The sequence below is a fragment of the Nostoc sp. genome (assembly GCF_036918245.1).
Lineage (GTDB): Bacteria > Cyanobacteriota > Cyanobacteriia > Cyanobacteriales > Nostocaceae > Nostoc.
The window spans coordinates 1-115,343 of the sequence record NZ_JBALEF010000001.1 but is presented as its reverse complement, the minus strand read 5'-3'; the positions used below and the strand labels follow the sequence as shown (position 1 = coordinate 115,343).

The 115,343-nt window shown below is 42.0% G+C and carries 110 protein-coding genes and 1 pseudogene; 52 read left to right on the top strand and 59 right to left on the bottom strand.

The annotated features are described in order from the left end of the window. Positions 1-190 precede the first annotated feature (190 nt). Complete coding sequence (locus V7L12_RS00555) at positions 191-517, top strand: hypothetical protein (protein ID WP_335081110.1); 327 nt, start codon at positions 191-193, stop codon at positions 515-517. Positions 518-687: 170 nt separating this feature from the next. After that, on the top strand, positions 688-3,150 hold the full coding sequence (locus V7L12_RS00550; protein ID WP_335081108.1) for a two-partner secretion domain-containing protein: 2,463 nt from the start codon (positions 688-690) through the stop codon (positions 3,148-3,150). Positions 3,151-3,340: 190 nt separating this feature from the next. On the opposite strand, the gene V7L12_RS00545 is transcribed toward V7L12_RS00550, so the two are convergent. Beyond that, positions 3,341-3,790, bottom strand: a complete 450-nt coding sequence (locus tag V7L12_RS00545) for a hypothetical protein (RefSeq protein WP_335081106.1) — start codon at positions 3,788-3,790, stop codon at positions 3,341-3,343. Positions 3,791-3,835: 45 nt separating this feature from the next. Next, positions 3,836-4,411, bottom strand: coding sequence for a bifunctional adenosylcobinamide kinase/adenosylcobinamide-phosphate guanylyltransferase (gene cobU, locus V7L12_RS00540; protein WP_335081104.1), 576 nt, complete (start codon positions 4,409-4,411; stop codon positions 3,836-3,838). A gap of 390 nt (positions 4,412-4,801) precedes the next feature. Between cobU and V7L12_RS00535 the strand changes: the two genes are divergently transcribed. From V7L12_RS00535 to V7L12_RS00515, 5 genes are all read left to right on the top strand, one after another. Continuing rightward, positions 4,802-5,611 carry a hypothetical protein gene (locus tag V7L12_RS00535; RefSeq protein ID WP_335081102.1) on the top strand — a complete coding sequence of 270 codons (810 nt, stop codon included), beginning with the start codon at positions 4,802-4,804 and terminating at the stop codon, positions 5,609-5,611. A 178-nt stretch (positions 5,612-5,789) separates the two neighbouring features. After that, on the top strand, positions 5,790-6,722 hold the full coding sequence (locus V7L12_RS00530; RefSeq protein WP_335081101.1) for a glycosyltransferase family 2 protein: 933 nt from the start codon (positions 5,790-5,792) through the stop codon (positions 6,720-6,722). Positions 6,723-6,746: 24 nt separating this feature from the next. Beyond that, on the top strand, positions 6,747-7,703 hold the full coding sequence (locus tag V7L12_RS00525; protein ID WP_335081099.1) for a glycosyltransferase family 2 protein: 957 nt from the start codon (positions 6,747-6,749) through the stop codon (positions 7,701-7,703). 2 nt (positions 7,704-7,705) lie between these two features. Then, positions 7,706-8,287: a hormogonium polysaccharide biosynthesis acetyltransferase HpsU gene (gene hpsU / locus V7L12_RS00520; protein WP_335081097.1), complete on the top strand. Its 582-nt coding sequence runs from the start codon at positions 7,706-7,708 to the stop codon at positions 8,285-8,287. A 224-nt stretch (positions 8,288-8,511) separates the two neighbouring features. Further along, complete coding sequence (locus V7L12_RS00515) at positions 8,512-8,988, top strand: hypothetical protein (RefSeq protein ID WP_335081094.1); 477 nt, start codon at positions 8,512-8,514, stop codon at positions 8,986-8,988. A gap of 118 nt (positions 8,989-9,106) precedes the next feature. On the opposite strand, the gene V7L12_RS00510 is transcribed toward V7L12_RS00515, so the two are convergent. The 3 genes and pseudogenes from V7L12_RS00510 to V7L12_RS00500 all read right to left on the bottom strand — a co-directional run. After that, on the bottom strand, positions 9,107-9,406 hold the full coding sequence (locus V7L12_RS00510) for a protealysin inhibitor emfourin (RefSeq protein WP_335081091.1): 300 nt from the start codon (positions 9,404-9,406) through the stop codon (positions 9,107-9,109). Positions 9,407-9,576: 170 nt separating this feature from the next. Then, a complete protein-coding gene (locus tag V7L12_RS00505) occupies positions 9,577-10,656 on the bottom strand; it encodes a M4 family metallopeptidase (RefSeq protein WP_335081089.1) in 1,080 nt (359 codons plus the stop codon). A 415-nt stretch (positions 10,657-11,071) separates the two neighbouring features. Continuing rightward, positions 11,072-11,239: pseudogene (locus V7L12_RS00500) on the bottom strand (class I SAM-dependent methyltransferase); the annotation flags it as partial. A gap of 317 nt (positions 11,240-11,556) precedes the next feature. Here V7L12_RS00500 and V7L12_RS00495 point away from each other — a divergent pair. Further along, positions 11,557-12,753 (top strand): HAMP domain-containing sensor histidine kinase, encoded by a 1,197-nt coding sequence (locus tag V7L12_RS00495; protein WP_335081087.1) that lies wholly within the window; start codon positions 11,557-11,559, stop codon positions 12,751-12,753. Between the two features lie 93 nt (positions 12,754-12,846). Here the strand turns inward: V7L12_RS00495 and V7L12_RS00490 are convergent, their stop codons facing one another. After that, entirely contained in the window at positions 12,847-15,117 is a 2,271-nt protein-coding gene (locus V7L12_RS00490; protein ID WP_335081197.1) for a RelA/SpoT family protein, read from the bottom strand. 292 nt (positions 15,118-15,409) lie between these two features. On the opposite strand from V7L12_RS00490, the gene patD reads away from it, so the two are divergent. After that, positions 15,410-15,763 carry a heterocyst frequency control protein PatD gene (gene patD, locus V7L12_RS00485; protein WP_335081084.1) on the top strand — a complete coding sequence of 118 codons (354 nt, stop codon included), beginning with the start codon at positions 15,410-15,412 and terminating at the stop codon, positions 15,761-15,763. A gap of 150 nt (positions 15,764-15,913) precedes the next feature. Here patD and V7L12_RS00480 read toward each other — a convergent pair whose 3' ends face one another. Then, positions 15,914-16,510 carry a TetR/AcrR family transcriptional regulator gene (locus V7L12_RS00480; RefSeq protein ID WP_334817970.1) on the bottom strand — a complete coding sequence of 199 codons (597 nt, stop codon included), beginning with the start codon at positions 16,508-16,510 and terminating at the stop codon, positions 15,914-15,916. 278 nt (positions 16,511-16,788) lie between these two features. On the opposite strand from V7L12_RS00480, the gene V7L12_RS00475 reads away from it, so the two are divergent. The 13 genes from V7L12_RS00475 (at position 16,789) to V7L12_RS00415 (ending at position 30,730) form a co-directional block, all read left to right on the top strand. Next, positions 16,789-18,378, top strand: a complete 1,590-nt coding sequence (locus V7L12_RS00475) for a DHA2 family efflux MFS transporter permease subunit (RefSeq protein WP_335081082.1) — start codon at positions 16,789-16,791, stop codon at positions 18,376-18,378. 607 nt (positions 18,379-18,985) lie between these two features. Continuing rightward, the gene (cysH, locus tag V7L12_RS00470) at positions 18,986-19,711 is read left to right on the top strand and encodes a phosphoadenosine phosphosulfate reductase (RefSeq protein WP_335081080.1); all 726 of its coding nucleotides are present in this window, start codon (positions 18,986-18,988) and stop codon (positions 19,709-19,711) included. A 75-nt stretch (positions 19,712-19,786) separates the two neighbouring features. After that, the gene (locus tag V7L12_RS00465) at positions 19,787-21,040 is read left to right on the top strand and encodes an exonuclease SbcCD subunit D (protein ID WP_335081078.1); all 1,254 of its coding nucleotides are present in this window, start codon (positions 19,787-19,789) and stop codon (positions 21,038-21,040) included. A 42-nt stretch (positions 21,041-21,082) separates the two neighbouring features. Then, a complete protein-coding gene (locus tag V7L12_RS00460) occupies positions 21,083-21,712 on the top strand; it encodes a restriction endonuclease subunit R (protein ID WP_335081076.1) in 630 nt (209 codons plus the stop codon). Between the two features lie 158 nt (positions 21,713-21,870). Next, on the top strand, positions 21,871-22,146 hold the full coding sequence (locus V7L12_RS00455) for a hypothetical protein (RefSeq protein ID WP_335081074.1): 276 nt from the start codon (positions 21,871-21,873) through the stop codon (positions 22,144-22,146). Between the two features lie 11 nt (positions 22,147-22,157). Next, positions 22,158-22,550 carry a type II toxin-antitoxin system VapC family toxin gene (locus tag V7L12_RS00450; RefSeq protein WP_335081072.1) on the top strand — a complete coding sequence of 131 codons (393 nt, stop codon included), beginning with the start codon at positions 22,158-22,160 and terminating at the stop codon, positions 22,548-22,550. A 421-nt stretch (positions 22,551-22,971) separates the two neighbouring features. Next, entirely contained in the window at positions 22,972-24,129 is a 1,158-nt protein-coding gene (locus tag V7L12_RS00445; protein WP_335081070.1) for a sulfate ABC transporter substrate-binding protein, read from the top strand. Positions 24,130-24,213: 84 nt separating this feature from the next. Next, positions 24,214-25,215 carry a PstS family phosphate ABC transporter substrate-binding protein gene (locus V7L12_RS00440; RefSeq protein ID WP_335081068.1) on the top strand — a complete coding sequence of 334 codons (1,002 nt, stop codon included), beginning with the start codon at positions 24,214-24,216 and terminating at the stop codon, positions 25,213-25,215. A gap of 49 nt (positions 25,216-25,264) precedes the next feature. Beyond that, positions 25,265-26,206, top strand: a complete 942-nt coding sequence (pstC, locus tag V7L12_RS00435) for a phosphate ABC transporter permease subunit PstC (protein WP_334817952.1) — start codon at positions 25,265-25,267, stop codon at positions 26,204-26,206. Between the two features lie 11 nt (positions 26,207-26,217). Further along, complete coding sequence (pstA, locus tag V7L12_RS00430) at positions 26,218-27,117, top strand: phosphate ABC transporter permease PstA (protein WP_335081066.1); 900 nt, start codon at positions 26,218-26,220, stop codon at positions 27,115-27,117. 51 nt (positions 27,118-27,168) lie between these two features. Further along, the gene (gene pstB, locus V7L12_RS00425) at positions 27,169-27,996 is read left to right on the top strand and encodes a phosphate ABC transporter ATP-binding protein PstB (protein ID WP_335081063.1); all 828 of its coding nucleotides are present in this window, start codon (positions 27,169-27,171) and stop codon (positions 27,994-27,996) included. 93 nt (positions 27,997-28,089) lie between these two features. After that, complete coding sequence (locus tag V7L12_RS00420) at positions 28,090-28,515, top strand: hypothetical protein (protein WP_335081061.1); 426 nt, start codon at positions 28,090-28,092, stop codon at positions 28,513-28,515. Between the two features lie 82 nt (positions 28,516-28,597). Then, entirely contained in the window at positions 28,598-30,730 is a 2,133-nt protein-coding gene (locus V7L12_RS00415) for a single-stranded-DNA-specific exonuclease RecJ (protein WP_335081059.1), read from the top strand. A gap of 57 nt (positions 30,731-30,787) precedes the next feature. Here V7L12_RS00415 and psb30 read toward each other — a convergent pair whose 3' ends face one another. After that, the gene (gene psb30 / locus V7L12_RS00410; RefSeq protein WP_190240852.1) at positions 30,788-30,931 is read right to left on the bottom strand and encodes a photosystem II reaction center protein Ycf12/Psb30; all 144 of its coding nucleotides are present in this window, start codon (positions 30,929-30,931) and stop codon (positions 30,788-30,790) included. 237 nt (positions 30,932-31,168) lie between these two features. Here psb30 and V7L12_RS00405 point away from each other — a divergent pair, with 237 nt between their 5' ends. From V7L12_RS00405 to V7L12_RS00395, 3 genes are all read left to right on the top strand, one after another. Continuing rightward, complete coding sequence (locus V7L12_RS00405; protein ID WP_335081057.1) at positions 31,169-31,519, top strand: YkgJ family cysteine cluster protein; 351 nt, start codon at positions 31,169-31,171, stop codon at positions 31,517-31,519. Positions 31,520-31,619: 100 nt separating this feature from the next. Further along, the gene (locus V7L12_RS00400; protein WP_335081055.1) at positions 31,620-32,051 is read left to right on the top strand and encodes a TMEM165/GDT1 family protein; all 432 of its coding nucleotides are present in this window, start codon (positions 31,620-31,622) and stop codon (positions 32,049-32,051) included. Positions 32,052-32,097: 46 nt separating this feature from the next. Then, a complete protein-coding gene (locus V7L12_RS00395) occupies positions 32,098-32,400 on the top strand; it encodes a TMEM165/GDT1 family protein (RefSeq protein WP_335081053.1) in 303 nt (100 codons plus the stop codon). A 182-nt stretch (positions 32,401-32,582) separates the two neighbouring features. Here the strand turns inward: V7L12_RS00395 and V7L12_RS00390 are convergent, their stop codons facing one another. Continuing rightward, positions 32,583-33,509 carry a cobalamin-binding protein gene (locus V7L12_RS00390; protein WP_335081051.1) on the bottom strand — a complete coding sequence of 309 codons (927 nt, stop codon included), beginning with the start codon at positions 33,507-33,509 and terminating at the stop codon, positions 32,583-32,585. Between the two features lie 448 nt (positions 33,510-33,957). Between V7L12_RS00390 and V7L12_RS00385 the strand changes: the two genes are divergently transcribed. After that, positions 33,958-36,186 carry a hybrid sensor histidine kinase/response regulator gene (locus tag V7L12_RS00385; protein ID WP_335081049.1) on the top strand — a complete coding sequence of 743 codons (2,229 nt, stop codon included), beginning with the start codon at positions 33,958-33,960 and terminating at the stop codon, positions 36,184-36,186. 57 nt (positions 36,187-36,243) lie between these two features. Here the strand turns inward: V7L12_RS00385 and V7L12_RS00380 are convergent, their stop codons facing one another. The 3 genes from V7L12_RS00380 to V7L12_RS00370 all read right to left on the bottom strand — a co-directional run bounded on the left by V7L12_RS00380 (position 36,244) and on the right by V7L12_RS00370 (position 40,079). Continuing rightward, entirely contained in the window at positions 36,244-36,690 is a 447-nt protein-coding gene (locus tag V7L12_RS00380; RefSeq protein WP_335081047.1) for a GNAT family N-acetyltransferase, read from the bottom strand. A 193-nt stretch (positions 36,691-36,883) separates the two neighbouring features. After that, positions 36,884-39,856: an L-glutamate gamma-semialdehyde dehydrogenase gene (pruA, locus tag V7L12_RS00375; protein ID WP_335081045.1), complete on the bottom strand. Its 2,973-nt coding sequence runs from the start codon at positions 39,854-39,856 to the stop codon at positions 36,884-36,886. A gap of 85 nt (positions 39,857-39,941) precedes the next feature. Further along, positions 39,942-40,079 carry a hypothetical protein gene (locus V7L12_RS00370; protein WP_334817925.1) on the bottom strand — a complete coding sequence of 46 codons (138 nt, stop codon included), beginning with the start codon at positions 40,077-40,079 and terminating at the stop codon, positions 39,942-39,944. 188 nt (positions 40,080-40,267) lie between these two features. Here V7L12_RS00370 and V7L12_RS00365 point away from each other — a divergent pair, with 188 nt between their 5' ends. Both V7L12_RS00365 and V7L12_RS00360 read left to right on the top strand, forming a co-directional pair. Next, positions 40,268-40,918 (top strand): HD domain-containing protein, encoded by a 651-nt coding sequence (locus V7L12_RS00365; protein WP_335081043.1) that lies wholly within the window; start codon positions 40,268-40,270, stop codon positions 40,916-40,918. A 40-nt stretch (positions 40,919-40,958) separates the two neighbouring features. Beyond that, on the top strand, positions 40,959-41,081 hold the full coding sequence (locus V7L12_RS00360) for a hypothetical protein (protein WP_335081041.1): 123 nt from the start codon (positions 40,959-40,961) through the stop codon (positions 41,079-41,081). On the opposite strand, the gene V7L12_RS00355 is transcribed toward V7L12_RS00360, so the two are convergent. The 7 genes from V7L12_RS00355 to V7L12_RS00325 form a co-directional block, all read right to left on the bottom strand. Continuing rightward, entirely contained in the window at positions 41,057-41,812 is a 756-nt protein-coding gene (locus V7L12_RS00355; protein WP_334817922.1) for a HEAT repeat domain-containing protein, read from the bottom strand. The genes V7L12_RS00360 and V7L12_RS00355 overlap by 25 nt on opposite strands. Positions 41,813-41,982: 170 nt before the next feature. Further along, a complete protein-coding gene (locus V7L12_RS00350) occupies positions 41,983-42,828 on the bottom strand; it encodes a HEAT repeat domain-containing protein (protein ID WP_335081040.1) in 846 nt (281 codons plus the stop codon). Further along, the gene (locus V7L12_RS00345; protein WP_292741676.1) at positions 42,828-43,085 is read right to left on the bottom strand and encodes a phycobilisome linker polypeptide; all 258 of its coding nucleotides are present in this window, start codon (positions 43,083-43,085) and stop codon (positions 42,828-42,830) included. Before V7L12_RS00345 ends, V7L12_RS00350 begins: the two co-directional genes overlap by 1 nt. A gap of 89 nt (positions 43,086-43,174) precedes the next feature. Beyond that, positions 43,175-44,044, bottom strand: coding sequence for a phycobilisome linker polypeptide (locus tag V7L12_RS00340; protein ID WP_335081038.1), 870 nt, complete (start codon positions 44,042-44,044; stop codon positions 43,175-43,177). A gap of 172 nt (positions 44,045-44,216) precedes the next feature. Continuing rightward, a complete protein-coding gene (locus V7L12_RS00335) occupies positions 44,217-45,029 on the bottom strand; it encodes a phycobilisome linker polypeptide (RefSeq protein ID WP_334817914.1) in 813 nt (270 codons plus the stop codon). A 646-nt stretch (positions 45,030-45,675) separates the two neighbouring features. Continuing rightward, complete coding sequence (gene cpcA / locus V7L12_RS00330) at positions 45,676-46,167, bottom strand: phycocyanin subunit alpha (protein WP_335081036.1); 492 nt, start codon at positions 46,165-46,167, stop codon at positions 45,676-45,678. 92 nt (positions 46,168-46,259) lie between these two features. Beyond that, positions 46,260-46,781, bottom strand: a complete 522-nt coding sequence (locus tag V7L12_RS00325; RefSeq protein ID WP_334817910.1) for a phycocyanin subunit beta — start codon at positions 46,779-46,781, stop codon at positions 46,260-46,262. A gap of 920 nt (positions 46,782-47,701) precedes the next feature. Here V7L12_RS00325 and V7L12_RS00320 point away from each other — a divergent pair. Further along, the gene (locus V7L12_RS00320; RefSeq protein WP_335081034.1) at positions 47,702-48,358 is read left to right on the top strand and encodes a class I SAM-dependent methyltransferase family protein; all 657 of its coding nucleotides are present in this window, start codon (positions 47,702-47,704) and stop codon (positions 48,356-48,358) included. Positions 48,359-48,386: 28 nt separating this feature from the next. On the opposite strand, the gene V7L12_RS00315 is transcribed toward V7L12_RS00320, so the two are convergent. From V7L12_RS00315 to V7L12_RS00295, 5 genes are all read right to left on the bottom strand, one after another. After that, complete coding sequence (locus V7L12_RS00315) at positions 48,387-48,998, bottom strand: alpha/beta fold hydrolase (protein ID WP_335081194.1); 612 nt, start codon at positions 48,996-48,998, stop codon at positions 48,387-48,389. Positions 48,999-49,011: 13 nt separating this feature from the next. Continuing rightward, a complete protein-coding gene (locus tag V7L12_RS00310; protein ID WP_335081032.1) occupies positions 49,012-49,203 on the bottom strand; it encodes an alpha/beta fold hydrolase in 192 nt (63 codons plus the stop codon). 191 nt (positions 49,204-49,394) lie between these two features. Then, complete coding sequence (gene hpnH / locus V7L12_RS00305; RefSeq protein WP_335081192.1) at positions 49,395-50,414, bottom strand: adenosyl-hopene transferase HpnH; 1,020 nt, start codon at positions 50,412-50,414, stop codon at positions 49,395-49,397. A gap of 120 nt (positions 50,415-50,534) precedes the next feature. Beyond that, positions 50,535-51,518 carry a hopanoid-associated sugar epimerase gene (hpnA, locus tag V7L12_RS00300; RefSeq protein WP_335081030.1) on the bottom strand — a complete coding sequence of 328 codons (984 nt, stop codon included), beginning with the start codon at positions 51,516-51,518 and terminating at the stop codon, positions 50,535-50,537. Beyond that, positions 51,518-54,256, bottom strand: a complete 2,739-nt coding sequence (locus V7L12_RS00295; protein ID WP_335081028.1) for an efflux RND transporter permease subunit — start codon at positions 54,254-54,256, stop codon at positions 51,518-51,520. The genes hpnA and V7L12_RS00295 overlap by 1 nt, the downstream gene beginning before the upstream one ends. 301 nt (positions 54,257-54,557) lie before the next feature. On the opposite strand from V7L12_RS00295, the gene V7L12_RS00290 reads away from it, so the two are divergent. Together V7L12_RS00290 and V7L12_RS00285 are read left to right on the top strand one after the other, a co-directional pair. After that, entirely contained in the window at positions 54,558-55,247 is a 690-nt protein-coding gene (locus V7L12_RS00290) for a 5'-methylthioadenosine/S-adenosylhomocysteine nucleosidase family protein (protein ID WP_335081026.1), read from the top strand. Positions 55,248-55,638: 391 nt separating this feature from the next. Then, positions 55,639-57,339, top strand: coding sequence for a putative bifunctional diguanylate cyclase/phosphodiesterase (locus tag V7L12_RS00285; RefSeq protein ID WP_335081024.1), 1,701 nt, complete (start codon positions 55,639-55,641; stop codon positions 57,337-57,339). Between the two features lie 241 nt (positions 57,340-57,580). Here V7L12_RS00285 and V7L12_RS00280 read toward each other — a convergent pair whose 3' ends face one another. Next, positions 57,581-58,243, bottom strand: a complete 663-nt coding sequence (locus tag V7L12_RS00280) for a LuxR C-terminal-related transcriptional regulator (RefSeq protein ID WP_335081022.1) — start codon at positions 58,241-58,243, stop codon at positions 57,581-57,583. A 322-nt stretch (positions 58,244-58,565) separates the two neighbouring features. Between V7L12_RS00280 and V7L12_RS00275 the strand changes: the two genes are divergently transcribed. The 4 genes from V7L12_RS00275 to V7L12_RS00260 all read left to right on the top strand — a co-directional run bounded on the left by V7L12_RS00275 (position 58,566) and on the right by V7L12_RS00260 (position 61,603). After that, positions 58,566-58,982: a DUF6220 domain-containing protein gene (locus tag V7L12_RS00275; protein ID WP_334817887.1), complete on the top strand. Its 417-nt coding sequence runs from the start codon at positions 58,566-58,568 to the stop codon at positions 58,980-58,982. Positions 58,983-59,038: 56 nt separating this feature from the next. After that, entirely contained in the window at positions 59,039-59,872 is an 834-nt protein-coding gene (locus V7L12_RS00270) for a sulfurtransferase (protein WP_335081020.1), read from the top strand. A 60-nt stretch (positions 59,873-59,932) separates the two neighbouring features. Continuing rightward, positions 59,933-60,298, top strand: coding sequence for a hypothetical protein (locus V7L12_RS00265; protein WP_335081018.1), 366 nt, complete (start codon positions 59,933-59,935; stop codon positions 60,296-60,298). A 180-nt stretch (positions 60,299-60,478) separates the two neighbouring features. After that, positions 60,479-61,603: a site-2 protease family protein gene (locus tag V7L12_RS00260; protein ID WP_335081016.1), complete on the top strand. Its 1,125-nt coding sequence runs from the start codon at positions 60,479-60,481 to the stop codon at positions 61,601-61,603. A gap of 595 nt (positions 61,604-62,198) precedes the next feature. On the opposite strand, the gene V7L12_RS00255 is transcribed toward V7L12_RS00260, so the two are convergent. From V7L12_RS00255 to V7L12_RS00230, 6 genes are all read right to left on the bottom strand, one after another. Continuing rightward, entirely contained in the window at positions 62,199-62,915 is a 717-nt protein-coding gene (locus tag V7L12_RS00255; protein ID WP_335081014.1) for a choice-of-anchor K domain-containing protein, read from the bottom strand. A gap of 254 nt (positions 62,916-63,169) precedes the next feature. After that, positions 63,170-65,383, bottom strand: a complete 2,214-nt coding sequence (locus V7L12_RS00250; RefSeq protein ID WP_335081012.1) for a tetratricopeptide repeat protein — start codon at positions 65,381-65,383, stop codon at positions 63,170-63,172. Positions 65,384-65,649: 266 nt separating this feature from the next. After that, positions 65,650-65,829 (bottom strand): photosystem II assembly protein Psb34, encoded by a 180-nt coding sequence (gene psb34 / locus V7L12_RS00245; RefSeq protein ID WP_335081010.1) that lies wholly within the window; start codon positions 65,827-65,829, stop codon positions 65,650-65,652. A 183-nt stretch (positions 65,830-66,012) separates the two neighbouring features. Next, a complete protein-coding gene (gene thiO, locus V7L12_RS00240; RefSeq protein ID WP_335081008.1) occupies positions 66,013-68,034 on the bottom strand; it encodes a glycine oxidase ThiO in 2,022 nt (673 codons plus the stop codon). 132 nt (positions 68,035-68,166) lie between these two features. After that, positions 68,167-68,556 carry a hypothetical protein gene (locus V7L12_RS00235; protein ID WP_335081006.1) on the bottom strand — a complete coding sequence of 130 codons (390 nt, stop codon included), beginning with the start codon at positions 68,554-68,556 and terminating at the stop codon, positions 68,167-68,169. A 17-nt stretch (positions 68,557-68,573) separates the two neighbouring features. Continuing rightward, positions 68,574-68,912 carry a 2Fe-2S iron-sulfur cluster-binding protein gene (locus V7L12_RS00230; RefSeq protein WP_335081004.1) on the bottom strand — a complete coding sequence of 113 codons (339 nt, stop codon included), beginning with the start codon at positions 68,910-68,912 and terminating at the stop codon, positions 68,574-68,576. Between the two features lie 75 nt (positions 68,913-68,987). Between V7L12_RS00230 and cimA the strand changes: the two genes are divergently transcribed. Further along, positions 68,988-70,724 carry a citramalate synthase gene (cimA, locus tag V7L12_RS00225; RefSeq protein ID WP_335081002.1) on the top strand — a complete coding sequence of 579 codons (1,737 nt, stop codon included), beginning with the start codon at positions 68,988-68,990 and terminating at the stop codon, positions 70,722-70,724. Positions 70,725-71,064: 340 nt separating this feature from the next. Here cimA and V7L12_RS00220 read toward each other — a convergent pair whose 3' ends face one another. Then, a complete protein-coding gene (locus tag V7L12_RS00220) occupies positions 71,065-71,943 on the bottom strand; it encodes a M48 family metallopeptidase (RefSeq protein ID WP_335081000.1) in 879 nt (292 codons plus the stop codon). A gap of 276 nt (positions 71,944-72,219) precedes the next feature. Here V7L12_RS00220 and V7L12_RS00215 point away from each other — a divergent pair, with 276 nt between their 5' ends. After that, the gene (locus V7L12_RS00215) at positions 72,220-73,461 is read left to right on the top strand and encodes an acetate kinase (protein WP_335080998.1); all 1,242 of its coding nucleotides are present in this window, start codon (positions 72,220-72,222) and stop codon (positions 73,459-73,461) included. 112 nt (positions 73,462-73,573) lie between these two features. Here V7L12_RS00215 and V7L12_RS00210 read toward each other — a convergent pair whose 3' ends face one another. The 4 genes from V7L12_RS00210 to V7L12_RS00195 all read right to left on the bottom strand — a co-directional run bounded on the left by V7L12_RS00210 (position 73,574) and on the right by V7L12_RS00195 (position 75,945). Beyond that, complete coding sequence (locus V7L12_RS00210) at positions 73,574-74,512, bottom strand: hypothetical protein (protein WP_335080996.1); 939 nt, start codon at positions 74,510-74,512, stop codon at positions 73,574-73,576. Continuing rightward, positions 74,509-75,339 carry a hypothetical protein gene (locus V7L12_RS00205; RefSeq protein WP_335080994.1) on the bottom strand — a complete coding sequence of 277 codons (831 nt, stop codon included), beginning with the start codon at positions 75,337-75,339 and terminating at the stop codon, positions 74,509-74,511. Before V7L12_RS00205 ends, V7L12_RS00210 begins: the two co-directional genes overlap by 4 nt. A 93-nt stretch (positions 75,340-75,432) precedes the next feature. Further along, entirely contained in the window at positions 75,433-75,666 is a 234-nt protein-coding gene (locus tag V7L12_RS00200; RefSeq protein WP_335080992.1) for a hypothetical protein, read from the bottom strand. A 36-nt stretch (positions 75,667-75,702) separates the two neighbouring features. Further along, complete coding sequence (locus tag V7L12_RS00195) at positions 75,703-75,945, bottom strand: hypothetical protein (RefSeq protein ID WP_335080990.1); 243 nt, start codon at positions 75,943-75,945, stop codon at positions 75,703-75,705. Positions 75,946-76,474: 529 nt separating this feature from the next. Here V7L12_RS00195 and V7L12_RS00190 point away from each other — a divergent pair. From V7L12_RS00190 to ftsH3, 4 genes are all read left to right on the top strand, one after another. Continuing rightward, positions 76,475-77,260, top strand: a complete 786-nt coding sequence (locus V7L12_RS00190) for a hypothetical protein (protein WP_335080988.1) — start codon at positions 76,475-76,477, stop codon at positions 77,258-77,260. Positions 77,261-77,357: 97 nt separating this feature from the next. Then, entirely contained in the window at positions 77,358-77,777 is a 420-nt protein-coding gene (locus V7L12_RS00185) for a GNAT family N-acetyltransferase (RefSeq protein ID WP_335080986.1), read from the top strand. 17 nt (positions 77,778-77,794) lie between these two features. Next, positions 77,795-78,589: an aminotransferase class IV gene (locus V7L12_RS00180; protein WP_335080984.1), complete on the top strand. Its 795-nt coding sequence runs from the start codon at positions 77,795-77,797 to the stop codon at positions 78,587-78,589. A gap of 113 nt (positions 78,590-78,702) precedes the next feature. Then, positions 78,703-80,544 carry an ATP-dependent zinc metalloprotease FtsH3 gene (gene ftsH3, locus V7L12_RS00175; protein ID WP_334924929.1) on the top strand — a complete coding sequence of 614 codons (1,842 nt, stop codon included), beginning with the start codon at positions 78,703-78,705 and terminating at the stop codon, positions 80,542-80,544. Positions 80,545-81,092: 548 nt separating this feature from the next. On the opposite strand, the gene V7L12_RS00170 is transcribed toward ftsH3, so the two are convergent. Further along, the gene (locus V7L12_RS00170; protein ID WP_292858214.1) at positions 81,093-81,311 is read right to left on the bottom strand and encodes a hypothetical protein; all 219 of its coding nucleotides are present in this window, start codon (positions 81,309-81,311) and stop codon (positions 81,093-81,095) included. Positions 81,312-81,917: 606 nt separating this feature from the next. Continuing rightward, the gene (locus tag V7L12_RS00165; protein WP_335080982.1) at positions 81,918-82,694 is read right to left on the bottom strand and encodes an ABC transporter permease; all 777 of its coding nucleotides are present in this window, start codon (positions 82,692-82,694) and stop codon (positions 81,918-81,920) included. A 429-nt stretch (positions 82,695-83,123) separates the two neighbouring features. Between V7L12_RS00165 and V7L12_RS00160 the strand changes: the two genes are divergently transcribed. After that, on the top strand, positions 83,124-84,272 hold the full coding sequence (locus V7L12_RS00160) for a DegT/DnrJ/EryC1/StrS family aminotransferase (protein WP_335080980.1): 1,149 nt from the start codon (positions 83,124-83,126) through the stop codon (positions 84,270-84,272). A gap of 90 nt (positions 84,273-84,362) precedes the next feature. Here the strand turns inward: V7L12_RS00160 and V7L12_RS00155 are convergent, their stop codons facing one another. The 3 genes from V7L12_RS00155 to V7L12_RS00145 are packed head-to-tail and all read right to left on the bottom strand — an operon-like array spanning position 84,363 to position 85,861. Then, positions 84,363-85,106 (bottom strand): DUF561 domain-containing protein, encoded by a 744-nt coding sequence (locus V7L12_RS00155; protein WP_335080978.1) that lies wholly within the window; start codon positions 85,104-85,106, stop codon positions 84,363-84,365. Further along, a complete protein-coding gene (locus V7L12_RS00150) occupies positions 85,103-85,285 on the bottom strand; it encodes a hypothetical protein (RefSeq protein WP_335080976.1) in 183 nt (60 codons plus the stop codon). Before V7L12_RS00150 ends, V7L12_RS00155 begins: the two co-directional genes overlap by 4 nt. A 33-nt stretch (positions 85,286-85,318) precedes the next feature. After that, complete coding sequence (locus V7L12_RS00145) at positions 85,319-85,861, bottom strand: Uma2 family endonuclease (protein WP_335080974.1); 543 nt, start codon at positions 85,859-85,861, stop codon at positions 85,319-85,321. A 181-nt stretch (positions 85,862-86,042) separates the two neighbouring features. Here V7L12_RS00145 and V7L12_RS00140 point away from each other — a divergent pair, with 181 nt between their 5' ends. Further along, positions 86,043-86,513, top strand: a complete 471-nt coding sequence (locus V7L12_RS00140; protein WP_335080972.1) for a GAF domain-containing protein — start codon at positions 86,043-86,045, stop codon at positions 86,511-86,513. An 11-nt stretch (positions 86,514-86,524) separates the two neighbouring features. Here V7L12_RS00140 and V7L12_RS00135 read toward each other — a convergent pair whose 3' ends face one another. After that, complete coding sequence (locus V7L12_RS00135) at positions 86,525-88,903, bottom strand: AAA family ATPase (protein WP_335080970.1); 2,379 nt, start codon at positions 88,901-88,903, stop codon at positions 86,525-86,527. 369 nt (positions 88,904-89,272) lie between these two features. On the opposite strand from V7L12_RS00135, the gene V7L12_RS00130 reads away from it, so the two are divergent. Beyond that, on the top strand, positions 89,273-89,545 hold the full coding sequence (locus tag V7L12_RS00130; protein WP_335080968.1) for a hypothetical protein: 273 nt from the start codon (positions 89,273-89,275) through the stop codon (positions 89,543-89,545). A 104-nt stretch (positions 89,546-89,649) separates the two neighbouring features. After that, positions 89,650-89,877, top strand: a complete 228-nt coding sequence (locus V7L12_RS00125; protein WP_292779432.1) for a hypothetical protein — start codon at positions 89,650-89,652, stop codon at positions 89,875-89,877. 88 nt (positions 89,878-89,965) lie between these two features. Here V7L12_RS00125 and V7L12_RS00120 read toward each other — a convergent pair whose 3' ends face one another. Then, the gene (locus V7L12_RS00120) at positions 89,966-90,901 is read right to left on the bottom strand and encodes a putative 2-dehydropantoate 2-reductase (RefSeq protein ID WP_335080966.1); all 936 of its coding nucleotides are present in this window, start codon (positions 90,899-90,901) and stop codon (positions 89,966-89,968) included. 168 nt (positions 90,902-91,069) lie between these two features. Between V7L12_RS00120 and V7L12_RS00115 the strand changes: the two genes are divergently transcribed. Both V7L12_RS00115 and V7L12_RS00110 read left to right on the top strand, forming a co-directional pair. Further along, entirely contained in the window at positions 91,070-91,471 is a 402-nt protein-coding gene (locus V7L12_RS00115) for a fasciclin domain-containing protein (protein WP_335080963.1), read from the top strand. Between the two features lie 205 nt (positions 91,472-91,676). Further along, positions 91,677-92,006: a hypothetical protein gene (locus tag V7L12_RS00110; RefSeq protein WP_335080961.1), complete on the top strand. Its 330-nt coding sequence runs from the start codon at positions 91,677-91,679 to the stop codon at positions 92,004-92,006. A gap of 37 nt (positions 92,007-92,043) precedes the next feature. Here the strand turns inward: V7L12_RS00110 and V7L12_RS00105 are convergent, their stop codons facing one another. From V7L12_RS00105 to V7L12_RS00080, 6 genes are all read right to left on the bottom strand, one after another. Then, positions 92,044-92,592, bottom strand: coding sequence for a GNAT family N-acetyltransferase (locus tag V7L12_RS00105; protein ID WP_335080959.1), 549 nt, complete (start codon positions 92,590-92,592; stop codon positions 92,044-92,046). After that, a complete protein-coding gene (locus V7L12_RS00100) occupies positions 92,589-93,944 on the bottom strand; it encodes a UDP-N-acetylmuramoyl-tripeptide--D-alanyl-D-alanine ligase (protein ID WP_335080957.1) in 1,356 nt (451 codons plus the stop codon). Before V7L12_RS00100 ends, V7L12_RS00105 begins: the two co-directional genes overlap by 4 nt. Before the next feature lie 147 nt (positions 93,945-94,091). Further along, complete coding sequence (locus tag V7L12_RS00095) at positions 94,092-94,538, bottom strand: tellurite resistance TerB family protein (protein ID WP_335080955.1); 447 nt, start codon at positions 94,536-94,538, stop codon at positions 94,092-94,094. A gap of 176 nt (positions 94,539-94,714) precedes the next feature. Beyond that, a complete protein-coding gene (locus V7L12_RS00090) occupies positions 94,715-94,852 on the bottom strand; it encodes a hypothetical protein (RefSeq protein ID WP_190240853.1) in 138 nt (45 codons plus the stop codon). Between the two features lie 558 nt (positions 94,853-95,410). Then, a complete protein-coding gene (locus V7L12_RS00085; RefSeq protein WP_335080953.1) occupies positions 95,411-96,331 on the bottom strand; it encodes a histone deacetylase family protein in 921 nt (306 codons plus the stop codon). Between the two features lie 73 nt (positions 96,332-96,404). Continuing rightward, positions 96,405-99,041, bottom strand: coding sequence for an EAL domain-containing protein (locus V7L12_RS00080; RefSeq protein WP_335080951.1), 2,637 nt, complete (start codon positions 99,039-99,041; stop codon positions 96,405-96,407). Between the two features lie 851 nt (positions 99,042-99,892). Between V7L12_RS00080 and V7L12_RS00075 the strand changes: the two genes are divergently transcribed. After that, positions 99,893-101,248, top strand: a complete 1,356-nt coding sequence (locus tag V7L12_RS00075) for a GTP-binding protein (protein ID WP_335080949.1) — start codon at positions 99,893-99,895, stop codon at positions 101,246-101,248. 113 nt (positions 101,249-101,361) lie between these two features. Here the strand turns inward: V7L12_RS00075 and V7L12_RS00070 are convergent, their stop codons facing one another. Next, positions 101,362-102,609 carry a PEP-CTERM sorting domain-containing protein gene (locus V7L12_RS00070; RefSeq protein WP_335080947.1) on the bottom strand — a complete coding sequence of 416 codons (1,248 nt, stop codon included), beginning with the start codon at positions 102,607-102,609 and terminating at the stop codon, positions 101,362-101,364. A gap of 538 nt (positions 102,610-103,147) precedes the next feature. Between V7L12_RS00070 and V7L12_RS00065 the strand changes: the two genes are divergently transcribed. Beyond that, positions 103,148-103,408 (top strand): Calvin cycle protein CP12, encoded by a 261-nt coding sequence (locus V7L12_RS00065; protein WP_104907380.1) that lies wholly within the window; start codon positions 103,148-103,150, stop codon positions 103,406-103,408. On the opposite strand, the gene V7L12_RS00060 is transcribed toward V7L12_RS00065, so the two are convergent. The 4 genes from V7L12_RS00060 to apcB form a co-directional block, all read right to left on the bottom strand. Next, positions 103,405-104,223, bottom strand: a complete 819-nt coding sequence (locus tag V7L12_RS00060) for a TlyA family RNA methyltransferase (RefSeq protein WP_335080945.1) — start codon at positions 104,221-104,223, stop codon at positions 103,405-103,407. The genes V7L12_RS00065 and V7L12_RS00060 overlap by 4 nt on opposite strands. Continuing rightward, positions 104,224-104,658 (bottom strand): DUF29 family protein, encoded by a 435-nt coding sequence (locus V7L12_RS00055; protein ID WP_335081190.1) that lies wholly within the window; start codon positions 104,656-104,658, stop codon positions 104,224-104,226. Positions 104,659-104,794: 136 nt separating this feature from the next. After that, positions 104,795-104,848 carry a hypothetical protein gene (locus V7L12_RS00050; RefSeq protein ID WP_335081188.1) on the bottom strand — a complete coding sequence of 18 codons (54 nt, stop codon included), beginning with the start codon at positions 104,846-104,848 and terminating at the stop codon, positions 104,795-104,797. 561 nt (positions 104,849-105,409) lie between these two features. Beyond that, on the bottom strand, positions 105,410-105,919 hold the full coding sequence (gene apcB, locus V7L12_RS00045; protein WP_335080943.1) for an allophycocyanin subunit beta: 510 nt from the start codon (positions 105,917-105,919) through the stop codon (positions 105,410-105,412). Positions 105,920-106,277: 358 nt separating this feature from the next. Between apcB and glnA the strand changes: the two genes are divergently transcribed. Then, entirely contained in the window at positions 106,278-107,699 is a 1,422-nt protein-coding gene (gene glnA / locus V7L12_RS00040; protein WP_335080941.1) for a type I glutamate--ammonia ligase, read from the top strand. Positions 107,700-107,822: 123 nt separating this feature from the next. Here glnA and V7L12_RS00035 read toward each other — a convergent pair whose 3' ends face one another. Beyond that, positions 107,823-108,023, bottom strand: a complete 201-nt coding sequence (locus V7L12_RS00035; protein ID WP_335080939.1) for a hypothetical protein — start codon at positions 108,021-108,023, stop codon at positions 107,823-107,825. Between the two features lie 290 nt (positions 108,024-108,313). Here V7L12_RS00035 and V7L12_RS00030 point away from each other — a divergent pair, with 290 nt between their 5' ends. Beyond that, complete coding sequence (locus V7L12_RS00030) at positions 108,314-109,372, top strand: class I SAM-dependent methyltransferase (RefSeq protein ID WP_335080937.1); 1,059 nt, start codon at positions 108,314-108,316, stop codon at positions 109,370-109,372. Positions 109,373-109,874: 502 nt separating this feature from the next. Here the strand turns inward: V7L12_RS00030 and patX are convergent. From patX to V7L12_RS00010, 4 genes are all read right to left on the bottom strand, one after another. Then, a complete protein-coding gene (patX, locus tag V7L12_RS00025) occupies positions 109,875-110,102 on the bottom strand; it encodes a heterocyst-inhibiting protein PatX (protein ID WP_335080936.1) in 228 nt (75 codons plus the stop codon). Between the two features lie 107 nt (positions 110,103-110,209). Then, positions 110,210-111,955 carry an FAD-dependent oxidoreductase gene (locus V7L12_RS00020; protein ID WP_335080934.1) on the bottom strand — a complete coding sequence of 582 codons (1,746 nt, stop codon included), beginning with the start codon at positions 111,953-111,955 and terminating at the stop codon, positions 110,210-110,212. A gap of 175 nt (positions 111,956-112,130) precedes the next feature. After that, positions 112,131-112,709: a hemerythrin HHE cation-binding protein gene (locus V7L12_RS00015; RefSeq protein WP_335080932.1), complete on the bottom strand. Its 579-nt coding sequence runs from the start codon at positions 112,707-112,709 to the stop codon at positions 112,131-112,133. Between the two features lie 98 nt (positions 112,710-112,807). Then, positions 112,808-113,539, bottom strand: coding sequence for an alpha/beta fold hydrolase (locus tag V7L12_RS00010; protein WP_335080929.1), 732 nt, complete (start codon positions 113,537-113,539; stop codon positions 112,808-112,810). 579 nt (positions 113,540-114,118) lie between these two features. Here V7L12_RS00010 and V7L12_RS00005 point away from each other — a divergent pair. Next, positions 114,119-115,165, top strand: a complete 1,047-nt coding sequence (locus V7L12_RS00005; RefSeq protein ID WP_335081185.1) for a zinc-dependent dehydrogenase — start codon at positions 114,119-114,121, stop codon at positions 115,163-115,165. The last annotated feature ends 178 nt before the right edge of the window (positions 115,166-115,343 follow it).

The following is a 115,343-nucleotide window of genomic DNA, read 5'->3' as shown; positions in this document are numbered from 1 at the left end:
AATGGAAGCCCGATTTTAGTTACTAGACGAGATGCCCACTCGACAATAAATAATTTGAATTGGTGTTATCGCAAAATCAGCTGCCAAGGAAATCCCGCAGGGAAACATGAACTTTTATGACACTCAGCGTAATCATTGCTAACTAAACTGAAGCAATAATTATACACATTCCGTCAGGAAGGAAAACAATATGAGTTCTCAACAAGTTATAGACCCTCAAATATTACAGCAGTTACAAGAAGAGATTCAGCAGAAAATGGGTGAAAGCCTAGAAAACGCTGACTTACACTCAGTGCTTGAAAAGTACGGCTTATTAGAATATAGAGTCCTGAGAATTCATTGGCAGTGTAATCTCGACCCCAATCAACTCAAATCTAATGATGCAGTTGATGAACAGCAACCCAATGCATTATTGGCAGAAACTCCAACAGCTTCAATACCAGAAATTGTGTTAGTCAAAAAAGCATTGTGTATACCTTGCCCATCAACTGGCAGCCCTTTAGGCTGTAACTGCTAAATAATTTAATCATTCGGACTGGAAAGAGTTTATTCTAGTGAATGTAAAAATACTAAACTTTGCTTTTATGTAGTAATTATGTTACATAAATAACATCAGCGTACTAACATCACTAATTAGCAAAAAGCAGTATTTTAATAAACTCTGATTTTTTGAGCGCCAGTTATTTCATGTCTCAAAATCGAAGCAGTTGCCACTGGAAGTTAGGAATAGTGAGTACTTTAGTAATTGCTGGAGTGCTCACTTTTGCTGATAATTTTGCCTTAGCTCAAATTCAAACAGATACCACACTTGGATCTGAAAGTTCAATCATTACACCAAAGCTAATTGATGGTCAGCCTATAGACCAGATTGATGGTGGAGCAGTTCGTGGTACAAACTTGTTCCACAGCTTTGAAAAATTTTCTGTCTCTGCGGGAAGGACAGCCCATTTTAACAATGCAATCGATATTGAGAACATCATCAGTCGGGTGACAGGCAATTCTGTTTCTAATATAGATGGCATTCTCAAAGCTAACGGTACAGCCAATGTATTTCTGATTAATCCTAACGGCATTGTTTTTGGGCCTAATGGTTCTTTAAATATTGGCGGTTCATTTGTGGCTAGTACGGCGAGTAGTTTGAACTTTGCTGATGGTACAAAATTTAGTGCTACATCTGGTCAAACTGCACCTCTACTCACAGAAAGTGTTCCTATAGGTTTACAATTCGGAACAAATGCTCGACCTATCCGCAATCAATCCCAAGCAAGTCCCAATAATGCAATTAATATCTTCGGACAAGGTGTTGGTCTACAGGTGCAGCAAGGCAAAACCCTAGCACTTATAGGCGGTGATCTAACGCTAGAGGGTGGAAATTTAACGGCAAGTGGGGGAAGAATTGAGTTAGGAAGCGTTGCTGGCAATAGTTTGGTTGGTCTGAGTTCAACGAATCAAGGTTGGGCATTAGGATATGAAGGTGTTCAAAATTTTCAGAACATCGAACTAACCCAGCAAAGTGAGATTCCATCTACTGTAGATACCAGTGGCAAAGGTGGTGGTAATATCCACCTGCAAGGACAGCGAGTACTGGTAACTGACGGTTCACAAATTTTGGCTCTTACTCTGGGAGCACAACCAGGAGGAAATTTAACAGTGAACGCTTCCGAGTCTGTAGAACTTGGAATAAATGCGTTCTTGTCTACTGGAACATTAGACACTGGAAACTCTGGAAATATAAATATCACTACCAGAAAGTTGATTGTCAAAGATGGAGCGCAAGTCTTAATGTTCAATGCTGGTTCGGGATTGGCGGGGCAATTGACCATCAACGCCTCAGATTCCGTAGAACTAATCGCAGGTATCCCCATTGCTCCTTTACCAGATGGTAGTGATTTAATATCCAGTGGATTATTTAGTGCAACTTATCGCGCTCAAAATGCTGGCAGCATAATAATTAATACTGGAAAGTTACGTATCGAGGGAGGGGCAGCAATATCAACAAGTTCTGAGGGTATACTTGGGCGTTTTTCTAACCAATTTACACCAGCTACAGGAAATGGAGGAGATTTGACAGTGAACGCCTCTGAGTCCGTAGAATTAATGGGAACCTCAGCAAATGGTTCTAGGCTCAGTAGCTTGTTTGCTGGCACTCAAGGGCCTGGAAATGGCGGCAACTTGACCCTAACTACAGGGCGATTGGTTATCAAAGATGGGGCGGCAATAACTGTCAGCAGTGAAGCTCGAAAAAATGTTAACTATCAAGGGGGTGTACCCAATTTCGGTCTAGCAGGCGAACTCAATATAAGCGCTCGTTCTATCCTGCTGGATAAAGGAAAACTCACATCTGATAGTGAGTCAGGTAAGGGCGGTGACATTGCGGTACAGGTTCAGGACTTATTACTGATGCGTCGCAACAGTCAAATCTCTACTAATGCTGGAGGTGATAAAACTGGCGGTAATATCACCATCAATGCGCCTAATGGCTTTCTCGTCGCCACTCCTTTCGGAAATAGCGATATTACCGCCAACGCCAACTTTGGTTCTGGTGGTAAAATCGCAATCACCGCTAAGAATACCTTTGGGTTTGTGTCACGCACTCGTGCAGAGGTGGAGAGGCTCGATCCAAAAGGTATAAACCCGAATAACATACCAACAAGTGACATTACTGCATTTTCTCAGCAAAACCCTTCATTAAGTGGCACTGTACAAATCAACTCACCAGATGCTGACCCCAGTAAAGGATTAGTGGAACTACCCGTAAATCTGGTTGATGCTTCGCAGCAAGTTGCTGCTAGTTGTAGTTCTGGTGGAAAAATAGGAAGAAGTTCATTTGTTACTACTGGGCGTGGAGGAATACAAGCCGATCCCACAGAGCCATTGATAGCTGATGATGCAGTGCTGGTAGGTTGGATCGCCCTACCTCCAGAGAGTCAGAATCGTGCTGAGGATATTCAGAAAAGAGTGGTTATTCAGGCGCAGGAATACACAGAAGATAAATCACAGAAGGTTAATTCTGTCAATGAGCCTACTCAAATTGTAGAAGCCCAAGGGTGGATTCTAGATGCCAATAGGAACGTGGTTCTGGTTGCTCAAGTACCCACTGCATCGCCCCATAACTCCTCGCTCGTCGCTACATCTTGTGTTGCTAATTGAAAATTTGAGATTCTCGTAACTTTTGTGCTTCTTAGTCTAAAGTACAGTAGTTAATAACCAATAGTTATTTTTCCCCTAGCTAGTACAGGGATACAAAAATTCTGTAGTGAGACTCAAGGGCACTACAGGAGAAATTAAAATAATCAAATAATTAGAAAAAAGTTGTCAGATTTCCAAATTGGTTGTTTGTTTATGTAATATTCTTTACAAGCCGATCGCGAATTATTTGGAGTTGGTCTTGAGTCTTAATTGGCTCTCGCGGTGCTGGCAATTCAGTATTCGGCCAGTTAGGTAAATCATTGCAGGGACATAACAACGCCGGCATCCCGACGTTTCGCTTGGCTACTGGCATACTGCAACGGCCACAAGGCATAATATCCCATGCTGGTGTCAACAATTCAGCAATGGTTTCGTATGTACCCTCTAGGTAACAATCACCCGATTCCGGTGAAATAATTTTTTGCCAGCACTCTTCAAATTCTTCACTATAGCGATCGCCATTTAGCACCGATAGCGGAGCGTTAGCGAGTCCGCGAGCGTCTTGCGGCAAAAAGCTTGCCTCACCGTTGCCCGTAATCACTTTCTTACCCAACTGAAACCAGTAGGCAAGGTATCGTTTAACTTCTTGTTTGTTTGCCATATTACAATTCTATATTTTAGATTTGGGATTAATTTGAATCAACAGTTAAGAATCTTGACTCCTGAATGTTCCAGCATCACCTCTATTTGGCAATGGCGAACCAAGGATACTGAGATTGAGAACATGACCACCAGTCACTAAATAAACAGTTTCGCTGAGTGTACTTAGCTGGCGTACTAAAGAACCGAGGCGATCGCGGAATGTCCTCCCAAGGGGATAAGCTGGGATCACACCCCAACCCACCTCTTCTGCTACAAACAGCATATCAGCAGCAACCAGTTCCACCGTCTCCAACAACTCTGCAAGGGCATTTTCCCAGCTAGATTTGTCCTGTTCTAGGAGATTAGCAACCCAAGTTCCTAAAGAATCAACTAAAAGACAGGTATAGGGTTTGGCATCAGCAAGGGTAGCAGAAAGTTCCACGGGTACAGATAGAGTTACCCAGTCTTGGGGACGACGTTCTTGGTGTTCTAAAATGCGTTGATGCCACTCTTGGTCATCTGGGTTATCGGTAGCTGTTGCTACATAAACAACTGCTTTTCCTGACTGTATGGCTAAAGTTTCTGCCCATTCACTTTTACCAGATCGTGCTGGCCCTGTTACTAAGATGATTTTACCCAAAGTTTTTTACTGAGTATTTTAACAAGAGAGGCAGGAGGCAGAAGGAATATTGCCGTCGCCTCTTGCTGTTATTATCGCAAGTGAGCTTGCGGTTTAAATTCTCCACCAAAATCTACGATTTCGTGGCTTGGAATTTAGATGGGATTGAGAGCAACAGATAAATTCTAACTTCCAATCTCTTGGCTCCTGCGTCCTCCACATACTCACGGTTACAATTTATCACCACAATTTTTTACTTCATCGGTGAGATTTTTGGTTTCAAATAACTTTTAAGGGATAAAATTAGCACCAGCATCATTGATGCTACAACTGGCAAAAGCCAAAAATCTCAACAACCCCATTCTCAATTATTTAATACCACTGGGGAAACGCAAACTTTAGGATATCTTTATGAACATAGGCTTAAAACGCATTGAAGCAACTCTACACGATTTAGGGAATCGCGGCACTGCCTCTACTGCCGAAACAGGTGATTCGACGACAAAACGGCCTTTCTCTTTTAGAATCAGCATCGGAGCCAACGAACCCACAGAAAGTACACAAATTCCATCCTCTCAGGATGAGAAACTCGTTGAATTGGGCAAAGAAACTGAGAGTGATTATTCTTCTGAACAAAATTTCTTTCCTCACCATGACTCTGTGCAGACCTTTCAAGCAGAAGAGAATGGTAACAGAACACCCAGCCTACCCAAGTTGAAAACTCCAAGCTTTAGTAGCCATCGCAACGGAGCGAATCCAGCATTGGCGATGAATCTATTGCAAGAAATTCAGGAAACTGTCGCCGATTGGCAAACAGAATTGCAAAATATTTTGAAGCAAATTCAGGATATTTACTTAGAAGGTCCAATTGTCAATGGCTGGTTAGAATCCAATCCCACCGAACCAGAACCGGGAGGAACCGCGACACTGCGCCATGCAGAAGTTGACCGCCTGATGAACTACGTAGAAGAAATTTGCGCCACTGGTGGAAAAGTATCTTATCAATCATCTATTACTGGCTATCGCCTCTGTGGCGTAGACGATACTGGTAAAGTTTGGTCGCGCCCATGTCCACCGGATCAGGTTCCCAATGTTAGTATGGCGATCGCTCGTTACCAAAAGTTACGTCAACTGTTAGGGCGCAAGCAATCTTTGGAAACCCGCCTTAGTCAACTGGCGCAAACTCTTGTAGTTTTACACAGTCATATTCAACAAACGTAAAGTTTTAAAGATTATTTCCGAAGAAACTCGGTTGGTAGGTCGGTAACTTTTGGTTTAGATTAACTCTCAGCAGTTATGCGTTGGATTTAGATTTTAATCTAAAATCGTTCGACTGAGCGTAGCCGTTCGTGTAGCGTTCCGAAGGAAAGTCCCAAATCTCAAATCCAAAATTCAATCTATGCCAGACATCCAAATCTCTGCCATTATCTGTACTCACAATCGAGATACCTATTTAGGGGCTGCAATTGATAGTCTTTTAGCACAGGATTTTGCTGCTGACTTTGAAATTGTGATAGTTGATAATGGATCTAGCGATCGCACTCGTGAGGTTGTAGAACAAAGAACCCACAATCCGCGCCTGAAGTATGTTTTTGAACCCACCATTGGTTTATCTGTCGCCCGGAACACGGGTGCAAAGGTAGCCAGTGGTGATATTCTTGCTTATTTAGATGATGATGCCGTTGCCAGTAAGGGCTGGCTACAAGTTTTATATTCTGCCTATTACAATAATTCTAAGCTAGCGATCGCAGGTGGCAAAGTCACTCTCCTGTGGCCCTCAGGAATTCAACAACCACGGTGGCTATCTCCGGGGCTAGCTGCGAATCTGGGTGCATACGACTTAGGTGACAGTAACATCTACATTGAGCAACCTGGCTCAACACCCAGAGGCTTAAATTACTCCATCCGCCGCAGTTTCCTAGAAGAAATTGGCGGTTTCGATCCTCATCTCGGTCGAGTGGGTAAAAATTTATTATCTAATGAAGAACTGCAAATGACCGAATTCGCCCTACAGCGTGGTTGGCAAGTCGCTTATCTTCCCAAAGCACTCGTCGCTCACAATGTAGCCCCAGAGCGCCTCCAACGCTCCTGGTTTTTAAACCGAGGCTGGTGGCAGGGTATCAGTGAATGCTATCGAGAACAACTCGCTGGTAAAGCTGGGATCGCTCAATTACAGCGAGGTAGCGAAAGGTTTGTGCGAGGCTTGTATAAGGCATTACAATATTTCTCCGATCCAGCAGAACGGTTTGACAAACTGGTGTATGCTTACGGTCAGATTGGTTACTTAAATGCTGCTATTCAGGGTCTTTTATCTACATCAAATAAGAAATAATCAGTAACATAATTTCTACTCAATATGTCATCTAAAATACCAGTTTCAGTACTAATTCCGGCAAAAAACGAACAAGCTAACTTGCCTGCTTGCCTTGCTAGCCTCAGCAGAGCAGATGAAATATTTGTAGTAGATTCTCAAAGTACCGACAACAGCATTGAAATTGCCAAAAGTCACGGTGTAAATGTCGTGCAATTCAACTTCAATGGACGCTGGCCCAAAAAGAAAAACTGGTCTTTAGATAATCTCCCTTTTCGTAATGAATGGGTGCTAATTGTAGATTGTGATGAGCGCATCACTCCTGAACTTTGGCAAGAAATTGACCAAGTAATTCAAAATGATGAATATACAGGTTATTATCTCAACCGCCGCGTATTTTTCTTAGGAAAATGGATTCGTTATGGTGGTAAATATCCTGATTGGAATCTACGTTTATTTCAACATAAAAAAGGTCGCTACGAAAATTTAAATACAGAAGATATTCCTAATACTGGTGATAACGAAGTTCACGAACACGTGATTTTGCAAGGGAAAGTTGGGTATCTCAAAAATGATATGCTCCACGAGGACTTCCGCGACCTTTACCACTGGTTAGAACGCCATAACCGCTATTCAAACTGGGAAGCCAGGGTTTATTTTAATATTCTTACAGGTAAAGATGATAGCGGTACTATCGGCGCTAATCTATTTGGTGATGCTGTACAACGCAAACGATTTTTGAAAAAAGTGTGGGTACGCCTACCATTTAAACCTATTCTGCGATTTGTTTTGTTTTATATAATTCAACGCGGTTTTTTAGATGGCAAAGCAGGATATATCTATGCAAGTTTGCTGAGTCAATATGAATATCAAATTGGCGTTAAACTTTACGAATTACGCAACTGTGGTGGTCACTTGAATACTGCAACTATCTCGAAGGATGGAGCAGGGGAGCAGGGGAGCAGAGAAGCAGAAGCAAAGCTATTGACCATTGATTCCTGATAATGACTAATGACCAACCTTTCGTAGATTTACGTAAATATGACCAATCTTGGTTTGACCGGGGGCGTCCAAGTTGGTATGTTTTATTATGGTGGTTTGTACAAGCGATCGCCTTTCCTCTAACTCCTCAACCGTTAAATATTCTGCGTTGTGCTTTGCTACGATTATTTGGCGCTCATATCGGCAAAGGTGTATTAATTCGACCCACGGCCCGCTTCACTTACCCCTGGAAAGTCACTATTGGCAACTACAGTTGGATTGGAGATAACGTAGTTTTATACAGCCTCGATCAGATCCATATCGGTGAACATTGCGTAGTTTCCCAAAAAAGTTACCTGTGTACTGGTACTCACGATCTCCAAGATCCGGCCTTTGGGTTGAAAACAGCGAGTATCACCATTGAAAATGGTGCATGGGTAGCGGCAGATTGTTTTGTTGGGCCAGGAGTGCAAATCGGGGCTAATGCCGTAATTGGCGCTCGTAGTAGTGTTTTTACTAATATGCCCTCTGGGCAGGTTTGTTGGGGAAGTCCTTGTCGTCCCAAAACGGCTCGGCTAAAACTCGATCCCTCCACAACCCCGTGATTTTATAGATAAACATAGTAAGGGCGTGCAGCTAGCTGTGCGCTCTTAACTTTTCCACATATTTATTTGTTTTTGGGAAGAGAATAAAAGTGTGATTGTCATTAGTTATTAGTCATTTGTCATTTGTCATTAGTGAATAACCAATGCCCAATGCCCCATGCCCAAGCAAAATGGTAAGTAGCAGTGGTAATATGTTTTCATGGCTGCTCTAATCCTTGCTATTGATGAACAAACTATTGGATGAAACGCTGTCAATCAAAATTGCTGAACAGATAAACAGCAAAGCTAGCACTCCATTTGATAATGCTTATAAAGCAGCATTATCTACTGAGGGAGCAAGATATATTCAGGGATTTTTAGCTTTTGCTGGGAAGCCATATAGACCGATTGAACACAGTTGGATTGAGCTAGACGACGCCTCCGATGTCCGCATTATCGATCCCACATTACCTCACCTGAACAAAAATCCCCAAGAAATCTGGTATTTTGCAGCACATAGTCTGACTGTTAAAAAACTGAAAGCCATCATTGAAGAATCAAAAGAAGATTATCCAGAAGACGATCCATTGCCAATTTATGGCGATCCACCTTATGAATATTACGGTGATGTAATGTTGGGTGGTCAAGACTATCTGGCAGCATATCAAGCCGCAGAGGCTAAGTGCAGAGAAATCAACGAACTCAACCCTGAGAGTAACTAATAAAAATGAATTACATAATTCATAATTACGAATTACGTTACTACCACTTTGCCACAATTGTGACCATTGAGGAGATATTCTACAGCGTCAGAGACTTATAAATAATTCTTTTTACTTTTTACCTTTTCTGTGCAACTGTCTGTAGCCATTCAATTAGGGGTCTTAAGGTTCCTGGCAATGCAGACTCACTGACAGTCACTGTATGCTGCTTACCGTTATCTTCTACTGTTAACTTATATTGAAAGCGATCGCTCTGGGGATTTGGTGAGGTAATTAGTTCCGGTAGCCTAAATAAATCAGCAACTTCCACTAATTGTGGAAGTTTGGCAGCTTCATGTGGCGGGAGAGTGTCTGTATCAACGGTTGTCTTCTTGGTAATTCCAGCAAAGCCGCCCGTGCGTTCAAATGATACCCGCATTTTTTTGCTCTCCGTTGTGTTATTTAGTTGGAATACATACTAAGACTGGGAGATGATAGTTCTCACCTCCCAGTTTAACAACAACAAACAACAGATTAAGCAGTCCTGAGTCTTGAGTGAGGCAGTGGAAGGTATTGAACATTTAATTCCTAACTCCTCACTCATCACTCCTAAATAATTCCTACCTTTTGCCAAGCATTTCGCACAGCTTTTTGCTCATTACTGTCATTACCGTAGAGTTCGCCAGCAACTTGAATGGTGACGTTGGCAGCTTTTTTAAAATCTGCTTTGGCACGCAAGCGATCGCGTAAAGCCACATACCATATTTTGCCAGCTTTTTCCCAAGCATACCCACCAATCTCCACAGCCGCTAGATAAAAGGCATGGTTAGGGATTCCTGAGTTTATATGCACTCCAGCATTATCTTCAACACCAGTATATTTATCTTTCATGTGGGCTGGTTGGGGATCTTTACCCAATACCGAATCATCATAAGCTGTTCCCGGTACTTTCATTGACCGGAGGGCAACACCTTTGACAGTCGGTACTAAAAGACCTTCACCAATGAGCCAGTCTGCCTCTTGTGCAGTCTGATTTTTGGACTTTTGTTTCACCAAGGAACCAAAGACATCAGAAAACGATTCATTTAGTGCCCCTGGTTCGCCATAGTACTGCAAACCCGCTTCATACTGAGTTATCCCATGAGCTAACTCATGCCCAATCACATCAATTGATTTCGTGAAGCGTTGAAACATTTCTCCATCGCCATCACCATAAACCATTTGGTCGCCGTTCCAAAAGGCGTTGTCATATTTAACGCCATAATGCACGGTGGAGTCTAAACGTAGTCCTTTGTCGTCAATGGAATTGCGATCGAATATTTCATGAAATAAGTCATAAGTAGCACCAGCCGCATCGTAGGCTTCATTTACTGATGCATCACTGCTTGGTGGATCTCCTTCAGCACGCACCAATGTGCCAGGGAGTTGCTGTCCATTTTTTGCATCGTAGATGGTGCGCCGCTTCTCGCCTGGAGAAGGTGCAAAGGAGATACTACCTATGACATCTCTGCGTCCGCGAAGCTGTGCTGAAACATTTAATGTATGAAAAGCCCAACTCCGCTGCTGAGGATTGCCATTCACCACGACATTTTCCAGCATGTGGGGCGGGATAATACAACAAATAGGGCATCTAGAGACGAGTGGATGCTCATGCTTGAACCCGGCTGATTTCTTTTTATTTCGAGCCATCCAAGATATTCTCCTTTTGAAACTAAGTGATGGCAAACAGTGGCTTTAACTCCACTGGAGAAAGGAGCAGAAAAACGAATCCAAATCGCGTGTCCCTGGTTTTTTTTCTGAAGGAAATTTTCTACTCTGTATTTTCGGATAGGTCTGTAGAGGATTGATCGTACCCTCATGGGTACTTATGATGTGGAAATATTGTATAAAAATACAAAGCCAGCTTAATTAGCGCAAGTTTAAGCTAAAACCCTTGTGTGAGTTAGCAAGACCTCCTTTACAGACCTAATGCGTTTATATATTAGTTCTTATCAACAGAAATAATATTATTTATTGCTGTTTTGTTACTATCAAGCTGTTAATGCTATAAATACCCATGAGAGACAGAAAAATCCCAAATCTAGAGATCCAAAACCTCAAATTTTCACAGCCAGCCACCAAAGACCGCCACACCATAATATTTCCAAGGCGCTGCAACTATCTTAAACCCAGCTTTGCTCAACATTTGTAAATGAGCATCCAAGGTAATTAGCTGGTCTTGACTAGAGTAACCTTGGGTAATTGTCGCACCAAGCTTGGCGCGAATCTCTGTTGAAGTGAAGAAAAATCAAGTTGTTTTGAGATGTCCGTAAAAACTAAGAGACGCGATTAATCGTGTCTCTGCAAAATATATTTATCTAAATATACTCACAATTTTAATGGTGTTGAGTTGTCGTACTATGTCTGTAACCACAATCTATCTAGTTAAGTGATCGCTCTTGTGTCGATGGTGAAATAAACTAAAGTAATTAGTTTAGCAAGAAACTGTTTTTTCACTAACCTCCATCTTCCGTCAGTTGCCAACTTGACATCAGCCGTACTAATCTAGCTATAGTGGAGCAGGCTTCGCTGTGTTTGGTTAGGCAGAAGATGGATTTTAGTCAGACTCTAATTGCAAAAAGTGATGCAATTCTCGATCAATGGGTAGAAGCGGTTTACCAGGATCAACAAATTGAAGCTACTAATGAACTTACTTTTAATGCTGTACGGGATAGCTTACCGCGTGTTTTGAACGCATTAGCAACAGTACTTTCTAAATCTGAAACGAGCGATTTGCAGACAGTAGTAGATGCAAGTTTAGAACACGGCACACTTCGCGCCCAACAGGCATTTGAACCAGCGGAAATTGCGCGAGAGTATCGTTTACTCCGGTTTGTAATTTTTTCGTTTTTAGAAGAAGATTTATTACAGGGATCTGCACAAGATGTGCTAAGGGCTGTTCGCCTGATTGATACAGTAATTGATGAAGCGATCGCCCGTTGCTTTAACAGTTATACTCAAGGACGATTACAAGAGCTTAAACAACTCCAAAGTCAGTTGCGGTTGACTAACCAAGAACTAACTCGTTTGGTTCGCGCTAATAAAGATAATCTCTCTCATTTGGCTCATGAACTGAAAACGCCCCTGACTTCAATCATCGGTTACGCAGACTTATTTCTGCGCCAGCAGCGTCAACAACCAGAACTCAAAGACACCTATGCAAATCTTGAAAGTATCGAGCGAGTTCTCAAGAGTGGTAGACTTCTTGTCCGGTTAATTAACGATACTTTGGAAATTTCGCGCTGTGATGCCGGACAGATGAAATTGCAGCCTACTTTAACCGATGTGCGTAGTTTAATCAACTTTGTTTTAGAGATAATAGACCCACTAGCGCGTGCTAAAGAATTATCCTTGATTGTTGAATGCGAACGCGCCCCAAGTCAAGTTATCACAGATCCTCTTCGGCTTCAGCAAATTCTGACAAATCTGCTCAGTAACGCAATTCGCTACACAGAATCTGGTTCAATTCATTTGCAGTGCTGGACGTTATCTCAACAGCAGTGGGCTATCTCCGTTACTGATAGTGGTATTGGTATTTCTCCAGATGCTCAAGCACAAATCTTCAATCCCTATTTTCGGGAAGTAACTGCTCCAAAAGTGCAAAGTTCTGATGGTACAGGATTAGGTTTAGCAATAGTCTCTCGATTGGTTCAGTTAATGGATGGTGAAATTAAAGTAGATTCACAGCTAGGAAAAGGGTCTACATTTACAGTAATTTTGCCATTAGAAGCAATCGCCCAGGTATGACTAGGGCTGACTATTTCAGCGAAACTTTAAAGTGAAATCGCAACTAAAATTGGTGCGTTACACTGCGTGAACGCACCTTACCAATTAAGATACCTACTCGTCAATTTGACCAACGCGGCGGATATTCAAAATGTCGCTCATTTTCTTAATTTGGACGAAGACTTGCTCTAGTTGAGAGCGATCGCGTATATCTATTCCTAAGTCGATCAATGCAGGTTGGCCAACAGAGGTTTTCACCTGGGCATGACGGACGTTAATCCCTTGGTCGCTTAACCGTGACAAAATATCCTTTAGCACCCCTACACGATCAAGGGCTTCAATTTGAACATCTACTGGATACGTGTGCGGACGACCACTATTTTCGGCGGCTGGGTTCCATCTAACTGGTACTAAGCGTTCATACTCCACAGTCTCCAGATTATGGCAGCCTTGGCGATGAATTGAAATCCCCCTACCTCGCGTCACCACACCAATAATCGGTTCGCCAGGAATCGGGGTACAACACCCAGCTAAATAATATACCAAACCTTCCACCCCAAAAATTGGCGAATCACTGGAGCGTGAGGTAGTTGGAGGTGCATCTCGTAAAGCTTTTGATATCCCTGGTTCTTTAGGGATAAATGGCGACACAGTGGAAACTGGTTGTTGTCCCTTGGCTACTTCTCGCCAGCGATTTAATACTAGGTTCAACGTAATTTCTCCGTAACCCAAACCGGCAAGTAAATCTTCCACGCTGTGGTAGTTACACTTTTCGGCAACAATCTGCATCGCATCCGACTTCAGCAGACTATCAAAACCAGTTTTACCAAGTTCCTTTTCTAACAACTCCCGTCCACGGGTAACATTTTCTTCCCGGCGCGATCGCTTGTACCATTGTTTTATTCGATATTTCGCCGCTGAAGTTCTGACAAAGTTCAACCAATCCAAACTCGGATGGCAGTTCTTTTGGGTGAGAACTTCTACAATATCGCCATTGTGTAGCCGCGTTGACAAAGATACCATTCGCCCATTCACCCGCGCCCCTGAACAGTGGTTTCCGACTTCTGTATGAATGCGATAAGCAAAATCTACAGTCGTAGCACCAGGACTTAAAGGAACAACATCCCCCTTAGGGGTGAAGACATAGACATCATCTTCAAATAGATTATCTTTGACGCTATCAAGATATTCTTGTGCATCCTTAAGATCGGTTTGCCATTCCAGCAGCTGCCGTAGCCAAGTAAACTTGTCATCCGTCCCTGTCAAATGGCTAATACTAGAACCTCCAGTTTCTTTGTACTTCCAATGGGCGGCAATCCCATACTCAGCGATATGATGCATTTCGATTGTCCGAATTTGCACCTCTAAAGGACGGCCAGTTAGTCCAATCACCCCAGTGTGCAACGACTGGTAACGGTTAGGTTTTGGCAATCCAATGTAGTCCTTAAATCTTCCAGGAATTGGGCGAAAAGCATCATGAACAACCGCTAACGCCCGATAGCATTCTTCATTGGTTTGAACAATTATTCGCAGCGCTGCCAAATCGTAAATTTCATGAAATTCCTTTTGCTGGCGGTGCATTTTTTGATAAATGCTATAAAGGTGCTTGGGGCGACCGCTGATCTCCTGAAAGTGGATTCCGGCTTGCTGCAAACGCTCTTGTAACATGTTCGTAGCTCTAGCCAATTTCTCTTCTCGCGCCGTCCGTTTTTCAGAAACATGCTCTTGCATTTGGCGGTAAGCTTCCGGTTCCAAATACTTAAAAGCCAAATCTTCCAGTTCCCATTTAATTCGCCAAATCCCCAAGCGATTGGCTAAGGGTGCAAATATATCTCGTGTTTCCTGGGCACTGCGGCGGCGGCTGGCTTCTGACATATATTGTAAAGTTCGCATATTATGCAAACGATCTGCCAATTTCACCACAATTACCCGAATATCTTGCGCCATTGCCAAAAACATCCGCCGGAAGTTTTCGGCTTGGCTTTCGGTTTTGCTGGTGAAATTGATTTTAGAAAGCTTGGTGACACCTTCAACCAATTGCCGCACTTCTGCGCCAAAGCGTTCTTCTATGTCTTGACTTGTAACTTCTGTATCTTCAACGACATCATGGAGAAATCCAGCTGCTATCATAGCAGCACTGCCTCCCAAGTCACGCAGCAATTCAGCCACAGCAATGGGATGAGCAATGTATGGTTCTCCAGATTTGCGCTGTTGACCTTGATGCAGTTGGTAAGCAAATTCAAATGCTCGACCAATTAAGACTGCATCATTATGCTTTCTGTCATCTTCCCCTGCGCCGCTACTTGTTGATGACTCCTTCAAACATTTTTTCAACCATTCGGGAATGGCAAGATCAACTGATGAATTTATCGCTATACTGCTCATACAATTTGGGTTTAGAGAGGATCGGTAGATAAGTGAATGATAAATAAAACTAGCAGCATCACCCTGAAAAGATGCTGTTGCCCAAAGACGGGTGGAAAAAGCAGTGTAAGGATGATTCTCCAATTGCCAATGGTAGTCATCCAGTTTGAGTTTCAAGGATCATAAGAAAATCCATTGATGGCAAACAAAGCCCCAAATCACGATTTGAGGCTTTTAGTGCTGATAAGTCTTTAAGAAAGTTTATTGTAGAAGAAAAATTACTTGACATTAATACTATCTTAACTAGCACTGGATGTCTTTAAACCGTGAGAAATATCTGGCATTCGTAACTTTGTTAGAGCAATTACGCTCCGATGCCACAACTACCCAAATCGCTGCGCCAGAACTGCGGCAGCGTGTAGTCACGTTGCAGCAATTTTTCGGGCAACAGATTGTGCCTTTGGCTGATGAAAACTGGCGAGTGCAGTCTTATCAAACGGAGATGAGCAAGCAATTGCGCCTGTTGGAAATAGATGTGATGTTTTTCCAAGGAGCGCGGCAAGCATCTACTATACAAACGAGACTTCAAACGATTAGCGATCGCTTGACAACCCTCATTCAATATTGTGATGCCATTCTGCAACCAGAAGCGGAGGGAGAAAAATAACAATTGTTCACCTTTTTCTCTAATTCCTCCATCATCTCATTTATGACCTATGATGAAAAGTTATTTTGCTAACAAGTTGGGAATGGGGAATGGAGACAAAAGGCAGAGAGGCAGAGGGGCAGAGGGGAAAAATTTACTGCAACTTCTCTCCTACTCCCTACTCCCTACTCCCTTTATCAGAAGATTCATGGTGCGGCGCATGTATGCTTCTACTGGCTCAGTTGTGGGTTTGAAGATCAGTGCATAATATAGTGAACCGCTTACAAGGTCGATAATTAAGTCTACGTCTGCATCCTTGTGAATTTCGCCTCTAGACTTGGCACGCTCAAGTATTTTAGAAAAAGCTTCACGTCGGAGTTTTGTATATTTTGTCCAATAGACCTCGGCAAATTGAGGATTGCTAGACGCTGTACTAACAATCAGTGCAAGTGTCTGACGACCAAGGGGACTATCTATTTTTTTGGCGGCATTATTAATCAGGATATCCATATCTCCCCAAAAGCTGCCAGTATCGGGGATCGCTAAATCATCTCTCAGACTTTCTATCGCGTCTGCAACTAGTTCTTCTTTGGAAGTGTAACGCCGATAGATGGTTGTTTTACCAACTCCAGCACGAGAAGCGATCGCTTCTATACTCATGCTTTCATATCCTACCTCTGCAAGCAGATCCAAAGTTGCTTCCAGAATAGCTTGGTCGGCGTGGATGCTGCGTGGGCGTCCAGAGGTGCTGTTGATTTGCTTACTCATAAAAATATCATTCCCAAGCAATATCTTCTTGGCCATCTGCTTCTACTTTTGGGCATAGAACATAACTTCTGGGAAACGAAATAAGCCTCATAACCCAATTCTCATGCACTAAAACAGCAGCAATGACCATCCATCTTTAGCATAGGTATTTCTGCCACATTTCAGGAAAAACTCTCTTGACCGGTTTCATATGATACGCTACCGTAGCGTATATATACAATACTTAATTTTAGCCTTGGCATTGCTTGACATCTCCCAAATATTATTTGTGCTAAATAATGGCTACCAACATTAAAGGTTCTAGTTTTGACGAATTTGGTTATGTCCACGGGCCATTGAAGTGGGCGATCGCTTTTACGGCTTCTCTTGGTGCAATTTTAGAAGTAATTGATACTAGTATTGTTAACGTTGCCCTGACAGATATACAGGCTAGTTTGGGTGCAACTGTCAGTGAAGTAGGCTGGGTGGTAACTGGATATGCGATCGCAAATGTCGTCTTAATTCCCTTATCTGCATGGCTGGGAGATTACTTTGGACGCAAAACCTACTTTATCTTCTCGTTGATTGGCTTTACCCTGGCCTCGGTTTTATGCGGTTTGGCATTTAATCTGCCGATGCTAGTTTTTTCTCGAATTCTTCAAGGTTTGTGTGGTGGCGGATTGCTAGCTAAAGCCCAAGCGATTTTGTTCGAGACTTTTCCACCTGCTGAACAAGGTTTAGCACAGGCAGTTTTTGGGGTAGGTGTAATTGCTGGCCCAGCCATCGGCCCAACTTTGGGAGGATTTTTGGTAGATGGTTTAGGCTGGCGGTGGATTTTCTTTGTTAATATTCCCTTTGGGATCGTTGCAGTAACTATGTCCTTTGTATTTTTGCTCAAAGATAAAGATAAGAGCGAGACACAAAGCCAAGCTGTCGATTGGTTCGGGATTGGGTTTTTGGTTATTGCTATCGGCTCTATACAAACTTTGTTAGAGGAAGGAGAGCAAGACGACTGGTTTTCCTCTGGTTTCATCACTACGTTAGCGATCGCCAGTATTATCGGCTTGGGGTTGTTTATTTGGCGAGAAGTGAAAACAGATCACCCGGCTGTGGATTTGAAAGTTTTGCGCCACCGTTCTTTAGCTGCGGGAAGCGTTCTCTCAGCAGTGGTGGGTATGGGGCTTTATGGCACACTCTTTGCTGTGCCGATATTTGCTCAGAGTGTGTTGCACTTTACGGCAACGCAGACAGGACTATTGTTAGCGCCTGGTGCTTTAGCGTCTGCGATCGTGATGGTTTTATTAGGCAAACTGTCTAGTAAAATTGATGCCCGATTTTTAATTGCAATGGGCGCTGTCGGATCGTCTGGAGTCATGTTTCAACTAGCAGCAATTACCCCACAAACTGGCATAGATGATTTATTTTGGCCATTGGTATGGCGTGGGGCTTTTACTGTGTTGATGTTTCTGCCTTTGAGTTTGGCAGTTTTAGGCCCGCTACCCAAACAGGATATTTCTGCAGGCTCTGGTTTCTACAACCTCACTCGACAACTGGGTGGTAGCATAGGCATTGCTCTACTCACCACTTTGCTTGACCGACGAGAAGCTTTTCATCGAGCCATCCTATTAGCAAAACTTAGTCCTTATGACCCAGAAACCAGTCAGCGCCTCGACTTCCTCAATGGGGCACTTCAAAGCCAAGGCATGGATGCGGCAACAGCGCAACAACAAGCACTAGCTTTATTAAGTCAAACAGTAGATATTCAAGCTGCGGTTTTGTCTTACGCAGATTGCTTTCGAGTGGTAGGGATAGGGTTCCTTTGCTCATTACCTCTGTTGCTATTTCTGGGTAAAGGCGGTGCAGGAGCGAAAGCGCCAGTCGGTCACTAGGAGTAAGGTAAATAGCGATCGCATCCCTATTCTAAATTCTCTGACTGCAAAACTACGTAAGAACACGGCTTCAGAATTATTCTCTGCCGAAAGTCACAGCAGAAAATTAATACACACGGATTAATCTGGATGAAAAAAGTAAAAGTCCCACTCAGTTTTGAGCGGAACTATGTGAAGTCTTATTGCTAAAATAAAAAATCTTAATTTTAGAAAAAGTTCATTATTGTAATAATCCCAACGCTGGTTAACATCATTAAAGCACCCATAATTATAGATTGACCTAATGGATTCCTGAATTTTGCATTGTTCATTTAAGTAAAATCCTTTTTATTAATAGTTCCTTAACCATATCAAAATCAGTATAAATATCTATAAAAGTAATGTAAAACTTAAATTACCGTAACGTTTCTTAATAAATACCATTATTTAAGTTATGGTATAATTTAAGCTAAGTATTTAATCTGGTTATTTTTCTTGTCCTATTCCCCATTCTCAAAGTGTAGTAATTTCCGCACAAAATAATTACCTTATATCCGAGCGGAATAGGCGTCTTCATGGAGTAAGATCGATCTTAATCAAGGTAGAAATATTTGAACAGAAGATTATCATGACAGTCTCCACGGCATCTAGAAACCAAGCGATCGCTTTTGACTTAGAAAAATTAAATGAGCAATTTGAAACTGCCACTCCCAAAGAAATACTGGCATGGTCTATAGAGAATATCCCAACGGGACTGGTGCAAACAAGCGCCTTTAACGTGGATGACATGATAATTACTCATATTCTTTACAGTGAACTGAAGCATCCCGTTCCTGTGATCTTTCTCGATACCTTGCACCACTTCCCACAAAGCCTAGAATTAGTAGCCAAAGCCATACAAATCTACAACCTGGATTTGCAAACTTTCAAAACTCCAGATGTAGACACCCGCGAAGCCTTTGAAGCCAAATACGGCGACAAACTCTGGGACAAGGATATTGCCCAATTCCACAATATTACAAAAATTGAACCATTATTACGGGGTTTAGACGAACTCAACAGCGTTGCTTGGATTACCGGACGCCGCCGTGACCAAGCAGTAACCCGTGCGAATATGCCCATATTTGAATTAGACGGTAAAGGTCGGCTGAAAGTAAATCCCATAGCCACCTGGACACGCCAAGACAGCTGGGTTTACGTTGCCGAACACGGAGTCATCTACAACCCTCTCCACGACAAAGGTTATCCCAGTATTGGCGACGAACCCATCACCACCAAAGTAGGTGAAGGCGAAGACGAACGCGCCGGACGCTGGCGGGGAAGTGAGAAAACAGAATGTGGAATTCATATTTAGTTATTAGTCATTGGTCATTTGTCATTAGTCATTAATATTAGACAAAGGACAAATGACTAAGAACAAAGGACAAATATGATTAAAATCCTTCATCTCTCCGACATCCACATGGGAAGCGGCTTCTCCCACGGACGAATTAATCCGGCAACGGGATTAAACACACGATTGGAGGATTTTGTCAATACATTGTCTATATGTATTGATCGAGCGCTGACAGATGCTGTTGATATGGTGATATTTGGTGGCGATGCTTTCCCGGATGCTACACCACCGCCTTATGTACAACAAGCTTTTGCCAGCCAGTTTCGCCGTCTCATGGATGCCAATATTCCAACAGTGCTGTTGGTAGGCAACCATGACCAACATTCCCAAGGACAGGGAGGGGCGAGTTTAAATATTTACCGCACTTTGGGAGTGCCAGGGTTTGTTGTCGGTGATGCATTAACTACGCACTGCATCCAAACCCGCAATGGCAAAGTGCAAGTAATTACCCTACCTTGGCTGACTCGTTCAACTTTGATGACTCGTCAAGAGACTGAAGGGTTGTCTTTGGCGGAAGTCAACCAACTATTAACGGAACGTCTGCGAGTTGTTATAGAAGGGGAAATTCGCCGCCTTGACCCCGATGTGCCTACTATTCTTTTGGCTCACTTGATGGCTGACAATGCTACCTTGGGCGCAGAACGATTTTTGGCAGTAGGTAAAGGCTTTACTCTACCCCTATCTTTGCTGACGCGACCTTGTTTTGATTATGTAGCCTTGGGACACGTCCACCGCCACCAGAACCTGAATAAATCCAACAACCCACCGGTGATTTATCCAGGGAGTATTGAGCGGGTAGATTTTAGCGAAGAAAAAGAAGACAAAGGCTATGTAATGCTGGAACTGGAGCGGGGAAGGGCTGAGTGGGAATTTTGTCCCTTAACAGTTCGGACTTTCCGCACCATTGAGGTGGATATCTCGAAAGCAGATGATCCGCAAGCGGTGTTAATGAAAGCGATCGCCAAGTATGATATTCAAGATGCTGTAGTGCGGCTAATTTACAAACTCCGCTCCGAACAGATGGATTTAATTGACAGTTCCTCTCTACATACTGCTTTAAGTCCCGCTCATACCTACACCATTCAAGCAGAATTAGTGAGTCAATTAGCCAGGCCCCGGATTCCTGAATTGAGTGCGAGTAGCAGCATCGACCCAATGGAAGCGTTAAAAACTTACTTGAACAATCGCGAAGACCTCAAAGACATAGCAGTATCAATGATGGATGCAGCGCAGAAGTTGCTAGCAGATGATGTGGAAGTTTGGCTAGAAGCAGCAACTAATGAGTAGGATAAAGCCAATTAATTTACTATACTCCACTCCCCAAAACTTATGACACAAACAATCCCAGCAAAGGTCATTGACTTACGCTACTTAATCGATAAGTTTGGTATTCAGTTAGTTTTGGATGGCTCATTCTTCCGTGAATGGCAAGAAGATTTACCAGAAATTAATGATTTAGATAAACAACTTTTAGACAAGATGAAAGTGGGTTATTTGAATCTTCTTAATTACCCACCTTTACTAGAAAATGTAGTCAGAATGGCAGTTGTAGACCCATTAATTTTTATTGGGGATTTTTATCTAGCTCCATTTTATGTAAAATCAGAAGAATCTATAGATATTGCTGTGCCAGATGAAGATGTAATTATCAAAGGTAGAATAGATACCTTAGTTTTAAAAGAGCAATTTTGGGTGATGATTATTGAATCTAAAAGACCTTCATTTTCAGTGGAGCAAGGACTCGCACAAATTCTTGCTTATATGTTAGGGAATCCGTATACCGATAAACCTAGTTTTGGCATGATTGCCACGGGAAGCGAGTTTATTTTCGTCAAATTAGTGAAAGGAAATCCACCGCGTTATGCTTTATCAAAGGGGTTTTTGATGCGAAACCCCGGAAATGAGTTGTACGACGTGCTACGTGTATTGAAACGCCTGACTCAGTTGGTGAGTGCCTAAATCTTAGCTTATCGCCTGATTATATTTTCTCACTGAAGGGGCGATGTCTGACACCAGCCGATACGCATCTACGCGACATCAGTTAGCATTAAGTAATGAAAAAATGTCTGATGAATGTCTGATTTTTGAATAGTAGTGATTACAGGAGTAAGCATACAATGAAAATTAGAGGAATCAAACGCGGTCAAACTATTGAATTATTAGAGCAAATTCACAGTATTCCTGATGGAGCAGAAATAATTGTTAATCTAGAACTTACTTATACTGAACCTGTTGTAGAAAAACTAGACTTAACAGATGAAGAAAGGCTAGCAAAATTGAATAAATTATTTGGAGCTTGGCAAGACCAACCAGAGTTGATAGATATCTTTGCTGAAATTGACCAGCAACGTCATACTTACCAAGGAAGGGGGATAGACTCAATAAATAAATAGAAGAAAGACTAATGTATCTTCTAGATACTAACATTTGTATTGCATTGCTTAACGGCAGTCCCAAAGCAGTACCTATATTTAATCGCTATTTCAGCCAATGCTATCTATCTACAATAGTAGTTTCCGAACTTTACAAAGGTGTTTACTGTTCTAAACAAGTTGATAAAAATTTAGAAACACTAGGACAACTAACTGAACTATTACCCATTGAGTCATTTGATATAGATGCTGCCAGAGAATTTGGTAAAATACAAAGTCAATTGAGGCAAATTGGTAGACCAACAGGAGAAGTAGATGCACTAATTGCTGCTGTTGTCCGTTCTCGTAATGATATTTTAGTCACGAACAATATTAAAGATTTTGAAAATATATCTAATTTGCAATTAGAGAACTGGTTAGAGTAGCAAAAAAGCTGTATGAGCGCGATCGCCTGATTATATTTTCTCATAATAGAGGCGATCGCATTACAATTCCGAGCGTATTTGTGATTCAGAATATGATATTCAAGATGCTTTAATGCCGCTACTTTATTTTACAAACAGCTTTCCAGGCTAAAAAAAGTCGAGTTTCCACTACTGTTTTGTATTACTAATCACATATTTTTTAGCAAATATTATGTATATAGCCGGATTGTTTCGCTTTCCAGCAGAAAAACCCGTTTTTTGAAATGCCTTGGTAAATCAAATTTATTTGCTACTTTTGATGAGAAATTGCTCACTTAGTCAAAAAAATTTAATCCAGATGATAAATATTATTCTATATACCCTATAATTCTCATAATCACGGTATCCATGTAGAAATACCGTAGATTTAGGGGTGATTCTGATGAGCAAGTCGCAACAACCGACACAATTAAGTAAATTCCTGAGTGAGGAGATGCAGGCTTATGCAATGAAAGCCTTGCGGAATATACAAATATCGTATCAACATGCAATTAGAAGTTGGTTGGATGGACGCAGTATCCAAAGCTTTGTGAGTCTGTTTTTAATAAGTATTTTTTTGAGTATAGCAGTTGCTTCCTGTTCGGGAAGCAGTTCAGCTAGCAAAAATGATGTTAAGTTAAAACTCGTTTCATTCTCTGTCACCAAAGCCGCTCATGACCAGATAATTCCCAAATTTATCGAAAAGTGGAAGCAAGAACACAATCAGAATGTCACATTTGAGCAAAGTTATGGCGGTTCTGGCGCTCAAGCGGCTGCTGTCATAGACGGTTCACAAGAAGCAGATATAGTACACTTGGCACTTCCCCTGGATGTCAACAAAATTCAACAAGCAGGTTTAATTAAATCAGGTTGGGAAACCAAAGCTCCGAGAAGTGGTATTGTTAGTAAATCGGTTGCTGCGATCGTCACCCGTGAAGGCAATCCCAAAGGCATCAACACTTGGGCAGACTTAGCAAAAGATGGCGTGAAAGTGATTGCCGCTAACCCAAAAACTTCTGGTATTGCTATCTGGGAATTCTTGGCTTTTTGGGGTTCCGTGAGTCTAACCGGAGGTGACGAAGGGACAGCGTTAGATTACGTCACCAAAGTTTATAAAAACACTCCTATTCTGACGAAAGATGCTCGTGAAGCTAGCAATTTATTTTTCCAACAAAATCAGGGTGATGTCTTAATCAACTACGAGAATGAAGTAATTTTAGCAGGAAAAAATGGGACTAAACTTCCTTATGTTGTACCCCAAGTCAATATTTCCATTGATAATCCTGTAGCCGTAGTCGATAAAAACGCCGATAAGCACGGTACAAGGGAAGTTGCACAAGCATTTGTTGATTTTCTTTACTCGACAGAAGCTCAACGAGAATTTGCTAAATTACAATATCGTCCTGTTAACCCCACTGTCACCCAAGAAGTAGCATCACAATATCAGCCAATTAAAACTTTATTCACATCTCAAGATTTAGGTGGCTGGGATATTATCCAGAAAAAGTTTTTTGGAGATGGGGCTATTTTTGACAAAGTTAAGGCTGCTAGCAAAGCATGATATCTATACTTTTCGTGCAGGATTATCTACTAGCAGATAGCCAAGCATAAGGAATTCTCAGTCACTTTACTCAATTAATAATTTATGAGCTTTCGGAGCAGATTTAAGGATAGCTTTTTCCTGATATTTTTAATGATTATTGCCAGCAGTATCACTGCTTGTAGCAGCAATGAGGAAAAGAAAAGTCAGGTGAGTATTGATGGTGCAGCTGTAGGTTTTCCTGTTTCTTTAGCAGTTGCAGAAGAATACGGTAAAGTCAAACCTGAAGCTAAAGTAAGCGTTGCCTCAAGTGGTACTGGGGGTGGTATCAGTAAATTTTGTGCTGGAGATATTGATATTGTTGGTGCTTCTCGCACCATTAGAGATGAAGAAATCAAAAAATGTCAAAGTAAGAATATTAAATTTGTAGAGTTGCCTATAGCATTAGATGGCATCGCTGTGATTGCCAACCGCCAAAATAACTTTGCTAAATGTCTAACTGTTAAGGAACTGGGTAAGATTTGGGGCGGCAAATCAGACGGCAAAATATTGACATGGAATCAAGTTAATTCCAAGTTTCCTAATCAAAAGCTGAAGCTGTATGCTCCATCTTCTGATACAGGAACATTCGATTATATGACTCAAGCTGTGACTGGCAAAGCTAAGAATGGCCGTACAGACTACACTGCCACTCAGAATCAAAACCTTCTCGTACAAGGAGTGTCAGGTGATGTATCAGCCTTGGGTTATGTAGGGATATCTTACTACATTCAAAACCAAGATAAACTCAATCTAGTTGCTGTAGAAAGTCCCACAGGCAAGTGTGAAAAACCAGTTCCGGTAGATAATGTGATCAAAAATATCTACACACCTTTGTCTCGTCCTCTATTTATCTATGTCAGTAAAAAATCCTTAGATACTAAGCCAGCAGTAAAACAATTTGTAGATTTTTATCTAGAAAATTCTTGGAAGTGGGTAGATAGTGTTGGTTATGTAGCATTACCTGATGAAGCTTACCTCAAAGTCAAACAAAAATTTGCTACTGGTGAAACTGGGACAAAGTTTAAAAAAGCAAAACCAGGTGAACCGATCACAAACTTTATTTAAATAAAGTCTCAGTCATTGTAGTCTGAGTGTAGTTAAAACTTAACTGTTTATGCAAAATACCAATTCTCAAGACGAGCCTTATCTACTATCCAGACAGTCACTGGATAAAAATCCATCTGAAGATATCTCAGAAAAGATTGTTGCGGCAGTTTTATTTGCTTGTGCTTTAGTTTCAGTTTTAACTACCTTTGGGATTGTCGTAATTATCTTTCAGGAGACATTCGGTTTTTTCCAAGAAGTTTCCTTTGCCCAATTTTTTCTTGATACTAAATGGACGCCTTTATTTGCTAATAGACATTTTGGTGTTTGGCCATTGATCAATGGCACTTTCTTGACTACAGCTATTGCTATGGCAGTTGCCATTCCTTTGGGTTTATCTTCTGCTATTTATTTGAGTGAATATGCTGAACCCAAAGTGGCTGCAATTTTACGTCCAGCAGTAGAACTTTTAGCAGGAATACCCACAGTAGTTTATGGTTACTTTGCGTTATTGTTCCTTACACCATTGCTGCGGAATGTTATCCCTCTGGAAATATTTAACGCTTTGAGTGCGGGGTTAATGATGGGGGTAATGATTACTCCTACTGTTGGTTCTATCAGCTTAGATGCTATCCGAGCAGTTCCACGTTCTTTGCGAGAAGGAGCTTATGCTTTAGGTATCACTAAACTTGAAACCATTTTTAAAGTAGTTCTACCAGCCGCGCTTTCTGGAATCATAGCCTCGATTATTTTAGGTATTTCTCGAGCTGTGGGTGAAACCATGACTGTCCTCATCGCCGCCGGACAACAACCAAGACTAACTGTTAATTTTGCTGAATCAATAGAAACAATGACAGCTTACATGGCACAAATTTCTGGTGGAGATAGTCCACGTGGTAGTCTCAATTTCAAGACATTATATGCTGTAGGCGCTGTTCTGTTTCTACTTACCCTTGCTTTGAATATTGTTAGTTACTGGATTGCTAATCGCTTTAAAGAAAAATACGACTAACATAGATATATATGGCTACAAGTTATCAACAAGATGATTCTCTAGATTCTGCGGCAGAATTTACCGATAATGTTGAAAGTAGGGAGACATTAGGGAAAGTATTTGAAGTACTTTTTTTGTTAGGATTGCTGATTGGTTTATTTATCCTAGCGTTGCTACTTTTTGATATTTTTAAAGACGGATTAGGCAGATTTTTGTCACCCGGCTTTCTTACGGAAACTCCTTCTCGTTTTCCTGACCAAGGTGGTATCCGTCCTGCAATTATCAGCAGCATTCTTTTAGGACTGGTTGTGATTTTAGTTACTGTCCCCATTGGTGTCGGAGCAGCTTTATATCTAGAAGAGTATGCACCTAAAGCTTGGTGGACAGCGATTATTGAGATTAATATCAGTAATCTGGCGGGTGTGCCTTCTATTGTCTATGGATTGCTGGGTTTAGGGGTTTTCAATTATTTGCTTGGGTTTGGCCCGGCTTTGATTTCCGGTGCATTAACTTTATCTTTGTTGTCTTTGCCAGTAATTATTGTGACAGCTAGAGAAGCAATTCGCGCTGTCCCAGATTCCTTGAGAAATGCTTCTTACGGATTAGGTGTCACAAAATGGCGAACTATCAGCAATCATGTCATACCCTATGCTATTCCCGGTATTCTCACGGGGGTAATTATCTCTGTATCCCGCGCTATTGGTGATGCAGCCTCTCTAATTGTTGTAGGTGCTGTGGGTTTTCTCACCTTTAACCCTGGTTTGTTTCAGAGATTTATGGCATTACCCATTCAAATTTATAGTTACATTACTCGTCCTGAACCGGGTTTTGCTAGTGCAGCAGCAGCGACAATTATTGCTTTGTTAATCTTGATTTTAGTTTTAAATGGTGTAGCAATTTATATTCGACAACGCTTCTCAATAAATTAGGTAATTAAATATCTAATTGGATACATTCACGGATATTAGGAGAACAGCCAAATGACTTATAGCAATAGTAGAAGTAAATCAGATAGTGCCATAATCGACCAAGACAAGGGTGTATTCAATGTTGAAGGTGTGAAGGTCTACTATGGGGGATTTTTGGCGCTTTTAGATGTCTACCTAAAGATTCCTGAAAAACAAATTATTGCTTTTATTGGGCCTTCAGGATGCGGTAAAAGTACTTTACTGCGTTGCTTCAACCGGATGAATGATTTAATTCCTGGAGCTAAAGTTGAGGGTAGACTGAATTACCGCGATCGCAATATTTACGATCCGAAGATAAATTCTGTAAAATTGCGACGACAAGTCGGAATGGTTTTTCAAAGGCCGAATCCTTTCCCCAAGTCAATCTACGAAAATATATCCTTTGGGCCGCGGGCTAACGGTTACAAAGGTAATATTGATGAATTGGTGGAAGATTCCCTCAGACGCGCTGCAATCTGGGATGAAGTCAAAGATAAACTCAAAGAGAAGGGAACTGCATTATCTGGCGGACAACAACAACGGCTTTGCATTGCTCGTGCGATCGCGATGAAGCCAGATGTATTATTAATGGATGAACCATGTTCTGCTCTCGACCCAATTTCTAGCCGCCAAGTTGAAGAACTCTGCTTAGAACTCAAAGAGCAATACACCATCATCATGGTGACACACAATATGCAGCAAGCTTCTAGAGTGGCGGATTTCACAGCTTTCTTCAATACAGAAATTGACGAGCATGGCAAACGTCGTGGCAAATTAGTTGAGTTTAATCCTACAGCCCAAATGTTCAGTTCTCCTCAAACCAAAGAAGCTGAAGATTATATCAGTGGGCGTTTCGGTTAAAGAGACATCACAGTTCTAATTCTGGAAAATATGCTGAGGCTTAATAGTACTAAATTGAAGTAACATTTCAATTTAGTACTTATACTGTGTATTATGTTTAAGCCTTTATCATTTGCTTTAGTTGCAGCCACCGTTTTAGTGGCATCAATCAATAATCCCAGCAGTACTTTAGCTAGAACTTGTGCTTCTAAGTGTGGGTCACATCCAATTCAGTTTACACCAGGGCAACACATTCGAGTTGAAGTTATAAATAGCACACCTAACCTGATTAAAATTCAAAAACCCTCCGGGACTGATGCAATATCCTTGAGTCCAGGGGAGAAATTAAATTTAGAACAAATAGAGGGTACAGAACCAAATACATCTCTGATATTTTGGAGCGAAACGGGTTTATCACTACAAGCAATTGTCTCGAAACCTAACTTTGGCACATTGCGGCTGGAACTCCGTCCGACTTTGCGCTCTCCGGGCGATCGCTCGTTGTATATTATGGATGATGGTAAGATAAACGTGTTTTAGATAGCAAATTAATGTTATTAGTTATGAGTTAAGAAACAACTTTCAATTCAACACTCATAACTGAAAACTCCTAACTTTTATTGTGCTAGACCGAGCTGTATCTGAAGTATCAAAGCCTCGCAGGCGCTTACCCAATCAGCGCTGGCAAATTTATCCACAAAAGCCAGAATTTGCCCAAAATCTGGCGGTTTTGACAAATCTTTCCCCGATTGTCAGCCAGTTGTTGATTAATCGGGGTATGGAAACAGTAGAACAGGTACAAGCATTTTTAGATCCAGAGTCTTTAATTTTGCCTTCGCCGTTGGAAGATTTCCCAGATTTGGCGATGAGTTTGGAGTTGTTGCAAAATGCGATCGCTTCTCAAACAAAAATTGCTATTTGTGGTGACTACGATGCTGATGGGATGACCAGCACTGCTCTACTTTTGCGTAGTCTCCGCACTTTAGGCGCACAAGTAGATTATGCTATCCCCAGCCGGATGCACGAAGGCTACGGTATTAATAAACGCATAGTTGAAGAATTTCACAGCGAAGGTGTGGGATTAATTCTGACTGTAGATAATGGTATCTCTGCGTTTGAACCAGTTGCGAGAGCTAGAGAACTTGGTCTTGCAGTGATTATCACCGATCATCATGATATCCCCCAAAAATTACCGCCAGCTAACGCTATCCTCAACCCCAAACTAATAGCTGAATCCTCACCTTATCGGGGTGTTGCTGGTGTTGGTGTCGCCTACATTTTGGCAGTGTCTCTAGCACAACAGCTAGGCCAGACTAAGGGCTTAATCCAGCCGATGCTAGCACTATTTACACTGGGAACGATCGCAGATTTAGCCCCCTTAACTGGCGTAAATCGCCGCTGGGTGAAACGCGGTTTACAGCATTTACCCAAATCCCATTTACCTGGAGTGCAGGCGTTAATTCAGGTGGGCGGCGTCCAGGCGAGGGGAGATGAGAAAGCAGGGGGAGCAGGGGAGCAGGGGAGCAGGGGAGCAGAGGAGAAAATCCTCAATCCAAAATCCAAAATCCAAAATCCAAAATCGCTCAAGCCTGAAGATATCGGGTTTCGCCTGGGGCCACGAATTAATGCTATTGGTCGGATTGGTAATCCCCAAACTGTGATTGAATTGCTGACTACAGATGATATGGGGGTGGCGCTGGAAAGAGCAATGCAGTGCGAACAAATCAACGCCTCTCGCCAGCTAATGTGTGAGCAAATCGAACAAGAAGCGATCGCTTATGTAGAGACGGAATTTGTTACGTCTCTACAAGATGACCGTGTATTAATTGTTGTTCAACCCAATTGGCATCATGGCGTTATTGGCATAGTCGCCTCCCGCTTGGTGGAACGCTACGGTGTTCCTGTGTTTATCGGGACTTATGAAGATGAGGGACATATACGCGGTTCAGCACGCTCAATTCCAGAGTTTCATGTGTTTGAAGCTTTGGAATATTGTCACGATTTACTAGGCAAATTTGGTGGACACAAAGCAGCCGGGGGATTCTCTCTACCAGCAGAAAATTTACAGGTGTTGCGATCGCGTTTGATTGAATTTGCTAACCAGTGTCTTGAACCCCAACATCTCAAGCCTCTGCTCAAAATTGATGCAAAAGTCAACCTCAATCATCTCAATCAGCAGCTTTATCAACAGCTTAATGCTCTACATCCCTGCGGTATGGACAACCCCGATCCAGTTTTCTGGACACCTAACGTCCAAGTGGTTGAGCAAAAAATCGTTGGCAAGGGTCACATCAAACTGACAATTGCCCAAACTATAGATAATCAGGAGTATAAAATTAAAGCGATCGCTTGGCGTTGGGGCGACTATTTCCACCTACCATTGCGAGTGGATATCGCTTATAAACTGCGAGAAAATTACTTTAATGGTAACACCAGCATTGAGCTAGAGTTAATCGGAGTCAGACTGCCAATTCAGATTCAACAATTTTTTGCTTCCCCACCTATCCAGTCAAGCACTACATTTGAGTACAACCAGCGACAATATACTTGTGGTTTCTATAAAAATGGTATTGAAGCAGAATTAAGAATTAGAAATTCTGAAGGCAAAGTCTTAGCCATGCAGCCAAGACAGATGATTGGTTTACTGGGCACTAATCGTCAAAACGCTAAAGAAGTTGATATTTCTCAACCACAGTATGACAATATTATTCAAGCTGCCCTTCAGGCATTATCAGTATTGAGTGCTGAGTTATGAGTTATGAGTTTTAAATTCCAAAATTTTCTTTTACTCAGCACTCAACACCCAGTACTCTTATAGGTTGCCGTTGCGAAATGCTAGCACAAATATTACTGCTGGGCCAGCAATCACGATTAGCGCCACGGAAAGCAATTGGAAAATAACTTCCCAATTAATACTGGTAAAAGCATTAAACAATCCAGATAAAGCGTCAAACATTTTTCCTTTTCTCCTCTCAATTGTCTTAAAAAATTCAATAACTTAATTACAAAACCCGCAATATATCATATCTGGCTATGGACTGTTAGATTTAATTTACTTAACAAAATTATAAGAAAAGACATAAAAACGTAAAATAGGGGGATTGGGCAGAAGAGGCAGAGGGGCAGGGCGAAGGGTGCATTTTATCCCTGCTCCCCTGCTCCCTGCTCCCCACTCCCTAATCCCTAATCCAAAATGTCAACTTGGCAATGTGTAAAGCAATGTGGAGCCTGCTGTAATCTCGATCCAGCAGAGCGTCCAGATTTGGAAGAGTATCTCTCTCCACCAGAACTAGAACTCTACCTCAGCATGGTAGGCGAAGGGGGATGGTGCGTTAATTTTGACCATACCACGCGAGAATGTCGCATCTACGCCAATCGTCCGCGCTTCTGCCGTGTGGAATCAGAAGTGTTTCAAGATATGTATGGGGTTGAACTAGAAGAAGTCAACGATTTTGCTATTGACTGCTGTCGCCAGCAAATAGAAGGAGTTTATGGCGATCGCAGTTTAGAAATACTACGTTTTGATAAAGCTGTTGGCCTTTGACACCCAACCCTCCTTTTTTTGTATAGGGTTGCAATTTATGACAAAAATCTGAGAAAATGATAGAAATATGAAAACACTCTAGCAACCAAAACTACTGCTCGTGAAACTTGATTCTGTACCTTTGGAGATTTCTGGCAAATCTCACACTGAGATCGAGCTAGAACTAGAAGACAGCAATGATTTTAACTTAACTCCTGCGATCGCTTCGTCAGTTCAGCCTGTAATTGCCGATAGTCCTCAAAAGCAGCAATCAGCGCTAGTAGTTTTTGGTACGACTTTTGTAACCATTTTTCTAGCAGAAATTGGAGATAAAACTCAGCTATCCACTCTGTTAATGAGCGCACAATCTCATTCGCCGTGGGTGGTATTTATCGGATCTGCGGCGGCGCTAATAACCACCAGCTTATTAGGTGTACTTTTAGGTAGTTGGATAGCCAATCGACTCAGCCCGAAAACTGTAGAAAAATCAGCCGGTGTGATGTTGTTGGTAATTTCTGTAATGCTATTTTGGGATGTATTTATTGGTCATTAGTCATTAGTCATTAATCTCCTCCACTCCCCACTCCCCCCTAAATAATATGGATTGGCATCTTTTAGCACTGAGTTTTATTACGGTTTTTTTATCAGAATTGGGTGACAAAAGTCAGCTAGCGGCGATCGCACTTTCAGGACGTTCTAATTCTCCACGTGCAGTATTTTTTGGTGCAGCAGGCGCATTGCTGTTGACAAGCCTGCTGGGATCGTTAGCAGGGGGTGCAGTAGCCGAATTATTACCTACACGTGTTTTAAAAGCGATCGCGGCTGTAGGATTTGCTATTCTTGCTGCACGCCTGCTGTTATTTAACAATGAACCATCGGCAGATTCTGAACAAACACCTTAGAGAAGAATTCAGAATCCAAGAATCAGAATTATTCTTCGTGAGGTATTGGAACCCGCCAAAGTTTTAAATCAATATCATTCAGTACTTTGACAAGCTCAGTAACCATCAAAGTCGAATTAATACTGAATCCTGACGCCTTGGCGGAGCGTCTCTGGCTCCGCTCCTGAGTTCTGAATTCTTCTTTACAAACCTTCCCAAGCAGTTCCTTTGTAGCCGTATTGAAAAATTTCTGGATGCAAAATTTCTGCCAAAATTTCTAGAGAATCTACCAGTCGCGGCCCTGGACGATTGAAGTAAGAATTGCCATCAGTAATGTAGACTCTACCAGTTTCGGTAGCGTGTAGTTTTTCCCACTCTGGACGTTGAGTTAATAACTTGGCTTCTTGGCGAGTGCGATTTAAATCAAAGCCACAAGGCATAAAAACAATTACATCTGGATTCGTTGTTAATAGTGTTTCCCACGGCAAGATCGCAGAAGGCTGACCTGTAGCGCAAAACAAAGACTGTCCTCCTGCTAAGTTAACTAATTCAGGAATCCAATTAGCGGCGACCATCAAAGGATCAGTCCACTCGATACAGGCGACAGTAGGTAGTTCATCTAAAGAAAGCCCTTGGATTTTTTGCTGACAAATTTTGACGCGAGCTTCTAAATTTTCTAAGACTTTTACCGAGTCTACGCCCAAGGTGTTGCCGACTCGCTCAATGTCAGCCCAAACATCCTGGAGAATATTGGGTTGTAAAGAAATAATCTGAGGTTTACTGTCAATGAGTGTAGCAACTGCCTTTTCAACATCGTCTAAGCTAACAGCACAAACATCACACTGGTCTTGAGTGAGAATATGGGTAGGCTGCAATTGCTCTAAAACATCTGTTTTGATTTCATAAATACTAAGAGCAGATTGCAATAAATTGTTCACTTCATCGTGAATTTGGCTGCTGGAGGCATCACTGTTTAAACGTGCTTGGGTACAAATGGGGCGATTGAGGATTTCTGGAGGGTAATCGCATTCGTGCGATCGCCCCACAATAGCATTAACCAACCCTAGTGTCGCTAAAATCTCTGTTCCACCGGGAATCAGGGAAACAATTCTTACATCACTATCTGTCATCGCTCCACCTCCGCAAAAGCTGCCGTTACCTTAAGTTTGGCAGAATTTGAGTCATTAAGTATCTTTCTCTAGGAGAATCAAGGATATTTTGCTAGTCAGTACTAAGCAAGAAATTGTACTAGGGATTGGGTATTGGGAAAAGTCTTTAGCACTCCCCAGTTTAAAATTAAAAGTACTATACTACTTGTACTACTTGATAGTAGAATTACTTAATAGTGAAATTACTTGAAATGCTAATTATCCCCTGGCAAAAATCACTGGTATGAAGTAACAGAAGTAATCAGCAAAATCTAGCTTATAGCTAATTAGCTAGAATTATAAAATTTAATTAGAAAAATTATACTTTCCGGTTATGAAAAACCATATCAAGTAATTGTAGTTATACAAAGACAGTTCTACTTTTTCCGTAGAACTGCAAGTCCAAATTATTTCTTCTTGAGGGCAACAAATGCAGGTCGTGTCAGCTAGAGATATTACAAAGCACAACCAGGCCCAAGAGGCTTTAGGAATCAGAGAAAATAGTCGGCGAAAACAAAGTCAGACACTGGTGCAACTGGCAAGAAGCAAGACATTTCAGCAAGGTAATCTCAATGCGGTGTTGAGAGAAATCACAGAAACTGCTGCTCAGACGCTGTTAGTAGAGCGAGTGGGGGTATGGTTATATAATGAAGAACGTTCAAAAATTGAATGCATTAATTTGTATGATGTCAGGACTAAGGAGCATACCTTTGGTAACTCACTTTTCAAAACAAATTTTCCTGCTTATTTCCAGGCTTTAGAAGAGGAACGTACCATTGCCGCAGATGATGCTAGAAACGATACCAGAACCCAAGAATTATCCGAGTCTTATCTTTCAGTTTTGGGCATCACATCTATATTAGATGCACCAATTTGGCTAGAGGGTCATTTGGTAGGCGTAGTGTGTCACGAACACATAGGCGAAGGTCGCCAATGGACTTTAGAAGAAGAGAGTTTTGCTGGCTCAATTGCAGATTTTGTGACGCTGGCTATAGAAGCGAGCGAGCGAAACGTCGTACAGGAAGTACTGCGACAGAGTGAGGCACAATTTCGGGCGATTTTTGAGCGTTCCTCTATCGGCATTGGCCTTATAGATATGAAAGGGCAGATAGTCGATACTAATCTGGCACTGTGCGAGATTTTAGGATACAGCCGAGAAGAGTTATATGGCAAGTGCTTTACAGATTGTATTTCCATAGAAAGGGAGGATTTAAAACTTTACAAACAACTGATGTCAGGATTTCGCACAGACTTCAAGAGAACTTCGAGGGACGGTTTACAACCCTCCAAAAATCAGGAACAGCTTGTCGAAAGACATCGTATTGAGATAGAAAGACCCTGCCTGCATCAAAATGGTAGCTTAGTTTGGACTCATATCTCTATTTCTGTTATACCAGGCAGCAATGGTAAACCTGAGTTTTTTCTAGCGATGATTGAGGATATTACTGAACGTAAGCAAACAGAGTTGAAACTACGCGCCTCTCAAGAAGCAGCAGAAGCTGCCAGTCGAGCAAAAAGTGAATTTTTAGCAACCATGAGCCATGAGTTGCGGACGCCTCTCAATGCGATTATGGGTTTGTCACAGTTACTGCAACAAGAAATAGTTGGCTCTCTGAATGAAAAGCAGAACGAATATGTAAGTTGTATATATAGTAGTGGTGAACATCTGCTGGCAGTGATTAACGATATCCTTGACTTATCTAAGGTAGAAGCAGGTAAACAGGAACTGTTACTATCATCTTTGTCAGTGGCAGATATATGTAATTATGCCATCTGGACAGTGCGCGATCGCGCCTCAGAAAAGGGATTGCAACTCACACATAAAATTGACCTAGAAGCGGATATTTGTATTGCTGATGAGCGGCGCATCAAGCAAATGCTACTCAACTTGCTCACCAATGCCATTAAATTCACCCCAGCAGGTGAAGTATCGCTGGTAGTCAAAAAAGTGCCACAAGGGATAACGTTTATAATTTCAGATACTGGCATTGGTATAGATTCAAGCCAGTTTCAATTTCTATTTGAACCGTTTAAACAGCTTGACAGTCGGTTAAATCGGCAGTATGAAGGCACTGGTTTGGGTTTAGCTTTGACGCGCAAATTAGCACGTTTACATGGTGGAGATGTTACCTTTACATCAACTTTAGGAAAGGGCAGTCAGTTCACTCTGTTTCTACCAAATCCAGAGCATCTGGAAAATGAGGAAGATGAGACAAATGAGATAGATGAGACAGATGAGGAAGCAAATTTTACCTCGTCCTCCTTGTTCTCCTCTTCTCCAGTCATCCCCACAAATAAAACTATTTTGCTTGTAGAAGAAGAGGAAAACACAGCAACAGTGTTGCAAGATTATCTCCACACAATTGGCTACCAAGTCAAGTGGATAGATAATAGTAACGACTTTTTGAAACAAGTAGAAAGCTTCCAACCAGATTTAGTTTTTTTTGATTTCCAGTTAGTAAAAAATGTTCCTATCTGGAATTTGCTAAATATCCTTAGAAAAGAGCCTTATCGGAAACATTTACCGATTGTAATGATGACCTGTAGCGAACCTTTAGAGGAGGAAATTGCCGCGCTACCAGGTAGTCTTAATGACTACCTCGTTAAGCCAATTCGGATAGTCCAACTAGAGTCAATCCTAATGAAATATTTGAGTTAATTGCTCATAAAATACATTTTTGTATGAACAATTAGTGAAAAAACATACTAGATAATTTTACTTTAAGTGTAAGAATATTTTTCTCATTTTCACATGGAGAATACTAGCTTCTTCAAATATTTCTCCTTCTTCTACAAAATCGAGTTTTTTGTATAAATTTTTCACATATTCTTGAGCATGAATCACTACTTCTGGAATATTTTTGTTAGCTATCACCTGTAGGGCATTTTCCATAATTTTCTTACCAATACCTTGCCCTCTAACTGTCGATAAAACAGCTAACCTTTCTATTTTGGCAGTTTTATCATCTAAATATCTGATTCTAGCAGTACCCACAACTTCCACATTTAAATAAGCAATTAGATGATCGGATATTTCATCTTTCCCATCAAATTCTAAAGCGGGATCTACTCCTTGTTCTTCTTGAAAAACTGATTTTCTAATTGCTTTAATTGCCGGAAAATCTTTAGGTAATTCAGCAACTTTTATAACTAAATTACTCATGAAACTCTCTTTTAGGTTACTACCTATTGTAGTTTAACGTGAGTTTGATGAACCTCTCCCTGCTTTGAACGAAAGTGCAAGCCTGTCCCTCTCCGACTCGGAGAGGGAGGGTTTTACGCAGTAAAATCAGGGAGAGGTGTTTTGATTGTCCTAATTAGACGGACACTATATGAGCCGTGGAATTCACGTTAGTTTAATCTGCTCCTTCAATTGGTGCAAAACCTTGACGTTGAATATTTTCTGTCACCGCGCGTGGTTCTAAAAATTGCAGTAAGTAATCAGGACCGCCTGCTTTAGAACCTACTCCCGAAAGTTTGAATCCACCAAAGGGTTGCCGTCCAACGATCGCTCCGGTAATATTGCGATTGATATACAAATTCCCAACTTCAAATTCTGTCTGCGCCTGTTGAATGTGCGAAGGCGTTCTAGAATAAAGTCCGCCAGTTAAGGCGTAATTTGTACCGTTGGCGACTGCTAACGCTTCCTGGAAATCTTTCACCCGAATTACCGCCAGCACAGGGCCAAAAATCTCTTCCTGGGAAATTACCGCATTTGGCGATACTTCACTAAAGATGACTGGGCCGATAAAATATCCTTGTTCGGGTGCTGGTAATTCCAAGGCTAATTGTGCTTCTGCCTTACCCTTCTCAATATACTCGCGGATGCGATCGCGGGCATTAGCATCAATCACCGGTCCAACTTGTGTACTCGGTAACTCTGCTTCCCCAATGTTCAAGGATTTTGTCGCTTCTACCAACCGTTGCACAAAGGCATCATAAATTGGTTGCAGCACAATCACCCTGGAGGCAGCAGAACATTTTTGGCCGCTATAACCAAATGCTGACTGCACTATCCCCACAACAGCTTGGTCTAAATCAGCACTTTCATCGACAATGATGGCATTCTTACCACCCATTTCAGCAATCACGCGTTTCATGTGCTTTTGTCCGGGTTTCAAAATTGCCGCTTCTGCGTAAATTCTACAACCTACTTCCTGGGAACCCGTAAAAGCAATTACATGGGTATCTGGATGATTTACCAAATGAGCGCCGACTTGCGAACCCTTACCCGGTACGTATTGAAATACACCTTTGGGAAAACCAGCGTCTACCAAGATTTCTGTGAGTTTTGCTGCAATCACAGAAGACGTTTCAGCAGGTTTGAGGAGAGTGCAATTACCAGAAACCAAAGCTGCAACAGTCATTCCACAAGCGATCGCTAGCGGAAAATTCCAAGGAGAAATCACCACAGCAATACCCCGTGGCTGGTAAATATAATGATTAGTTTCACCAGGTATGTCGTAATTCACACCTTCATCTAACCGCTCAATCTCGTCAGCGTAGTAACGACAAAAGTCTATCGCTTCTGAAACCTCTCCATCAGCTTCCTTAACTGGTTTCCCAACTTCCAAAACTATCCAAACTGAAAGTTCGGCGCGGCGTTCTCCCATCAAATCACCCGCTTTCCGCAAAATATCAGCGCGTTGTTTAGCTGGTGTTTTCTTCCACCCAGGAAACGCCGCTTTCGCAGCTTGCATCGCCTGTTCTGCCTGTTCAACGCTAATCAATCCAACTTTACCAACTACCTCACTGAAATTAGAAGGATTGAGAGAATCAACAAATTCTGGCGGATTAACATACTCCCCATTAATCAACGGCAAATAAGTTTTACCCAACTGTTGACGAACATTTTGGAAAGCTTGCGCTGCCTTTATTCTTACCTCTTCCTCAGCGTAATCGGTATCAGCAGCACCGAGGAAATCAGAGTCAGGAGTTAAAGATTTCTTCTCCTCTTTGACAATTGGCGGCGCTAATAATTCCTCAATTGGTCGATTTTCGAGATTTTGCCGTAAAAAAGAACTATTAGCTGTATTTTCTAACAATCGCCGAATTAAATAGGCCATCCCAGGTAATAATTCACCGTAAGGACAGTAAACTCTCACCCGATAACCTTTATCAACCAACGCCTTGGCAACTTTATCACCCATACCGTAGAGGACTTGTAATTCAAAGCGACGGCGAGGGACATTTAAACTTTCAGCGATGGCAATGGCGCGAGAGTGCGATCGCACATTATGGCTACCAATGGCAGAATAGACATATTGATGATTTTCTAGCAACAACTGAGTGATGGTTTCAAAGTTAGCATCAGTTGCGGCTTTGTCGTTGTAAACTGGCTGTTTCCAGTGCTTCTGGGCTGCTTTAATAGTTTCTTGATCCCAATATGCGCCTTTCACCAAGCGAATTGTTAGGGGATAACCGCGCTGTTTCAACCAAGAAATTAGGTCTTCGGTATCTTGTTCGCTATCACGCAGATATGCTTGAATTGTGATGCCAATATCTGTGCGTTGCCGAAACTCTTCTTCTAGTAAGAGTTTTTTCAGGATGCTGAGAGTTATATCCTTATAGGCATACTGTTCCATATCAAAATGCACAGCTGCGCCCAATTCTTTAGCACGACGTAAGAGAATCCGAATGCGATCGCTAACTCGCTCCTCACTACCTTTAGCATCTAATGGGTCAAATTGGGAATAAAACGCCGTTAACTTCACAGAAACCTGAACTTTTGGGATTGCTTCGCCATCAGCCTCATCAATAGCCGGAATAGCTGACCAATTCTTTGATGCTTCCACCAATTGTTGCATTAATTCTAGATAGCGTTCTAGATAAGACTGCGCTTCCGCTTCGGTAATTACGGCTTCACCAAGTAAGTCGATGGTGAAAGCCATTTTTTCTTTTCGCAGTCGTTCAACTGTTTTGATGACTTGTTTAATATTTTCCCCAGAAATGTATTTATGAGCAAGCGTCTCAACCGCTGTACCAACGGTTGTAGCAGCAACTTGTCCTGGCATAGAGTCGGGGTTAGCAAAGTTTAGCATTCCCTTCAAAGCTGCTGGTAATTCTACAGATTCATCGCCTAAATATTCTTGTAAATGTGAGGCAATTTCTGACTTACTGTGCAAAGCAGGTAGCGTATCTATAAAGCGAAATAGTTGCACCCGCAACCCAGGATTACTCATCGCCCAAGCTAGTAATTTATCATCCCAACGCATTTGATCCCGCAGGGAAGAAAAAAACGAACGATTTTCCTGCGTTGCGGCTAGAAGTTGTTTAGCAATTTCTTGGGTTTTAGCTTCGTAGGTGCTTGTTTGTACTTGTAATACCACTGATAATAAACTCCGTTAATCAAGACAAGGTTTTTTGTCGAAAGCCTGTGTCTTCTATTTTGACGCTTTCATTTAGCTGTCACCATTATGCGGAATTAACAACTAATTTACCTGTATGCTGTTCTATGGCGCTATATGTGACACCAAAGCCACCGCCACCAAGGATTTTTTGTATAATGAATCTTCCGTTGTCCAGATATTGATTGGGCGTCCAAAGTTTCATTGATTTATAACTTATAAATATATTTGCGTGAACTTACTCCTAACCCTTCGCTGCAAGTAAGGGGAGGAAAATTTTTCCCTCTTTCTCCTAGCGGAGTTAGAAGGTGAGGTTCTACTTGAAGTCTTCTACTGCTGTTTTAACAGCATGTACTTATTTTTTCCAATACTCAGAATGGGTATACTGCCTCTATGCCTACAGAAAACTTTATGGATATTTTATTTTATAACTGGCAACATACACTCCAACCCTTTGGCGTTGACCAGGTACCAGCTGAGAAAGCCTTTAATCTCTTGGTTGAAGCTTACTCTATCCCTGGTCGCTATTACCATACACTTAAACACATCGATCGCGTCCTCAGCATAATTGAGATTTTGCAAGGCTACACCAATAACCTAGCTACTGTTCAACTAGCTGCCTGGTTTCACGATGTAGTGTATGACACTGAAGCCAAAGATAACGAAGAACGAAGTGCAGACTATGCTTTTGAGTTGCTGAGTAATTTGGGTATTCCAGAAAGTATCATAACTACTGTCACCCGTTTGATTCTGAACACTAAAGACCACCAAGCTGCGGTAAATGACTATGATAGCCAAGTCCTACTTGATGCAGATTTAGCGATTTTGGCTACTAACCCAGTTGATTATCAAGAATACGCCCATGCCATTCGTCAGGAATATGCCTGGGTGGCAGAGGCAGATTATATCACAGGTCGTCAACAGGTTTTAGAACGATTTTTACAGCGATCGCATATCTACTTTACGCCTTTAATGTCAGAGTTCGCCGAACCATCTGCTCGTGGCAATATCCAGGCAGAAATTCAGTCTTTATCGCCTGCTTAGTTTTACAAAAACCAAGCTAATAGGTACACGTCGCACGAGAATGATTTGGATCTTGGAAACCTACGGAGTTCTGAAGGCTATCCCCGATGAATTGGGAGATATAACACCATACCGCAAGCGCGGTTGGTGTCTGGTGATTTACCGTCTGCCAGCACCACGATGAGGTATTTCAGACACTTCAGTATCTTCTAGCTTTCTTTTCGGTGCAAAAACTTCTTGATGTTGTTGCTGTTGAATTTTTTGCAGTGCAAACTTTACGCGGGTGCGAACTCCCAGATCGGCATCGTTATCGAGTATTTGCTGAAGTTGATTTGTAATTCGTGACGCTTGATCGGGTAAAGTAACTGCTATGGCGTTGCCGCTTTGCGGGTTGTCGCCAGACATTGCTAGTGTTTCTAAACTCGTCACTGCTGCATAGCGCACTACCCACTCTGGATCTTGAGAAATTAGTAATAGCGCCTCTAATACCTGAATTTGAACAGATTCCACTTTTTCAGGCGGTATTTGATGCCAGCGCAAAGTACCTAATCCCCTAGCAGCTGCCCGCCGCACACTCAAGGAAAAATCGTTTTTTGCTGCCTCTAACAAGGTATCCAGCGCCCGGACATCGCCAATTCCCGCTAAGGCACGAATAGCCCAGGCCCTAGCACTGTAGTTATAGTCATCAATTAGTTCCAATAGTGATGGTACTGCGGCTTCCCCGATCGCAATTAGTCCATCTACTGCCGCCACTGCCGCCCCTGGATTGTTGTAGCCCAAAGCTGCAATCAGAGTCGGAACAGATTCCTCAATACAAGCTGCCGCTAACTCCTGAACTGCATCTAATAAGCGATCCGAGGAGTCTGCTTCTTCCACAGCACGGATTAATATTTGGGCAAGATCACTGTTATTCATAATAATTTTTCATGAGTCATTAAGGATCTGCCAATTGTAGCTTAACTTCTCCGTAGTTGACATCATACATAAACCCCCTAGCCCTGATTTTGAAGTTGGGTTGGGGGTTTATATGTGGTAAACATTTGCTTTAAACGTATTAATAACAACTAATTTCTGGAAAATTATGACTACAACAGCGAATCCATCAAATTTATCACTTTAATCGCACCTGCTGACAAAGTGCTTGTTGCTGTGTGGTTAACTTGATGTTCTAGTAAACCTTTAAGAGAAATTAGCTTTAGGCTATTTTCAGCAAGAGTTTCGGCGATCGCATCTGCTGCTCTTAGATAGCCAATCGCTCCCAAGTCTGCTAACACTGCTCGACGCAATTGCAATTTATCTCCTGCCAGAGCTTTTACTAACCGTTCTCCATAAACTGGTTCTTGGGTTAATTGATACATCGCTCGTGCGGCAGCATATTGCACCAATTCAATTGGATGCTCTAAAAATGGTTTTACCAAAGGGATGCACTCAGTCGCCCTCAAGGCTCCCAAGGCTTCAAAAATGGCCTCGTAGGGTTGAGATAAATCAGGCTGTTTTGATATCAGCGGCTCTCCCTGCAAACCTACTTTTAATAACTTAATTAGGGCGGGAATACAAATCGGATCGCCCAGCATTTCTAAGGATTGTGCCGCTGCTTCCCGGACATAAAAATCTGAGCAGGCTAAACACGCAATTAAAGGTGAGACTGCCTGGCGATCGCCAAGTTTCCCTAAAGCCCTAGCTGCGTTCCGTCGCAGAGGATAGCCGCCTTCTGGTGTTCTGTCGGCTTCATCCTCTAACGCTTTTATTAATCCTGTAACCGCAGCTGCTTCACATATCCGAAACCTACCCAACCACCAGGCAGCATAAAAGCGCAGACCTAAATCTGCACTCTCAAGATTAGCGATCGCTTGCTCTACTGTTAAAGATTCACCATCGCCAGAGTTACCTGTCGGTGATAAATCTTCAAATTTCTGCGGACTAGAATTCATTATGAAGAAGGAGGATCGCTTTGTTCGCTATTTGTTTTAGCTTCAGCGTTCAATGGCTGAATGCTGACTATTTTGCCACCCAAGCGAGTAATTCGCTGCATTTCTTGATTCATCCGGTTCTCAGGTACTGTGAAAAACACAGTGGCACTAGAACGAATGGGATAGTTGGTTTTTTCAGTTTCTTCGCTTTGGCGCAGACCCACTACTTCATACCGAAAGTAGCGACTACTCGTTCTACTACTAATTGGCCCAACCATAAAATTAATTCCCTATTCTAAATTGTCATTAGTCTTTTGCCCTTAATAATGACTATTGACTAATGACTAATGACTATTGACAAATGACACTAAAGAGGTTTAACACTAGCTATTTTACCACCTTGTTTTAACACTCTCTGGAAGTAACTAGATAGTTCTTCATAAGGTATAACCACCGCTTGATTGACGCGGCGTGTGCTGGGATACCCAGATCCAAAAACACCTGCCACTTCAATGCGGTAAAGTCTGCCTTCTTTACCAAAGGTTCCCGCACCACCAAAAGTACTGCTGGGGGTAACGCCTTTTTCAGAAGCAACGTATGAAAAGCCTGAGGAAGCACCAGAGGGAGGAACAACGACGGATGCACTATTGCGACCTAGTTCGCTAGCCAGGCGGGTGTCTTTGCCTTTGAGTTGGGAGGTATCGCTACTGGCATAGCCGCGATAAAGTTGAAATATCCGGGTAAATCCGACAGTTTTTTGTCCTGTTTGGGTTTGAAAGCCGCGATAGTAAGGCACTATATTTTCACCAAAGCTAGATTGATACTCTGGCGAATCAATATAAGAATCAATGTCGGCTTCATATCCCTTGGTTTGATACAAGTCTAAGTGATAGACGACATCAGACTCATCATAAGGGGCACGACCCAACAAATGTTTGTAGTTCAGTTCGATGACACGAGTTTGGAAGTTGTCGTAGAAAAACTTCGATTTGTACAGTTCTGATTTAGCTACTTGACGCACAAACTCTTGCACTGTATTTTTTCCATCGCGCAGGATAGATTCAGCACTTGTCAGGCGGTCAGATACCAATATGTAGTTGTTGCCTAACACCTGACGATAGACGGCAGCAATTACTCTCTCAATGTCTTCTTTGGTTGCATTCGGACGCAATTCCACAGGAGACTGATCGGTAAAAGGTTCTGTTCCCAGACGGGAAGCTGCTGTTGTAATAGCCATTGGTAATTTTCCTTTTGTAATTAGTAGTTGGAAAAATTAGGAGTTAGGAGTTAAGAGTTAAAAGTTAAGGTAAGGGTATAGTTAGGAATTTAAAACTCATAACTTCTAACTCCTCACTCCTTACTCCTCACTCCTTACTCCTAACTCCTCACTTAATTCCCCAATTCCCTATTTATACGGCTGTAATGCTAATAACCTTACTGCCCTTGCGATTCAACTGCTGCAATTTACTAGAAAGTTGCTCGTAGGGTACGATCAATTCTGCAGTACCGCGCCGTACTACAGCTGAGTTTGGGGAAGCTGCTTGTAACACTCTGATCCGGTATGTTTCGCCGCGACCACCTGTAGAGAGACCTGTTAAGGCTCCGGCAGAGACTGGGTAAATGGGTGAAGCTAGATTCTTAGCCACTTCCCAGGTTAGCCGTCCTTGTTTTTGTCCTTGAGCGCGATCGCTATTGGCATAACCCCGATACAGTTGGAACAGTCGGCTATAGCCAACGTTTTTCTGTCCTACTTGACTTTTAAAGCCTCGATAGTAGGGCACAATATTTTCACCAAAACTCTCTTGATATTCTAATGAGTCAATGTAGGAATTAATCTCAGCTTCGTAACCTTGTGAGCTGTAAAGCTCAACATGGTACGAAATCTCTGACTCATCTTCCGGGGCACGCCCCAATAAATGCTTATAATTCAACTCGATAAACCGAGTTTGGGAGTTGGAGTAGAAAAACTTATCCCGATAGAGTTCCGATTGAGCAATGGCTAGCACAAATCCCTTAACGGTGATTGCACCTTGCTGCAATAGTGATTCTGCACTCTCTAGACGGTCTCCTTCTAGTAGATATGCATTACCCAAAACCTGACGGTAAGCCGCCCGGATAACCACTGCCACATCCGCTTCTGTTCTATCAGGGCGTAGTTCTACTGGTGCTGAATTTTCAAACGCTCCAATCCCTAATCTTGCTGCTTGTCCCAAAGCTGCCATCTTTAAACCTCCTCAGTTTTAACTGCAAAACTGAAAACTTTTTAGAAAATTTTTTCTAGTCTTTTAACAGTCTTTTTGAAATTGACACTCACCTTACCTAAAGTAAAGCGATTTTTAAGACATTGCTGCCTTAATATCCTGTTTCCACAGGTTCCCAGGCTCACTCTACGGGTTTGGCAGTCCCTCGGGAGAAACCTCCAGACGTTTTCTGCCAGACACTGCGCGTAGCTTGCTTCCACTACGCGGAAGCGGACTCGCTATGCGCTAGCGTCAAGGAAAAAGATTGCCCTCGCTGCCTCACCACATTTACCATAAGGGCGTAGTGATATCTCCTTACGTTATTTCGGGCGTATACTTTACCCCCAGTCCGAGGGTAGGTTTTTAAATCTTGTACTGACAAAAATATTGTGCCAATTGACGCTAGCTTAAAAGAGGCACTAGGTTGCGAACTTTCCCAAACTTGTAGCAAGTACCGTGCTACGTCGGCAGCTTTTATCCCTGTTCTAAAGCAAAAAATACAGAACTACGTTCCTCTTTCTCCAGGGTTTTCAGCTAGCTTTTCTTAAAAAACTGCCCGGAGAGGTAAACAACTCATAAAACTTACTTGTCATAAGAGCTGATTTCCTCTCCGGGCTAAAGAAACACTCTAGCTTAGAGTATTGATTACATAGTCGATGTATGAATTTGCTTCAACACCTGGGTCGCCGCTTAAACCGTGGTTAGCTTTGATGTACTTGAGAGCTTCAATGTACCAGCTAGGAGATAGGTCAAAAGTGCGGTTGATTTCAGCCAAGCCAGAAATCAAGAAATCATCCAAGGGGCCTGTGCCACCAACAACTAAAGCGTATGTGATAATCCGCAAGTAGTAGCCAATATCACGAACACACTTGCCTTTACCGCGTGAATCAGACGCGAAGTTGGGGCCTTGTTGTTGAGTGGTGTAAGGGTACTTGTTATACACCGCTTGAGCTGCACCTTCGCTCAACCGTTGAGCATTGGCGCTCAATGCTTTTGCTGCTTGTAAGCTAGCTGGTGCTTGACGGAAGCGACCAAAAGCAACTTGAATTTCGGTGCTGCTGAGATAGCGTCCTTGAGAATCAGCCGATGCAATTGCTTCAGTTAGAGGTGTTTTTGTCATTTTGGTATTTCCCTTTTACAAACGTTATGGTTGAAATTTTGTTTTGTCCTAATGGACAATTATTTAGTCAACATCAGCAATGCTTGCTTGGCTTAAGCCACAGCAGCAGCAGCACGATCGAAATAGCTAGCTATTTCAGATGACAAAGCACTGCAATCGCCTCTGGTGATATTGTTTGTATCGTTGACAATTGCCAAAGAAGCTTGTTTCAGCTTTTGAATACCAACAGCAACTGAAGCTCCTGGAGTTCCCAATGCTAAGTAGGTTTCCCGCAATCCATTCAGGGCACGGTCATCTAGCACGCTGGAATCACCAGCAAAGATAGCGTAGGTGATATAGCGAAGAATGATGTCCAAGTCTCTAATACAAGCAGCTGCACGACGGCTGGTGTAAGCATTACCACCGGGAGTGATCAATTGGGGTTGTTCTGCCCACAAATCACGAGCAGCAGCAGCAACAAGAGCAGACGCATTGCTGGTAATACGGTTAACAGCATCTGTACGCTTGTTACCTTCTTTGACTAGTTCGCTCAAAGCATCCAATTGTGCATCGGAGAGATATTCGCCGCGTGTATCAGCTTGGGAAACTACTTTTGCAAATGCATCTAAAACCATTGCGTTAAATCTCCTAATTTGCTTGGTTAAGAATAATTGGACTCAAAACTGAATGGTTCAGTTGATTTTTGATGTCAGCACTGCCTGACGAGTTACGAAAGGTTTAAAACAGACACCCAAGAAATAAGTTTACGATCTCCAGGCTTTCAGATTAAAACTTTTGTTAAAAAACTTAAAACTTCTGTGAACGACTGGAAAACCTGATTAAGATGTTGTTTTTTACTTCCAAGTTCTCTTTATACAATGCTGCCGCATCATTATTTATTACAAATTATTGTTATGTTTGTGAAATTTATTTACATAACTTCATATTTAGGTCTCTGTTAGTTTATTAGAAGTTAGTACAGCACGGCGGAAATAACTATTCAGTTGAAAAAGGCTAAAAAGCCGATAAAACAAGCAAGATGATTTGTGTTTTTTAAAACTAAGTATTTTATAGATACGGAGATACTAGAGTACTCAACAAGCTAACCGAACCCTACTCACTTCTCTCCACCCCAAAAGATAGGATAATTTAGTTCTGGGAAATCCTTTAAAGAATGCGTAGGCGTAGCCCACCGCAGGTATCGCACGCTGAATTTGTGTAGCATTGGCTACTTTCTAGCTCCTGCAAAGGGTACGCGCCATATTGTATGACTGCATTGCAACCGTTGATTCATACTCGCAGTGAACCATGCGAGCAGCACACTTAGGATTATGATCACAGGGAAACACTTTTCAAACAACCTTTAAGAAGCTCTCAATTGTTAAATTGCAGGATTTACAAACCAAAGAAAAAAGACTTGATTTTGGATGAATTTTTATGATAGTCTGCGTTCAACTGTAAATACGGTTTATTGATAAATTTACCGTATTTTAAATTGCACAGCGTGTTTGTCACTTTGTAAACCCATAGTTAATGAAAACGGAAATCACTTCTGATGGTAAAAGACTGGTTTGAATGGCACGACCTCTACAAGAACGAACCGAAATTGCAACAACGCTTGCAAATTGTGCAGGAATACATTTCTCATAGCTTGAATTTGTCCCAACCAGGGTTAATCCGTGTAGTTAGTGTTTGTGCGGGGGATGGACGAGATTTGCTAGGAACGCTATCAAATCATCCACGGGCAAAAGATGTTCATGCCCGACTTGTAGAGCTAAATCCACAACTAGTTGAACGTGGACAACAAACAATAGAATCGTTGGGTTTGACAAAACAAATTGAGTTTATCAATGGTGATGCAACTATTTCCTTGAACTATGTAGGAGCAGTACCAGCAGACATTGTGATTGTATGTGGTGTATTTGGCAATCTCGCAGATGAAACTGAACTCAATCGCTTACTGACAAACCTAAGTTTTCTCAGCAAACAAGGTGCTTTTGTGATTTGGACTCGTGGACACTCTAAGGATATTGCCCACTCTGAGACTGTTCGTAAACTTTTCCGTGAATATGGATTTGAAGAAGTGAACTTCAAACTCACTGCAACAGGAGACATGGGAGTAGGTATTCATCGTTACCTTGGTGAAAGTTTGACCCCACCCAAAGAGCAACAGTTGTTCGCATTTACTGGTGTTCCAAGTAAAGCGAGATAAATAAACTTCGATTAACTTCAAAGAATTTCTAATCGAATTTATTTTGGAGAAAGGCAATAATGCGCTTGAATGCTTGCGGGTCTTGGTAAAGAAAGCCATGACCGCCCTTAAAGAACTCTAAGTACGAACCTGGTATCTGTTTGTGTATCGCCTCAAGATTAGCAGGAGGAGATATGCCATCGTGATGACCGCCGCAGATATAGACAGGAATATGCAGTTGAGAAAGTCGATTATACGTATCGTGAACAGCACGAGCCTCAAGCTGCCGAAGACGCCCAACTTGACGACTTGGTTCGTTTGCACCTTCTTGAGAAGCTGCTAGTGTCAGCTTCACTAGTTGCTGAAATTGTGTAGTTCGGCTAGAGAGCCAAGCTTCCTCTTTCCAACGGGTATCAGTAACTGTTATCTGCCGACGAGCCACTTCCTCAATCGGAAGGTTCACGAGTTCATGTAGTGGATACGAAGATCCGCCAGCACCGCCACTGCTAGTGCAAGCCAAAACAAGACGTTCAACGCGGTGCGGATAGCGCAGTGCCAACTCTTGGGCTACCATACCCCCAAAGGAAATTCCGATGACATCAGCGCTCTCCCATCCGACTGCATTTAACAAAGAGTCTGCATCAGTGGCGTAATCTGGGATGGTGTAAGGAATATCAGGTTTTGAGGTTTGAACCCAGACCGCGCTGATCGTAGGCTAGGATTTCAAAGTGTGGGGCTAGTGGTGAGTCAAAAATAGTCGGCGATCGCTGCAAGTCTCCTCCAGTACCACTAATACTGAGTAGGCGTTGACCTGTGCCACGAATCTCATAATACATTTGCAGGTCATGAACAGATACAAATGGCATGAGTATTTTCCCTGATTATTTTCGGCGGATTTGGCTGAGGGAACTATCGCAATATCTCTAAATAAGCATCCTCCTTTAACTCTTATCGCGTATTGTTGGGCACATTCCAGTACAATCAGAATCCTTAAAGGGTGCGTAGGCGTAGCTCACCGCAGGCATCGCACCCTTTAATATGTAGCATTTGCTACTTCCTAATTCCTGCCAAACACACTGCCAAGGGCACGCGCCATATTTTGTGGTTGCATTGCATCCATTGCGGCGGTGGGTTCGTAGCCGCAGTGAACCATACAATCGGCACACTTGGGATTACCACTCTTCTGGCCGTATTGACTCCAGTCAGTTTGTGCCAGTAATTCTTTGAAGGTAGAGTAATAACCTTCGTTCAGCAGATAGCAAGGTTTTTGCCAACCGAGAACGCTATAACTAGGGCTACCCCAAGGTGTGCATTCGTAGTCCTTCTCGCCAGTGAGAAAATCTAGGAACAACGGATTGTGATTGAAGTTCCAGTTTTTTTCACCACTTTTGTATGGAGCCAGAATTTCTCGGAAGAGGGCGCGGGTTTGTTCGCGGTGGAGAAAATGATCTTGATCTGGTGCCCACTCATAACTGTAGCCGGGAGAAATCATCATCCCGTCAGTATTTAGTGTTTCCAGAAAGTTGAAGAACTCTTGCATATCTTTAGGTTCAGTACCTTCAAAGATAGTGGTGTTAGTGGTGACACGAAAGCCTTTAGCTTTAGCGGCACGAATGGCTTTGACAGCAATATCAAAAACACCTTGGCGATCAACACACTGATCGTGTAATTCCCGCATTCCATCTAAATGCACGCTGAAAGTCAGGTAAGGGGAAGGTTGAAACTTATCCAGGCTCTTTTCTAACAACAAACCATTGGTACACAAGTAAATATATTTCTTGCGCTCAATTAATCCTTGAACAATCTGATCGATCTGGGGATGTAGCAGAGGTTCTCCCCCAGGAATGGAGACAACTGGTGCACCGCACTCTTCCACGGCAGCAAAACACTGTTCTGGGGTGAGATTTTGCTTTAATATTTCCTTTGGATGTTGGATTTTACCACAACCAGTACAAGCGAGATTACACCGAAAAAGAGGTTCCAACATTAATACTAAGGGGAAGCGTTTACGTCCTTTCAAACGCTGTGTAACAAGATACTTCCCAATATCTATAGCTTGTTGTAGATTAACTGCCATTGTTGCGATCGCTCCTCTTTTAGATATAAATACACCACTGGAAAACATAAAACCTTCGTAGGGGTGCAAGGACTTGCGCCCCTACTGTCTATTGCATTCACACGTAAATCGCTATATTTTTCATTTGACATATCCCTGAGCAACAAACCAATCCACAGCATCTTTGAGTGCGGCGTTCAGCGAAGATTGGGGTAGACCCAATTCTCGTACAGCCTTGGCAGCATTGTAATACATAGGTTGTTTCGCCATCCGAACGCCATCCAATGGTACTGAGGGCGATTTCCCTAATGGTGCAAGAATCTTTTCATCAACCCAGGCAACACTCAGGGGTAGCCAAGCGGGTACTGTTCGTTGAGGTGCGCTCAGACCTGTGATATCGGCGAGTTGTTCGAGTAGTTCTTTGAGACTGAGGTTTTGATGACCTAAGATATAGCGATCGCCTGATTTTCCCCGTTGCAAAGCCAGTAAATGTCCCCATGCCACATCCCGCACATCGATAAAATTTAGACCAGTATCCAAGTAAAAGGGCATTTGCCGTCGTAAAAAACGCAAGATTATATCACCTGTCGGGGTAGGTTTGATATCCAACGACCCAATCGGACTGCTGGGATTGACAATAACTACCTCCTGACCTTTAGCAGCAGCTTGGATGGCTTCTTGTTCAGCCAGAAACTTAGACTTTTTATAGTCACCCACCAACTTTTCTAAAGGACTCTGATGTGTTTCATCTACAAGTTCCCCTGACGATCCTACCCCAATCGCTGCCACTGAACTCGTGTAAACCGTGCGCTCAATGTTAGCTTTGCGAGCTGCTGCCAACACATTGCGTGTACCCAGGACATTGTGATGGTGCAGTAACTCCCGGTCTTTTTGCCAGAGGGAATAATGGGCTGCGACATGAAATAGGTATTGACAACCTCCCATCTGTTGCCAGAGATTTGGATCGTTCAAATCGCCTTTGACAATTTCCACATCCAAACTGCGTAGATTCTCCAAATTGCTGCTATGGCGTACCAGCACTTTGACTGCATATCCTTCTTGTAGGAGCAACCGTACCAAATGGGCACCAATAAAACCCGTTCCCCCTGTGACAAAAACCTGCATCAACTTCCCCCCTGCTCCCCTACTCCCCTGCTCCCCCTCTTTTCAAATCGGGGAAACCAATCATCCAAAATGGTGTAGACTACTGGCACAACAATCAAACTGAGGATAGTTGAAGTAACTAGTCCACCTGCGATCGCTACAGCCATAGGCGATCGCAATTCCGAACCAGCACCAAAACCTAGAGCGATCGGTAGCATCCCTAAAATCGTGGAGGCCGTGGTCATCATAATTGGCCTGAGGCGCACTAGTCCGGTATTGAGGATCGCCTCGGTACGCTCTAAGCCAGCGTTGCGTAACTGGTTGATATAATCTACAAGCAAAATGGCATTTTTATTTGCCAGCCCTAGCAAAAAGACGAAACCGATCAATGAGATCATGCCAAAGTCGCTCTTGGTGATTAGTAGCGCCAACATTGCTCCCACTAGTGCTAAAGGCAAAGAGACACCAATAACTAGAGGGTCTACCCAGCTTTTGAATAGTAAAATTAGTACCACAACAATACATAGGGCAGATAGTGCCAAAGTACTGCCGAAACTGCTAAAAACCTTATTTTGGTTAGCAGAGTCTCCTCCTAAATTTAAAGAAATATTAGACGGTAAAACCGCGTTTGCTTCAGCTACCACTTTGTCGGTGGCATCACCCAAAGACAGATCCTTGCCAAGATTAGCACTGATGTAGGCTACACGCTGATTATTCAGACGCTCGATCTGAAAAACCGTGCCCTGTGGATTCGTTTCACCTGTAACTGTAACATCAGCGAATCCCGGTAGCCTTTGAATCCTTTCTTTAATTGCTTTGACTGCTTTGCTCAAAGCTTGGAGATTATCACCTTGCAATGCTATTTGCAGGGGTTTTTGACCGCCGGAATCGACAAATTGAATATCTTCAACACTAGTAGTTACCCCAGAAAGAGTAGGTAATGAGGAGCGCAATTGGTCTTGTAATTCCGCAGTTGTGATTGTGCGGTTTTCCTTTAACTTTACATATAGTGTCCCTTTATTCGGCTCACCCTCACGAGAACCAACAGTGGTAAATACCGTTTCAACTGCCGATGATTTTCTCACAACCTCCTCTAGTTTTTTGGCAACATCTAGAGAATCATTTAAAGGGTTGGGAATTGGAGACTGGAGACTAGGATTTCTCCCCTGCTCCCCTGCCCCTCTGCTCCCCTGCCCCAAGGTCACTGAGCGTAGCCGAAGTGCTGCTCCACTAGGAATACTCGGCAAAGGAGCCGTATAAGCAATATTAAATTCGCCGCGATCGAGTTTGGGAATAAACCCTTTAGGAATTAGTGGAATCAGTGCTATCCCTGCAATAAAACTGAGTACAGCTAACCCGATAACTATCTTCCGGTGATTTAAAGACCAACTTAGCAAGTTTCTGTAAGATTGGGTAAAGGCTACCCAGATTTTTGCTTCCCGACGCGGGGAGAGCGATGATTTAGGTTTCAGCCAGTAGATAGCCAGAACTGGAGATAAAGTCCGAGCAACTAGCATAGAAGCAAGCATCGCGGCTGATACAGTCATGCCGAAAGGCTTGAAGAACTGACCGATTACCCCACCCATTAAACCTATGGGTAGAAAAACTGCCACTGCTGTTAAAGTGGCGGCGGTGACTGTCAACCCAATCTCATTTGTAGCTAAAAGCGCTGCTTGGCGAGGAGTTTCTCCATCTTCAACGTGTCGCATGATGTTTTCCACATCGACGATCGCATCATCAACAATGCTACCAATCACCAAAGCTAAAGCCAGCAGGGTGATTGTTTCCAGGTTGAAGCCGAAAATCGCCATAACGATAAATGTCGCCAACAAAGACGTGGGAATCGCCAAGGCAGAAATGAGAGTTGCCCGCCAATTCCATAAAAAAGGAAAAATTACCACTATCGACAACAAGACTGCTTCCAGCAAAGCATCAATTGTTGACTGGGTGGCTTGGCGGATATATTCTGCTTGAGTGGCAGCTAAAGTGAGGTTAACATCCTTAAGGGTAGAGCGTAGCCTTTGAACTTCTTTCTCAACCCGACTCACGACTTCTAAGGTGTTAGCACTACCGCGTTTGATTACCTGAAATGCGAGTGCATCTTCACCGTTAAACCGGACTAATGTCGCCCCACCTTGGGGGAGAGCCGTTGCACTCGCATTCGCTGGATTTACCGGAGGAGTTACCGTAGCAGCGCCTAGTAGTGAGACTTTGAGTACTCCTGGTAATTTAGCGATCGCACTAACAATCTCATCTTGCGCTAACTTCGTCAAATCTTTGAGATTCCGCGTGGGACTCTCTATGGCATAACTAATGGCGGCTGACTCGTTTAGATTCAGGGGAATAATTTTAGAAGTTCCTCCTTGAGGTAGATTCAATTGCTTTAGGGCAGTTGCAACCTTTTTGGTCGATGTTTCTAAATTCGTCCCAACGGCAAAAGAGAGGCTAACAGCAGTTTGACTAGGATAGGTGGATGAGCGGATAACCTCCAGTCCTTCAAGGGAGCGGAGGCGTTCTTCTAGGGGTTTGGTGAGCTTCGCTTCTGTATCCAGGGCAGTTATCAGGGGAGCTGTAGCATTTACAACCACCACTGGAAAGGTAATATCTGGAAACAAGGCATACTTAAGGGAACTGAAAGCCAGAACACCAGCTACCGTTACGGCAATCCAAAAACTCACCGTCAGCCACGAAAATTGAATCGCCAATTTGGAAATATTGAAGAGTTCTCGTGCGGATTTGGAGTTATCAAGCTTTACCATCTTGGAAAATTATCGTGTGGATGACACAATTATTTAGTCATGCTACAGCAATCATCTTCGGTTTGCGAATTTTGGTTACTACTAAACGGCAATATTACTTATTATCACTCAGATATGACCCAATCTTTAATGCAAGCAGTAGTTAGTGGTTACGCAGCAACGGTGAGCGATCCTATTTTACAAACTACGTAGGCGTAGCCCGTCGTAGACATCGCTCTCTAAGGTAAAGAAGAATCGCGCCACGCCCGTCTGCTCCCAATATTAAATTGACCGTTAAAACTTGAAACTATTGAGATAGCTAGTGTCTAATTTTTTGCCCATCAACACAATTTTGGTACCTCAAGGAGCAGAATATAAAGCTGTCTGTCGCGGATTAAGCGGCATTACTACCTCCATCCCAACGGTAGTAGCCATACCTGTTGGAATGAAGCCTTTACTCAAATACCTGCAACAAGGAGAATTTCTGACTCCAAAATCCAGAGTGCTGATTATGGGTATATGTGGCAGTTTGAGCGATCGCTACACAGTTGGTGATCTTGTGCTGTATCAAGATTGTGTTTATCAGGGGAAGCAGCAAGAATGTGATCGCACTTTTACAGCACAATTGCACTCTTACATATCAGAAAAAGTATCTTTGGTCAAGTCACTAACAAGCGATCGCGTAATTTGGTCTGCGCCCGAAAAACGCCGTTTAGGTGAGACTTTGGCGGCTGATGTTGTTGATATGGAAGGATTTACCGCTTTAGAATTTTTCAATGGGGCTGGGGTATCTGTGGCAATGCTGCGAGTAGTCAGCGACGATTGTCAGCATAATATCCCCGATCTCACACCAGCAATTAACTCTGATGGCTCTCTAAACCCTTTTCCGTTAGCGATCGCCATGCTTCGACAACCTTTTGCCGCTACTCGGTTGATTCGAGGTTCATTAACAGCATTAAAGGTGTTAGAGCAAGTTACAAATCTGCTTTTTTCAGGCTATAGCAATCAATAATCTGTTGTGCCCTTACAAAATATAGCAATCTTAAATCATTTGTGAAAATATCTTTTTACTCTATTTGCATTCTCTGCGTCTCTGCCGTTAGTTATAAAAAATGAGTTCTCACCAATAAAATCAAAGTTGTATATATTTTTACTCTTAGATCATCTCAAGACAAACTAATAAAAATCAACATAATTTAGGTATTTATTATGAAATTGTTTATGGATAAGTTTTACATAAACTTTATCGTTAAACATATAAATAGAAACCTAGATTGGGAAGCATAATATATAACCTTATCAGGGTTGGGTTCCATGAGAGCTAATTCCACTGAATTGTAAATCATAAATACCCTTTTGCCAGAATAGCTCGGAACTAATCTACCAACTATGGAACATAATTTATGAAGCTCAATCTATACTCGTTTCTAGCTAGTTTTCCATTACTCAAAAAAAGTTACACCGCTAAAATCATGTTGGTGGCATTTTTGGGTACTCACATACCACTTCTAAGCTTACTCTTGAGTTTCGTTATCTCAAACTCCTATTCCTTAGAGATGGCGATTCGAGTTATGCTTATTGCTCTGTTGGCTACCTTAGCGGGTACAGCCGCCACCCTCTACGCACTACACCACCTCCTCAAACCGGTTATTTTGACATCTGCGGCATTGCAAAATTATCTAAACACCAAAACCTTACCTGAATTGCCCACAGAATTTGCTGATGAAGCCGGTACATTGATGGCGGATACTTCACAAACTCTTTACAAATTAGATGAGTTAATTCATTACATCAGTAATTATGACGATCTAACTGGATTACCCAATCGTGATTTATTCCGCGATCGCCTCCATCAGACTCTATCCCAACCTGAAAATAACCAGCGCTTTGTAGCGGTCTTTTTACTGGGTATTGATGATTTCACTGCTATGAGTCATGGATTGGAGCATGAAACAACAAATTTGTTGTTAAGAGCAGTTGCTCAGAGGTTATCACTCTGCATGACACAAACAGATATTCTTACCCATTTGAGTGGAGATGAATTTGCCATTGCCCGCATAGACATTGTTTCTTTTGAAAGTGTGATTAAGCTATCTCAGATGCTGTTAAGTACCCTGAGTAAAGCCTTTTCTATAGAAGGAAACTTGATTCATATCACCGCCAGCATCGGTATCACAATTAATGGAATAAACGAGCGTAATAGCGTAGATAAACTTTTGCAGCAGGCTCATATAGCACTGTACCAGGCGAAACGGCAAGGGCGTAGCAAATACCAATTCTATTCACCGGAAATTAATGCTCAGTTGCAGGAGCGAATAACTTTAGAAAATGAATTACATAGAGCGCTTGTTCGCAACGAAATGCTGGTTTATTATCAACCTCTGGTTGATTTACACAGCGGACAAATTACAGCTATGGAAGCGTTGGTTCGCTGGCAGCATCCTACATTAGGTTTGGTTTCTCCAACAAAGTTTATTCCCATTGCTGAAGCGAATGGTTTGATTTTACCAATTGGTGAATGGGTCTTGCGAACTGCTTGTGCCCAAAACCGTGCTTGGCAGCTTGCTGGATTTAACCCAATTCGGATATCTGTAAATCTGTCAGCCCGACAATTTGAACTACCGAATCTGGTTGAGGTTGTCAGTCAAATCCTTGAGGAGACTGGACTCCAAGTATCTTACCTGGAATTGGAAGTGACAGAAAGCTTCTTGATGGCTGATATGGAGCGATCGGTTAAAACCTTAAAACAATTACGAGAACTGGGTATATGGTTGGCTCTAGATGACTTCGGTACTGGTTATTCCTCCCTCAACTACTTGAAGCGCTTTCCTGTGAATATGCTCAAGATCGATCGGTCATTTGTACAGGATGTCACGTCCAATCCTGATAGTGCTGCCGTCACGAATGCGATTATTGCCCTAGCAAAAAGCCTGCGATTGAACATCACGGCAGAGGGTGTAGAAACCCAAGAACAGCTTGACTACCTGAAAATGCAGGGATGTGATGAAGGTCAGGGTTATTACTTCAGTTGCCCTGTGCCCGCCGATCTAATTACCCCGATGTTGCAGAAAACTTCTCGGCAGATGGAGAAAATTCCAGCATAAGTGGATGCCTAAGCCAGAAAATACATCCCTGATAACGTTTCACTTGAATTTTGCTAGAAATGGTTATCAGGGGACAAGTTAAGGAGGCAGCTATGCTGAAGGAATCCCCATAAATAAATTTAGTTGCTCTCAGAGCATTTTGCCTCCAGAGAAAATTCTTTTCTAAAACCTCCTGCCTCCTACCTTTCTTCAGTGACATGAGCAGAGAAATCCGGGATTAATGAGGCGAATAAAAGGTCATTTATTTTGAAACTGTGGAAAGTTTTGCAACCATGTGAGCACGAGATGAAACCTCAAGCTTGCGAAACATCCTTTTTAAGGCTTGCTTGACAGAGTTTTCAGTAATCCAAAGTTCAGCACTAATTTCTGCATTGGTTTGTCCTTGAGCCACCAAGGAAGCAATTTGCATTTCACGAGGCGTTAAACGGTCTGTTTGTAATAGTGGTTGTTGCAATTGCGCCATTGCTACCCAAGTAGAAATGTGCAGACAAAGCGCACTCAAATCTGTAAGATTTTGTGAATCAAATGCAGGCATTCCTTGCTGACGCGTCAAACCTACCACACCCACTAACTCACCATTGCTGACAATTGGCCCTGCCATGACATGCCAGTGATCGGCACGAGGACAAATCAATTTCCATGTTTTAGGTTCTACTACCAAAGCTTCATGAACAGGGGCATGGCGTTCTAGCAAGTAGCGTGCAACTGGATTGTGTTGAGGTGATAATGCAATTTGCAGTGCTTTTTGAATCTTGCTGTCAACTAAAGAAATTTGGGCAAAGAAAAATAGTCCACATCGTGTAGCTGAAAAATACTCACTCATTTGTGCGGATATGTGCGATCGCAAAGTCTGTTCATCTTGAGCTTGAGCAATTCCATGAAATAGAGCTTGTAAGGCAACCATGATTGGCAAAGTGTACTCGTTCGAGGTCTAGGCGCAGTATCGCAACCAGATTTATCTTAGCTTTAGTCACATCAAACCGCTTCGCGGAATCATTAGTTATTAGTCCTTAGTCCTTAGTTTTTTTGCCCACTCTGTTGCGAGCTATCTACCAAAAAACTCTTTATTACAGCAATTTTCATGTATTTGAACCACATCTATCGTAAGGGCACAGCATCGCTGTGCCCCTACCGTGTGGTCTATTTACCTGAAAATAGCTGTAATGACTAATGACCAATGACCAATGACCAATGACTAATTTGTTTGGTTTTTTGGATTACTTTACATGACTGTAAATTCTGGCATTGATCACACACAGATATCCGGGCGCTGGATTCAAATCAGTTTTTTGATCGCAGCAGTGCTTTTCAATCTCTGTTTAATAATCCAAATATTCAGTGTTGGACTGGCTTACTTTTACAACTCTGATTGGTGGAACCTACATATTTGGCTCGTGCGAGGATATGGCGGACTCTCACTAATTTTGTTGATATGGGTGTTTTTAATTCCGTTTCCTCGAAGAGTCCGAAACCTTACAGCAAGTATGCCAGTGCTGCTGGGACTGCAATTTCTCACAATTCACTTGCATTCTTTGCCTTTAGCAGTATTTCACCCACTCATCGGCTTTTCCTTATTCTCTATTTCCACAACCTTAGTGCATCGGACATCGCACATCGTATTTCCCAACTATAACCAAGACTAAATCGTTGAGGAAACACAAGTTTCAATTCTTTTCGCGCTATTACAGGAGAAATACAAGTGTCTCAATACGCCGATCCATCTGTTATCGTTGATACCCAGTGGCTTGCAAATCATCTTAACGATCCAAACATCCGCATTATTGAAGTGGATATGAGTCCAGAGCCGTACAAAAATGCTCACATACCTGGTGCTGTCTTCTGGAACATCTTTGCAGACTTACTCTTGCCCGATTTGAAGATGAATTTGGATGCGATCGCTTTTGAGAAGCTGATGGCACGTTCAGGCATCACCAATGACACCACAGTGATTGCTTATGGCAGTTATCCGGGAACGGGAGCTTGGATTTTCTGGTTGTTGAAAGTCTTTGGACATGAGAATGTGCGAGTTCTCAATGGCGGCTATCAAAAATGGAAATCAGAAGGTCTTCCACTAGCAACTGAATTATCTACGTTTGCTTCTACTGATTACCGTGCCAGAGGTATTGATGCTCATCTGCGAGTATTACACAATGAAGTTCAGGCATCAATAGGTAAAAGCGATCGCCTGTTGTTGGATGTCCGAACACTGCAAGAATACTGCGGTGAGTGGTTTTTCGATCAGCCACCAAAAGCAGGCGAACGTACTGGACATATTTCCGGTGCAGTGCATCTGGAGCATATCTTAACTCTCAACGAGGATGGAACTTTTAAATCATTCAACGACTTGAAAAATCTTTATGACAGTAAGGGCATTACGGCTGATAAAGAAGTGTTTCCCTACTGTGCCATCGGTGGGCGTTCTGGATATACCTGGTTTGTTTTGAAATATTTATTGGGTTATCCGAATGTTCGTAATTACGATGGCTCTTGGAATGAATGGAGTCGCTTGCCTGATGTAGCAATCGAGAGGTAGTGAGATAAATCGTTAACGTGGCGAAAGAACTCTGCGAATTAAAGAAGGCAATACCCTGCAATGCCAATGCGTCGGCTTACATTGTTAATGCGTCAGCTTGCATTGTTAATGCATCAGCTTGCATTGTTAATGCGTCAGCTTACATTGTTAATGCATCAGCTTACATTGTTAATGCGTCAGCTTACATTGTTAATGCATCAGCTTACATTGTTAATGCGTCAGCTTACATTGTTAATGCATCAGCTTGCATTGTTAATGCGTTCCCCTGCATCAAAAACGCTACGCTTTTACGCAAAACTGTACTTAGCTATTACTAGAATTTATCCTGTTTATCCCCTAGTACCGCTGCGCAAAAGTCAAAAGTATTGTATTCCGGGCTTTCGCGTCATTTTGAATGGTATGTTTATTTACACCGTGTTGTACTAGTCCTCTAGGAACCGTTTGGAGATGTCATTACTCTTGCTCGCAATATTACCAATAACCACACCTTTACAGACGGACACCACTACCGCCATCAAGATTAAAATCTCTTAACCTTTCGTTACAATAAAAGCATCGAGAAGGACAAAAGCAAACCTCTCGAAGCTGAAATCAAAGGTGAGCGACATGAATGGCACAATTCGCGTTGGTAATCTCTTCGGAATTCCCTTCTATATCCATCCGTCATGGTTTTTAGTTCTGGGTTTAGTAACTTGGAGCTATAGCAGTGGACTGGCGGCGCAATTTCCCCAATTGTCTGCGGGATTAGCTTTGCTACTAGGATTGATGACAGCGCTGATGTTATTTGCCTCTGTCGTCGCCCATGAGTTAGGCCACAGTTTCGTTGCGATTCGTCAGGGAATTGATGTCAAATCCATCACACTGTTTATATTTGGCGGTTTGGCGAGCTTAGAAAAAGAGTCGAAAACCCCAGGTGAAGCTTTTTGGGTAGCGATCGCCGGGCCGTTAGTTAGCTTACTGCTATGCGGTATAGCTACAGCGATTGGTGTTACTACTGCTGCATCAGGGCCGTTAGCTGCAATTCTTGGTGTTCTAGCTTCTGTTAACTTGGCATTAGCCCTATTTAACCTGATTCCTGGCTTGCCCTTAGATGGCGGTAATATACTGAAAGCCATCGTTTGGAAAATTACAGGTAATCCTTATAAAGGTGTAACCTTTGCTAGTCGAGTTGGACAAATCTTTGGTTGGGTAGCAATTCTTTCCGGTGTACTTCCCCTATTATTATTTGGCAACTCCGGTAACTTCTGGAATTTGTTAATTGGCTTCTTCTTGTTGCAAAATGCTGGTAATTCGGCTCAATTTGCCAGAGTGCAAGAAAAACTCACAGGTTTGACAGCCGAGGATGCTGTAACTCATGACAGCCCAATTGTATCTGCTAATCTTACTCTGAGAGAGTTTGCCGATGAGCGAGTCATAAGTGGACAAAACTGGCATCGGTTCTTAGTGACTGATGATGATGGACAATTAGTAGGTGCGATCGCAATTGATAATTTAAGAACTATCCCCACAGCACTGTGGTCAGAAACTCAAGTTAAAGAAGTCATGCGACCAATCACTGAATCTACCACAGTCCAATCAGATCAACCTCTGCTGGAAGTCATGCAGTTACTCGAACAACAAAAACTATCTGTGCTTCCCGTGATTCGTGAGAATGGCGTCCTAGTTGGAATCTTAGAAAAAGCTGCAATTATCCAGCTACTTCAAAGCCGAACTCAACCTAACCCTGCATAAAGACGCAATTCATCGCGTCTATCAAAAAACGGTAAACCCTTGTAGAGACGCGACAAATCGCGTCTCTACATTTTTATTGCCCAAATTTTTGATTGCGTGAAAAAACTGTGCACAACTTAAAGAGCCTTCTTTGCGGTTTTCGCATTTTTAATTCCCGAAGGGTGGGGGGTTATACTCAAAATTAATTAAAAATTATTATTTTTCTTAATTTTTAACTTTTAATTAAAAAAAGGTCAGCGCGGGTGGGGTTATCTGTCGTAAACATTTTTTGAATTGGTATAAGTTTAAAAATCAAATCGGATTACTATATTAGGACTCCTATTTAATTTTTGAACCAGACTCAGTATACCTCTTGCATAAATCAAAAATAAGAACCCCACCCCGCCAAAGCTACGCTTTGTCTCCCCTCCCCTTGCTAAGGGGAGGGGTTGGGGGTTGGGTATTAGGGACTTTTGCAAGAGGTCTAGTACCTATCTATCTTTTTTTTCTGTTCCCTATTCCCCATTGCCTATTTCTATAAATTAGACATCTGGTGAAAAATAATGTAGAAAGATAGCAGTGCTACGTCTCTACAAGGGTTCTGAATAAGTCATATTTATAGGCTCTTAGTATTTTTTTTCCAAGAATTTTTACGAGATATCAGGTATATCCCTAGCCAGGACAAACCCGCCAGTGGCGCAGGTTCGGGTATAGTTTTGATTTTGGCATAAATAGCTGTTGTAGTTGTAGCTTCTTCAAGAGCCTTAATACTTATCTGGCGACTGTCTGCATTAAAACCGGTTAACTCAAGGGTATATTTATTACTTCCAAAGGTGAAACTGCGATTACTCAAATTTGTGCCTAAAAATACTAAGTCTGCACTCTTTTCAGGATCTTTCGGGTCGTTAAGTGTATTTACTAAATGCAAGTTGAAGTCAAAAACTTGGCTGGTTCCCACAGGAGGGCTGAAGGATACATTGACATTTAAAGGTACAAATTCAACGCCTGTATCGGTGAGTATCTTTCCATTAAAGTAACTTAAATCAGCTATTTTGAATACAGAGTTAATGTCCGCAGCAAATGAAGTTCCATTAAAAGCTAGTTTATTTGGAAGTCTTGACGACAAATTAGCTTTACCCCAAGTAAATGTGTTGCTTCCCACACCTGTATATATGGGATTAGTATCGGTGCTTCCTGGAGTAGGATTTCCCCATGTAGCACTAGAAATGCCAGAAAAAGTTAGAGCTTGTGCTTGACCAGAGAAACTAATTTCTGTGGTCGAACTCACAAAAAAACTAGATATAGCAGTAGCTAAAACAAAACTTAGTTTCATAATTCTAGGTTTTAATTATCATTACAAAATTTCCCTAACACGCCACCTCCCAGCAAGAGTGGAGAGTTAGACCTAAGTCAAAGGCAAAGTAGGGTTCTTTTTTTGATTTATGCAAGAAGTCTAGTAATTGAGTAGGCGTAGCCTATCGTAGACATCGCTACCCTACTTGACTTGTCAATAATTGTCAAGCTGATATCAAGTGATATAAAGTTACAGTTTTTTGACATTCCCCGCGCTATGGAGAGGAATAGGATTCATAATTTTGACAAAATCTCTGGCAACAACTGGCTAGGAACTTTAGATAAAGCCAGATTTTGTCCCTGTATCCCTAACTCATTATGAAAAGCACGAATAGTTTTCACCACATAAGTGAAGGTTGTCTGATAAGCCTCTGGTTGTTTACTTAATCCGTTTAAGGCTTGCAAATGGTTATCTAATGCTACTTCTAAGTGTTGAGAGCGTATCGCTTTGTTGCCATTAAAAGACTTATCTATTACTAGCTGATAATGTGCTAGTCCCAGGTTATTGTGAGAGGCAAGCAAATCAAAACTTAAAGAAATACCGCTAAGTGAGTGAGCCAAAGCGATAGCTTCTTCGTAAGCGCTGATACATAGTTGCAGATACTTTTGCCGTGCCTCTTTAGTAGTCTCAGATAGGTTTGCTAGATGCCAGTAGGCAGTACCCAGATTATTTTGTGTAGCGGCGCAGGCACTGGGAACATTAGCTGGAGTGCGATACTTGAGAGCTTCGCTATAAACATCTATGGCTAACTGGAGATTTTGGGCAGGTTGTTCGTATTGTGCCAGATTCCAACACGCAGTACCGATATTGTTTTGAATCATGCCATACTTCAGCGGTTCCTCTTCAGGGTTGTAGTGTGCAAGCGCTTCATTGTAAGCTGCGATCGCTTTGTTGAAATGCACAATCGGTTGATTGTATTGCCCTAAGTGCCAGTAGGCAGTACCCAAATTATTCTGGCAAGCCGCATACTTTAATGAATCCATATCAGCTGTACGGTAGCTGAGTGCTTCACTGTAAGCGAAAATTGCTTGCTGCCAATTTTCAGATGGGTGAGAGAAACGAGCTAAATCACCATAGGCTGTCCCCAAATTATTTTGCACACGAGCGTAAGTTTCCGAATATGTCTGAGGCGAAATCATCTTTAACGCCAACTGATAAAATTCTATTGCCTGCTCTATATAAGTTTGTCCTTCCTCTGAATTGGGTGGCGTGCGGTATAGCATCCAGTAGAGTGTACCCAAGTCATTCAAGATATCTGGGAGTTGTGGTGAGCTTTCGTCATAGCTAATTGCCTCCTGATAGGCAATAATTGCTACCATCAGATTTTCTAAAGTTGACTCTCCTTGCTCAATGCGAAGGCGGTATAAAGTGCCTAAGCGATGATAAGCCTCTGCTAGTATCTGCTCTGAAGCTTGCTTTTCGTGTAATTCTTCAATCTCCAACAAAATCTGCTGTGGTTGTAAAGAATTCTCTGTATTTTTAACATCACCTGTATTTATTGTTGCTATTACTAGCTCAGTTAACTCACTGCTAATATAAGATAAAGACGACAGCGATTGATTATTACTCCCACTACCAGACCGATTTGTAGATTCCTGTTGTTGTGGCGTAGCCTTCAATAAATCCGCTGTTGATGGTGAAACTTCCTCAGTTTTGTGTACGCGATTCCCTTGTATCTCTACTGGGAAATCAGAATTATTATCAAACTTGAACTCGGTAGCTGCGGTTCTGAGTTCTGCTTGGTTAACTGATTCATCTAGAATCGACTGCTCAATATTCCCTAAATCCAAGCTTCCAGAACGTGAAAAACGTTCTGGATAGGCCAAATTCTGAGTTGCTGGTGTGGGTTCTCCAGCAAACACAAATACGCCAGTACGACAACGCCAAAACTGTGGCGCTGATTGCTTGATAGCCGATAACCAAGGACGTGGTATCCACAACAGCAAATTAGATTCTAGGAATCGGCTAGATTCTTGTGTAGAGAAATATTGTTCGCTTAAACGGAGATAGTGCAAAAATAACCGCTGTGTCGCCACTGGTTGCTTCGTAAGATGTTCCACGCCGACAATCTGAAATGCTGGTACTGGAAAAGGTCTTCCAGGAGTATCCTTTGATGCCCCAACAATTGGCGGTGGATAATTAGTCAACCATTGATTAATCTGGATTATGGGATTGGGATCGTTTAAATTCAAACGCAACGTGACTAATCGCGGATAAGCTGGAGTGCTATTTTCCTGAGCATTTGATGATTGATATAGCACCTGTCCAACAGGATAAGCCAATGTAGAATGCAAACGGGCTGCTACCTGATTTCTTAAGTATAAATCATCACATATTGCTAAAAGAATTTGTCGTCGTAAGCCAAGACTTAAGGCAAGTTTCAGGCGGTGGTATACTTGCCGATTCCAAGTAGAATTATTATTGTGTGCAGTATCATTCACGCTCATAGCGGCTAAAGAGCCAAAACACAGTATGTATCACCTTTCTGAGTGCATCCAAGTGGGCTAAAGTCATAATAAAAATGATTTTTAATAAGTAGATGTTGTGCTGCTCAGGATATATTGAGCCTTCAATTATAGTAGGAATAATAAAGTATAATTATATACTTTGATTAGTAGTTCAATTTTAACAAAAAATAAAAAAGCAGGCCCCTCTTAAAATCGGAACCTGAAAAACTATAAAGAAGATGAAGTTTTCTTAAAATGTTTTACGATCAACTGCTCTTAGAAACAAAGAAGGCGACTAAAATCAAGCCGGCAACCAAAGCTGTAGCGGCAATTGTTAGTAGGATATAAGTTCGCTTTTGCCCTTCCGTGGGAGGTTCTGCTTGATAGACCTTTGGTTCCCGGGCAAAATTATTCAGAAGACCGCCTTCTTCATTGGTATAGGGCATGAATGAATTCCTTTCTCTTTATCGTTAATTTAATGTTACATAAATGCTAAATCTGGTCTTAAACTGCTAGATAAATCGTTACATTCTGGATTAGGCATTGGGCATTGGGCATTGGTTATTCCCCTTGTCTCCCTTGTCTGTCTATTTTCCATACCCCATGCCCTATTGCCTATTCCCCATTCTCTAACTAGTAATCGTCCCAGTTAGAGGTGAACTAGGACTGGCGTAATCTTTAATAGGCATTCTGCCAGCAAGGTATGCTAGACGACCGGCGACTGTTGCCAAATTCATGGCACGAGCCATTGCTGCTGGGTTTGGAGAAAGAGCGATCGCACTATTAATCAACAAGGCATCTGCTCCCAATTCCATTGCCTGGGCGGCTTCTGAGGGTGAACCAATACCAGCATCTACCACCACTGGCACACCTGCATTTTCGATGATAATTTGGATATTGGCAGTTGTTTTCAGCCCTTGTCCAGAACCAATTGGCGATGCCAAAGGCATTACTGTAGCACAACCTACCTCTTCTAAGCGCTTGGCTAACATGGGGTCAGCGTTGATATAGGGCAATACTGCAAACCCTTCTTTAACTAGTTGTTCTGCTGCTTGCAGCGTCCCAATCGGGTCTGGGAGTAAATACTTAAGGTCGGGTATTACTTCTAACTTGACAAAGTTATTATCTTCCTGCCCCAACAATTTCGCCATTTCTCGCCCCAAACGCGCCACCCGAATCGCCTCTTCAGCAGTTTGACAACCTGCGGTATTGGGTAACATCCAAATTTTTGTCCAATCCAAGGCTTCAGCTAAACCTTCATGTCCAGGAGCCTTGGTTTGTACCCGTCGTACTGCCACAGTGACAATCTGGCAATCGCTGGCGGCGACGCTTTGCTGCATTTCCTCAATGCTGCGATACTTACCAGTGCCCGTCATCAGGCGGGATTGGAAGGTTTTGCCAGCGATAATCAGTGGGGAGTCTTGAGTGGGGAGTGGGGATATCGCAGAGTGATGTCCGTTGGAGAAATTGGCAGAGTGAGTCAGCATTGGGGTGGAGGTAGATGATTTGGACTGGAAGCGCGAATAGTGAAAATCAGCAAGTAGGGGGTCAGATTTTTGTTCCAAGATTAAATCGGCAATCAAAGCGGCGGTTATGGGCGCAAGTAGAATTCCGTTGCGGTAATGACCCGTAGCAAAGGTTAAATTTTGACAGTGGCTAGTGCCCAGGATGGGCAATTCATCAGGGGTAGCTGGGCGAAATCCCCACCAAAATTCTTGGATGGGATAATGCTTTAATTGGGGATACAGCCGGATGGCAGCTTGTAGTAATTTTTGAATACCTTCTGGGGTGTTGTTGGGGATAAAGCCAACGTCTTCACTTGTTGCCCCAATAACCAGGCGATCGCGTCTTGGTACGATGTAAATATCCTGCCCGAATAAAACCCGCTTTAAGGGCAATTCCGGCGAAACTTCTGGTATCCGCACACTCAGCATTTGTCCTTTTCTGGGTAGCACAGGTAGCGGTAACAATTCATTTGACCAAGCACCTGAAGCTAAAACATAGTGCGCGGCGCGAATTATGCCAGCATTGGTTTGCACGCCAACTACTTGTCCTTGCTGCTGTAAAAAAGCTTCTACTGTAATGCCGTCTTTAAGTTGAACACCAACAGACTCAGCCGCCGTCCACAATACGTGAACGAGAGCCTTATTATCAACTTGGGCGTCTTGAGGATACCACCAGCCACCAATTACCTCTGCTCCCAATCCTGGCTGATATTGATGAATTGCCTCTTTGTTTAACCAGTAAGCCGGGGACTCTTCGCTAGCAGAGGGGCAAAAGGGCAGAGGGGCAAAGGAGAGAACTTCCTCTTTTTCCCTTGCTCCCCTGCTCCCCTGCTCCCCTGCTCCCCTGCTTTCTTCAAAGAGGGGTGCAACGATACCACAGGGACGGTAGCCAGTATTTAAGCCGGTCAGTTCTTCTAATTTGCGCGTCCAGTCGGGATATAAGGCACGCGATCGCCAACACAAGGAACGCATTGCCTCATTAGCGATGTTTTCCGCATCTGGTGCCAACATCCCGGCGGCGGCGTGGGTAGCGGCAGCCTGAAGGTCACGACAAAGCACGGTGACGTTTGTCCCGCGCAATTTTAGTTCAATGGCGATCGCTAAACCAATAACGCCGCCACCAATAATCACAGTCTCACTAATCATTAGTCATTAGTTATTAGTCATCTATCATTAGCCATTTATCATTAGTACATAACTAATAACTCATAACTTATAACTCATAACTTATAACTTATAACTTGTAACTAAAGACGGGTCTGAAGACGGATCTGCTCGTTACCACAAGGCGCGAATTGGTTCGTTGCTTTGATTTGTATCGCTAGATGGTGTGCTTGTTTCTGAAGAATCTGTATTGCCGTCTGTTGTACTGTCAGTTGAGTCATCGCCAGAATTCTGGGCAACGTTACTCCTGTTGTCAGGTCTTGGGGCTACAATAGTGCGCCTGTTTTCGTTTGTTTCAGTTGTTTCGTTTCCTTCTGTTGCAGTTTCTTCATTCTTGCTGCCAGCACTGCTATTAACATTGATATTAGCTGGCAGGACTTCTGATTTCTTGTCACTGGGAGCGTTAGCAGTTTGTACGCCCATCGGAAAGTTGATGCCTAGTAATGTACCAAGCAGAATGGCTAAACCTCCAGCCATTAAAATTAAGGGTGTCCATCTACCCATCTTGTCTTAACTCCTTTTTAACCTTTTGGTGTCCACACTATTCGAGAACCTTGTCCCCAAAATCCATTAAACTTTGTCACTTTCACATCGCCTAAAACTTGAGTTTGACAAGCTAAACGCAAGTCTGTTGTAGGAGAATGGGGAGGAAGCGAACGCCGTGCTCGATCGCGCCAGTTCGCTGCTGATACTTTGCCCTCTACCTTAACCGTACAGGTACCGCAACTGCCAATGCCCCGACAGTTTATTACCTTAGCACCGTCATTGTAGAGATCAATACTATTGTGCAGCAAAATCTTGCGGAGATTGCTTCCATACTCGCAATCAATTGTTTTACCTTCAGCTAGTACTTTAGGCATTTTTAAATTGCCAAACTGGCTTTTTGTTGTATATTGACACATTGCCTCGAAAGTTGTCTCGTCGGTCCCAGTTTTATGACCACAAATTCTTCACCTCAACTTTGGCTCTATGACACTACATTACGGGATGGCACTCAGCGCGAGGGGCTATCTGTATCGATAGAAGATAAGTTACGCATTGCCCGTAGACTCGATCAACTGGGTATTCCCTTTATTGAAGGTGGTTGGCCTGGTGCCAATCCCAAGGATGTACAATTTTTCTGGCAACTTCAAGAAGATCCGCTTAAACAGGCTGAAATTGTCGCTTTTTGTTCAACTCGACGCCCCAACTCCACTGCCGCCACTGAACCGATGTTACAGGATATTTTGGCTGCGGGAACTCGCTGGGTAACGATTTTTGGCAAGTCTTGGGATTTACACGTGACAACAGGACTCAAGACGACATTAGAAGAAAATTTGGCGATGATTCGTGACACAATTGAGTACCTCCGTTCTCAAGGTCGTCGCATCATCTACGATGCCGAACATTGGTTTGATGGCTATAAGCACAATCGAGATTATGCTTTACAGACATTAGAGGCTGCGATCGCATCTGGTGCGGAATGGCTAGTCCTCTGTGATACCAATGGTGGCACTTTACCACATGAAATTAGCCAAATTGTTCAAGATGTCATTAGTCATTTGTCATTCGTGAGCCAGTGCGTTGCGGAGGTTCCCGACGCTCGAGTACTCGCTAACGCTGCGCTATCCGTTGAAGCAACTGGCGTCATTTGTCAAGAACTAATGACCGAAGACAAAGGACAAAGGACAATGCCCCAAATTGGAATTCATACTCATAACGATTCGGAAATGGCGGTTGCTAACGCAATAGCCGCCGTGATGGCAGGGGCAAAGATGGTACAGGGCACAATTAATGGTTACGGTGAACGTTGCGGTAATGCTAACCTCTGTTCGTTAATTCCCAATTTACAACTGAAGGCGGGTTACAGTTGTATCACAGAAGACCAGCTCACACAACTTACAGAAGCTAGTCGTTTTGTGAGTGAGGTGGTCAACCTTGCGCCAGATGAACACGCTCCCTTTGTGGGACGTTCGGCTTTTGCCCACAAGGGCGGTATTCATGTATCAGCAGTGGAACGTAATCCCCTGACTTACGAACACATTCAGCCGGAACAAGTCGGGAATCGTCGCCGGATCGTGATTTCGGAACAGTCTGGACTCAGCAATGTTTTAGCCAAAGCCCGCAGTTTTGGGATTGAATTGGATCAACAAAAGGCAGAGGCTAGGGAAATTCTCCAGCGCCTCAAAGATTTGGAGAGTGAGGGATTTCAATTTGAAGCAGCAGAGGCCAGTTTTGTGCTGTTGATGCACGAAGCTTTGGGAGACCGCCAGAAGTTTTTTGAAGTCAAAGGTTTTCAAGTCCACTGCGACTTGATTGAGGGGAAAGAAACTAGTAATGCCCTAGCTACAGTCAAAGTCGCTGTTGACGGGAAAAATATTTTGGAAGCGGCAGAAGGTAACGGTCCTGTGGCAGCTTTGGATGCAGCTTTACGCAAGGCTTTGGTGAACTTTTATCCCCAAATTGCAACTTTTGATTTGACAGATTACAAAGTGCGGATTCTCAATGGACATACGGGCACTGCGGCGAAAACCCGTGTGTTGGTAGAATCAGGTAATGGTCGTCAACGCTGGACGACAGTAGGGGTTTCCACCAATATTTTGGCGGCTTCTTATCAAGCGGTGGTGGAGGGTTTAGAATACGGTTTGTTGTTACATTCCCAAGCAGAAGCGGCGCTGAAAGCTTCTAGTTGACAAAAGGGATATGTAGTGTAGGGAAAGTTTGCGTTTTTCGATGAGAAGGGGAAGCGATCGCACTTTGGCGATCGCTTCTTGCCATCTATTAACACTTTTGTACTTACAGCAGATTGCAACTTGGTGAAGCAGCGCGGTCTTCTCCCAAAGGGAGAGGCTAGCACCAAGGGGTTTCCCCCATGAGCGACTGCTGTTAGCGCAGCGTTAGCGACGCAGGAGCGTCACCCGCAGGGTGAAGTACAGATAATCGTAGGGGCACAACATGTTGTGCCCCTACCCGTGTACTTAATTTACCTGAAATACGCTGTATGTAGCGAAAAAGCGGTTGTAAATAGAAGCCCTACCAATTGCGCCATCCACCTTTGGGCGCAACTTCATTATTAGTAGATTTCAGTCCGTGACTTTGCAACAGAGTTTGATATTCTGTGCTACTTGCCCAACGGTCAATTTCTCGCGCCCGTAGTACTGGCACTGGATGGGTTAATTGGGCTGTACGGGCAGCTTTGACCATTTCACCCAGTTCCGTCTTGCTAATATCATCGTAAGCGCGGGCTTGGGCAACAAAGGCATCGAGATTCAGTTGGGGCGCTAAGGTGGGAGAACCACCTGCCAACTTCATCAACACCGACATGACAACTTTCGGGTCTTGGGTTGCTAGTAATGCGGCGCGATCGCAGGTAAACTCAGCACAACGTACCCATTCCAAAAGTTGCGCCTGTATGGCTTGAGCAACGAAGGTGCCCACATTGGGCACAATCGCCGCAGCTAATATTAATAAATTTACAGGTGTCAAGTAAACGCTATGGTCACACTTGAGATGACCCAACTCATGGGCGATTACTGCCTGTATTTCTTCTGGTGTAAGAATATCAATCAGGGAAGTGTGTAGCACAACAAAAGGCTGCTTACCCCGCACAGCAAAAGTATAGGCGTTGGGAGCCGGATGTTGCCTGACGTACAACTGGGGAGGATCTATATCCAGGATTTTACAGGCATCTAACAACAGCTTGTATAAATCAGGCAGTTGGTTTTCACCCACCAGAATGCTAGAGGCAATATTTTCTACATAGAAAACCTGCTCTGCCATTGGCCCAAGCCAATTTCGCACCAACATATCTATGCCTGGTATCTGCTTGAGCGCTCTGGTAGCTTCCAGGTCTAATGGATGACGAAATGAGTCAGCTTTTAAACCAATCAGCGGGGTTTTGAAGAAGGACATAGTGCAACAAGCTATAAAAAAACACAACTATGGAATCTGGCTGGATAGATAAACAGCCTCCCACAGTTAGTATAACGATTTCAGTAGGGGGTTTCCTTTCTTGCATACTCTTAAAACCCTTATCCATTGTTGAGAAAACTACTGTTAATGTGTCAGCTTACATTGTTAATGCGTTCCCCTGCATTAAAAACGCTACGCTTTTACGCAAAACTGTACTAAGCATGAAGCCAGATTTAGTGGCACGATCAAAGGAGGTGATGTTTTTCTGTTGTCACTATGAAGATATTGGTACTGAATGCCGGATCGAGCAGCCAAAAGAGTTGTCTATATGAAATTGCAGATGAAACTCTGCCCACCCAAGCACCCCAACCCCTTTGGTTCGGGAAAATCAACTGGACTCAAGATCGGGGTGTGGCAGAAATTGAGGTGAAAACTGCTACGGGTGGAACGCTGCAAAAATCAATCTCTGGTGATTCCCCACAGGCGCACCTCACCTATATGCTCAATACACTTAGTCATGATGCTACCAAGGTAATCGATCGCTTGTCAGAAATCGATGTGGTGGGGCATCGGATAGTACATGGTGGAGAAGATTATCGAGATAGTGTGGTGATTACGGAGGATGTCAAAAAGGCGATCGCTGGTCTGTCTAACCTTGCTCCAGAACATAATCCAGTGGGTCTAGAAGGCATAGAAGCAATTGAACAAATCTTAAAAAATGTCACTCAAATAGCAGTCTTTGATACCGGATTTCATGCCACTTTACCCGATGCAGCAGCAATCTATCCCGGCCCATATCAGTGGGTAGAGCAAGGTATTCGTCGCTACGGGTTTCATGGTATCAGTCATCAATACTGTTCTGAACGTGCTGTCCAAATTCTCGGTCGAGATGTTGCATCTGAGCGGTTAATTATCTGCCATTTGGGAAATGGATGCTCTTTAGCGGCGATTAAAAACGGTCGCAGTATTGATACCACTATGGGATTCACGCCCGTAGAAGGATTGATGATGGGTAGTCGTTCTGGTTCAGTCGATCCGGGGATTCTGATTTATCTGTTGCGGCACTGCAATTACTCTATCGAAAAGTTGGATGAGGTATTAAATAAAGCTTCTGGGTTAAAGGGAATTTCGGGTGTATCTAGCGATATGCGTGAAGTGAGAGAAGCGATGTCTACGACGGGCTACGCCTACGCTCAAGGTAATTCCCGCGCTCAACTGGCGTGGGATATCTACGTGCATCGCTTGCGTTCTGGTATCGGCGCAATGCTTGCTAGTTTGGGCGGATTAGATGCTTTAGTGTTTACAGCAGGCGTGGGTGAACACTCTCCACAAATTCGCCAAGCCGCCTGTGAAGCCTTTGGGTTTATCGGATTGAAAATAGACCTTGAGAAAAATCAACAGCAGCCAGTGGATAAGGATATTGCTACATCCGATTCAGCAGTACGGGTATTAGTTATTCATACTCAAGAAGATTGGGCGATCGCTCAACAGTGTTGGCAGTTGTTGAAACGTAATTAGAAAGTCTGATTTAATTTGGGTAAGATTGTTTTAATATTTCAGCTAACCTAATCTTTTTCTTAAAATAGTCTTTCACGAAAAAATATCTTTTTCAATGCCTCACACCCGATTTTCAAGCTAGTAACCAACGCATAAAAACCTTACCAATTTGCCCTCCTATAAAACTAAAAACCCATTGTAATAACGGCCCAATTAGTGACAAAAATAGCAAAAATAAGAAATCAGTGGGAGTAAAAATAAAAATACCAGAAGTGACACAAGTTATTCCCCACGCCAGCCAATTGCGATATTGAGAATTAATATAAGTCCATCTTGGAAGTTGATTAACAAGCCAATGGCGAATAGTAGCAAATACAAAAGATGTTACTAGCCCAACAAGTATTGATAATGAAAGTGCTAAATGTAATTTCCAAGTAAAAAAAGCAGCAGGGAAAAGCGAAGCTAGTTCCCAAGTTAATAAATTTAATTTAGTCTGAAGATAACTTAGTATTTTTTCAATCAGCCAATAATGTACATAAACAATATTTAAACACTCAGGATTTTGGATAAAATTACTCCTGACTTTGTGAATTATGTCGCCATAAAATAAGATATTACTTTGTAAAACAATATCTTCTTCTTTCCACAAATATAAAGCTGATGTATCTTGTCTATAATACAAATTAAAAGTAAGTCCGTACTGTAACGTCGATTTATTTTGTAATAATTTACTCCCAACTAATTTGATAAAACTTACTATAAAAGTGTCATCAAAAATTTTTAAAGTTTTAAAGTTTTTTTTAGCAACTACTAATTTCTGGTATTGCATAGGATTATCACTAAAGCAGTTGTAATACAAAAGATAAGCTATTAATTTCGGCGGAATGTACACAGAGCAGCCTATTTTTCGCGCTTCCTCAATTTGTTTTAAAACTGCCTTATTTAGATAAAAAGCATACTGTCCTGGCTCAACCTTAATTTCAAGTTCAATTAGAGTGCCTTGAGGTATTTGCACAAAAAAAGAGAGTTGAACATCAGCTTCATTATCTGTGTGTATTTTATCAGCGTTCATTGTCGGGATAATTTTGCAATATTTTGTATAATACCAATCAGAAAATCTAGTGTTCCACGCCACTGTTTCTCTCCAGCAACTACCCCTTCATTATGTATTTTTAGGATTAAATCTCTATCCCCTTCAGATAATTGAAATAGCTTTTTATGGTAACGACTAATAATATCTCCATCTAACTGCATAACAGTTTGAGCATAAATAATATCGATATCTACACTGGTAATGTTGTCACTATTAAGTGCCGCTTTTAGTTCAGACATTTTCCGCAGTGTCCGAATAAATTTATCATTATTCAAAAGTGCTTCAACCTCTTGCCACCTTTGCCGCAATTTTTTTTGATTATTATCTTCTTGATCTGCAACAGGAGTTGGAGCAGGCAATATTGGTTGAGCTAACTTTATGTATACCTCATCAGTTGGAACAATATTTGCTTTATGTTCTACCTGATATTTAAGACGCTCCTGATATTGTATGATTCTGGAGTCTGGCTCACTAGTCTCATTACTTTGTTCAAGGAGAATGTAAAAATATTCTCTTTCAAGTTGTGAAAATAGACTTGTATAACGCTTGCGTAGCTCTTGAGCTTGAGTTTTTTCTGGTTCTATTAAATCGTCTGGATTTGGAATTCCTTTGCTATCAAAGTAGTCTTTGTCATTTATTGAATAAATCTCTTCATACGCCTGCCAAGCATTAAACTTTGCGCCAGTAATTTGGTCTACAACCATTGTATTTACTTCTAAAGCTGTAATATCATCAACTAATCCATGTACAGATGAGACTACTTTTTCTAGCAAATCTTTGGCTTGTTCTTGAATTTTGTTAGGCATAGTTTCCTTGATTTCTCTAAAGCAAATTAACCTACAGGTGTGGACAAGTTCATATCCTGTAAGTATTTTTGGGTTAATATCAATTAATAAATATTAACTCTGGGGACGGGATAGCGATTGTTGTGAAGTTTTACGAGATTTCATAATTTCTATAAAAAATCCATACAACTTCTGCAAACTTTCTATATTTTTTTGCATAATTTCCCGACTTTCTTTGATTTGAGTTAGATGAAATTCGCGAAGTTCTGTATATGGACCGCTCCCAACAAATTGACTACCAACTTCATTAGTTATATCACCATCAATTAGATTGATTCTAGTGTGCATTCGATTACCTGTTTGAGCAATTTGCTGCCCTTGTACTTATTCTAAGTGGGTAGATGATTCTGGAACCCAAGTAGTAATTTCTAGCTCGACAACTTCAACTATTGCTGTTTGAATAGCATCAATAATTTCATCAATATTGAATCCTTCTCCCTTACTATTCAGCTTCTTAACTTTTATTTTAAATTCACTACTTGGTTTGCTATATTGACTATTACTTTCCCAATTTTCTATGGCTTGACCATTAGTTTCTGTGTTTTCGTTAAGAGTATTATTCACCATGATGTTTTAGAGGTTACAGACAAATTTAAATATAAACAAGATACAACTATAGGTTATGTCAAAATTTTTAAGGGTTTTACTAAAAAAAAGTAATTAAAGTCAAAACAACTTAATATTTTAAAATTTTTTACTAAAAAAATTTATGATTTCCAAGAGCCAAATTTATCTTAGAAAAAGAATAATACCATTTTAGATTTTGGATGCACTGCAACGCAGTGCATCCAGCACTGCCGTAGGGTTTCCCCATTGTCCTAAGTAGCGTGATTCTGAAATAATTATTTAATTAGCTTTTGGGCGTTTCGTTCTAATCGGTATAAATTAGATATTACTTTTATACAAATAACACTCAAATATATCTCAGAGCAAAGATAAAATTAAAGTATTAATAGGCACTATATAATAAAATTAGTTTATTTGAGTCAACTTTTTTTATCTTACCTAGCAAAGCTTAGACGTACAAGTAGGCCTGACTTTTCTTATACCACTATGTATACAATGATATGACTGCGATCATAAAGCCAAGGAAAATATGTTGTTATCTCGTCAAGCTTTTGCTACACCTTTTGTAATTTGTATGTGTATTTTAGGAGTTGGCTTGATTCAATTCCCTCAATTGCAAAAACTAATAAACAGAAAACAATCTGCCTCTTTTAAAACTCTAGAAAAAGAAATAAAATCTGAAAAGATCCGTCTTAATTTTCTCGATAAAATGCCTAGTTTTGGTTATGATAACTTCATTGCAGATTTGGTATATCTCAATTTTCTCCAATATTTCGGAGATGATGAAGTTCGGGATAAAACAGGTTACAGTTTAAGTCCAGAATATTTTGAAGTTATCCTAGAACGTGACCCGCGATTTTTAGCAGCGTATCGCAGTCTTTCGATTAGTACTTCATTGTATGCTGGTATGCCAGAACGTGCGATCGCACTATCAGAGAAAGGCTTAAAATCAATATCTCCGTCAGTTCCCGAAAAGTCTTATTATATATGGCGTTTTAAAGGAGTTGATGAGTTATTATTTTTAGGCAACGCTCAAGCTGCCCAACAGTCTTTTGCAACAGCGGCAAACTGGGCAAGTAAATTTTCAGATCCAGAGAGTCAGCTTATAGCTAATACTTCCCAAAGAACTGCTGAATTTCTGAGTCTAAATCCTAACAGTAAATATGCTCAAATTTATACATGGTCAATGGTTTTAAATAATCATGCTGATGAAAGAACTCAGAAACGCGCAATTAAGGAAATCGAAGCCTTGGGAGGAAAAATAGTTACAACTCCTGAAGGTACTTATAAAATTATATTTCCCCCTAAAGATTAAATTATTATTTATCATGAGTTGCTGCAAGTGCAGTAGAGAATTATATTCACCTAATTGGTTTCAAATTTCTCATGCATGATTGAGTAAGGTAATAGCGATGTCAATACAATTGGCAGAATCTGACTTTCAAATATTAGGGTGTTTTCCTGTTATCTCTCAGTTGCGCCCTCACCTTGAGCAGACTAAGTTTGTAGAACAAGTTCGATATCAAATGAAAGAAGGATATCAACTTGCATTCTTGGAAGTAGAAAAGCAAGCTGTAGCAGTCGCTGGATTTCGCATTTCTAATTGTTTAGCATCAGGAAAGCTTTTATACATTGATGATTTAGTTGTTGATGAGTTGAAGCGGTCATACAGCTATGGTCAACAGTTATTTCAGTGGCTAATTGAATATGCCAGAAATCATGACTGTAAACACCTGAGTCTAGATTCTGGTGTTCAGCGATTTGCAGCCCACAGGTTTTATCTCATGCAGCGTATGAGCATTACAAGTCATCATTTTTCAATAGAGTTGTAGCAACAAGCAATTTGGTTGTGACAAATAATATTTTTTGGTATGACGGCAAATTAATTCACTCTCAAACCCTAGAATTAAACATTAACGATCCGGGTTTACTTTATGGGGCAACTGTTTTTACAACATTGCGGGTTTATGAGAACTCTCTAGATAGTAATTTAACTAATTGGCAAGCACATTGCGATCGCTTACTTTTCTCATTACAAACTTTTGGCTGGCAGCAACCCGATTGGAACCGTCTGCGTCAAGGCGCTCAAACTCTTCTGGCACACTTTCCTGTTCTCCGAATTACCCTCTTTCCCGATGGACGGGAATGGATAACTGGTAGATTCTTACCACAAAATTTGACAGAAAAACAAAATAATGGTATTTCCTGCGCTATTGCCAGTTCAGAATTTTCTCGCTCTCTCCCCTCTCATAAAACTGGAAACTATTTGAGTGCTTGGTTGGCAAAAACTAGCTCAGATGCTCAAGAAGCAATATTAGTCGATGCTCAAGGAAATTGGCTAGAAACCAGTACAGGCAACCTTTGGGGATGGTGCGATCGCAGTTGGTACACGCCACCTTTGACAGCCGGAATTTTGCCAGGAATTATCCGATCGCAACTTATAAACTGGTTGCAAAACCACCACCAGCCAGTGCGAGAAGAAACTTGGAGCGTCGAGTTAGTCCAGAGATTTGAAGCGATCGCCTACACTAATAGTGTGGTAGAAATTATTCCCATTCATACCGTTCATCTGCCTTCAGGGTCGCTACAATGTAATCCCTACCATCATAGTTTTCAGCTAATAAGGGAGCTTTTTTTAGCATGACATCCACGCCAAATTTGTTATATCTTAAGATAAGTTAACATAATTCTTAATAATGACTTTTGCGAGCAGAGAAGCTAGGCGATGGCGCGAAAAATACCGGAGGATAGACCTTAGTGAATAAAAGATGGAGAAATGCAGGGCTGTACGCGCTGCTGTTTATTGTCGTAATTGCGCTGGGAACAGCATTTTTTGACAAACAACCCCAAAGCAGAGAGACATGGCGATATAGTCGCTTTATTCAAGAAGTTCAGCAAGGCAGAGTAGAAAAAGTCAGTTTGAGTGCAGACCGCTCTACAGCACTAGTTACACCCAAATATGACCCAGCTAAACGGATTGTTACCTTAGTCAACGATCCAGATTTGATTAATACTCTGACTTCTAAAGGCGTTGATATTTCTGTTTTGCCCCAAACCGACGAAGGATTTTGGTTTAAGGCACTGAGCAGCTTATTTTTCCCTGTATTGCTTTTGGTTGGCTTATTCTTCTTACTACGTCGCGCTCAAAGTGGCCCAGGTAGCCAAGCGATGAACTTTGGCAAATCTAAAGCCAGAGTGCAAATGGAACCACAAACTCAGGTGACATTTGGCGATGTCGCTGGTATTGACCAAGCCAAGTTGGAATTAAACGAAGTCGTAGACTTTTTGAAAAACGCCGATCGCTTTACTGCTGTTGGTGCAAAAATTCCTAAAGGTGTGTTGTTAGTTGGCCCTCCTGGTACAGGTAAAACTCTCCTAGCTCGTGCTGTAGCTGGTGAAGCAGGTGTACCCTTCTTCTCAATCTCCGGTTCGGAATTTGTGGAAATGTTCGTCGGTGTGGGTGCATCCCGCGTCCGCGATTTATTTGAACAAGCTAAGACCAATGCTCCTTGTATCGTCTTCATCGATGAAATTGACGCTGTAGGTCGTCAACGGGGTGCTGGTTTAGGTGGTGGTAACGATGAGCGGGAACAAACCCTCAACCAGTTGCTCACAGAAATGGATGGCTTTGAAGGCAACACTGGCATCATCATTATTGCCGCTACCAACCGTCCTGATGTTCTAGATGCAGCCCTGTTGCGTCCAGGTCGCTTTGACCGTCAAGTTGTGGTAGACCGTCCCGACTATGCCGGACGCAGCGAAATCCTCAAGGTACACGCCCGTGGCAAGACCTTGGCGAAAGATGTGGATTTGGATAAAATTGCCCGTCGGACTCCTGGATTTACTGGTGCTGATTTATCCAACCTGTTGAATGAAGCCGCAATTCTGGCAGCACGCCGGAATTTGACTGAAATTTCGATGGATGAAATCAACGACGCGATCGATCGCGTATTAGCTGGGCCAGAGAAGAAAGACCGGGTAATGAGCGAAAAGCGTAAAACCTTGGTGGCATATCACGAAGCTGGTCACGCTTTAGTTGGTGCTTTGATGCCTGACTATGACCCAGTACAAAAGATTAGCATCATCCCTCGTGGTCGCGCAGGTGGTTTAACTTGGTTTACCCCCAGCGAAGACCGGATGGACACTGGTTTGTACAGCCGCGCTTATCTGGAAAATCAGATGGCTGTGGCTTTGGGTGGTCGGCTCGCTGAAGAATTAATCTTTGGTGAAGAAGAAGTTACCACTGGTGCTTCTAATGATTTACAACAGGTAGCCCGTGTTGCCCGTCAAATGATTACCCGATTTGGGATGAGCGATCGCTTAGGCCCTGTTGCCCTTGGTCGTCAACAAGGTAATATGTTCCTCGGACGCGATATCATGTCAGAGCGTGATTTTTCTGAAGAAACCGCTGCTGCCATTGATGAAGAAGTCCGCAAACTTGTAGATGTAGCCTATACACGCGCTAAAGAAGTGTTAGTAGGCAACCGCCACGTTCTAGATCAGCTAGCGCAAATGTTGGTTGATAAAGAAACAGTAGACGCCGAAGAGTTGCAAGAAATTCTCTCGAATAACGATGTGACAACCGCTGCCTTTGCCTAATTTAATGAGTAGTTAGGAGTTAGGAGTAGAGACGCGATTAATCGCGTCTTTACAAGAGTTAGGAGTTAAGAACAATTCGTAACTTTTAAAATTTGGGGTAATTCTGGGATTTTCCAGAGTTACCCCAATTTTTTTTATTCTTGGCAAAAGCCCGGCCATGAAGACCGGGCTTTTAATCCGTAATGGGGTTATATTCCCCGGAGGTTCGTTATATGAGTTTCAGTATAAATCGCTAATCTGATAAAGACTACCACCTGAACATAATCAATTCCGGAAAATTAGAAAATTTTTTTTAGATACACTAACGCCGGCAGAACATGCACAAATGCTGGCATAGAGGTTGCACAAACTTGGTATAGATCCTGATTCTCTCTCGTAAGAACTCGAAATCAGGGTAATTCGGAGATTTTACGAATTACCTTGATAGCGATCGATGCAAAATAATTTATGCACTCTGTCGCACACCCCTTATGGCATCAAATAGATAACTTTCTAAATCTCGATCCTACTAGCGTCAAAAGTGACTGGATACTAATCTGTTAGTTAACTTACACTCTGGAAGTGGGTTTCAAAAATAGCCACGCCACAAAGAATGTAGCCGCCGTAAATAGTTGCGTCAAATCCAAAGCAGATAGATAGCCATCTGCAAATGAAGCAATACTGCGATCGGTAATGCCAAATACCCAGGATGACAGGCCAAACAGCCAAATCCCATTTTTGAGATTTCCGACGAATTCCTTAGAGTTTGATCGTTCTTGATCTTTCATAATCTTCTGTTCCGTTGGTGAAGAATCTGGTGATTGATGCTAAATACCTGCCATTAAGAATTTTTTCGGATTCCTGACGCTGAATTTACATTTACTATCTATTAATAATATTAATAAATATTTCACCTACTTGACATGCTTGACCAAAGGTACATCTCCTAATGATGACATTCTTCTTTTGGTTCTGTTATCTCCGATAGACGGCAATGCGTTGAGTTCTCAGCTTTACAGCGTCAGGTTTGAATATTGAAATTAGATTATTTTTAAATAACCATATAAAGATTTATTTATGCTTTGCATAAAATACTTCATAGGATAGATGCGTTTCCAAAATATTTTCATATTTCAATTGTGTAGAGACTTCAAAGGGGCGCATAGCTAGCTGTGTACCCCTACAAGGAAATGAAATACTTATTTTGGAGTAGTACAATGTCTAAGATAGTAATGAAAAGTTTGTAGTAAGCACTTTAGTGCTTCTAGAATAAGGACTAAAGTCCTTACTACGAACTTGCTTACCCATCAATTGAAACTTGACAGACTAGTAGATTAATCCCTTCACCCTACTCAGCACGGGCTAAACCTTAGCTATCCGCTAACAGACACTCTTCATCTCACCAACTGCGCGGCAGAATTAAAAAATTGACGACACAACCCCCTCGTGACTAAAACTGTTGTCAACAAGTTAGCAAAAGCAACCATGAACATAATCAAAATTTCGTAGGAGACAGCATCTAGAGGTTTGACACCAGCTAATAACTGTCCGGTGGTAATTCCTGGTATTGCGACCATACCTATGAGTATCATTTGATTGAGAGTAGGAATCAATCCGGCTTTGATGGCGTCTTTGCGATACTGGCTAACTGCTTGCTCTGGAGTTGCACCTAAGCTTAAATGGGTTTCTATTTCGAGATGGCTGGAATTAATGGTGCTAACAAGGCGATCGCCTGCTAACGCAGCTGCATTGGTAGCATTACCTAAGACTATCCCTGCTAGGGGAATTATATACTGTGGTTCGTACCATCTCTCTGGTTGAACGATCAAGAAGTTGATGTAAAACACTGTCACGGCGGTACTAATTAAAATTGCACCCCACACCAAAGGCAACAGATGAGGAATTTTTTGGCTGATGCGATTTCGTGCGACAATCGCCGTAATTGTCAGCATTATTGCTAATAGCGCCAAAACTGCCCAAGCATTGTCTAAAGCCAAGATGAAATCTAAAATGTATCCCAATACAAGAAGTTGTAAGATGGTTCTCCCAGTAGCAAGGGCTAGGTTCAACTCTAATCCTAATTTTTCCCAAGCAGATAAACCAATGGCGATCGCCATCAATCCCACAGCAATAGCTAAATCCACAAAATCCAGCTTGATCAGATCCTGCATGGGTTCTCTATCTCCTGGTATTTTCTTCTCAAAGCAGCCCACACAAGAGGAACTTTGACCAGATGTGTTGGATCTTGGTTGATATATATCACTTTCATCAATTCAAAATTCCAAAATGGTACAACCTTAACATGGCAAACACCTAGTACAGCGGGCGCGGAAATAAACATACCATTTCAAATGCCGCAAGAGCTGGGAATACAATTCTTTTGACTTTTGACTTTTGACTTCCGCCTTGCGGTACTAGTATGCCTACTATCTGTAAATTAAATGTGCGGTGGTTTCCCGCACCACAATTTAAGTAAAAACCCTAATAGATGCGTATCTTGGGCGATAGTCTTTTAGTAGCTCCTCTTTGATTAACAATTCAATCAGCAAAAATTGACTGTCGAAGTGCATCCTTTGTATCTCCCGATAAAATGAGAACTCATGATCCAAAGTGTAAATCCCATCCCTGCTTTTGATATCAAGCAGCAATACACCACCATCGAAGCAGAAGTAAGTGCAGCCGTCTTAGAGGTTTTAGCTTCTGGCCGCTATATCGGCGGCCCCTTAGTCGAAGGCTTTGAACAACAGTTTGCCGCTTATAATACTGTTACTGAATGTGTGGCTTGTAATTCTGGTACTGATGCGCTCTACTTGGCGTTACGAGTCTTGGACATTGGTGCAGGCGATGAAGTGATTACAACGCCTTTTACCTTTATTGCGACATCTGAAGTAATTAGCGCCGTGGGTGCAAAGCCTGTTTTCGTTGATATTGACGCGACTACGTTTAATTTAGATGTGGAGCAAGTCGCAGCAGCGATTACACCTAAAACTAAAGCGATTATCCCGGTTCACCTATTTGGACAACCTGTGGATATGACATCATTAATGGCGATCGCTCAGTCTCACAATTTGTCAATAATTGAAGATTGCGCTCAGTCTACAGGCGCGATTTGGGCTGATGAAAAAGTAGGAAGTATTGGACATATTGGTTGCTTTAGTTTCTACCCTACCAAAAATCTTGGTGGTTGCGGCGATGGTGGAGCAATAACGACTAACGATCCAGCGATCGCCACTAAATTGCGAATCCTACGAGATCATGGTAGTAAGATTCGATATTTACACGAAGAAATCGGTGTAAATAGCCGATTAGACGCTCTCCAAGCAGCCATTTTGCAGATTAAGCTACGTTATTTAGATATTTGGAACGATCGCCGCCGAGATATCGCCAATTATTACTATCAGTTCCTCAGTCAACTTCCGGGGATTGTCCCGCCCCAAGAATTACCTGGGGGTATTGGGGTGTGGAATCAATACACTATTCGCATATCAGGCGAAGGGCGCAATGGTGCTAGCGCCAAATATCGAGATTGGGTGCGTAGTCAATTACAAGAACAGGGCGTGAGTTCAATGATTTACTACCCCCACCCTTTACATTTGCAGCCAGTTTATCAAAGTCTGGGCTATGAAATTGGCGACTTACCAATAGCAGAGCAAGCTTGCCATGAGGTTATATCCTTGCCTATGTTCCCAGAACTGACACAACAGCAGCAAGACCAGGTGATTTATGCGTTGAAAGAAGTTATGAGTTAGAAGTTAGAAGTTAGAAGTTTTGGATGAATAAGTTTCTTCAACTCCTAACTCATCACTCCTGTACAGACGCGATTAATCGCGTCTGTACTCCTAACTCATTACTGCATTTGCAGTCGCTAAGGCTTCTACTAAGCCGCGCACAGCAGCAATCATTGCGACTTCGCTATTAAGTTGGTTGATGGCGGAACCAACACCAACACCAGCAGCACCAGCCGCGATCGCTAACGGTGCGGTAACGTTAGAAATGCCGGAAGCACACAATACTGGCACTGACACTACACGGGAAATCTCAAAAGCTGCTGCCAAGGTGGGAGCAGCTTTTTCAATTAATCCTAGAGTTCCGGGGTGAACTGGGTTACTGCTAGTACCGCCTTCGGTTTGGATAATATCTGCTCCAGCTTTCACCAATTCTTCTGCTAGCTGTACCTGTTGATCTAGTTCCAGGATGTGGGGAACGGTGACAGATAGGGTGATTTCTGGGAGGAGAGCGCGGGTTTGCTTAGTCAGCGCTAGTACTTCCAGAGCCTCAAAGCGGCGTCCTTGAGCATAGAAGGAATCGAAATTCCCGATTTCAATTAAATCAGCACCAGCTGCCACTGCTTGCACAAATTTATCTGGCTCTACTGCTGAAACACAAATAGGTAAATTTGTCAATTTTTTAGCTAGCTGGACTAAAGCTGGATCGGCGGCAATATCGACAAAAGTAGCACCGCCAAATTCAGCAGCTTTGACAGTAGCAGCGACGCTAGCGGCATCGAAGTTATTCAAACCGCTGATCACTTTTAGAACGCGGCGGTTAGTAAATGCACGTTGGAGTGTGGAATGCATCGTCATAGTTTGGCTTTTGAAGCTACGAAAATTAGGTATATTCTACCGTCCCTCAGTTGATGAGAGACTAAATCACTATAGTAGTTGCCAAATATTGATAATTTTTTGATAATTTTATCCTTATTGCCACTAATCAAAGTTTTGCCATCTGTACTGAAAGCGATCGCATAAACTTCTAATTCCATCCATCTATGTCTGTAGGATTTTTTACCACTATCCTAATCAAACTCTAGAGGCCACAAATCTGCAATTGGTACTTCCCATCCTGGGAGCAGTTCAGGAACAGTTAAAATATCGCCATCACGAAGTATTATTGCCTCTTGTCCAAAGTTGTAAACTTCAACAATCCGCTCATCTGGATTGAGCAAAATTCCTACCTTAGTTCCCAAACTCAGAAATTCTTGAATTTTGGCTCTGAGATCCTCTAAATTATCGCTAGGGGACTTCTCCTCTACAGTCAAATCGGGAGCCAATTGAGCAAAGGACTTGGGACTGCGACGCAAGCGTTCGGCTAAAACGAATGAGGCATCTGGTGCGCGCAAATCGGAATTGGGCAATCTGAAACCGGCGCTAGAAGCTGCTGTTCGTCCCAGTTTGCGCGGTCTAACCCAGTTACGTAACTGGGCTACCATTTCAGCTGCGACTTCATCTGATTCGTATCCTGATGGACTCATGACAATAATATTACCCTTGACCAGTTCCATGCGAAAGTCAGGGTGCTGTTGCTGCATTTTTTCCAAGTCTTCAAGCGTTAGGGACATAAAACCTCTAATGAGCGCACGCCTTGTATTTATATTATGGAGACAACAGACCTCTCCAGGAGCGATCGCCCCATGAATTCCCCTGACTTTTCACGGGATGTGGAAAGGGGAGATTGGTTTTGCTAAGTGAATTTTTCTAATTACTTTCCGCGTTTACGATCAAACTTTATTTCCTGCGACTATGACTTCAGAAACCAAACCCATTTTTGATACCCTGACTGATGAAGGGTCTGTCATCGACTGGAACCGACTGCTGACCGAAATCCTGACCGCTTTCGACTGTTCTACAGGTAGCATCCATACCCTAAATCAACACAGCCAGTTATTCCACATAAAGGCTTACCAAGGCATTCCAGAATTGCTTTTGCCTAAAATGACGATAATTCCCATTGGCAAAGGAATGGCCGGTGTCGCCGCCGAACGCAAGCGACCCGTACAGATTTGCAACCTGCAAACCGACGAATCAGGAGTGGCGAGGCCCTCAGCAAAGAAAACGAAGGTAGAAGGCTCGATTGCAGTGCCGCTGATGCTGAATGGTCAATTGCATGGTATCTTGGGCATTGCCAAGCCAGTTCCCTACGAATTTACTCCCGAAGAGGAAGAGACACTGATGGAGATTGGAGAGGCTATTAGCCGGAAAGTCGTTAGTTAAAATCAAATAACTTATTTTTCCAAATACTCCATTGCTGTTTGTACTTTTTCAACTTGCCGGGGTGCTTGCATTTCGTTAAAGAGTGCGTAGGCGTAGCCCGTCGCAGACATCGCTTGGACAAAACTTTCCCTACTCTGCTCAATTTCACCCATTTTTTTATGAGTCAATGCCAACTGATAATAAGCCTCAGCTAAGTCTGATTTTGCACCTATTTTATCAAGAATTTCTATTGCTTGTGAATGATAAAAAATTGCTCTGGTAAATTCTCCCTGTTCTCTAAAAATTTCAGCTAGAGAACTTATAGCTTTAGCTTTGATTTGGGTAAAGTTGTTTTCTTCAGCATGAAATATAGCTCGTTGGCATAACTCAAAGGATTTTTTAAGATTACCTAAATTCTTATAAGTTAAGCAGAGACTTACTAAACTATGCCCGATTCCCCATAAAGTTACTCTAGTTGATGATGACATCGCAGAAAAGGCAGCTTCAGCAAGATGAAAGGCATCTTCTCCACTACCAGTGCGTGATTTTATCAAAGCTAAACAGCATTGACTATAAGTCATATAATCATCAAGGTTGCTATTCTGTTCAGCAAGGCTACAAACAGAATTGAAACAATCTTCGGCTGCTTCTATTTCCCATAATTCAAGTTTACAAAGTCCTGTATTGAACAAAATAGATATTTTTGTTTGCTTGACATCTAATTTGCCTAATACTTCTTCTGATTTCTCATAGCATTCTATAGCTTCTCTAATGCAACCGATAATTCGATATGTATAGCCAAGGATATTGTAAAGTCTAATTAGTCTTTCTTGCGATTTTATATCGTCTATTATCCGTTTAATGACAGAGAAATTTTTCTGGAGCAGTCCCAGCTGGTAAAAAGAGCAACCCAAAGGCAAACCTATACTCCACTGTTTACCTCGCCCTTGTAAAATTACATCACCAGCTTGCTCAAAATCACTAATTTCTACATAATGATAATAAGCTTCTAAAGCTGTTAATGCATCTGTAATATTTTTGATTTCTGTAACTCGTTGCGTCCAACATTCGGCGGCTTTTCGGTTTACTAATTCCCATTCTTCACTGACTAATCTTAATCTACTAATTGCTTCATCACGAATTACCGGATGTAGCCAATATTGTCCTTTTTTTGCTTCTATTAAAGACAAATCTTGCAGAGCTTTAATTATACTTCTACGTTTTTGTTCTGGTACATCCCAAAGTAAACAAAAAACTCCCTCGATCGATAATGAAGGAATATCTTGATAACGATAGCATCCTAAACGACACAGGAGGCTATAGGCTTCTAAGTCATTTTTTTGGAGACGGGTAAATTGACTGGCAACTAAATCTTTTAACTCTCTTTCTATTAATAAATCTGTACAGTTTTCCTGCCAATAGGCGTGTATGTCACCAGAAAAATCTGTCAATATTGCTCCTCGGAGAATTTGCATTGCTTTGGCGTTCCCTCCATAAGCTCTGCACATTTCACCGAGAATAGTATAATCACAATTGATGTGGCAATTACTGAAAAACTCTCGCCATGCTTCATCATCTAAACCTTCGAGTGGATAGAGATAAACCTCTACACTAGACTCCCGTAAACGCTCACGACTTGTTACTAAAGTAACAGAATGCACATCCGAATCTGCTAATACTCTCAATAGCTCAACATAAGGGCGACGATATTCTAAAAACTTGCCATTTTTATCGAGAGCAGTTTCTAGATTATCGATAAATACGCCAATTTTAGAAGTTTGTTCTCGGAGTTTGCGCCGTAGTCGTTCTAAGCTGATACCAAAGTCTCCTCCCGGTTCTTCGTTAAAGTATCGCCGTAGCCATTCTTCAACCACACTCTCTACAGGAGTAAGGTTTTGGATTTCTGTGGCCATCCACAGTTCTAGTACAAAATTAAATTTTTGACTTTTAAAATATTTGCGTGCTAATCTTGTTTTGCCAACACCACCTTCACCTTGGATGAGGATAACTTTTTCTCCCTGACTGACTAAGGTGTGGAGTTCGGCTATTTGGCGATCGCGCCCTACGAAGTTAGAATCTAAATCTTGGGGTTTAGTGCCATTGCCCTCTAAATTGGGAATCTGGCTGATTTTTAGCGACTGTTGAGTTGTTCTAAATCCCTGAACCACGCCTTGGAAGGTAGATTTGGAGACTTTCACTCCCAGCACTTTTGATAGTAAATGCCAAAGTTCTGCGCCAACTGATTTTAAATGCGCTTCTGTATAACCACGCCTGTTGGCAATATCCTGGTAAGTTCGCCTTTCATCCTCCCACAAATGACGCAAGATAATCCTTTGAGTTTTATCTAAGTGTTCTCCCGTCTTGAGAAAAACCAAGTTATCTACAAACTCTAAGGCTTCTTCTACACCCATTTGCGAACTTGATGTATCATTTGTAATTCATTATAACGATATTTTTACTACTTCTTCCTACCCGCCATACTACAAGATACTTTTTCCTACTCGGTAGGAAACTTACTTTATATTACTGCAAAGCGTTTGTGGTTGTATTACTCTTGTAAGTAATACAGGCAAAGTTAAGTTAAGCGTCAAGAAAAGGTGGTTGAGGAGAGATTTAGAGAGCGCTACTACTGCAAGTTTAGTAAATCACAGCTGTTACTCTGCCATATTAACTACTGATGAAAGTGGTGTCTACTAAACAGGCAGTGCGTATTAACTAACTAGATTCTGTAGAGCGTATTTACAACTAAGTATGTAAGTCTTTACTTTACAGGAGGTTCAATGATGTTAGACAAAGATTGTCATCATGATTGCAATCAAAATCAGTGCCCTTTTGCCCAAGATACGCGTAATCCCAATAGATATGTCTGCCTCAAATGTGGTGTTGAGCGAGAAATAAATAAGTATTCCTCTGGGTTTGGCTCGTTTTTGCTCCTGTTGTTGGGCTTGTTTATTTCATTCCAACTATTAGTTAATTATGAAAAGCAAGATAATCCACAAAAGCAGCAACAGTCTTTGAATAATTCAACCAACAAGGCAATTATCCAATTTTAAAACTAATACTGTTGATTCCCCACAGCCTACTTTTTTAATGAGGAGTGGGGGAATCAAAAAGAATATCCATTGCTCAAAATTTAGCTACTTTCGTGAGTAAAACTATGGACGCAAATCAGGATACGCTTTTATTTCGCTTTGCCTCTAAATCCTTAAAATATTTTTTGTTGGTGCTATTCGGCATTGCGATCGCTTACGTTTTATCAAGTGGTTTGGGTATCTTACAAATCATACCCATACTGCTGTACCTTTTACAACAATTTTTGCTTCCACTGGGAATTATCCTGTTGTGTTTAATTACAATAGCAGTCATTTTTGAATCCCTGCGTTAAAAATTGGGGGAGTAGCAAGTTAGGAGTTAAGAGTTAGGAGTTAGGAGTTAGGAGTAAAGAATTGCCTCTCTTGTCTCCCCCATCTCCCTCACTTTCCCCTGGCATCTAAAAACTTCAACTGGTGGTATAAACAGCTAATCTGCACTAAATCCACACCTACTGCTTGGGCTTTTCGTAATGGGTTGCCGAAAATTACTTCTATCTCCAAGGGACGATGTTCGTCGTAGTCAATTTTCATGCTGGGGCGGTAAGGTGTCATTTTGACAGTATAATCGAGCATTGTTTGAATGAAGCGATCGCTGATAATTCGCCCATAACTTTTCGCCCCCACCGCTACTTCATACATCAACTGTTCAACTAACTTGCTAGTATATTCATACGCCATTAATTCATCTGTTCTGGCGTTGAGAATCACAGAAAGCCCATTGTAGGGGATATTCCACACCAGCTTTTTCCAACGTGCTAGTAATAAATCTTCGGCTAATTCTATTGAGATATCAGCGCTTTCAAAATCATCAGCAATTTGCTGCATCCTCTGAGTTATCCCAGCAGGCTGATAATTAGGGGTATATTCACTGAAGACAATTTGCCCATAGTCTAGGTGGTGTATGTGCCCTGGCCCCACTTTGTTAGAACATAAAAAGCACAATCCACCGATAACAGTTACATTACCAACAATTCCAGCGACTTCCTCTTCTACACCAAGTCCGTTCTGTAATACCAACACCACCCCATTATCTTTAACTACAGGTGGCAACATCTTTGGTAGTAAATGGTTTTGCGTTGTCTTCAGTGCCACCACCACCACATCGCATTGTGGCATCTTTTCTACGTCGTTGTAGGCGTGGACTTCGGGAAGGTTAAAGTCACCGTCTTTGGACTCTACCACTAAACCATATTTGTTTACCTGTTCGTAATCACTCTTGAGCAAAAAGTGGACATCCAACCCAGCTTTTTGCAGTCTAGCGCCATAGAATCCACCTAATGCTCCAGTTCCCAGAATGGCATACGTGCGATCAGACATTTCTTTTATAATGGAATTTTCCTAGAAACATCATAAGATGATGTCTGACGGGAGTACGCGTCTAGGTGTAGTTTATTCAACACCTGATTTTAAATTTATTTTGTTTAATAAAACTTAAAAGAGGTTTATTATCCTTTAAAATCTTTTGCAGAGATTTAGGTAAAATATATGGCTGATATTGTTGATATTGCAGTTACGGCTGAGTCTTTTAAAACACTGGTGGCAGCTGTACAAGCTGCTGGTTTAGTAGAAACATTAAAAAGTCCTGGCCCGTTCACTGTCTTTGCACCAAATGACGATGCTTTTGCCAAGTTACCAGCGGGAACTATCCAAACTCTGTTACAAAATATTCCCCAGCTAACGCGGATTTTAAAGTATCATGTCGTTCCAGGAAAGCTGCTACAGACTGATTTGGCACAACTCGGTACGGTTAATTCTGTGGAAGGTTCATCGATTAAAATTGATTCTTCTGATGGTTTTGAAGTCAAAAATGCCACAGTTTTAGCAGCAGATATCGAAGCTGATAATGGTGTGGTACACGTTATCGATACGGTAATTTTACCGGGTTAATTCGGCTAGGGTGGGTGTTTTCCACCCTAGTTATCCAAAAATTTTATAATTAACTAACTATTGGTAGTATTAAAACGCAACTCCATAGTTTAAATTATGTTATATTTGCAATGTGATTACTCACTCATACCTTAATATATATTTCGTCATTTTAAATAAAATAAACTAAATTCTTAAAAAGTTAACATCTATCCCAACAAAATTAATGCTCGATTTTAACACTTTAGCTGAGTTCTCTCGTGGCAACTGCATAAGTATTTGTGCATTTCTCGTACCAGCGAACTTGCTTGTCACAATTTTAACGATCAGCCTGGTAGCGTTACGCCGCCCATCGCATCAAGTGTGGCAATCTGCTGGAATCGCTAGCTTTTTCGCTTCTGTAATGATATTGCACGTATATACTTGGTTCCTGATTGGCGTAGTGATGGCTCCTACTTATATTTTGCTGTGGCTAGCAATCACCTGTTTAGTGACTAATTTGGCAGCAATTCTTTTTCAAAGACGCTACAGTAACAGCCCCAGTCTTTCCAACTGAAGTCCATCAGGCGTCTATGGGTGATATTTTCAGAAAATCATCCATAGACGCCTCTCCATTCATGCTCAAGGATGGCATATAGCCAAGAGTCTCGCCATTCTCCCTTAATCCAATGGTGTTCTCGCAAATATCCTTCTTGCTGCATTCCAATTTTTTGCATAACTCGTGCGGAGGCAATGTTTTCTGGGTGACAAGTGGTAAAGATGCGATGTAAGTCTAACTCCTGAAAACCAAGTGATACAACTGCTTTCACAGCTTCAGTTGCATATCCTTGTCCCCAAAATACCTTAGTGAAAGAGTATCCAATAGAGCCTGTTTTGTTACCAGCATCCTGAACTGATATGCGACAAATACCAATTAATTGCTTTCGGGGTTTTAAAGTTACTGCCAAAGCAAAATGCTGACGGGGTTGTTCGCCTTGCAATGAAATCTCTCTTTGTAAAAAGTTTTTGGTATCTTCTTGGGTATTAGGGCCAAAAGTCAAGTAACGCACAACTTCAGCATCAGCAGCATATTGATGAACTGCTTGCCAATCTGATTCTACAAAGTCTCGCAGTATAAGACGTTCGGTTTCTAGTGGTATCATTTGGGAAATTCTGCACGTAACTGACTGACTACCTGATCTAGTCCTACAGAATGGGCAGCTTTGAACAATAAACGATCGCCTCTTTGCACAAATGTCTTCAACCTAGCCACCATCTCGGCATGAGTTGCAAAACACTCCGATGGGATACCCTCGGCACTAAGAACGATCGCTTCGGCATCTTGTCCATCTACCAAAACCAACAAGCCGTCTAAATTCAACTTTTGCACCGTTTCTCCCACTCGCTGGTGCAACTGCTGCGATCGCTCTCCCAATTCTTTCATTGCACCCAATACGGCAATCTTCCGCTTTCCGGGTGTATCTGCCAATAATTGCAACGCTGCAATCATAGCTTCTGGTGCAGCATTATAAGTTTCATCTAAGATTACCACATCATTGGGTAAGGTAAATCGCTGCGATCGCCCTGTAGGCATATCCACCATTACACCTGCTTTGAGAGATGCCCAATCGATCCCTAAAACCTTTGCCACAGCTAAAGCTGCCAAGAAATTAGTGGCATTATGACGACCAGCTAAAGGTAGAGGTAGTTGGATTCCTGCGACTTCCACAGTCTCGTTATCAATTAATTGCCCTTGAATATCTCCACCAGAAAAGCCGTAAGTTACAACTTCTCCGTGCCAAACTTTCGTCGCTGTGGCCATTAATAAAGGATTGTCGTGGTTGAGAATTGCCACACCATCAGCAGACATTTCGGCTAATAACTCACATTTTGCCTCAGCGATCGCTTCTTCCGAACCCAGTAACTCAATATGCGCCGTCCCCACATTGGTAATCACTCCAATTGTTGGACGCGCTATTTGCGTCAGTTCGGCAATTTGTCCTCTACCCCGCATCGCCATTTCAATCACAGCGTAGTCATTTTCAGTGCCAAGTTCTAGGAGAGTTTTCGGGACACCGATTTCGTTGTTGTAATTTTCATAAGTTTTGTGAACTCGTCCCTTTGTTCCTAAAACTGCGGCGATCAATTCTTTGGTTGTAGTTTTACCCACCGAACCGGTTACACCAATTACAGGAATATTAAAGCGATCGCGCCACCATCGGCCAAGTTTTTGATATGCCTTGAGAGTGTCTTTTACCTGTAATACAGGGAATCCCGGATTTTCGTATTCAAAATCTACAATTGCAGCTATTGCCCCCTTTGCGATCGCAGTTGGCACGAATTCATGTCCATCAAACTTATCGCCTCGGAAAGCGACAAATATTTCACCCGGCTTCAAGGTACGGCTATCTGTTTGGATACCGCTAGTTACTTGTGTTAACGCAGTTTCAGATAAGTTTACAGAGTGGGCCAAAATTACTTCAGCCAGTTGGATTAGAGTCACAGAACAAAGCATAAGCAATTTATAATTTAAAGTTCAAAATCATAAAAGCAAAAAATAGTGGCAAAGAAGCTTAACTTCCGTGCCACGCTTTATTTATAAGCTACTTATACAGTTTAATCAAGTAACGACAATGGGCATAACAAGTTATGTTCGCTCGCCCTATGCATGATTTTTAATCAAGATTACTTGCACAATTTGTATTGCTATCTCACTCGAAACCCCTAAAGCTTGATATAAATCATTTAAGAAGTTTTTTTCTTCTTCAGGTATAATACCTTCAGCTAAGACAAAATCGGTGGCTACTGCAAAGGCTGTTTCCCGCAAATCTTGAGATAGAGAATCTTTTGCTGCATTAAACAAAGCATTAAAGTCATCACCTTGGAGAATGCCCAAAATTTTTTCAAACAGCCTGTTCATCACTTCATTGGGATAACTTTTAAAAAGTTTCATCCGAGATAGCACAGAAATGATAGAATTTGCTTGCTCAACAGAAAGATAACCGTCTGAAGCAGTTGCCGTCAATATAATGACAGCAAAAGCTTCCGCTGGACTGAGTGCTGCTTGGGTTTGGCTTTCTGTGCCCAACACAGCGTCGAATAGACCCATTGTAGTAGCTCCTTGGTTAGAGTCTCAATAGCGTTACAGTTACCTATATGTTTGGTAGATTTACAGGAAAGACTGTGATGCTTGAGACTTTCATCCTTTAGTGTTCCCAGGATTTATTCACGGTGAACACTTGTATCCAATGGTTTTTGGCAGGAACTACATTGCCATCTATAAACTTAGCGTTCTCCTGTCTTTTCTATTGTCTCAATTACCGCCAAACCTATACCAGAAGCTGCCATTAACAGTACTACTGATATCAAATAGGCGTTGGTCAACATTCGTAAAGCTTCATCGAAAAAAATATAGGTGGTCATTGCTTCACCTTATGAACTTTGTGCTGCTAGTGCTATTTATTTCTCCACACCCCGATAGGTGAATTTCGTTGAGAAATTGCTAGCAATTGCATCTTAACAAAACTTTAGCTCTTTCAGAACAGCATTCAAACTTTTTATTTCTGAAGATTTGATGAATTTTAGAAAGCTTTTGTAAAAGAAATTACTTAGTTTTAGTTTAGTTCACAAGTTGTGTCACCCTAAATTTATGTAAAGATAGTTGTTAAATATGTCAACTAACCCTGAAAAATTTCTGAGAATAAACATTTACAAAATGCCTATTTTGGCAAACTATATTGTAAATATAGAAGAAGATTCCCAATTTCTGAAGAAATTGGGAATCTGAGCTACAAATCAAATAGGATTACTACGATCTCAGTGCATATAGGAAAGTTATTCAATTAAGAATTCCAAGGTTTCACTTAAAAAAAGGGTGTTGCAGAATAGTGGAATAAATTGGGACAAGCTTTTGAAGCAGAGGGGGAACTTTAGAAGTCCTCAAATCATCACGCTTTCTGTGCAAGGTCAAAAAAGAAATGCCTAAAATAAACAGCGTTCAATTGTTGCTACAACTGATTGAGAAAGAGAATCAAAATCGTAACCACCTTCTAAGCCAAACAGAATTTTACGAGTTACCCTTAGACAATAATCAGTAAATAAAGCGTAGTCTTCTGGTTGCAAATTAATACTTGCCAAAGGATCTGCGGCATTGCCATCATAACCAGCACTCACAATCAGTAAATCCGCTTGAAAGTTAACTAAAAATGGTACTACCTGTTTTTCAAATAGTGGCTGATATACTGCAATATCACTACCAGGTCGTACTGGTAAATTTAATACATTATTGTGAAAGCCGCGTTCTGTCGATCTTCCCGTACCGGGATAGCATGGATACTGATGTAGGGAACAATAGGCGATGCGTGCTTCTGTTTCAACAATCGCCTGAGTACCATTACCGTGATGCACATCCCAATCGAGGATGGCGACGCGGTTAATTCCAGGTTGTTCTAGAGCAAATAAAGCAGCGATCGCGGCATTAGAAAATAGACAAAAGCCCATCCCTGCATCAGTTTCAGCATGGTGTCCTGGGGGACGCGCTAGTACAAAAGCTGGATTAGCCGACCCGAACACAACCTCAACTCCATCTAACCATGCACTGACTGCCAACAATGCCACATCATAACTGCGTGGGGAAATTGGCGTATCTCCATCCAAAGGGCCGCCGCCACTAGAGGCGATTTGCCACAGTTTTTTGATGTAGGCTGGGCTATGGGCTTTTACCAACGAAGACATCAGTGATGGCTGTTCTGATACTGGTGTAGGCGATCGCCAGGTGATTTGCTCTGCAAATGTAGCTGCTTTTAGGGCATTTGCGATCGCACTTAAACGTTCTGGTTTTTCGGGATGGTATTTTCCAGTCTTGTGATCTAAAAATTCGTCGGAATAAATGACTGGCAGCATAGGACGAAAAAGGTCGGCAGCAGGACAATGAATTTTATTGTATCCTCACTGGTACAAACAGTTTTCCCTTGTACTAGATCGTTGGTCGTTTACTTTCGAGGATTTCTGTTGCTTTCTCTCCAGTAAGTGGGCGGTAGAATAAAAAGCCCTGTACCTCCTCGCAGTTAATAGATTTCAAGAATTCCAATTCCTCTTCCTTCTCTACCCCTTCGGCTGTTAACTTTAATCCCAAGCTGTGTCCCAAGGTAACTATGGCCTGGATAATATGAGCTACTTTGGCATCCTGCGTCAAATATTGAATGAAAGATTTATCTATTTTCAGATTGTGGAGTGGCAAAAGCTGTAGGCGTGAAAGTGAGGAATGACCCGTACCAAAGTCATCAATGGAGATGTAAACACCCATCTGCTGTAGCTCCTCTAACACCTTTGTGGTAAAATGCAAGTCCTCAATCGCTGTGGTTTCCATAATTTCTAATTCTAAAAAGCGCGGCTCCAGACCTGTTTGTTCTAAAACCTTGGCTATAGTCTGTACCAATTTGGGTTGGCGGAACTGCTTCAGAGAAAGATTGACAGCGATCATAATCGGTGGCAATCCAGCATCTTGCCATGCTTTATTTTGGCTACAGGCCGTCTGTAGAGTCCATTCCCCGATGGGGACAATTAATCCACTTTCTTCGACCAGGGGAATAAACACACTGGGGGCGACCAATCCCATCTCTGGGTGCTGCCAACGCAACAGAGCCTCCATACTAGTAATTTCCCCTGTGGCAATGTTCACACGAGGCTGATAGTACAGCGTAAATTCATTGCGTTCTAAGGCATAGCGCAAGCTCTTTTCTAAAGTCAGGAGTTCAGGATTTTTAGCACTCAGGGAAACACTGTAGAATTGGTAGTTATTCCGCCCTTTGTCCTTGGCGTAGTACAAAGCGGTATCTGCGTGCTGGATTAGTGTTTCGGTGTCAGGGCTGTTGTTATCAAGTAAGGCAATACCGAGGCTGGCAGTTACATAAAGTTCATGCCCTTGGAGATGAAAAGCATCCTCAAAGGCTTGTAAGATTCTCTGCGCCACCAAAGTTACCTCTTCAATATCATTGACTCGTGGGAGTAAAATTGTAAATTCATCGCCTCCCCAACGGGCTACAGTATCTCCGCCTCTGAGTGAGTCTTTTAATCTTTGAGAGACGCTTTGTAACAATTGGTCTCCCAAAGTGTGCCCCAGAGTATCATTAATCACCTTGAAGCGATCTAGATCGAGGAAGATTACAGCTAAACTTTCGTCATTTCGAGTGGCGTTGGACAGAGTTTTACTGAGCAGCTCATTAAATAGTAGACGATTGGGCAACCCTGTCAGCAAGTCATGGAGGGCTTGATAGCGAATCTTTTCTTCTACTTGCTGACGCTGCCGCGCACCAATGATACTGGCAGCCATCGTCAAAAGAGTAGATTCTTCGTGCTTTGACCAATGACGCTCAAAGGTGCAGTCTGCCAAGCCAAGATATCCCCAGAAATCATTATCCAAGCGAAGAGGCACCAAGAGAAGGGATTTAATGCCATCTCGAATTAGGAATTCTTGTTCGGCGACAGGAAATTTTTGGGTAATTCCGCTAATGGACTGGCCGCTAGAGAGAACTGTGTACCAACGGGCTAATCCAGGAGCTTGATAAGGCTGATTCTGCCAATGATCGTGGGTAGATTTAATACAAGATTGTGTCCATTCAAACTTTAGGCTGACTGCTATTTCCTCTGTAACAGGATGGGGATGGTTCTCAAAGAGATAGGCACGATCTGCCTTGGCAGCTTCGCCCAGTACAGCGAGAGCTCGATCAATACCAGTTTCGTAATTCATTTCTCCTAGCAAATAATTGGCAGCTTCTGCAACTGCTTGTAACAAGCGATCGCGCTGGCGCAGTTCGGCTGTAGCTCGCTTTTGCTCGGTAATATCTCTAATAATAAAAGTTCTAATTAAATCACTTTCAGGAAGATAGAGAACAGATTGTTCAAAAACTTCTGTGCCTACTTCCACCTCCCGCACAAAAGAATTTTTTTCTAGATTGTTAACTCCAATCAAGAGTCCCGTTAAGATCGGGTGTTCTGTCCCAACTTCCCTAAGATTGGGAAACTTTATAGCTGCGGCTGGATTGAGATAAGTAATTCTTCCCTCGAAATCCATCTCAATAATTGGATTGGGAATGAGTTCAGGAAAGGATGCTAGGCGAGCTAGAGCAGACTCACTAGCTGCTTCAAAGCTGGGATCGATAGCTAAGGTTTGAAAAGGATTGGCAGGACTAGCTTGCTCTGATAAGAAACTAGATAAGTCTTCAACATCAAAAGACTCAGAAAATGCTTGTTCTGAAATGTTGGAAATAGCATAATATTTAGCTTGAGCTTTATTACTGCCAAAAGCAATGATATCTCCATGCCTAAGATTATGAGAAAAGCATTTAGTGCCATTCACAAATAAGCCATTAGTACTTCCTTTACCCTTATAGTTGCCATCAATAATCTGAAAGCCGTATTGGTCAGTTTCTGGAACAGTTACTCGCAATAAAATTGCATGTTGCATTGATACTGACCGGGAAGCCAAGACAATAGTGTTTGCAGGATGCCGCCCCAGAGAATAAGTAGTCTCTCGTAAGGGGACAGTTCGCCGCCCTTCCAGGTCTTGGATGACCAACAAATGGCGTATTTTTTCCCGCTCATTTCCTCGCATGGCTGTTCCCCAAATTCTCATATAATTAATATTTATGTCTTAGTCTAAAAAAGACTGCTCCTATAAGTCCAGAATTTCAAGCTGCACTTATGGTAAAATTTGCTTCATAAAAGTTCTCAACCATCTGCGTAGGCGTAGCCCGCCGCAGGCATCGCAAAATTGGTATAAGGGTCGAGACCAGCTTTTACCTTCATGATTGACCGCAAGCACTCTTCTTTTTATGGAATGAGTTGGCTAATTGTTCAATCAGTTTTTTAATAGAAATTCTAGTTGTTTTCTCTACTCATACATAAGTTATAAACTTTGTTCCTTTGTCTATATCATCTAACCTTGTCTTTCTTAGGATACCCAGATCAACAATTCAAAATTAAAATTTAAAAATTGTACTTACAGGGAAGCAAGTTAGGCGTAGCGTCACGTTGGCGTAGTCTCTTGTAGAGAAGAGAGTTACATGAGGGAATTTAAACCCTGACTAAAACTGAACAAAATCGGAGCCAATCTGCCTCTGAGCTAAATATAGATGTTGGCGTTAGCCTCTTTCTTTAGGAGCTAGTTATCCATTAGTCACATCTTTACTTAAAATTTATAAAACACCTAATCTTCAACCTCATAAAGTTAGGACTTTTGATATCCTATATATAAAGTATTAGTTCAACAACTTAGGGATATAAGATAGAGAAGTATGTTTAACTTTTCCTTCCCCTGATAATGGGGTTGAAAAAGTGAGCATTAATTAAGCATGGTTAATGAGTACGAATTCATACCTATTATTTACGATCAAATGCTGAAAGTCAGTGTTTTGAGCATTGGATGAGCATTTTAGAGAGAGTGAAAGCTGAAGTGTTGATATTATGTCGGTTGATCGTAATCTGCAAGAAACTCACTTAAATCGTGCCCGCGCCAGTCTCAGACAAGCGCTTTCTTGGTATGGATATCTTCGCAAGTCAGGACAGCTTTCATCTAACCCAGAATTGGTAGGTTTGGTGAAACCAGAATTGGAAGCTTTGAGAGCCACACTCAACAAGCTAGATTCAAACGTCATTAGAATAGCCGTCTTTGGTTTGGTGAGTCGGGGAAAGTCAGCAGTTTTAAATGCCTTGCTGGGAGACAAAATTCTGCAAACTGGGCCTCTAAATGGTGTCACCCAATGGCCGCGTTCCGTGCGATGGCAGCCCGGTGGTAAGGTACTAGTAGAGTTAATTGATACGCCCGGATTAGACGAAATTGCGGGTGAGTCACGGGCGGATATGGCACGAGAAGTAGTACATCAGGCAGATTTGATTTTGTTTGTCGTATCTGGTGATATCACGCGTACTGAGTATCAAGCACTGCTGGAATTGCGACAATCGCAAAAACCCCTGATTTTAGTCTTTAACAAGATAGATTTATACCCAGATACCGATCGCGGAGTGATTTACCAAAATTTGCAACAACTGGGTGCTGGAAATCCCCAAGCAAAGCCTCTACTACCTGATGAAATTGTGATGGTGGCGGCGGAACCAGCAGCAATGGAAGTGCGGGTTGAGTGGCCTGATGGGCGTGTCAATTATGAATGGGAAACACCACCACCGCAAGTAGACGAACTCAAAGAGACAATTCTGAATATTCTCAATCGGGAAGGGCGATCGCTTCTGGCTTTAAATGCACTGATCCAAGCACGGGATGCAGAAGCGGCGATCGCTCAAAAAACTATCGATTTACGCGAAAAGGAAGCCGAAGAAATTATTTGGCAATTTACCAAATACAAAGCTTTGGCAGTAATGCTTAATCCCATTGCCTTCTTAGATATCCTTGGCGGAACTGTTGCTGATTTAGCTTTAATTCGCGCTCTCGCTAGATTGTATGGTTTGCCGATGACTAGCTACGAAGCCGGGAAAATTTTAAAAACGATTTTATTTAGTTCTGGTGGCTTGCTACTGGGAGAATTAGGTAGTAGTTTTCTTTTGGGTTTAGGTAAGAGTACGGCTGCAATAACTAGTGGTGATAATCCCAGCAATATTACTGCTTTTGCTGGCAGTGCGATCGCTCAAGCTGGTATCGCCGGTTATGGAGCATACTCCGTTGGCAAAGCCGCCCAAGTCTACCTCGAAAAAGGCTGCACTTGGGGACAATTGGGCGCTAGCAGTGTCATTCAAGAAATTCTCTCTCAAGTTGACCAAAACACAATTATGTATCGTCTCCGACAAGAGTTAGGTATAAAGTATTAAGATTTTTGAGTTGTGTTCCGAAAAGTTTCTGTTGATTCAAATTAACCAGTAAGTAAAAACTACCGTATCAAACTCGCTAACACGGCAGTTATAAAATAGTCGAAATTGTGCGCCTAGATTATGCTTTTAGCTTTGCCTTGCTGCTTAGATTTTTTGCCCAAGAATATACCAAAAGCACTAGCCGTCAATGAACCCAATATGATTGAGGGTTCGGGAACAGAATTTGGTTCCAAAACAGGTGTCAAAAGAAAAGCATGAACGGGGTAATTACGTTCAGGGTCTTGAATAGTACCAGTACCGACAATTTGTCCAGAGTTATTGATCCCATCTGCGCTTCCCAGAAACCAACTGGAATTAGCAGGAATGAGGTCGTTTAAATTACTCATTTTACCGTCACTATAGAAGAAGGGAACGGTGACATTAGACCCTTTGATATAGCCTGCATTACCAACTACCTGCCCAAAATCATTAATATCAGTAGCGTCGCTGTTTGGCCCCCCAAGTGTACCTAAGTCTTGTAGTGTTCCACTCCCACTGTAGAGGAAGGCGTGCCTAACATTACAAGGGCATTCTTTTAGATCGTCTGGTTCAAAAGTTGCTCCGGTGTCTGCCCTACCAACGACCTGTCCTAAGTTATTGATAGCAGAAGCTACACCTTCCTCACCCCCAAGTGTGCCTAAGTCTTGTAATCCTCCACTGCTGCTGTAGAGGAAAGGATGATATTGTCCTGACTGAGTTTGTGTATAATAGCCAACTATTCGTCCTGAGTCGTTAATATCCCTTGCAGAGCTTGATCCCCCAAGGGTGGTCAGGTCTTGTAATACTCTACTCCCACTGTAGAAAAAGGCGTGGAATTGTCCTTCCTTCGTTTCTGCCGAGCCAACGACCTGTCCTAAGTTATTGATAGCAGAAGCGACGCTGGATTCTCCTCCGAGGGTTCCGAGATTTTGGATTCCAGTAGCATCACTCCAGAGAAAAGCATAATCACGTCCATATACAGACTTCTTTGACTCACCGACCACTTGACCAAAATCATTGATTGCGTAGCCAGTGCTTGAGTTACCACCTAAAGTGCCTAAATCATCAGTTGCTGGATTAATTGCACTGTTAGGAGCCGTGCGAAAGGCGTTAGAGCGGAAAACATCAGTACTAGGAACAATTGAGTTACCAACCACTTGACCAGCATTGTTAATGCCGTATGCTGCACTAAAAGCATCAAAGCCAGTAGCAGTAGGGTTTAAAGAACCAAGATCGGTAATAGAGTACAAAGATGCAGCAGTAGCCTGTTGGGGAACTGTAACTTCTCCCATGATTAAGGCTATCAGCCCGATACCAGTAGCGCCCAGAGTATACTTCAACATATTGTTATTAAAACTTTACCTTTATATTTTTTATCAGTATTTACTCTACTTAAACGCTCAAAAAATATACTTTGTTTAAAAAATATTCATATTGGTACTTGTGTAAGGGTAGCTGCTTAGAGACAGTACAACCTGATAAATTGGGTAGTTAGTTGTACAGATGAGTAGTTCTTTAGGGAGTTTTGAGTTACTACAGACAGAAATATTGAGAATAAACAAGAATTATTTCGCCTTTGTTACTGTTTATAAGTGTTTATCAACTTCTATCAAGCTCTTCTGACAATTGACTGACATTCCCAATTTGGGATGCAAGATTGAGAACATGACCATCTCTGCTTGTTAGTGCAACTAGTAGAATTCCTTTACCTTTTTGAATCAAAGATGACAAGAGGGTAATCACACTCAATTTTGCTAAAAAGATGGCGGTGTTTACCACTACCTCTTGTGGGAAGCCTATCTAAACTAGAAATGTGAGCTTTCTGAGGTCATTAAAAGCTCACAGTTAATATCTATCTCTGTAAACAAAGGTGAAAGTATCATGACAACTAGCCTAAACTCATTTGAAAATGCTGGGACGGCAAATCTTGAAGAAGCCATTACTAGTGCCATTACTGAAGCCCGTACAACTTGTGAGCAAGATGGCAGTAATTCTGCCGATTGTGCCGTAGCCTGGGACATTGTAGAAGAGTTGCAAGCTGAGAAAGCTGATCAACAACAAGCAAAACAAAAGAAAACCTCTCTAGAAAATTACTGCGATACCCATCCAGGTTCCGTAGAATGTCTCATCTACGACGTTTAACTTTTCCGTAAATCAGTTGTTGCTGATTGCGTTATTTGCTTAACTGCCTCTAAATTAGGTGGTGGTATTTCACTTTCCATTCCCAACCACAAAAGATATTCGATATTCCCAGCCGGGCCAGTGATCGGCGACCAAGTTAAGCCTTTGTATTTCCACCCTAATTCGTGGGCGGCTTGCAACACCTGAAAAATGGCATCAGCTTGGTCGTTTGGATCGCGCACAACACCTTTTTTACCCACACGGGATTTGCCGACTTCAAACTGTGGCTTGACTAACAACACAGCTTCTCGGTTAGCTTGAGTTAGTTGCCACAAAGCAGGCAGAATTTTGGTTAAAGAAATAAACGATACATCAACCACCGCCAAATCAGGAATCGGGTCATTTTCACCATATAATTCATCTGGTCGTAGTTGCCGTAAATTTGTGCGTTCCCGCAAAATCACCCGTGGATCGTTTCGTAACCGCCAGTCAACTTGTCCGTAACCGACATCAATACCGTAAACTTGTTTTGCTCCAGCTTGCAAAAGACAATCAGTAAAACCACCAGTAGAAATCCCGCCATCTAAACAAATGCGCTCGGCTACGGGAATGGTAAATACTGACAAAGCTTTGGAGAGTTTTTCACCGCCTCTAGAAACAAAAGGCGATCGCTCTTTAATATTTATTTGAGCTGCAATATCAACTTCAGTACCAGGTTTATCAACTAACTGCTGATTAACAGTAACTTCTCCCGCCTGAATTAAGCGTTGTGCTAAGGCGCGAGAAGAACATAAATTTAATTCCACTAATAGTGTGTCGAGTCGCTGTTTAGCCAATTAACTAGACTCTCCTGGTAAGATTAAAACCAAAGCACGATTAATCATTTCTTCTTGGTTAACCAGCTTTTCTAATTCTTGGGCTTCATAACGACCTTCTTCTACTTCTAGAGAAGCCTCATCAATGGCATTTAAATAGGCTTCTGCTAAGATTTCTAACAATTCTTCTGGCGTGAGATAATAGCCCCCAGCTTTGCGCCGCTTATTTTCCCGCTGAATTTCCCGAACCGAATTCCGAATTAAGACTTCCCAAGAGCGAGTCGTGCGATTTTCAGCTTGTTGTTTAATCAGATGCAACAATAGAATCACTCCATAGCTACGAATCGTCTTGATTATGTCATTTCGGCTCATTTCCTCTAATTCTTCAACTATAATCAATGCTCCTTGAACATCGCCCTTAACAAGTAAGTCTTTCAGGGTTAATAATTCTTCCATCATCAGCGCCTCAAACATCGGCAACTTCTATTGTGGGTTATGACGGTTATAGTACAGATAAGATAAGCTAATGCGTTTAATCTGGCGATCGCTATTTAAATGTATTATTTTTTTGGAATACAGGACATCAAAATAATTAAGATACAGCAAAATCCGTGTACTGCAGTAGTTCAGCAGGATGGAAACCCAAGACAATATCTTTGTGCAAAATACCCGCTTCTTATAATGCCTCTGCTACTGGCTGGGAAGTACCATCATATTGAATCCACACTTTCTCTTTGATTTTATATCTGTTAATCCTTTGATAATACGTTTATCTTCCCATTTTTCCGATAGGACATAATGGCTTTTTGTATGATTGAGTATTTTAATGGTAAATTTTATATCAACTTCATAATATTGATCGTTGTCTTAACAATTTTTTAAAAGGTTCTCAATTTTTTTGAAATTATCCTCGATTTCATCTTTTTTATAGGCTGGACTTTGAGGAAAAACTAATGATCCTGGTACTAATACATCAATTACTGAAGGATCTAAAACATTAGAACGAGATTATTTATATCAATAATAAATATTATAAAATAGGTATAAAATTTTCTCAGTACTACTAATTAATTCATCAGATAAAAATTTTTGCATTAATAAAAGTAAACGCACCTTGCCAATCAAGCCAAAGTGCGATAAATATTAAGTCCACTTATGCGAACTTTGTTTGTATAGTTCTGCGATTTCTAGTCACCAAGACTAGATGCTAAATATCTATCTCGCTCAACTCGCGTGTAATGTGATCGAATGGTTCATCCACAAAAGCAGTATTAATCACACCTGCTGCTGTCACTTGTTCCTTAATCAAATCCTTGAGAATTTGGATACCGCGAACCGTAGGCCCAATAGGTACTCCTAGAGAATTGTAAGTTTCTCGCAGTCCTTGCAGCACTCGTTCATCCAATACATTTGTGTTACCAGCAACCAGCGCATAAGTGGCATAGCGCAGATAGTAGTCCATATCTCGCAGACAAGCTGCATAACGACGAGTCGTATAAGCATTTCCACCGGGGCGAATCAATTCTGGCAGTTCTTCAAATAACTGTAAACCAGCCTGCTTGACAAGTGCAGCCGCATTAGAATTGATTGCCGCCGCCGCTTGTACTCTTGCTGTACCACTATCAAAGTAAGACTTCAGGCTATCGATCGCATTCCGGTCAAAATACCGACCAGCTAGATCATAATTCTTAATTAAACTTGTTACCGCATCGCGCATTCCTTCTTCTCCCAATCATTGCTATTTATGGTTTGATATTTATTTGGCTGCACTTATGCACCAGTAAATTTTTGTGCTATTAAAAATAGATTCGGCACAAAAACAATATATCCACTATCTATGGATTCTATGCCAAAGTTGACCCCTATGTGATGAACTTTCCAGTTTTGTACAGATGATCGTCGAAAGGTTAATATAACCTGATAATCCAGATATCTGTAACATAAGCTACAAAATTCGTTAATGTCTAGTATTTAAGATATTTCTGGTGTGTCACGGTCTGATTGAGATCAGCAGGGTTACGATGCTTTGGAATATTCTGGTATTACTTTAGGAAATTGGTAGAGAAGGAGTAACAATGACAACACCACAAGAACTCTTGAAGAGAATTCAAGATGAAAAAATTCAACTGATTGATCTCAAATTCATCGATACAGTAGGGACTTGGCAGCACCTCACACTGTACCAAAACCAAATCGATGAGACTGCATTCACTGATGGCGTACCTTTTGACGGTTCCAGCATCCGGGGTTGGAAAGCGATCAACGAATCGGACATGACGATGGTACTCGATCCCAACACTGCTTGGATCGACCCATTCATGGAAGTGCCAACGCTAAGTATAATTTGTAGTATCAAAGAACCCCGCACGGGTGAATGGTACAACCGTTGCCCACGTGTTATTGCCCAAAAAGCAATAGATTACCTGGTTTCTACTGGTCTTGGTGACACAGCTTTCTTTGGTCCTGAAGCTGAGTTCTTTATCTTTGACAGTGCTAGATTTGCCCAAACCGCCAACGAAGGCTACTACTTCTTAGACTCCGAAGAAGGTGCTTGGAATTCCGGTAAATATGAAAAAGGAAAACCCAACTTAGGTTACAAACCACGCTTCAAAGAAGGTTACTTCCCAGTTGCACCGACGGATTCTTTTCAAGATATCCGTACAGAAATGCTGTTGACAATGGCAGAATTAGGTGTACCCATTGAAAAGCATCACCACGAAGTTGCTACTGGTGGTCAGTGCGAACTTGGTTTCAAGTTTGGGAAGTTGATCGAAGCGGCTGACTGGTTGATGATTTATAAATATGTCATCAAGAATGTTGCTAAGAAATACGGTAAAACCGTCACCTTCATGCCAAAACCGATTTTTGGCGATAACGGTTCGGGAATGCACTGTCACCAATCCATTTGGAGAGACGGCCAACCTCTGTTTGCAGGTGATAAGTATGCTGGTTTGAGCGATATGGGGTTGTACTACATTGGTGGTCTTCTCAAACACGCACCAGCCCTGTTGGCAATCACCAACCCTAGCACCAACTCATACAAGCGCCTAGTACCTGGTTATGAAGCTCCTGTTAACTTGGCTTACTCCCAAGGAAACCGTTCTGCTTCTATCCGTATTCCTTTATCTGGCACTAACCCTAAAGCCAAGCGTTTAGAATTCCGTTGTCCAGATGCTACATCTAACCCCTATTTGGCATTTGCTGCAATGCTTTGTGCTGGTATCGATGGCATCAAGAACAAAATCCATCCTGGTGAACCCTTAGATAAGAATATCTATGAACTCTCTCCAGAAGAACTGGCAAAGGTTCCTTCAACTCCAGGCTCTTTAGAATTGGCGTTGCAAGCACTGGAAAAAGATCACGCCTTTTTGACAGAATCAGGCGTCTTCACGGAAGACTTTATCGAAAATTGGATTGATTACAAGCTAGGTAACGAAGTTAAACAGTTGCAGCTGCGTCCTCATCCCTACGAGTTTTACCTCTATTACGATGCTTAATTAAGAGTCGTATCTAACTAAAAAGTAATAAGTTTTGCCACCCTAAAGTAGAGGGTGGCTTTTTTTTCCAGATTTGTCAGTTGAGACATTCACTCAAAAAATCCAGCTCGTAAATCCTGAAACTTAGCTCATGGAAGCATGACTGGACCCATAAATCATCCGAGTGTTAGCATCAACCTTCCCTTGAATCGGGTTCCAGTTGTGGGATGCTTCTTCAGGAAGACCAAGTTCTTGTGCAGCCCGCATTAGTATTGATTGTTGGCGATTCTTGACTTGCTGATGTTCACGCACCATTAACGCACGAGATTTATCTGCGATAGACATAACCATAGTCCTCTCTATTTTGTGAATATATAATTTTTGGCTTTTCTCTAAACTACTATAACAAAAAAACTGTAACATAAGCTACTTTTTACCAAAGATTATATTTGCCTTTCCTGACAATATCAGGTATTTTTTCCCAAACCTGGAAAAATCTTTCCTAATCTACCTTTGATGGTTAAAATCATCTGGCTTCAGATTTGTCTCATCTGGGAGCCTTTACCTTTCTAACAGTAGGTAATTTATTCGTTACAATTATTTACATAGAATTAATCAAAACTTGAGCTATTTGTATGCCTGAGAGTTTAACTAAACTGACTTATCAAACCTTTCAGCAGAGCAAAAATTACTTTGGTCTGGCTCACAAAATATTAAGTTCACGGTTGAGGAACCTGGTGTATCCGACACTTGAACAAAAGACCAAACCCATCCCGAATGAGCTTTTACTCAAACTTCAACAGAGATTGAATGAGTTGCTAGAAGCAGATTGGCAAGATGCCGAAAAAGGCGTGTACCCGGAAAGTTTGCTGTTTGACAACCCTTGGGATGAGTTTTTCCGCTACTATCCTTTGATATGGCTAGATTCCCCTAAAACGTGGGAGCGGGTTCAAAAACAGAATTACCAAGATTTTTCGCCCGAAATTGATACAGATGGTTATCCCAGCTACTACGTGCAGAACTTCCATCACCAAAGCAATGGCTACTTGAGTGATTTGTCAGCCAATTTATATGACTTACAAGTAGAAATTGTTTTTGGTGGGGCGGCTGATCCGATGCGGCGGCGGATTCTCGCTCCGCTCAAGCAAGAACTGAAAGCAATTGATTCAGTTGCACCACGGCAAACTCGTATTTTGGATGTAGCTTGTGGAACTGGGCGGACTCTGAAGTTGATTCGGGCAGCCTTGCCGCAAGCATCTCTGTTTGGTACGGATTTGTCACCAGCTTATTTGCGTAAAGCAAATGAACTACTATCCCAAATTCCAGGAGAATTGCCGCAACTTTTACAAGCGAATGCCGAAGAGTTACCCTATCTAGATAACTATTTTCATGCTGTAACTTCTGTTTTTCTTTTCCATGAGTTACCAGCAACTGTACGTCAGACAGTCATTGAGCAATGCTTCCGGGTAACAAAACCAGGAGGAGTCTTTATTATCTGTGACTCAATTCAGTTGAGTGATTCACCTGAGTTGGAATATATGATGGATTCTTTCCCCGAAGCTTTCCATGAACCCTATTACAAGCATTACAGCAGTGATAACTTGCTAGAACGTTTACAGAGAGTAGGCTTTGAGAATATTGAGACGCAAGTCCATTTTATGAGCAAGTATTTCATTGCTCATAAGCCAGCTTAAGATAAAACCTTCTCATTCCCTTTTCTTTAAATAAACTTTACCTAAAAAGGGCAAATGCAAAATTTTGCATCTGCCCTTGGGTGTAAAATAATTAAGAGGACTAAGAGGATCTAACAAATCCTGCTTAATATTTATTTCGTCGGGAGCCATCTGCGAGAAGAAGGAAGCAGGGTGCAAGAGTAGGTCAGAAATAGTAAGATTCGCTGCCAAGTGCAATTAAACCTATACTACTTGTGCGAATCTATGCTCTAGATAAGCTCAGATGCAACGTAAGAGATTTTATGCTTCGCCAAAGGACGCTAAACAAACGCCAAAGCGAAGATCAATTATTTCCTGATGTAGATAGCCAGTTACTCAATATATGAGAAAACTTATTTGGGAATAAAGTGAAGTTGCCTTAAGACTGTTTTCTCAACAAGCAAAATGTCTGAATTAAATGTGCTTTAGATTAACTGATAGCCTAAATAACATCTATTTCTAAAGAGGCATTACTCTACAGTAGTTAAACCACAGCATAGATATTTCGGGCTTTTTGTGTCACTTCTCTGCGCCCACTACCGCGATGACGTGGCGCATCATCTGAAGCTTGTTCAGATGCCGCCAAGTGCCACTGTTCTGAAGTAGGCGTGGAAGGCAGCCCTGTTGATAAGTGATTGACCATTGCTTGGCAATTAAAAGCTAAGGGGCCGAACACCAGACTCGAGACTAAAAGTGAAATGGCAGCACGCATAGCAGATGTCTATTTTGGAACTCTCCTGTTCACTGATACTTAGCTTTTTAATGAATATCCGGACAATTAATCAAAAAGTATTCTGCTTTACTGAAAATAAACTCTTCTTATCCTCTGTTTAAATGTTCGACTAATAACCAATTACCAGAGTGATTGTGACGGCCCCACAATGTAACTAATTGTTCGTGGGGATAAGCGCGTAATTGCTCGTCAATATGCGATCGCAAAGTCACAAGCTGCCAACTTTGCCCTTGATATGCGGCTGGGGCTGTGACAGTAAATCTGTATTCCTGCTGTTCCAAGCGGAAAAAGATACCTTTAAAACAGTTACTTTCCTGAATTAATGCTTTGTCAAAAGCAGAGTCAGGGCAATCGCCACTAACTGGATAGGCTTGTGGGTTATCTAAGTAATACAGTTGCCAGTGCTGCCAATCCGAATGATTGGGAGGAAGATTAAATAAAGGAATAATTGCTGCTTTTGAGCGATTATCTTCTAATAAAGCCGTTTGCAGCGTCCTAACAGGTAAATCTCTCGGCTGGCAGTTTAACTCAACACATATTGCCGCTGCCATTCCCGCTGCTTGACCAATTCCCATAACCACAGGTTGTAATCTGGTAGCGCCATTGGCAATGTGGGAGACAGAAATATTCTTTTCACAGACCAAGAAACCATCTGTTGTGGCTGGAATTAGACAACTGTAGGGAATTGTAAAAGGACTCCCCGTCCAACGTCCTCCCCAACGGATGGATTTAGGTTGCAGTGGGAATTGAACGCCAGGATAATGATGGTCATTGGCGTAGTTACCAACTGCGATTGCATCATTAAATATAGATGCAACTCTACCTTTGGCGATCGGTAAAATATCCTGTTCTCGGACAGTAGTTAGCCCCACTAAGCGGCGGCTTTCCCGGTAATAGGGATGCAATGCAAAAGCTGTAGGGGCGTGAGGAAATACTTTTTTTGCTAAACCATAGCGACTACCAAGCTGTTTTTGGATAAAATGAGCAAAATTTTGGCTATGCCAGCGAGATTCTGGGATGAATTCACTTCTGGATACATCTGACTCTATCAACCGCCCTACCCCTTCGCCGTAGTCATTGCCACAGATTGGCCAATTCATCATAAACAGGCCACCAGGCAAACGTCCATAATTTAAAAATGTTTCTGCTCCATAGCCATTCCAAGCACCTGTAAACTGTGATGGATTATAGTTAGGTGCAGCCGGAATCTCTGGTGCAATTGATTCACCAAAGTCTTGCATAATCACTACATAAGTGGGCGCTTGCACGGGATATTTCTGGGTTAAAGAGTTAAAAGTCACTGGGGCGCTGGGTTCTCCCCACTCCGATTGCAATTCCCAGCCCCAGCGGTAAGGTATATCAGCTAAAGGTAATAAATCTCCTAATTCTGTGCCGTCAAGAATAATTTTGGCTGTGACAGCAAAATCTGCAAAGCAGACACCAGTAATCGAATCACCTTGTCGGTAAACATCTATTGGTACTTGTCCAGAAATCCAGTGTAGATACGGCAACTCCTGCACCCAATCGGCAAAAATCTCTGCCCCAATTCGGGGATCGTAACTAAAAAAGCTTACCCAGCTGTTATCTAATCCACCAGGCTGTCGTTGTCGCAATTCCTGCAAAAACGCACCCCATAACCCCGTTTGAAAAGCTTCTAATTCGTTGCCATCGGGTACAGACACTCCAGCCGAAGTTAGCATTCCCCCCAACCAAGGAAATTCACTCACCAGAATGGTTTTGGCTCCCCGTCGCGCCGCTTGGATAGCAGCCGCAGTGCCTCCGGTTCCGCCACCAACAACTAAGACATCAGCTGTATATGTCTGATTAACCATCCTTTAACCTCACAGGAGTTCCGACATATTCTCCTAAAAAAAGCGATCGCCTTGCAGTTTTTATCTCAAACTGAGTGCGATCGCGATCGGATTCCTGAAATCAAAAGAGATTATTAGGATTATTTCTCAATTAGTACTTACCTAACTAGAAGTCAAGGCGGTAGTTGAGTTAGATTTACTTTGTCAAACCCTCAAACACACCCCTCAAAGCTGCAACAGCATCTTGAGTCCGCGCCCAAACTCCTTGATCTGGGTCTTGACCTGTAAGTTCTCTTGTACCCAAAACTTCTAACACACCTTTCAACTGTTCTTGATGAGCGCGATTTTCAAAGTTCACTTGATTGAGCGGCCCAATAGCTTCTTTCACGTCATCACCTACCACCTGAGCAGCTTTATGGATAATTAAACCAGTCATTACGGCTTGGTGCTTAATCCTTTCGTGAATAGAAAACTTTTGGTATATTGTCAGCTCATCTCCATCTATTATCCGGTTTACTTGCTCAATGTACTGCCCGATAGTGTCTCTAGGCTGGGCTGAACCACCACCAAATTTTGAAATAACTCCCTCAATCACTGTGAGGTTTTCTTGGTCATCTTTGAGAAAGTCGTTTAGGCGTTTGCTAATTTCTTGATCGTTGCTTACAGCAGGTAGTACTTTTCGTTCATTAGAAATTAGCAACTCTTGTATAGCTTTCAAATCTGCTAGTTCTGTAGCGATCGCCTTACGCTTGGTATCATCTAAAGCTACAACCATTTCTAGACTTGCCTCAAATAAATTAGGATACTATTAACCTCTCACATTTCTTTTGCTTAACAAATCATTCTTGAGATGTATTATCATTATATTTATGCCTAAAGTCGCAAACAGGAATACAGCGAATCTGATACCCGGATAAACTTCCAGAAGTCGAGTAGCTGTTCTCCTACAAGCTGAGACTGGGAAAAGTGAAAGAAATGCCCTCCTTCTAAACAAGACCAGAGGCGATCGCCCTCCTTCAAATGCGATCGCCATCCTTGCAGTGCCTCTGGTTCCACAATAATGTCATTTAAGCTACCACAAACCATCAAAGGGACTGGAACTCCGTTTGCCTTTATACTCACCCTCTCAAACAGAGAATGAGGAGAGAGCGAACAATCTAAGTCTTGCTCCAGCAGATGTGTCAAACTCTTGAGAGTGCGTTTATCTTGATAACCAAACAAGTTATAAACCATATCAGTCAAAAGCTTTTGGCGACTTAAAAACTGACGGTGCATATAGTAATGAGCTTGCCAATCAACCGCCGCATCAACACCCACGGCTAATAGTGTCAAAGACTTAACTGTTTCTGGATAGCGACGGCTATACAGTAGCCCTAGTAATCCTCCTGTACTATGACCAATTAGGTGAACAGGTCGATTGCAAGATTTCAGGTAGTCATGAAGCAGAACAACAGCAGCATCTAGTGAACTTACTTCATCTTGGCTTTGGCGATATTTCCACTCTTGGATTGTCACTAGATCGGACAGGTAACGAAGTAGTGGTTGAGCAAAGTATTGCAAACTAGGGCTTGTATTTAACCAAAGAACATCCGGCAGTTTAGACATCCTGATTTTCCTGTAAATAGAATAAACTCTTAATTTGCTAATTAAGAATTTTTGTAACTAATAATTACAAGTTGCTATATCTGATTCCAGCTGATTTTTCCAGCCAGACTTACCAGTGTGTCAAACCTCTTATAAAAAACTTATTGATAAAAATATTCAATATATTTTAGAAAAGCTTACAGCATTAAGAAAATTATTGCAAATAATTATTGTTAGTGATTAATACCGTTTCTCTGTGAAGTTACACCAAAATTTCTCCACCTATCAGCGTCTCCCTGTTTGTAAGGCTACGGTGTACACACAAGTAGAGTTGGGAATAAAATGGACGGAAAAGAACGGAAAATTTGTTTAAAATCCTTAATTTGACCTTAAATTTTTATCAACAAGCTGACACTATTGATAATAGCTTTGGTAAACTCAAAACCTTGCCTACTAAGGCTTGTATTTTACCAGGCAAGGATTTTAAGACTTGTGTATACACTATATTTGAACAAGCTAAGACAGAGAAATCACAAATCTGATAGCCTAACGTTGACTGCTAATGTTACATCTAGTATCGTTGAGCGGGGAAAAACCAACGTGAAAGCACAGGTATTTAGAGGCGTTAATCAACTGTCTTACGAAGATATCCCAGTTCCAAATCTGGAACCAGATGAAGTGCTGGTACAGGTGCGGGTTGTGGGATTGTGTCAGTCAGATATTAAAAAAATTCGTTATCCGCTGTATGAACCGCCGCGCATTTTTGGACATGAAACTGCTGGTACGATCGCAGCACTGGGCAATAATGTCAAAGGTTGGCAAGTTGGACAACGGGTAGCAGTGATGCACCACATCCCTTGTATGCGTTGCGCCTACTGTCTAAATGACAATTTCTCGATGTGCGATGTTTACAAAAACATCTCCACTACCGCAGGCTTTAACGCCAGTGGCGGCGGTTTTGCTGATTATGTCAAAGTTCCCGGACATATTGTGGAAAACGGTGGGTTAATTCCCATCCCAGATAATATCAGTTTTGAAGAAGCGAGTTTTGTAGAACCAACGAACTGCTGCTTGAAAGCGGTGAAAAAAGCCCAAATTGCTCCAGGACAAACTGTGTTAGTTACTGGTGCTGGGCCAATTGGGTTAATGTTTATCATGTTGGTGAAGTATTTCGGAGCAAAAGCGATCGCTACTGATTTACTACCCTCTAGAATTGATAAAGCCTTAAGTGTTGGTGCAGAGGCGGCTTTTGATGCCCGTGATGCCGATTTACCCGCCAAAATCTCTGCCTTAACTGGTGGACTAGGTGTTGATGTTACTTTGCTGGCTGTTCCTAGCGAGAAAGCTTTCTTTCAAGCACTTGATAGTACCCGCAAAGGTGGCAAAATCTTGTTTTTCGCTGAATTCCCTGATGAGGTGGAAATTCCGATTAACCCGAATATCCTCTACCGTCGGGAAATTGACTTGATCGGCAGTTACAGCTCATCTTATCGGCTTCAGAATCTATCAGCCGATATTGTATTTAATCAGCGAATTGACGTGCAAGCATTGATTAGCGATCGCTATCCATTAAAAGATTTATCAGCAGCTGTGGAAGTTGCGATCGCACCCACACCGGATACTTATAAAATCTTAATTTATCCGTAAAAGGAAGATTAGGGAGATGGGAGAGTGTTAAAACTAGAAGTTTAAAGTTCTGAGGTTCAACGGTGAAGCTCAAAGGCTCGACGATGAAGCTCAAAGGTTCAACAATGAAGCTCAAAGGTTCAACAATGAAGCTCAAAGGTTCAACAATGAAGCTCAAAGGTTCAACAATGAAGCTCAA

What these genes read in the sequence shown, in the direction of transcription:
- V7L12_RS00555 (WP_335081110.1), top strand. Translation starts at nt 191, where the DNA reads ATGAGTTCTCAACAAGTTATAGACCCTCAAATATTACAGCAGTTACAA.
- V7L12_RS00550 (WP_335081108.1), top strand. Translation starts at nt 688, where the DNA reads ATGTCTCAAAATCGAAGCAGTTGCCACTGGAAGTTAGGAATAGTGAGT.
- V7L12_RS00545 (WP_335081106.1), bottom strand. Translation starts at nt 3,790, where the DNA reads ATGGCAAACAAACAAGAAGTTAAACGATACCTTGCCTACTGGTTTCAG.
- V7L12_RS00535 (WP_335081102.1), top strand. Translation starts at nt 4,802, where the DNA reads ATGAACATAGGCTTAAAACGCATTGAAGCAACTCTACACGATTTAGGG.
- V7L12_RS00530 (WP_335081101.1), top strand. Translation starts at nt 5,790, where the DNA reads ATGCCAGACATCCAAATCTCTGCCATTATCTGTACTCACAATCGAGAT.
- V7L12_RS00525 (WP_335081099.1), top strand. Translation starts at nt 6,747, where the DNA reads ATGTCATCTAAAATACCAGTTTCAGTACTAATTCCGGCAAAAAACGAA.
- hpsU (WP_335081097.1), top strand. Translation starts at nt 7,706, where the DNA reads ATGACTAATGACCAACCTTTCGTAGATTTACGTAAATATGACCAATCT.
- V7L12_RS00515 (WP_335081094.1), top strand. Translation starts at nt 8,512, where the DNA reads ATGAACAAACTATTGGATGAAACGCTGTCAATCAAAATTGCTGAACAG.
- V7L12_RS00510 (WP_335081091.1), bottom strand. Translation starts at nt 9,406, where the DNA reads ATGCGGGTATCATTTGAACGCACGGGCGGCTTTGCTGGAATTACCAAG.
- V7L12_RS00505 (WP_335081089.1), bottom strand. Translation starts at nt 10,656, where the DNA reads ATGGCTCGAAATAAAAAGAAATCAGCCGGGTTCAAGCATGAGCATCCA.
- V7L12_RS00495 (WP_335081087.1), top strand. Translation starts at nt 11,557, where the DNA reads ATGGATTTTAGTCAGACTCTAATTGCAAAAAGTGATGCAATTCTCGAT.
- V7L12_RS00490 (WP_335081197.1), bottom strand. Translation starts at nt 15,117, where the DNA reads ATGAGCAGTATAGCGATAAATTCATCAGTTGATCTTGCCATTCCCGAA.
- patD (WP_335081084.1), top strand. Translation starts at nt 15,410, where the DNA reads ATGTCTTTAAACCGTGAGAAATATCTGGCATTCGTAACTTTGTTAGAG.
- V7L12_RS00480 (WP_334817970.1), bottom strand. Translation starts at nt 16,510, where the DNA reads ATGAGTAAGCAAATCAACAGCACCTCTGGACGCCCACGCAGCATCCAC.
- V7L12_RS00475 (WP_335081082.1), top strand. Translation starts at nt 16,789, where the DNA reads ATGGCTACCAACATTAAAGGTTCTAGTTTTGACGAATTTGGTTATGTC.
- cysH (WP_335081080.1), top strand. Translation starts at nt 18,986, where the DNA reads ATGACAGTCTCCACGGCATCTAGAAACCAAGCGATCGCTTTTGACTTA.
- V7L12_RS00465 (WP_335081078.1), top strand. Translation starts at nt 19,787, where the DNA reads ATGATTAAAATCCTTCATCTCTCCGACATCCACATGGGAAGCGGCTTC.
- V7L12_RS00460 (WP_335081076.1), top strand. Translation starts at nt 21,083, where the DNA reads ATGACACAAACAATCCCAGCAAAGGTCATTGACTTACGCTACTTAATC.
- V7L12_RS00455 (WP_335081074.1), top strand. Translation starts at nt 21,871, where the DNA reads ATGAAAATTAGAGGAATCAAACGCGGTCAAACTATTGAATTATTAGAG.
- V7L12_RS00450 (WP_335081072.1), top strand. Translation starts at nt 22,158, where the DNA reads ATGTATCTTCTAGATACTAACATTTGTATTGCATTGCTTAACGGCAGT.
- V7L12_RS00445 (WP_335081070.1), top strand. Translation starts at nt 22,972, where the DNA reads ATGAGCAAGTCGCAACAACCGACACAATTAAGTAAATTCCTGAGTGAG.
- V7L12_RS00440 (WP_335081068.1), top strand. Translation starts at nt 24,214, where the DNA reads ATGAGCTTTCGGAGCAGATTTAAGGATAGCTTTTTCCTGATATTTTTA.
- pstC (WP_334817952.1), top strand. Translation starts at nt 25,265, where the DNA reads ATGCAAAATACCAATTCTCAAGACGAGCCTTATCTACTATCCAGACAG.
- pstA (WP_335081066.1), top strand. Translation starts at nt 26,218, where the DNA reads ATGGCTACAAGTTATCAACAAGATGATTCTCTAGATTCTGCGGCAGAA.
- pstB (WP_335081063.1), top strand. Translation starts at nt 27,169, where the DNA reads ATGACTTATAGCAATAGTAGAAGTAAATCAGATAGTGCCATAATCGAC.
- V7L12_RS00420 (WP_335081061.1), top strand. Translation starts at nt 28,090, where the DNA reads ATGTTTAAGCCTTTATCATTTGCTTTAGTTGCAGCCACCGTTTTAGTG.
- psb30 (WP_190240852.1), bottom strand. Translation starts at nt 30,931, where the DNA reads ATGTTTGACGCTTTATCTGGATTGTTTAATGCTTTTACCAGTATTAAT.
- V7L12_RS00405 (WP_335081057.1), top strand. Translation starts at nt 31,169, where the DNA reads ATGTCAACTTGGCAATGTGTAAAGCAATGTGGAGCCTGCTGTAATCTC.
- V7L12_RS00395 (WP_335081053.1), top strand. Translation starts at nt 32,098, where the DNA reads ATGGATTGGCATCTTTTAGCACTGAGTTTTATTACGGTTTTTTTATCA.
- V7L12_RS00390 (WP_335081051.1), bottom strand. Translation starts at nt 33,509, where the DNA reads ATGACAGATAGTGATGTAAGAATTGTTTCCCTGATTCCCGGTGGAACA.
- V7L12_RS00385 (WP_335081049.1), top strand. Translation starts at nt 33,958, where the DNA reads ATGCAGGTCGTGTCAGCTAGAGATATTACAAAGCACAACCAGGCCCAA.
- V7L12_RS00380 (WP_335081047.1), bottom strand. Translation starts at nt 36,690, where the DNA reads ATGAGTAATTTAGTTATAAAAGTTGCTGAATTACCTAAAGATTTTCCG.
- V7L12_RS00370 (WP_334817925.1), bottom strand. Translation starts at nt 40,079, where the DNA reads ATGAAACTTTGGACGCCCAATCAATATCTGGACAACGGAAGATTCATT.
- V7L12_RS00365 (WP_335081043.1), top strand. Translation starts at nt 40,268, where the DNA reads ATGCCTACAGAAAACTTTATGGATATTTTATTTTATAACTGGCAACAT.
- V7L12_RS00360 (WP_335081041.1), top strand. Translation starts at nt 40,959, where the DNA reads ATGATTTGGATCTTGGAAACCTACGGAGTTCTGAAGGCTATCCCCGAT.
- V7L12_RS00355 (WP_334817922.1), bottom strand. Translation starts at nt 41,812, where the DNA reads ATGAATAACAGTGATCTTGCCCAAATATTAATCCGTGCTGTGGAAGAA.
- V7L12_RS00350 (WP_335081040.1), bottom strand. Translation starts at nt 42,828, where the DNA reads ATGAATTCTAGTCCGCAGAAATTTGAAGATTTATCACCGACAGGTAAC.
- V7L12_RS00345 (WP_292741676.1), bottom strand. Translation starts at nt 43,085, where the DNA reads ATGGTTGGGCCAATTAGTAGTAGAACGAGTAGTCGCTACTTTCGGTAT.
- V7L12_RS00340 (WP_335081038.1), bottom strand. Translation starts at nt 44,044, where the DNA reads ATGGCTATTACAACAGCAGCTTCCCGTCTGGGAACAGAACCTTTTACC.
- V7L12_RS00335 (WP_334817914.1), bottom strand. Translation starts at nt 45,029, where the DNA reads ATGGCAGCTTTGGGACAAGCAGCAAGATTAGGGATTGGAGCGTTTGAA.
- cpcA (WP_335081036.1), bottom strand. Translation starts at nt 46,167, where the DNA reads ATGACAAAAACACCTCTAACTGAAGCAATTGCATCGGCTGATTCTCAA.
- V7L12_RS00325 (WP_334817910.1), bottom strand. Translation starts at nt 46,781, where the DNA reads ATGGTTTTAGATGCATTTGCAAAAGTAGTTTCCCAAGCTGATACACGC.
- V7L12_RS00320 (WP_335081034.1), top strand. Translation starts at nt 47,702, where the DNA reads ATGGTAAAAGACTGGTTTGAATGGCACGACCTCTACAAGAACGAACCG.
- V7L12_RS00310 (WP_335081032.1), bottom strand. Translation starts at nt 49,203, where the DNA reads ATGCCATTTGTATCTGTTCATGACCTGCAAATGTATTATGAGATTCGT.
- hpnH (WP_335081192.1), bottom strand. Translation starts at nt 50,414, where the DNA reads ATGGCAGTTAATCTACAACAAGCTATAGATATTGGGAAGTATCTTGTT.
- hpnA (WP_335081030.1), bottom strand. Translation starts at nt 51,518, where the DNA reads ATGCAGGTTTTTGTCACAGGGGGAACGGGTTTTATTGGTGCCCATTTG.
- V7L12_RS00295 (WP_335081028.1), bottom strand. Translation starts at nt 54,256, where the DNA reads ATGGTAAAGCTTGATAACTCCAAATCCGCACGAGAACTCTTCAATATT.
- V7L12_RS00285 (WP_335081024.1), top strand. Translation starts at nt 55,639, where the DNA reads ATGAAGCTCAATCTATACTCGTTTCTAGCTAGTTTTCCATTACTCAAA.
- V7L12_RS00280 (WP_335081022.1), bottom strand. Translation starts at nt 58,243, where the DNA reads ATGGTTGCCTTACAAGCTCTATTTCATGGAATTGCTCAAGCTCAAGAT.
- V7L12_RS00275 (WP_334817887.1), top strand. Translation starts at nt 58,566, where the DNA reads ATGACTGTAAATTCTGGCATTGATCACACACAGATATCCGGGCGCTGG.
- V7L12_RS00265 (WP_335081018.1), top strand. Translation starts at nt 59,933, where the DNA reads ATGCCAATGCGTCGGCTTACATTGTTAATGCGTCAGCTTGCATTGTTA.
- V7L12_RS00260 (WP_335081016.1), top strand. Translation starts at nt 60,479, where the DNA reads ATGAATGGCACAATTCGCGTTGGTAATCTCTTCGGAATTCCCTTCTAT.
- V7L12_RS00255 (WP_335081014.1), bottom strand. Translation starts at nt 62,915, where the DNA reads ATGAAACTAAGTTTTGTTTTAGCTACTGCTATATCTAGTTTTTTTGTG.
- V7L12_RS00250 (WP_335081012.1), bottom strand. Translation starts at nt 65,383, where the DNA reads ATGAGCGTGAATGATACTGCACACAATAATAATTCTACTTGGAATCGG.
- psb34 (WP_335081010.1), bottom strand. Translation starts at nt 65,829, where the DNA reads ATGCCCTATACCAATGAAGAAGGCGGTCTTCTGAATAATTTTGCCCGG.
- thiO (WP_335081008.1), bottom strand. Translation starts at nt 68,034, where the DNA reads ATGATTAGTGAGACTGTGATTATTGGTGGCGGCGTTATTGGTTTAGCG.
- V7L12_RS00235 (WP_335081006.1), bottom strand. Translation starts at nt 68,556, where the DNA reads ATGGGTAGATGGACACCCTTAATTTTAATGGCTGGAGGTTTAGCCATT.
- V7L12_RS00230 (WP_335081004.1), bottom strand. Translation starts at nt 68,912, where the DNA reads ATGCCTAAAGTACTAGCTGAAGGTAAAACAATTGATTGCGAGTATGGA.
- cimA (WP_335081002.1), top strand. Translation starts at nt 68,988, where the DNA reads ATGACCACAAATTCTTCACCTCAACTTTGGCTCTATGACACTACATTA.
- V7L12_RS00220 (WP_335081000.1), bottom strand. Translation starts at nt 71,943, where the DNA reads ATGTCCTTCTTCAAAACCCCGCTGATTGGTTTAAAAGCTGACTCATTT.
- V7L12_RS00215 (WP_335080998.1), top strand. Translation starts at nt 72,220, where the DNA reads ATGAAGATATTGGTACTGAATGCCGGATCGAGCAGCCAAAAGAGTTGT.
- V7L12_RS00210 (WP_335080996.1), bottom strand. Translation starts at nt 74,512, where the DNA reads ATGAACGCTGATAAAATACACACAGATAATGAAGCTGATGTTCAACTC.
- V7L12_RS00205 (WP_335080994.1), bottom strand. Translation starts at nt 75,339, where the DNA reads ATGCCTAACAAAATTCAAGAACAAGCCAAAGATTTGCTAGAAAAAGTA.
- V7L12_RS00200 (WP_335080992.1), bottom strand. Translation starts at nt 75,666, where the DNA reads ATGCACACTAGAATCAATCTAATTGATGGTGATATAACTAATGAAGTT.
- V7L12_RS00195 (WP_335080990.1), bottom strand. Translation starts at nt 75,945, where the DNA reads ATGGTGAATAATACTCTTAACGAAAACACAGAAACTAATGGTCAAGCC.
- V7L12_RS00190 (WP_335080988.1), top strand. Translation starts at nt 76,475, where the DNA reads ATGTTGTTATCTCGTCAAGCTTTTGCTACACCTTTTGTAATTTGTATG.
- V7L12_RS00185 (WP_335080986.1), top strand. Translation starts at nt 77,358, where the DNA reads ATGTCAATACAATTGGCAGAATCTGACTTTCAAATATTAGGGTGTTTT.
- V7L12_RS00170 (WP_292858214.1), bottom strand. Translation starts at nt 81,311, where the DNA reads ATGAAAGATCAAGAACGATCAAACTCTAAGGAATTCGTCGGAAATCTC.
- V7L12_RS00165 (WP_335080982.1), bottom strand. Translation starts at nt 82,694, where the DNA reads ATGCAGGATCTGATCAAGCTGGATTTTGTGGATTTAGCTATTGCTGTG.
- V7L12_RS00160 (WP_335080980.1), top strand. Translation starts at nt 83,124, where the DNA reads ATGATCCAAAGTGTAAATCCCATCCCTGCTTTTGATATCAAGCAGCAA.
- V7L12_RS00155 (WP_335080978.1), bottom strand. Translation starts at nt 85,106, where the DNA reads ATGACGATGCATTCCACACTCCAACGTGCATTTACTAACCGCCGCGTT.
- V7L12_RS00150 (WP_335080976.1), bottom strand. Translation starts at nt 85,285, where the DNA reads ATGGAATTAGAAGTTTATGCGATCGCTTTCAGTACAGATGGCAAAACT.
- V7L12_RS00145 (WP_335080974.1), bottom strand. Translation starts at nt 85,861, where the DNA reads ATGTCCCTAACGCTTGAAGACTTGGAAAAAATGCAGCAACAGCACCCT.
- V7L12_RS00140 (WP_335080972.1), top strand. Translation starts at nt 86,043, where the DNA reads ATGACTTCAGAAACCAAACCCATTTTTGATACCCTGACTGATGAAGGG.
- V7L12_RS00135 (WP_335080970.1), bottom strand. Translation starts at nt 88,903, where the DNA reads ATGGGTGTAGAAGAAGCCTTAGAGTTTGTAGATAACTTGGTTTTTCTC.
- V7L12_RS00130 (WP_335080968.1), top strand. Translation starts at nt 89,273, where the DNA reads ATGATGTTAGACAAAGATTGTCATCATGATTGCAATCAAAATCAGTGC.
- V7L12_RS00125 (WP_292779432.1), top strand. Translation starts at nt 89,650, where the DNA reads ATGGACGCAAATCAGGATACGCTTTTATTTCGCTTTGCCTCTAAATCC.
- V7L12_RS00120 (WP_335080966.1), bottom strand. Translation starts at nt 90,901, where the DNA reads ATGTCTGATCGCACGTATGCCATTCTGGGAACTGGAGCATTAGGTGGA.
- V7L12_RS00115 (WP_335080963.1), top strand. Translation starts at nt 91,070, where the DNA reads ATGGCTGATATTGTTGATATTGCAGTTACGGCTGAGTCTTTTAAAACA.
- V7L12_RS00110 (WP_335080961.1), top strand. Translation starts at nt 91,677, where the DNA reads ATGCTCGATTTTAACACTTTAGCTGAGTTCTCTCGTGGCAACTGCATA.
- V7L12_RS00105 (WP_335080959.1), bottom strand. Translation starts at nt 92,592, where the DNA reads ATGATACCACTAGAAACCGAACGTCTTATACTGCGAGACTTTGTAGAA.
- V7L12_RS00100 (WP_335080957.1), bottom strand. Translation starts at nt 93,944, where the DNA reads ATGCTTTGTTCTGTGACTCTAATCCAACTGGCTGAAGTAATTTTGGCC.
- V7L12_RS00095 (WP_335080955.1), bottom strand. Translation starts at nt 94,538, where the DNA reads ATGGGTCTATTCGACGCTGTGTTGGGCACAGAAAGCCAAACCCAAGCA.
- V7L12_RS00090 (WP_190240853.1), bottom strand. Translation starts at nt 94,852, where the DNA reads ATGACCACCTATATTTTTTTCGATGAAGCTTTACGAATGTTGACCAAC.
- V7L12_RS00085 (WP_335080953.1), bottom strand. Translation starts at nt 96,331, where the DNA reads ATGCTGCCAGTCATTTATTCCGACGAATTTTTAGATCACAAGACTGGA.
- V7L12_RS00080 (WP_335080951.1), bottom strand. Translation starts at nt 99,041, where the DNA reads ATGCGAGGAAATGAGCGGGAAAAAATACGCCATTTGTTGGTCATCCAA.
- V7L12_RS00075 (WP_335080949.1), top strand. Translation starts at nt 99,893, where the DNA reads ATGTCGGTTGATCGTAATCTGCAAGAAACTCACTTAAATCGTGCCCGC.
- V7L12_RS00070 (WP_335080947.1), bottom strand. Translation starts at nt 102,609, where the DNA reads ATGTTGAAGTATACTCTGGGCGCTACTGGTATCGGGCTGATAGCCTTA.
- V7L12_RS00065 (WP_104907380.1), top strand. Translation starts at nt 103,148, where the DNA reads ATGACAACTAGCCTAAACTCATTTGAAAATGCTGGGACGGCAAATCTT.
- V7L12_RS00055 (WP_335081190.1), bottom strand. Translation starts at nt 104,658, where the DNA reads ATGGAAGAATTATTAACCCTGAAAGACTTACTTGTTAAGGGCGATGTT.
- apcB (WP_335080943.1), bottom strand. Translation starts at nt 105,919, where the DNA reads ATGCGCGATGCGGTAACAAGTTTAATTAAGAATTATGATCTAGCTGGT.
- glnA (WP_335080941.1), top strand. Translation starts at nt 106,278, where the DNA reads ATGACAACACCACAAGAACTCTTGAAGAGAATTCAAGATGAAAAAATT.
- V7L12_RS00035 (WP_335080939.1), bottom strand. Translation starts at nt 108,023, where the DNA reads ATGTCTATCGCAGATAAATCTCGTGCGTTAATGGTGCGTGAACATCAG.
- V7L12_RS00030 (WP_335080937.1), top strand. Translation starts at nt 108,314, where the DNA reads ATGCCTGAGAGTTTAACTAAACTGACTTATCAAACCTTTCAGCAGAGC.
- patX (WP_335080936.1), bottom strand. Translation starts at nt 110,102, where the DNA reads ATGCGTGCTGCCATTTCACTTTTAGTCTCGAGTCTGGTGTTCGGCCCC.
- V7L12_RS00020 (WP_335080934.1), bottom strand. Translation starts at nt 111,955, where the DNA reads ATGGTTAATCAGACATATACAGCTGATGTCTTAGTTGTTGGTGGCGGA.
- V7L12_RS00015 (WP_335080932.1), bottom strand. Translation starts at nt 112,709, where the DNA reads ATGGTTGTAGCTTTAGATGATACCAAGCGTAAGGCGATCGCTACAGAA.
- V7L12_RS00010 (WP_335080929.1), bottom strand. Translation starts at nt 113,539, where the DNA reads ATGTCTAAACTGCCGGATGTTCTTTGGTTAAATACAAGCCCTAGTTTG.